The 94,036-nt window shown below is 60.4% G+C and carries 79 protein-coding genes, 1 tRNA gene, 1 pseudogene and 1 riboswitch; of the genes and pseudogenes, 47 read left to right on the top strand and 34 right to left on the bottom strand.

The window, feature by feature from the left end; all coding sequences use genetic code 11:
* A pseudogene (locus tag B0H98_RS14700) lies at positions 1-435 on the top strand (FAD-binding oxidoreductase); the annotation flags it as partial.
* 1 nt (position 436) lies between these two features.
* Positions 437-1,798: a 2-oxoadipate dioxygenase/decarboxylase HglS gene (gene hglS / locus B0H98_RS14705; protein ID WP_106375820.1), complete on the top strand. Its 1,362-nt coding sequence runs from the start codon at positions 437-439 to the stop codon at positions 1,796-1,798.
* Between the two features lie 60 nt (positions 1,799-1,858).
* On the opposite strand, the gene B0H98_RS14710 is transcribed toward hglS, so the two are convergent.
* The 5 genes from B0H98_RS14710 to B0H98_RS14730 form a co-directional block, all read right to left on the bottom strand.
* Complete coding sequence (locus tag B0H98_RS14710; RefSeq protein ID WP_106375821.1) at positions 1,859-2,764, bottom strand: LysR substrate-binding domain-containing protein; 906 nt, start codon at positions 2,762-2,764, stop codon at positions 1,859-1,861.
* Positions 2,765-2,838: 74 nt separating this feature from the next.
* Positions 2,839-4,734 carry a TRAP transporter fused permease subunit gene (locus B0H98_RS14715; RefSeq protein ID WP_106375822.1) on the bottom strand — a complete coding sequence of 632 codons (1,896 nt, stop codon included), beginning with the start codon at positions 4,732-4,734 and terminating at the stop codon, positions 2,839-2,841.
* A gap of 117 nt (positions 4,735-4,851) precedes the next feature.
* Positions 4,852-5,847: a TAXI family TRAP transporter solute-binding subunit gene (locus B0H98_RS14720; protein WP_106375823.1), complete on the bottom strand. Its 996-nt coding sequence runs from the start codon at positions 5,845-5,847 to the stop codon at positions 4,852-4,854.
* 324 nt (positions 5,848-6,171) lie between these two features.
* On the bottom strand, positions 6,172-7,725 hold the full coding sequence (locus B0H98_RS14725) for a BCCT family transporter (protein WP_106375824.1): 1,554 nt from the start codon (positions 7,723-7,725) through the stop codon (positions 6,172-6,174).
* Positions 7,726-7,965: 240 nt separating this feature from the next.
* The gene (locus tag B0H98_RS14730) at positions 7,966-8,712 is read right to left on the bottom strand and encodes a DUF481 domain-containing protein (protein ID WP_106375825.1); all 747 of its coding nucleotides are present in this window, start codon (positions 8,710-8,712) and stop codon (positions 7,966-7,968) included.
* A 91-nt stretch (positions 8,713-8,803) separates the two neighbouring features.
* Here B0H98_RS14730 and B0H98_RS14735 point away from each other — a divergent pair, with 91 nt between their 5' ends.
* The 17 genes from B0H98_RS14735 (at position 8,804) to ureG (ending at position 26,204) form a co-directional block, all read left to right on the top strand.
* A complete protein-coding gene (locus tag B0H98_RS14735; RefSeq protein ID WP_106375826.1) occupies positions 8,804-10,471 on the top strand; it encodes an ATP-binding protein in 1,668 nt (555 codons plus the stop codon).
* 33 nt (positions 10,472-10,504) lie between these two features.
* On the top strand, positions 10,505-11,236 hold the full coding sequence (locus B0H98_RS14740) for a response regulator (protein ID WP_106375827.1): 732 nt from the start codon (positions 10,505-10,507) through the stop codon (positions 11,234-11,236).
* A 175-nt stretch (positions 11,237-11,411) separates the two neighbouring features.
* Positions 11,412-12,410: a tripartite tricarboxylate transporter substrate binding protein gene (locus B0H98_RS14745; protein WP_106375828.1), complete on the top strand. Its 999-nt coding sequence runs from the start codon at positions 11,412-11,414 to the stop codon at positions 12,408-12,410.
* Between the two features lie 94 nt (positions 12,411-12,504).
* Positions 12,505-12,990 (top strand): tripartite tricarboxylate transporter TctB family protein, encoded by a 486-nt coding sequence (locus B0H98_RS14750; protein ID WP_106375829.1) that lies wholly within the window; start codon positions 12,505-12,507, stop codon positions 12,988-12,990.
* Positions 12,991-13,026: 36 nt separating this feature from the next.
* Positions 13,027-14,523: a tripartite tricarboxylate transporter permease gene (locus B0H98_RS14755; protein WP_106375830.1), complete on the top strand. Its 1,497-nt coding sequence runs from the start codon at positions 13,027-13,029 to the stop codon at positions 14,521-14,523.
* Between the two features lie 431 nt (positions 14,524-14,954).
* The gene (urtA, locus tag B0H98_RS14760; protein ID WP_244183195.1) at positions 14,955-16,232 is read left to right on the top strand and encodes an urea ABC transporter substrate-binding protein; all 1,278 of its coding nucleotides are present in this window, start codon (positions 14,955-14,957) and stop codon (positions 16,230-16,232) included.
* A 72-nt stretch (positions 16,233-16,304) separates the two neighbouring features.
* Positions 16,305-17,915 (top strand): urea ABC transporter permease subunit UrtB, encoded by a 1,611-nt coding sequence (gene urtB, locus B0H98_RS14765; RefSeq protein ID WP_106375832.1) that lies wholly within the window; start codon positions 16,305-16,307, stop codon positions 17,913-17,915.
* A gap of 3 nt (positions 17,916-17,918) precedes the next feature.
* Positions 17,919-19,064, top strand: coding sequence for an urea ABC transporter permease subunit UrtC (gene urtC, locus B0H98_RS14770; RefSeq protein ID WP_106375833.1), 1,146 nt, complete (start codon positions 17,919-17,921; stop codon positions 19,062-19,064).
* A complete protein-coding gene (gene urtD, locus B0H98_RS14775; protein ID WP_106375834.1) occupies positions 19,061-19,897 on the top strand; it encodes an urea ABC transporter ATP-binding protein UrtD in 837 nt (278 codons plus the stop codon). The genes urtC and urtD overlap by 4 nt, the downstream gene beginning before the upstream one ends.
* Entirely contained in the window at positions 19,897-20,604 is a 708-nt protein-coding gene (gene urtE, locus B0H98_RS14780) for an urea ABC transporter ATP-binding subunit UrtE (protein WP_106375835.1), read from the top strand. Before urtD ends, urtE begins: the two co-directional genes overlap by 1 nt.
* Positions 20,605-20,943: 339 nt before the next feature.
* The gene (locus B0H98_RS14785; RefSeq protein ID WP_106375836.1) at positions 20,944-21,828 is read left to right on the top strand and encodes an urease accessory protein UreD; all 885 of its coding nucleotides are present in this window, start codon (positions 20,944-20,946) and stop codon (positions 21,826-21,828) included.
* Between the two features lie 23 nt (positions 21,829-21,851).
* A complete protein-coding gene (locus B0H98_RS14790) occupies positions 21,852-22,154 on the top strand; it encodes an urease subunit gamma (RefSeq protein WP_106375837.1) in 303 nt (100 codons plus the stop codon).
* Between the two features lie 25 nt (positions 22,155-22,179).
* The gene (locus tag B0H98_RS14795) at positions 22,180-22,500 is read left to right on the top strand and encodes an urease subunit beta (RefSeq protein ID WP_106375895.1); all 321 of its coding nucleotides are present in this window, start codon (positions 22,180-22,182) and stop codon (positions 22,498-22,500) included.
* A complete protein-coding gene (gene ureC, locus B0H98_RS14800; RefSeq protein ID WP_106375838.1) occupies positions 22,497-24,212 on the top strand; it encodes an urease subunit alpha in 1,716 nt (571 codons plus the stop codon). The genes B0H98_RS14795 and ureC overlap by 4 nt, the downstream gene beginning before the upstream one ends.
* A gap of 151 nt (positions 24,213-24,363) precedes the next feature.
* Positions 24,364-24,858, top strand: a complete 495-nt coding sequence (gene ureE / locus B0H98_RS14805; RefSeq protein WP_106375839.1) for an urease accessory protein UreE — start codon at positions 24,364-24,366, stop codon at positions 24,856-24,858.
* Positions 24,812-25,531, top strand: a complete 720-nt coding sequence (locus tag B0H98_RS14810; protein ID WP_244183192.1) for an urease accessory protein UreF — start codon at positions 24,812-24,814, stop codon at positions 25,529-25,531. Before ureE ends, B0H98_RS14810 begins: the two co-directional genes overlap by 47 nt.
* Positions 25,532-25,568: 37 nt before the next feature.
* Positions 25,569-26,204, top strand: a complete 636-nt coding sequence (ureG, locus tag B0H98_RS14815; RefSeq protein WP_106375840.1) for an urease accessory protein UreG — start codon at positions 25,569-25,571, stop codon at positions 26,202-26,204.
* A 362-nt stretch (positions 26,205-26,566) separates the two neighbouring features.
* Here the strand turns inward: ureG and B0H98_RS14820 are convergent, their stop codons facing one another.
* From B0H98_RS14820 to B0H98_RS14840, 5 genes are read right to left on the bottom strand one after another with little or no spacing between them, the layout of a single operon-like run.
* Positions 26,567-26,812, bottom strand: coding sequence for a formate dehydrogenase subunit delta (locus tag B0H98_RS14820; protein ID WP_106375841.1), 246 nt, complete (start codon positions 26,810-26,812; stop codon positions 26,567-26,569).
* Between the two features lie 11 nt (positions 26,813-26,823).
* Positions 26,824-27,663, bottom strand: a complete 840-nt coding sequence (gene fdhD / locus B0H98_RS14825; protein ID WP_106375842.1) for a formate dehydrogenase accessory sulfurtransferase FdhD — start codon at positions 27,661-27,663, stop codon at positions 26,824-26,826.
* Complete coding sequence (gene fdhF / locus B0H98_RS14830; RefSeq protein ID WP_106375843.1) at positions 27,660-30,551, bottom strand: formate dehydrogenase subunit alpha; 2,892 nt, start codon at positions 30,549-30,551, stop codon at positions 27,660-27,662. Before fdhF ends, fdhD begins: the two co-directional genes overlap by 4 nt.
* Positions 30,548-32,104: a formate dehydrogenase beta subunit gene (locus B0H98_RS14835; protein WP_106375844.1), complete on the bottom strand. Its 1,557-nt coding sequence runs from the start codon at positions 32,102-32,104 to the stop codon at positions 30,548-30,550. The genes fdhF and B0H98_RS14835 overlap by 4 nt, the downstream gene beginning before the upstream one ends.
* A complete protein-coding gene (locus B0H98_RS14840; RefSeq protein ID WP_106375845.1) occupies positions 32,101-32,595 on the bottom strand; it encodes a formate dehydrogenase subunit gamma in 495 nt (164 codons plus the stop codon). Before B0H98_RS14840 ends, B0H98_RS14835 begins: the two co-directional genes overlap by 4 nt.
* Positions 32,596-32,735: 140 nt before the next feature.
* On the opposite strand from B0H98_RS14840, the gene B0H98_RS14845 reads away from it, so the two are divergent.
* Positions 32,736-33,791, top strand: a complete 1,056-nt coding sequence (locus tag B0H98_RS14845; RefSeq protein ID WP_106375846.1) for a substrate-binding domain-containing protein — start codon at positions 32,736-32,738, stop codon at positions 33,789-33,791.
* A 76-nt stretch (positions 33,792-33,867) separates the two neighbouring features.
* Here the strand turns inward: B0H98_RS14845 and B0H98_RS14850 are convergent, their stop codons facing one another.
* The 3 genes from B0H98_RS14850 to B0H98_RS14860 are packed head-to-tail and all read right to left on the bottom strand — an operon-like array spanning position 33,868 to position 36,671.
* On the bottom strand, positions 33,868-35,127 hold the full coding sequence (locus B0H98_RS14850; protein WP_106375847.1) for a TRAP transporter large permease: 1,260 nt from the start codon (positions 35,125-35,127) through the stop codon (positions 33,868-33,870).
* Positions 35,124-35,651, bottom strand: a complete 528-nt coding sequence (locus B0H98_RS14855) for a TRAP transporter small permease (protein ID WP_106375848.1) — start codon at positions 35,649-35,651, stop codon at positions 35,124-35,126. The genes B0H98_RS14850 and B0H98_RS14855 overlap by 4 nt, the downstream gene beginning before the upstream one ends.
* Positions 35,652-36,671: a TRAP transporter substrate-binding protein gene (locus tag B0H98_RS14860; protein WP_106375849.1), complete on the bottom strand. Its 1,020-nt coding sequence runs from the start codon at positions 36,669-36,671 to the stop codon at positions 35,652-35,654. It lies immediately after the preceding gene.
* 240 nt (positions 36,672-36,911) lie between these two features.
* Between B0H98_RS14860 and B0H98_RS14865 the strand changes: the two genes are divergently transcribed.
* Positions 36,912-38,297 (top strand): FAD-binding oxidoreductase, encoded by a 1,386-nt coding sequence (locus tag B0H98_RS14865; protein ID WP_106375850.1) that lies wholly within the window; start codon positions 36,912-36,914, stop codon positions 38,295-38,297.
* A gap of 81 nt (positions 38,298-38,378) precedes the next feature.
* Here the strand turns inward: B0H98_RS14865 and B0H98_RS14870 are convergent, their stop codons facing one another.
* On the bottom strand, positions 38,379-39,377 hold the full coding sequence (locus B0H98_RS14870; RefSeq protein ID WP_106375851.1) for a TRAP transporter substrate-binding protein: 999 nt from the start codon (positions 39,375-39,377) through the stop codon (positions 38,379-38,381).
* A gap of 141 nt (positions 39,378-39,518) precedes the next feature.
* Here B0H98_RS14870 and B0H98_RS14875 point away from each other — a divergent pair.
* From B0H98_RS14875 to B0H98_RS14885, 4 genes are all read left to right on the top strand, one after another.
* Positions 39,519-39,595, top strand: a tRNA-Arg gene (locus B0H98_RS14875).
* Between the two features lie 38 nt (positions 39,596-39,633).
* The gene (locus B0H98_RS17000) at positions 39,634-39,909 is read left to right on the top strand and encodes a hypothetical protein (protein ID WP_146130261.1); all 276 of its coding nucleotides are present in this window, start codon (positions 39,634-39,636) and stop codon (positions 39,907-39,909) included.
* Complete coding sequence (locus B0H98_RS14880) at positions 39,906-40,919, top strand: Abi family protein (protein WP_106375852.1); 1,014 nt, start codon at positions 39,906-39,908, stop codon at positions 40,917-40,919. Before B0H98_RS17000 ends, B0H98_RS14880 begins: the two co-directional genes overlap by 4 nt.
* A gap of 121 nt (positions 40,920-41,040) precedes the next feature.
* Positions 41,041-42,174 carry a PDDEXK family nuclease gene (locus B0H98_RS14885; protein ID WP_106375853.1) on the top strand — a complete coding sequence of 378 codons (1,134 nt, stop codon included), beginning with the start codon at positions 41,041-41,043 and terminating at the stop codon, positions 42,172-42,174.
* Between the two features lie 73 nt (positions 42,175-42,247).
* On the opposite strand, the gene B0H98_RS14890 is transcribed toward B0H98_RS14885, so the two are convergent.
* Complete coding sequence (locus B0H98_RS14890; protein ID WP_106375854.1) at positions 42,248-43,168, bottom strand: YihY/virulence factor BrkB family protein; 921 nt, start codon at positions 43,166-43,168, stop codon at positions 42,248-42,250.
* Positions 43,169-43,498: 330 nt separating this feature from the next.
* Here B0H98_RS14890 and B0H98_RS14895 point away from each other — a divergent pair, with 330 nt between their 5' ends.
* Positions 43,499-44,395 carry a LysR family transcriptional regulator gene (locus tag B0H98_RS14895; RefSeq protein ID WP_106375855.1) on the top strand — a complete coding sequence of 299 codons (897 nt, stop codon included), beginning with the start codon at positions 43,499-43,501 and terminating at the stop codon, positions 44,393-44,395.
* Here the strand turns inward: B0H98_RS14895 and B0H98_RS14900 are convergent, their stop codons facing one another.
* Positions 44,396-45,901, bottom strand: a complete 1,506-nt coding sequence (locus B0H98_RS14900; RefSeq protein ID WP_106375856.1) for an AbgT family transporter — start codon at positions 45,899-45,901, stop codon at positions 44,396-44,398.
* Between the two features lie 47 nt (positions 45,902-45,948).
* Positions 45,949-47,103 (bottom strand): M20 metallopeptidase family protein, encoded by a 1,155-nt coding sequence (locus B0H98_RS14905; protein ID WP_106375857.1) that lies wholly within the window; start codon positions 47,101-47,103, stop codon positions 45,949-45,951.
* A 419-nt stretch (positions 47,104-47,522) separates the two neighbouring features.
* Here B0H98_RS14905 and B0H98_RS14910 point away from each other — a divergent pair, with 419 nt between their 5' ends.
* Both B0H98_RS14910 and B0H98_RS14915 read left to right on the top strand, forming a co-directional pair.
* On the top strand, positions 47,523-49,253 hold the full coding sequence (locus B0H98_RS14910; protein ID WP_106375858.1) for a putative bifunctional diguanylate cyclase/phosphodiesterase: 1,731 nt from the start codon (positions 47,523-47,525) through the stop codon (positions 49,251-49,253).
* Between the two features lie 27 nt (positions 49,254-49,280).
* Positions 49,281-50,090, top strand: a complete 810-nt coding sequence (locus B0H98_RS14915) for an alpha/beta fold hydrolase (RefSeq protein WP_106375859.1) — start codon at positions 49,281-49,283, stop codon at positions 50,088-50,090.
* Positions 50,091-50,144: 54 nt separating this feature from the next.
* On the opposite strand, the gene B0H98_RS14920 is transcribed toward B0H98_RS14915, so the two are convergent.
* The 4 genes from B0H98_RS14920 to B0H98_RS14935 all read right to left on the bottom strand — a co-directional run bounded on the left by B0H98_RS14920 (position 50,145) and on the right by B0H98_RS14935 (position 54,475).
* Positions 50,145-51,161 (bottom strand): ABC transporter substrate-binding protein, encoded by a 1,017-nt coding sequence (locus tag B0H98_RS14920; protein ID WP_106375860.1) that lies wholly within the window; start codon positions 51,159-51,161, stop codon positions 50,145-50,147.
* Positions 51,162-51,234: 73 nt separating this feature from the next.
* Positions 51,235-51,426, bottom strand: a riboswitch (cobalamin riboswitch).
* Between the two features lie 111 nt (positions 51,427-51,537).
* Positions 51,538-52,602: a TRAP transporter substrate-binding protein gene (locus tag B0H98_RS14925; protein ID WP_106375861.1), complete on the bottom strand. Its 1,065-nt coding sequence runs from the start codon at positions 52,600-52,602 to the stop codon at positions 51,538-51,540.
* Between the two features lie 32 nt (positions 52,603-52,634).
* Complete coding sequence (locus B0H98_RS14930) at positions 52,635-53,924, bottom strand: TRAP transporter large permease (RefSeq protein WP_106375862.1); 1,290 nt, start codon at positions 53,922-53,924, stop codon at positions 52,635-52,637.
* Between the two features lie 2 nt (positions 53,925-53,926).
* Positions 53,927-54,475, bottom strand: a complete 549-nt coding sequence (locus B0H98_RS14935) for a TRAP transporter small permease (protein ID WP_106375863.1) — start codon at positions 54,473-54,475, stop codon at positions 53,927-53,929.
* 378 nt (positions 54,476-54,853) lie between these two features.
* On the opposite strand from B0H98_RS14935, the gene araD reads away from it, so the two are divergent.
* The 7 genes from araD to B0H98_RS14970 all read left to right on the top strand — a co-directional run bounded on the left by araD (position 54,854) and on the right by B0H98_RS14970 (position 63,465).
* Complete coding sequence (araD, locus tag B0H98_RS14940; protein WP_106375864.1) at positions 54,854-56,587, top strand: L-arabinonate dehydratase; 1,734 nt, start codon at positions 54,854-54,856, stop codon at positions 56,585-56,587.
* Between the two features lie 11 nt (positions 56,588-56,598).
* Positions 56,599-57,402, top strand: coding sequence for an HpcH/HpaI aldolase family protein (locus B0H98_RS14945; protein WP_106375865.1), 804 nt, complete (start codon positions 56,599-56,601; stop codon positions 57,400-57,402).
* A gap of 63 nt (positions 57,403-57,465) precedes the next feature.
* Entirely contained in the window at positions 57,466-58,347 is an 882-nt protein-coding gene (locus B0H98_RS14950) for an SMP-30/gluconolactonase/LRE family protein (protein ID WP_106375866.1), read from the top strand.
* A 44-nt stretch (positions 58,348-58,391) separates the two neighbouring features.
* A complete protein-coding gene (locus B0H98_RS14955) occupies positions 58,392-59,840 on the top strand; it encodes an NAD-dependent succinate-semialdehyde dehydrogenase (protein WP_106375867.1) in 1,449 nt (482 codons plus the stop codon).
* A 7-nt stretch (positions 59,841-59,847) separates the two neighbouring features.
* Complete coding sequence (locus B0H98_RS14960; RefSeq protein WP_106375868.1) at positions 59,848-60,615, top strand: SDR family NAD(P)-dependent oxidoreductase; 768 nt, start codon at positions 59,848-59,850, stop codon at positions 60,613-60,615.
* 58 nt (positions 60,616-60,673) lie between these two features.
* Positions 60,674-62,710, top strand: a complete 2,037-nt coding sequence (locus tag B0H98_RS14965; RefSeq protein WP_106375869.1) for an alpha-glucosidase — start codon at positions 60,674-60,676, stop codon at positions 62,708-62,710.
* Positions 62,710-63,465, top strand: coding sequence for a sulfite exporter TauE/SafE family protein (locus B0H98_RS14970; protein ID WP_106375870.1), 756 nt, complete (start codon positions 62,710-62,712; stop codon positions 63,463-63,465). The genes B0H98_RS14965 and B0H98_RS14970 overlap by 1 nt, the downstream gene beginning before the upstream one ends.
* 32 nt (positions 63,466-63,497) lie before the next feature.
* On the opposite strand, the gene B0H98_RS14975 is transcribed toward B0H98_RS14970, so the two are convergent.
* On the bottom strand, positions 63,498-64,535 hold the full coding sequence (locus B0H98_RS14975) for a LacI family DNA-binding transcriptional regulator (protein ID WP_106375871.1): 1,038 nt from the start codon (positions 64,533-64,535) through the stop codon (positions 63,498-63,500).
* Between the two features lie 195 nt (positions 64,536-64,730).
* On the bottom strand, positions 64,731-66,188 hold the full coding sequence (locus B0H98_RS14980; RefSeq protein WP_106375872.1) for a carbohydrate porin: 1,458 nt from the start codon (positions 66,186-66,188) through the stop codon (positions 64,731-64,733).
* A gap of 333 nt (positions 66,189-66,521) precedes the next feature.
* On the opposite strand from B0H98_RS14980, the gene B0H98_RS14985 reads away from it, so the two are divergent.
* Both B0H98_RS14985 and B0H98_RS14990 read left to right on the top strand, forming a co-directional pair.
* A complete protein-coding gene (locus tag B0H98_RS14985; RefSeq protein ID WP_106375873.1) occupies positions 66,522-66,983 on the top strand; it encodes a DUF2243 domain-containing protein in 462 nt (153 codons plus the stop codon).
* Entirely contained in the window at positions 66,984-67,790 is an 807-nt protein-coding gene (locus B0H98_RS14990) for a cytochrome c oxidase assembly protein (protein WP_106375874.1), read from the top strand.
* Here B0H98_RS14990 and B0H98_RS14995 read toward each other — a convergent pair.
* From B0H98_RS14995 to B0H98_RS15025, 7 genes are all read right to left on the bottom strand, one after another.
* Positions 67,787-69,139, bottom strand: a complete 1,353-nt coding sequence (locus B0H98_RS14995; protein ID WP_106375875.1) for a D-serine ammonia-lyase — start codon at positions 69,137-69,139, stop codon at positions 67,787-67,789. The two genes, B0H98_RS14990 and B0H98_RS14995, sit on opposite strands and share 4 nt — an antisense overlap.
* A 4-nt stretch (positions 69,140-69,143) precedes the next feature.
* On the bottom strand, positions 69,144-69,929 hold the full coding sequence (locus tag B0H98_RS15000) for a sulfite exporter TauE/SafE family protein (protein ID WP_106375876.1): 786 nt from the start codon (positions 69,927-69,929) through the stop codon (positions 69,144-69,146).
* Positions 69,930-69,991: 62 nt separating this feature from the next.
* On the bottom strand, positions 69,992-71,467 hold the full coding sequence (locus B0H98_RS15005; RefSeq protein ID WP_244183194.1) for an amidase: 1,476 nt from the start codon (positions 71,465-71,467) through the stop codon (positions 69,992-69,994).
* Between the two features lie 39 nt (positions 71,468-71,506).
* Positions 71,507-73,153: an ABC transporter ATP-binding protein gene (locus B0H98_RS15010; protein ID WP_106375878.1), complete on the bottom strand. Its 1,647-nt coding sequence runs from the start codon at positions 73,151-73,153 to the stop codon at positions 71,507-71,509.
* On the bottom strand, positions 73,153-74,043 hold the full coding sequence (locus B0H98_RS15015; RefSeq protein ID WP_106375879.1) for an ABC transporter permease: 891 nt from the start codon (positions 74,041-74,043) through the stop codon (positions 73,153-73,155). The genes B0H98_RS15010 and B0H98_RS15015 overlap by 1 nt, the downstream gene beginning before the upstream one ends.
* Positions 74,043-74,984, bottom strand: a complete 942-nt coding sequence (locus B0H98_RS15020) for an ABC transporter permease (protein ID WP_106375880.1) — start codon at positions 74,982-74,984, stop codon at positions 74,043-74,045. Before B0H98_RS15020 ends, B0H98_RS15015 begins: the two co-directional genes overlap by 1 nt.
* 70 nt (positions 74,985-75,054) lie before the next feature.
* A complete protein-coding gene (locus tag B0H98_RS15025; RefSeq protein WP_208623630.1) occupies positions 75,055-76,650 on the bottom strand; it encodes an ABC transporter substrate-binding protein in 1,596 nt (531 codons plus the stop codon).
* A gap of 203 nt (positions 76,651-76,853) precedes the next feature.
* Here B0H98_RS15025 and B0H98_RS15030 point away from each other — a divergent pair, with 203 nt between their 5' ends.
* Positions 76,854-77,768: a LysR family transcriptional regulator gene (locus B0H98_RS15030; protein ID WP_106375882.1), complete on the top strand. Its 915-nt coding sequence runs from the start codon at positions 76,854-76,856 to the stop codon at positions 77,766-77,768.
* 51 nt (positions 77,769-77,819) lie between these two features.
* Here B0H98_RS15030 and speB read toward each other — a convergent pair whose 3' ends face one another.
* Positions 77,820-78,725 (bottom strand): agmatinase, encoded by a 906-nt coding sequence (speB, locus tag B0H98_RS15035; protein ID WP_106375883.1) that lies wholly within the window; start codon positions 78,723-78,725, stop codon positions 77,820-77,822.
* Between the two features lie 157 nt (positions 78,726-78,882).
* Between speB and B0H98_RS15040 the strand changes: the two genes are divergently transcribed.
* Both B0H98_RS15040 and hpxO read left to right on the top strand, forming a co-directional pair.
* Positions 78,883-79,812, top strand: coding sequence for a LysR family transcriptional regulator (locus B0H98_RS15040; protein WP_106375884.1), 930 nt, complete (start codon positions 78,883-78,885; stop codon positions 79,810-79,812).
* A gap of 135 nt (positions 79,813-79,947) precedes the next feature.
* Positions 79,948-81,150: an FAD-dependent urate hydroxylase HpxO gene (hpxO, locus tag B0H98_RS15045; RefSeq protein WP_208623631.1), complete on the top strand. Its 1,203-nt coding sequence runs from the start codon at positions 79,948-79,950 to the stop codon at positions 81,148-81,150.
* Positions 81,151-81,218: 68 nt separating this feature from the next.
* Here the strand turns inward: hpxO and B0H98_RS15050 are convergent, their stop codons facing one another.
* Positions 81,219-82,538: an NRAMP family divalent metal transporter gene (locus B0H98_RS15050; RefSeq protein ID WP_106375886.1), complete on the bottom strand. Its 1,320-nt coding sequence runs from the start codon at positions 82,536-82,538 to the stop codon at positions 81,219-81,221.
* Positions 82,539-82,869: 331 nt separating this feature from the next.
* Here B0H98_RS15050 and B0H98_RS15055 point away from each other — a divergent pair, with 331 nt between their 5' ends.
* A complete protein-coding gene (locus tag B0H98_RS15055) occupies positions 82,870-83,493 on the top strand; it encodes a hypothetical protein (RefSeq protein ID WP_106375887.1) in 624 nt (207 codons plus the stop codon).
* An 8-nt stretch (positions 83,494-83,501) separates the two neighbouring features.
* Here B0H98_RS15055 and mapR read toward each other — a convergent pair whose 3' ends face one another.
* Positions 83,502-84,911: a GntR family transcriptional regulator MpaR gene (gene mapR / locus B0H98_RS15060; protein WP_106375888.1), complete on the bottom strand. Its 1,410-nt coding sequence runs from the start codon at positions 84,909-84,911 to the stop codon at positions 83,502-83,504.
* Positions 84,912-84,978: 67 nt separating this feature from the next.
* Positions 84,979-86,244, bottom strand: a complete 1,266-nt coding sequence (gene fabF, locus B0H98_RS15065; RefSeq protein ID WP_106375889.1) for a beta-ketoacyl-ACP synthase II — start codon at positions 86,242-86,244, stop codon at positions 84,979-84,981.
* A gap of 91 nt (positions 86,245-86,335) precedes the next feature.
* Between fabF and B0H98_RS15070 the strand changes: the two genes are divergently transcribed.
* From B0H98_RS15070 to tssI, 6 genes are all read left to right on the top strand, one after another.
* Positions 86,336-86,989 carry a TetR/AcrR family transcriptional regulator gene (locus B0H98_RS15070; protein WP_106375890.1) on the top strand — a complete coding sequence of 218 codons (654 nt, stop codon included), beginning with the start codon at positions 86,336-86,338 and terminating at the stop codon, positions 86,987-86,989.
* 130 nt (positions 86,990-87,119) lie between these two features.
* A complete protein-coding gene (locus B0H98_RS15075) occupies positions 87,120-87,392 on the top strand; it encodes a DUF2798 domain-containing protein (RefSeq protein WP_106375891.1) in 273 nt (90 codons plus the stop codon).
* 220 nt (positions 87,393-87,612) lie between these two features.
* Positions 87,613-89,184: a Re/Si-specific NAD(P)(+) transhydrogenase subunit alpha gene (locus B0H98_RS15080; RefSeq protein ID WP_106375892.1), complete on the top strand. Its 1,572-nt coding sequence runs from the start codon at positions 87,613-87,615 to the stop codon at positions 89,182-89,184.
* A 16-nt stretch (positions 89,185-89,200) separates the two neighbouring features.
* Positions 89,201-90,643: an NAD(P)(+) transhydrogenase (Re/Si-specific) subunit beta gene (locus B0H98_RS15085; protein ID WP_106375893.1), complete on the top strand. Its 1,443-nt coding sequence runs from the start codon at positions 89,201-89,203 to the stop codon at positions 90,641-90,643.
* Between the two features lie 294 nt (positions 90,644-90,937).
* Positions 90,938-93,088, top strand: a complete 2,151-nt coding sequence (katG, locus tag B0H98_RS15090) for a catalase/peroxidase HPI (RefSeq protein ID WP_106375894.1) — start codon at positions 90,938-90,940, stop codon at positions 93,086-93,088.
* A 193-nt stretch (positions 93,089-93,281) separates the two neighbouring features.
* On the top strand, positions 93,282-94,036 hold a 755-nt coding region (tssI, locus tag B0H98_RS15095; RefSeq protein WP_146130262.1), incomplete at its 3' end, for a type VI secretion system tip protein TssI/VgrG.

The following is a 94,036-nucleotide window of genomic DNA, read 5'->3' on the forward strand; positions in this document are numbered from 1 at the left end:
CTGCAGGAGTGGCTGGCCACGCGCCTCGACAGCCTGCCGCAGGGTGCACGCCACCTGGCCGACCCGGGGTTCAAGCTGCTGTCGCACTGCACGGAAAAGACCAACGCCCCAGCAAGCCCCAAGACTTGGCAGCAGGTGTTTGCCGCCTTCGGGCTTACGCTTTCACTGGTCGAGACCGGCTGCTGCGGGATGTCCGGCACCTACGGCCACGAAACCCGCAACGCGGCTACCTCGAAAACCATCTATGCCCAGTCCTGGCAGCCAAAGGTAGAGGCTCCGGAGAATGCCGGCCGGCTGCTGGCCACCGGGTATTCGTGTCGCAGTCAGGTAAAGCGGTTTTCCTGCCATACTTTACAGCACCCCCTTCAGGCGCTGTTGGCACAATTGAAGACAACCTCTCCTTCTCATCTCAACAATATGCATAGAGAGCCTTGAAATGACCCAGACAACGCTTCTTTCCGCCAATGATGTGCGTGATCGTTTCTCGAAGGCCATGTCGGCCATGTACCAGACCGAGGTGCCCCAGTACGGCACGCTCCTGGAATTGGTTGAGCAGGTGAACCGGGAGACCCTCGCCCAACAGCCTGAGCTGCGCCGCCGCCTGGAGGCTCAGGGGGAGCTGGATCGTCTGAGCGTCGAACGCCACGGCGCCATTCGGGTAGGGTCGGCAAGCGAGCTATCCATGTTGCGACGCCTGTTTGCCGTCATGGGGATGTACCCTGTGGGCTATTACGATCTTTCAGAAGCGGGCGTACCCGTGCATTCCACGGCTTTCCGGCCCATCGAGGATGAGGCGCTGGCGTGCAATCCGTTTCGCGTATTCACCTCCCTGCTACGCCTGGAGCTTATCGAAAGCGAAGCGCTGCGCCAACGCGCCGAGGAGATTCTGGCAAAACGGGATATCTTTACGCCCAAGGCGCGCGAACTGATCGAGCACTTTGAAGCGCAAGGCGGGTTGACCTCTGAGGAGGCTGACCAGTTTGTCGAAGAGGCGCTGGAAACCTTCCGCTGGCACCAGGATGCCACGGTGGATCTGGACACCTACCAGGCACTGCATGATGAACATCGCCTTATCGCAGACGTAGTGTGCTTTCGCGGCCCGCATATCAACCATCTGACGCCACGCACGCTGGATATCGACGAAGCTCAGCGACGCATGCCGAGCGTGGGCATGAACCCGAAAGCGGTCATCGAAGGCCCGCCGCGTCGCGAATGCCCGATTCTGCTGCGCCAGACCAGCTTCAAGGCGTTGGAAGAGACAATTCGCTTTGCCGGCGACGCCCAAGGCACGCATACCGCTCGCTTCGGCGAGATCGAACAGCGCGGCATGGCGCTGACGCCCAAGGGTCGGGCGCTGTACGACCAGCTGCTGGGCGAGGGTCGCAAGCAGGCTGCAGGGCTGGATAACGAGGCGCACCAGGCGGTCATGGGCAAGGTGTTCGCGGCACTCCCCGATAGCGACGAAGCGATGCGTCGTGAAGGCTTGGCCTATTTCCATTACCACCTGACCGAGGCTGGAAAAGACGCTGTGGGCAATGCCAATGCTGATATTGAAGATTTGGTAGAGAGAGGCCTGGTGGAAGCGCAGCCGATTACCTACGAAGACTTCCTTCCGGTCAGTGCGGCAGGCATCTTCCAGTCGAACCTGGGCGGCGGCGAAAACGAAGCCTATGCGGGGAGCGCTAACCGTGAAGCGTTTGAAGAGGCGTTAGGGGCGCCGGTAACCGACGAGCTTGCCTTGTATGCCGAGCGTGAACAGGCGTCTAAGCAGCGGGTACTGGCAGCACTCGCAGGCTGATCGCTTCGTTCGAATGCGTGGTTAAACGTTCAGGCTGTCCAGGTGGGCAGCCTGAGTCGTTTATGGATGGGCGTTCTCAGCAGAAGCGTACTTCACTATATGCTCGACAAACCGGCGCACCTTGCCAAGCTCCCCCAGGTGTTCGGGATAGACAAGATAGTACGCGCTTTCGCTGTGCAGGCGATGAGGCCAGGCCAATGTAAGCCGGCCAGCCGCCAGCTCTTCATCCACGGTAAAGTGTGGCACCAGCGCCACGCCCCCACCTGCCATGGCCGTGCGCACCAGCATGGGGAAGGTTTCAAAACGGGTGCCGTGATAGCTACGATCGGTGGCGATTTCCTGGCCTGCAAACCAGTGGTGCCAGGCATCCGGACGGGTGGAAAGATGCAGTAGCGACAGTTGAGCCAGGTCGCTTGCCGCCTCGATGGGGTGCTCGTCCAGCAGCGAAGGGGCGCACACGGCCACCATTTCTTCGTCCACCAGCTTGTGGCAGGCCAGGTCAGGCCAGCTGCCATGGCCGTAGAACAGCGCGATGTCGATATCCTGCTGTTCAAGATCGAAATCTTCCACACGATCATGAAACTCCAGGCTGATGCCCGGGTTCGCGGCCAGAAACGCCGGCAGCTTGTCTGCCAGCCAGCGGCTGCCGAAGCTGGGTAGGGTCGCGACCTTGAGCACTTCGCTGTTGCCGCTATAAGTCATGATAGCCTGAGTCGACATCTCGATCTGAGCGAGCACCTTGCGCACGTCGCTTAGAAAGATGGCGCCCTCGGGCGTCAGCAGCAAACTGCGCCGTACGCGACGAAACAGCTTGTGCTGGAGGATGGACTCAAGATGAGCGACTTGCTTGCTCACGGCACTCTGGGTCAGGCTCAGCTCATCCGCCGCCCGGGTAAAGCTCATATGGCGGGCGGCCGCTTCAAAACACTGCATGGCGGCGGTGGAAGGAAGATTGCGTGATGCCAAGCGATGAGCTCCTGATGACCTGTGAACCGCCCCGATGGCTGGGCACCGGGGCGATGTAAGAGGCTGATCATAACTCATGAAGCGAGTGGCTTCGCGTCCTGAAACGCATCCTTGCGGCGCGACTGCCACCATCCCACTGCGCCCATGGCGAGCAGGCCCAGTCCGCTGGTAAGCAGTTCCGGCACCACCATGGCAAGCCCCGCGGCCAAGAGTATCAGGCGCTCCCAGACACGGGAATCGCGAACAAAGTAGCCCAGCAGAGCGCTGCTCACGCCCATGATCCCCAGCAGTGAAAAGATCAGGGCGCTGATCAAGCCTAGTGGTGTAGGGTCGACCATCACCAGCATCGGGTTGTAGATGAACGCGTAGGGAATGATGAACGCCCCGATGGCCAGTTTGACTGCCGTAAAGCCGGTCTTCATCGGATTCGCCTGGGCGATGCCCGCGCCGGCAAAGGCGGCCAGACAGACGGGAGGCGTAATATCCGCGATGATGCCGAAGTAGAACACGAACAGATGCACCGCCATGGGCGGCAGGCCGAACTCGTTGATCAGCGCCGGGGCGGCAATGGTGGCGGTAACCACATAGTTGGCCGTGGTGGGAAGCCCCATGCCCAGTACGATACAGGCCACCATGGTGAAGATAAGCGCAAGTATCAGCACGCCATCGGCCAGGCTGATGATACCGGCGGCGAATTTGGCGCCCATGCCGGTCATGCCTACCACACCGGCAATAATGCCTGCACAGGCCACGGCGGCAATCACGGGCAGGGCCACGCGCGCACCTTGTTCAAATATATCCAGTATGCCCCTCAACGATGGTCGCGTTTCCTTGCGCACCAGACTCACGGCGAAGGCGCAGGCGATACCCAGCAGGGCGGCCCGTTGAGCAGTGAACCCGACGCTGATCGTGGTCACGATGACCAGCAGCGGCAGCAGCATGTAGCCCTTTTCCAGCATCAGCTTGCGCTTGCTCGGCAACTGATCCTTGGGAAGGCCCAGAATGCGGTGACGCTTGGCTTCGAAGTGAACGCCAATGAAGATACCCGTGAAATACAGAATCGCCGGAATGAGCGCGGCGAACATGATTTCCCGGTAGGAGACCCCCACGTATTCCACCATGATGAACGCCGCCGCGCCCATGAGGGGCGGCATGATCTGCCCGCCGGTAGAGGCCGAGGCTTCCACGGCGCCCGCCACTTCGGGCTTGAAGCGCGCATTCTTCATCATGGGGATGGTGAACGAGCCCGAGGCCACGGTATTGCCGATAGAGCTTCCGGAAATCATCCCCTGTAGCGAGCTTGCGATGACCGCTGCCTTGCCGGCACCACCGGTAAAGCGGCCGGTGAGGGCAAACGCCAGGTCATTGAAGAAGCGGCCCACGCCGGTGTGCATCAACACAACGCCGAAGAACAGGAACAGGAAGATAAAGCGTGCGGATATTTGCAGAGGCGTGCCAAACACGCCGCTTTCCCTGAACCACAGGTAGGGTGACACCTGCTCGAGCGCGAACCCGGGATGGGAAAGCAGAGGGCTGGGTATGAGATTGCCAAACAGCGCGTACAGGATGGCCAAGGTGGCCATCACGACGATGGGCATGCCAACGGTGCGGCGGGTGGCCTCCAGGACAAACAGCACGCCGAGCACGGCAATCGTCAGGTCTACGGTCGAGTAGCCCGTGATACGGGCACGCAGAACCTCTTCGTAGAAGATGATTTTATAGTAGGCGGCAAACGTGGCGGCGAACGCCAGCACGATGTCGTACCAGGGCACGCCTTGGCGGGGGTCAGCACCGCGGGTGGCCGGAAACAGGATGAAGATCATCCCGAGCGCCATGCCCAGATGCACCGCGCCCTGTTGCTGCGAAGGCAAGGTGCCAAAGTAGGCGGTGTAGAGATGGAAACAGGTCAACGATACGCCCATCAACGTGATGAGCCACGCCCATTTGCCTAGCTGCAGCGGCGAGCGTATCTGAGACTCACGGTCATATTTCTCTAATAGCGATGCTTCGTCAGGCGTTTTTTTTTATCCACGGTCAAACCTCATGCGGATGACGCCGCAAGCCTAGGCCTGCGGCGGTCAGGAAGATTAGTCAGCAAGGTCGCTCAAGCTTTCGATGTTGGAACGCTCGCGGGTCACCACCTGGATGACTTCGGGGTAGATGTGACCGATAAAGGCGACGTTGTCGATGGCGCCACTCTCGAACTCGCCGCGGCCTTCAACGGCATCCTGAGCCGGGGCGTGAACCGTCATGCCCAGGTCCATGCTGTCGTCGCGAATGCTCACCAGGTTCTCGATGGAAGCGCCGGTTTCTATGTTGGTAAAGTTCTGACCCTCCAGATAGCGGTTCCAGATAGTGGCCATCTCACCGCCCAGGGGGTAGTAGGTGCCGCCCTGGCTGCCGGTGCCCAGCACGTACTCACGCTTGGACTCGATATCACCCAGTTCGGCTACCGGGTTGTCGACGGTCAGGCCCTGCTCTTCGTAGTAGCGCTTGGCGCCCGGGTGAATGGGCAGGCCTTCCGAGCCGTTCAGCGCGTTTTCCAGCGTCATGAAGGCGGATTGGGCGTGGGTATTTTCCTCGGCATGTTCGTGCATCAGCCGCGCCAGCTCGTAGCCAAGCGCTTCGTCGATGGTATTCGTGTTGCCGACCAATACGGCATAGGCAGTGATGGTTTCAACGTCCTCGTTCTGAAAGTCGTAGCTGCCGGCCGGAATCGTAAAGCGCCGGTAGGCGCTGTTGGCCTCGATATAGTCGATTGCTGCGTCGCTCAGGCCGATCAGGCGAACATCACCACTGGAGGCCTGCAGGTTCTCGATACTGCCTGAAGGCAGCCCAAGAATGCCGATCGAGATATCAATATTGCCATCCTGCACCCCGTCGAGTGCCGCGCCAAAACCTTCCTGGTACGTGTTGTACTTGTCGCTGTCGATGCCGTAAGCATCAAACAGCAGTTGGGAAACGCTCTGCGTCGTACTGGCCGGGGGGCCAATCGCGATATTGGGTTTACTGTCGCTGCTGCATCCAGCGAGTAGAAGACCGGCACTCAAGCCACAGAAGACCTTGGACAGGGAAGGCTTCATATTAACTCCTGCTGATTAAATTATTTGGAATGATTCAGTGCCGCTCACTGTAGTGGTAAAGCCTCAACTGCAGGGGGAAACGGCTAGACACGAGCGGGAAATAGACGGGCTATTGTTCACATACGCAGCGTGACAGACAAAAGAAATTAAGTTGCGTACGCATTCCATTTTCTCATGATTCGAGTAAAAACGGGGCATCGCTGGCTAAAAAATAGCTGTCTTTGAAAGGGAAGGCGTGCAGGCTGGGGTGATCATATTCAACGAGGGAATGCATGGCCCCTATGAGGCCATGCAACATTTTCGAAGGTTTGAAGTGCTTGGCCGCTAGTCAATCAGCCCCTGCTCACGCGCCATGGCGTAAGCGGCCTTGGGGCCATCCCAGAGCGAGGGCAGCAGTATCAGCGATACCGGCACGGCGGTGATCACGATGAATTGTTGAAGTGCGGCGATCTGGCCTTCACGCATGGCCAGCAGTACCGCCGCCATGATCGTCATGGTCACGCCCCAGAAGGCGCGTAGAAACGGGCTGGGCTCGTCGTGGCCCGCGCCGACCATGGCAATGGAGTAGCTCATGGAGTCGCCGGTGGTGGCCACGAAGATAGTGGTCAGCAGCAGGATCGCCAGCGCCATCCAGGTGCCGCCGGGCAATGCCTGGGCCAGGGTGAGCGTGGCGATATCGAACTGAAAGTTCGTCAGCGCGTCGGTCAGGTCGATGACACCGGTCAACTGATAAAAAATGCCCGAGCCGCCCAAGAGCGTGAACCAGACCGTGGTGGCGATGGGAGCGATGACGGCCACGGCCAGAATCATCTCGCGAACGGTGCGTCCGCGGGAGATGCGCGCCACGAAGATCGCCATCAAGGGCGCAAAGGCGATGAACCAGGCGTAGAAGAACACGATCCACCACTGCATCCACTCCGCCGGCGCGGTTTCCGCGGTAATGGTGACCATCTTGAAGAAGTTGTCCAGGTACGTGCCCATGCCGGCAAAGTAGCTGTTGAACAGAAACAGCGTCGGCCCGAACAACACGATGACCGAGCCAATACCCAGCGCCAGCATGACGTTGAAGCGGCTCAAGAGCTGCATGCCCTTGTGTACACCGCTGACCGCGGAAAGCACGTACACCATGCCCAGGGTCGCCAGAACGCCAAGCCGTGTCACGAAGGTGTTGGGCAGCCCAAACAGATCCTCAAGGCCATGGGTGACCTGGGTCGCCAGAAAACCGACCGGCCCGACGGTGCCCGCCACCACCGCCAGTACGCAGCAGGTATCCACCACGCCACCCAGGGGGCCACGCATCACGCGCTCACCGAATAACGGGTAGAGCAGGGTGCGCGGTTGCAGCGGCTGGCCTTTCACGTAGTGGGCGTGGGCCAGCACGATCGCGGTGAGCGACCCCAGCACTGCCCAGCCGACGAATCCCCAGTGGGTGAATGACTGCGCCAGCGCCCCGGGCACTGCGGCGGCCACGCCCGGGTCGGTATCAAAAGCCGGCGGGACGTTCACGAAGTGATAGATCGGCTCGCCAGCGGCGAAAAAGACGCCACCACCGCCCAGCAGCGTGCACAGGATGATCGAAAGCCACTTGAAGGTACTCAGCTCCGGTGCCTCCAGGTTGCCGATCCTGGCGTTGCCCGCTGGGGTCAGCGCAAGCCCGATGGCGATGAAGAACGTCAGCAGCATCAGAAACTGGAAGTAGGTACCGAAGGTCAGCGCGCTCCAGGCAAAGCCCCGACTGATCGAGTCGGCGACCAGGTCCAGGTCGTAAAAGGAGAGCGCGAGAAACAGCACGATGAAGCCAATGCTTAGGGTGAGGACGATAGGATCGCCAAGCGAAGATCGCGTCTGGCGGTCGGCATCAGAGGCCGATTGAGTCATTAATATACCTTTTGGGTGGCAAGAAGAGGCAGTGTGCCCAAGCCTAGCAAGAAGGGCATTAAGCGACGTGATGCGGCAAGGAGCGCGGCATACAGCTAAAAAAAAGCGCCATTCATTGAATGGCGCGAGGACAGGAAACTGCGCCCAGTATATCTTGGCTATAGACCAAAGTCTAACGTGATTACTTTTGGTGCTTGAAGGTCCTTGAGTGCACCAAAAAGATGCCAGGCGCTCGAGTGTCTACCAGTGATAAAGCAGTGACGCGCTGGTAGTGTTATCCGTACGTTCGCTGGCGTCATCCGGCGGCTGTGAATTGTGCTTGATCTCATGGGAAAGACGCAGCGACATGCGTGAATTGAGTCGGGCGGTCAGAGCGGTCAGCGACCGGCCGGTGGTGTTCTCGCTGGTATACTCCACCGACATCTCCTGCTCGATATCGGCATAGTCGGAAAATCCCCAGCGATAGGCCAAGGCCGTGTAGGCAACCGCCAGACGTTCGTTGTCGCTTTCACGCAGCCGGTCGTTGCGATAGCCCGGGCCCGCTTCCAGCGACAGCGAATGCCTTGAGCCTTCAAGCAACTGACGCCCGTAGCCACCGATGATTGAAAGCTGCTGGTCGTAGCCGGCAAAGCGGTCCTTTTCCCAGCGGGCGAAGCCAAACAGATAGTGTGGGCCGTTGAAATCAAACCGCTCGCGGCCAGCGAGCAGGTACTGCTCGGCGCTGGTTTCGCCATCCTTGCTTACGTTACGCACCTCGCCGCGCAGCGAGTGAGTGAAATCGCCGGTCAGCCAGGTCAGGCGGGTCTTGCCAATCAGCGTCTGGCTGTTGGTATTCCCTGAAAGGTGGGTAAAGCCGAGCTCGGTGTCGCCGCTGAAAATCGGCGCATCGTCGGTAGGCGGAGGTGGAGCGTAAAAAGGATTGGCGAGGGCAGCGCCTGATGACAGCAAGATTCCCAGAAAAACGACAGTTCTTGATCCAGTGAGCACTCAACGCCTCCGTTAATGACACAAAAGTCGGCGATTACGCCGCTTTGCTGCGCATGTCATAATGACGCTGTCGCGCACCTAGAGTTCCGCCATGACTAATCCCCGCCCCCTCGCTGAGCTACAACGCTTTCGCCGTGCACGCGCCAAGCGCCGCTGGTACAGGCGTAGCTTTCGCTTACAGGTCATGCTGCTGGTGGGGCTTTTGCTGGCTGGCATGCTACTGGCTCAGGGCACATATCTCAATCATCGCAAGGCGGATATTATCAGCCACCAGATGGGCGAGCGCGCACTTGCCGTAGCGAAAACCGTGGCCGGCATGCCGCAAATAGTGAGTGCCTTCGATACTCCGGACCCGTCCATGATCATTCAGCCGCTGGCCGAGCGGGTGCGGCTTGAAACCGGCGCGCGCTACGTGGTGGTGGGCAATGCGCAGTCCATCCGCTACTCGCATCCGGTGCCGGAGCGCCTGGGCGAGGCAATGGTGGGGGGAGATAACGACCAGGCGCTGATTTACGGGCAATCCTACGTTTCAAAAGCGACGGGCACGCTGGGGACGGCCATGCGTGGAAAAACGCCCATCTGGGACGAAGAGGGCAACATCATCGGGGTGGTGTCCGTCGGCTTCATGATGGACCGCGTTGAGATGGACGTGGCGCGCTATACCAACCTTGGCTGGGCGCTGGTGGCGCTGATGATCGTGCTGGGGTTTGCCGGCGCGTACTGGCTTTCCCAGCACTTGAAGCGCGTGATTCTGGGATTAGAACCCTATGAAATTGCCCGCCTGGCCATGGAGAAGGAAGCCATCCTGCAGTCGATTCATGAAGGCATCCTGGCGGTCAACCGCGATGGCCATATCACCCTGGTGAATCAGCAGGCCCGGCGGTTTCTCAATCTGCCCGATGAGCACGTGCTCCTGGGCCAGCCGATTCAGGAGGTAGTACCCAATACGCGCCTTCTGGAAGTGCTCCGCCACGGCGAGCAGGAGTTCGACCAGCAAATGTGGCTGGGCGACCACCCGGCGGTGGTCAACCGGGTGCCGATTCTGCACGACGGTGAAATCGAAGGCGCCGTGGCCACGTTTCGCAGCCGGCGGGAAATCATCGATCTGTCTCAGGCGCTTACCCAGGCCAGCCGCGATGTGGATATGCTGCGCGCTCAGGCTCACGAATTCTCCAACAAGCTGTACACGATTTCCGGCCTGCTGCAGCTCAAGCGCGTGGAAGAGGCGCTGGCCCTGATCCATCACGAAACCGAACGCGCACAAAAGCAGATGAGCTTTTTGATGCGCCATGTGGCCGATACCGTGCTCAGCGGTACGTTACTGGGTAAACTGACCCGCGCCCGGGAGCTTGGAGTGGCCATGGAGATCGACGAGCAGAGCTCGCTCGCCTGCCCGCTTACCGCGACCGGCCAGGAAGTGATGATGAGCGTGGTGGGCAACCTGCTGGACAACGCCTGCCACGCCGCGTTGAACGGGCCGAACGGGGATTCTCCCAAGGTGCGGCTGTTCCTGACCGACCTGGGTGAGCAACTGTTGGTCGAGGTAGAAGATAACGGCCCTGGCGTGCCGGAAGCGCACGCTGAATCGATCTTTCAGGAAGGCTTTTCGACCAAGACCGGCAAGCACTGCGGCATTGGGCTGTCTCTGGTGGCGCGCCTGTGCCGCCAGCATGGTGGGGCCGTGACGCTCGAGGAGAGCGAGCTGGGCGGGGCGTGCTTTATCGCCGTGCTCGACCGCTCCCTGTGCGCCGCACCCTGATCGTTCAAACGACCACGACTGCGAGGAAACGTGATGTCTACAGCGCAATACGGCATTTTGGTCGTTGAAGACGATTTTCGCATTGCCGATATTCACAAGGCGTTCATCGAGCAGAGCGAAGGCTTTTATATCGCAGGCGTTGCCCGCAATGGCAGCGAAGCCAGAGCACTGATGGCCGAGCGCGCGGCCAGCATCGACCTGGTATTGCTGGACGCCTACCTGCCGGACGTGGAAGGCCTGGAGCTTTTATGGGCGATCCGGCGCGACCATACTCATGTGGATATCGTCATGGTGACCGCTGCCCGTGAGGTCGATACCATCTCCGAGGCGCTGCGCGGCGGCGTGTTCGACTACCTGATCAAGCCCATTGAAGCTGCCCGCATGGGCCAGATGCTGGCCCGCTTTCGCCGCGAGCGTGAGGCGCTTGCCGGGCGCAACGAGATGAATCAGGACGAGCTGGATCATGTATTCACCCGCCTGCAGCCCGGCGAGACGCCGCGTCCGACGGCGCGGACCCTGCCCAAGGGGATCGACCGGCTGACCCTGCGCCGGGTCATCGAGGCCCTGGCGGATGAAGCCGCGCCACTGACCGCGATGCAGGTAGCCCGCAGCATGGGCGCCAGCCGCTCGACGGCCCGCCGGTATCTGGAATTTCTGGTGGCCGAGCAGGGCGTCAGCGCCGAACTCGGCTACGGCGATGTGGGGCGCCCCGAGCGGCGCTACCGGGTACTCGATACCGCCCATGCCTGGCTTGAATCTCTTTAGCCTGAAGACAGCCTGCCACACGCGTGAACAAAATGAACAAAATGCCCATAAAGGACTTTTTGTCTTTTATGGGCAGAAGCTTGTCGTTCAGGGCAAGGGTCTTCTAACGTTCGCGGCGTAACCACGACAAAATAACAGTGGACCACACAACAACATTTAAATGTGGAGAACGCCAATGACCTCGCTTTCCTTGAAGCGCCTAGCCGTGCTTGCCCTGCCGATGGCTGCTCTGACAACAATCGCCACCGCCGCTCAGGCCCAGGAATGGACGCCGAGCAAGTCGATCGAATTCGTCGCACCGGCGAACCCGGGCGGCGGCTGGGACACCCTGGTACGCACCGTATCGCGCGTCATCCAGCAAGAAGGCCTGGCGGACAAGAACTTTGCCGCCATCAACGTACCCGGCGGCGGCGGTGCGGTGGCCTGGGCACAGATTGCCCGCGACAGCGGCAACCCGCACAAGCTGTTTGCCACCAGCCCGCCAATGATTCTGGTGCCGCTGGCCGGCGCCTCGCGCTACGACCACACCGATTTCACGCCGGTGGCCCGTATCAATACCGACTACTCGATCATTCTGGTAGCGGCGGATTCCGAGTATCAGGACGTCAATGACCTGTTTACCGCGCTGAAAGAGAATCCCCGCCTGAGTGTAGGCGGCGGCAGTGCACCGGGTTCCATGGATCACATCTCGATTGCGGGTCTTGCTTCCGCCGCCGGTCTGGATGCTTCTGCGGTGAACTACATTCCGTTCTCCGGCGGTGGCGATGCCATGACCAACCTGATGGGTGGCCATATCGAAGCCGTCATCACCGGTGCCGGTGAATCCGTCGGCCAGCTGGGCGAAGGCAGTCAGCTGCGCGCGCTCGGCGTCTCTTCCGAAGAGCGTCTGGGCGGTGCCCTGGCTGAGGTGCCTACCTACCAGGAGCAGGGAATCGATTACTCCTTCGATATCTGGCGCGGCGTGATGGGTGCACCGGATATGCCTGAAGAAGCCGTTGCCTACTACGAAGAGCTGTTCGCGGAAATGCTGGAAACCGACGCCTGGCGTCAGGCCAGCGATCAGCTTGGCTGGATCGATGCCTACCAGGATAGCGAAGAGTTCGGTGCGTTTCTGGATGAACAGCAGGAGCAGTTCAGCAGCGTGCTGAGCGACCTGGGCCTTCTGCGCCAATAACAACCCTATAAGCAATGCTGTGTTATCCCGGTGGCCATCAGGCCGCCGGGTACGCCTGTCCGCGACAGTCGGCGCGTGCTTTCGGAGAATTCCAATGACTAAATTGAATACCAACCAGTGGCTGGCGGTGGTGCTTGCGCTGTTCGCTGCTGCCTATTTGGCCATGGCATGGCAGGTACCCACCTTTCCGCTGCCGCGCCCGGTCGACTCCGACCTGTTTCCCAAGGTATTGGGGGCCGCCCTTTTGCTGCTCTCTATCTTTCTGTTCTTTGAGAAACCCGGCGCGATTGCCGGCGCCGACGAGATCGACAGCGACGCTTCTCGCCACGGGCCGCTCTGGCTGACGCCCTGGGCACGCGTGATCGTGACGGCGCTGGCCATTGCCGCCTACGCCTTCTTGCTGGTGCCGCTGGGGTTCGTACTCGCTTCCACGCTCTTGTGCGTGGGCCTGACCGCCTATTACGGCTATCGCCGCCACGGCGTGAACCTGCTGACGTCGCTGGGCGTGGTGTTGGCGCTTTACCTCACCATGACGCGCGTCATGGACGTCTATTTGCCGACGGGCGTGCTGCCCTTCTAACGCCATCTTGAACAGGTTTTAAAGAGGGTAGATCCCATGGATGCCTTGAACAATCTCATGTACGGCTTTGGCATCGCGCTTGAGCCGATGAATATCGCTTACGTCTTTGCCGGGGTGTTTGCCGGCACCATCATCGGCATGCTGCCAGGCCTTGGGCCGATCAGCGCGCTCGCCCTGATGATTCCGATCACCTTTGCCATGGAGCCCTCCTCGGGCCTGATCCTGATGGCCGGGGTTTACTATGGCGCCATCTTCGGCGGCTCCACCTCGTCGATTCTGTTGAACGCGCCGGGTGTGGCGGGCACGGTGGCCACCTCCTTTGACGGCTACCCCATGGCCAAGCAGGGCAAGGCGGGCAAGGCCCTGGCGATTGCCGCCTACTCCTCGTTCGTGGGCGGCACGGTGTCGGTCATCTTCCTGATGCTGGTGGCGCCGCTACTTTCCAAGGTGGCGGTGAGCTTTGGCCCGGCAGAGTACTTCGCGCTGATGGTGCTGGGCTTGACCGCGGTCGTGTCGCTTTCGGATAAATCCCTGGTGAAAGGGCTGATTGCCGCCGTGGTCGGGGTGATGATCTCGATTGTCGGGATCGACATGCAGACCGGTACCGAGCGCTTTACCTTCAACTCGATCAACCTGCTCGACGGTATCGACTTCCTGGTTGTGGCGCTGGGTATCTTCGCACTCGCCGAAGTGTTCTACATGCTGCTGCGTGGCGGCGGTGGCAAGGAAGCGCCGCGCAACGCCATCGGCTCGCTCAAGCTGACCCGCTCTGAAGTGGGCCAGATCGCTGGACCGGTGAGCCGTAGCTCGGTGCTGGGCTTCTTTACCGGCGTACTGCCCGGCGCGGGCGCCACCATCGGCTCGTTTCTGGGCTACAGCATGGAAAAGCGTATCGCAAAGGATGGTGACACCTTCGGCAAGGGCAACATCAAGGGCGTGGCCGCCCCGGAAGCCGCCAACAACGCGGCGTGTACCGGCTCCTTCGTGCCGCTTCTAACGCTGGGCGTGCCGGGCTCCGGCACCACGGCGGTGCTGCTGGGGGCGCTTCTGGTGATGGGCGTAACCCCGGGGCCGATGATGCTCGAGCAGCGTCCGGACGTGTTCTGGGGCGTGGTGGCGAGCATGTATATCGGCAACATCTTCCTGCTGGTACTCAATCTGCCGCTGATCCCGCTGATCGCCAAGATTCTGGATCTGCCCAAGCCGCTGTTGCTCTCGTTGATTCTGATCTTCTGCATGATCGGCGTATACGGCATGAGCTTCAGCGTGTTCGACCTGCTGCTGCTGCTCGGCTTTGGCCTGCTGGGTCTGGGCATGCGCCTGTTTGGCTTCCCGGCAGCACCGCTGATTCTGGCGCTGATTCTGGGCAATATCATGGAAGAGTCCATGCGCCGGGCGCTGCAGATCTCCGGCGGCGACTGGATGACCTTCGTCGACAAGCCCATCTCGCTGTCGCTTTTGCTGATCGCGCTGCTGTCGCTGGGCCTGCCGCTGTTGAAGAAGCGTCGCAAGAAAGCCGCTGTCGCCGAATAAGCGGGCGGTAGTACGAAGCGCTCTGGGTCGACCAGGGCGCTTTTTTTGTGCCTGTAAAACGTCGTGTTGGTGCACGGTGTCGTTCTGGTGCATGGAAAGCGTGCAATCTGGTTGTCGCGGGCGCGCCAACGTAGTGCGAAGGCTAGGGTGGCAGGGTTTTTGTATACATCTAAGTAGTTGATTGTATTTTCATTGACGGGCGTTGATTCAATGTGGCGCACCCCTTGCAGTGTTAAGAGCGGACAGCGAATAGCCGAGCGTTTTGGGCTAGAGGCGAGTGCCCTTGACGGGCCTTGCCGCGCTCCAGGCGCTGATCACAACGCTCAAACAACGAGCCCTACTCAAAAGGGTGCAAGGAGATTCAGGTGACTACACAATACAACCGCCCTCTTTCCCGCCGTTTTATCACCTCGTTACTGGCCGCCGCCGTGATGGGCGCTGGCGCCCAGGCCGTTGCGCAGGAGGATGATCCGATCAAGGTGGGTATTCTCCATTCGCTTTCCGGCACCATGGCGATCAGCGAATCCACCCTGAAAGATACCGTCGAAATGCTCATCGAGCAGCAGAACGAGGCGGGTGGTCTGCTGGGCCGTCAGCTGGAAGCCGTGGTGGTCGACCCGGCCTCCAACTGGCCGCTGTTTGCCGAGCGCGCCCGCGAACTGCTTGCTCAGGAAGAGGTGGATGTCATCTTCGGCAACTGGACCTCGGTTTCTCGTAAAGCCGTGCTGCCGGTGGTCGAGGAGCTCAACGGCCTGCTGTTCTACCCGGTGCAGTACGAGGGTGAAGAGTCGTCCGAGAACGTCTTCTACACCGGGGCCGCGCCCAACCAGCAGGCGATTCCCGCCGTCGACTACCTGATCAACGAAGTCGGCATCGAGCGCTTCGCGTTGGTCGGCACCGACTACGTCTATCCGCGTACCACCAACCGCATCCTCGAGGCCTACCTTAAGGACGAGCACGGCGTGGCGGAAGAAGACATCATGGTCAACTACACGCCCTTCGGCCATTCGGACTGGCAGAACATCGTCTCGGAAATTCGCCGCTTCGGCGAAGAGGGCAAGCCTACTGCGGTGGTCTCCACCATCAACGGTGATGCCAACGTGCCGTTCTACCGCGAGCTCGCCAACCAGGGCATCGACGCTGCCGACATTCCGGTCATCGCCTTCTCGGTGGGCGAGCAGGAGCTTTCCGGTATCGACACCGGCCCGCTGGTCGGCCACCTGGCCGCCTGGAACTACTTCATGAGCGTGGATACCGACGAGAACTATGACTTCATCGACGCCTGGATCGACTGGAGCGGCGACGAGGAGGCAGTGACCAACGACCCCATGGAAGCGCACTACATTGGCTTCAACATGTGGGCCGAAGCCGTGCGCAAGGCCGGCACCACGGATGTCGACGCGATCAAGGACGCCATCATCGGCGTGACCGTGCCGAATCTCTCCGGCGGCTATGCGGCGATGATGCCGAACCACCACATCACCAAGCCGGTGCTGATCGGCGAGGTGCAGGATAACGGGCAGTTCGACATCGTCTGGCAGACGCCTTCTACCGTGGCCGGCGACGCCTGGTCCGACTACCTGCCGGGCTCGCGTGATCTGATTGCTGACTGGCGCAAGCCACTGGCGTGCGGCAACTTCAACGTCGTCAACGGCACCTGTGGTGGCAGCACCGCAGCGGAAGAAGCCGAAGCGGCGCTGGCCGAGTAACGCTCCCTTCACCCGGGCCGCGCAAGCGGCCTGGGCACGCCAACTCTTTCTCACACTGAAAGGAAGAACCCGATGAGGCGTTTCCTTTGTCTGGGGCTTTTGTGCTGTCTACTGCTGGGCCTTGTGCCCCTGGCCGCGGCGCAACCCGAGCCCCGCTCCTCCAATACCGATACCGGCCATGCCCTGCTCGAAACCTTGGACGCGGATTCCTACCGCGACAAGGGCGAGGCGATCACTGCCCTTTTGCAAAGCGACGACGAACGTGCCCGTGAGTGGCTGCAGGCGCTGCTGGATGGCCGTCTGCAGCGCACGGACGACGGTAGGTTTGTGGTCGTGCTGGACAACAGCGGGCGCAACTGGCCTGTCGAAGACGCCCTGACCGGGGAGGCACTGGGTGAGATGTCGCGCCGTGATCTTGATCGTATCGGGATCAACAACGCGCTGCGCAATCAGCTTAGAAGCGCGATAGCTGTGGTGGATCTCTACTCGCCCAATGTCGAGCGGCGACGCAGCTCCGCTGACCGCCTGCTGGGCGAAGTGGACGAGGAGCTCTTTGACACTCTGACCCCGCTGATCGAGGAGGCCGAGGACGACTACGTGCGCCGGCGCCTGGCCCAGGCGGTGGCGATTTACCAAACCGAAAACGGTGAGATGGCAGGGGTCGAGGCGCTGTCCGGAAGCCTGCATCCGCGCGCCCGGGTCGCGCTTAATCGCGCTGCCAACGGCGACGACCCGGTCGTGGCGGACGCCGCCCGCGCAGCCCTTGCAAGCGTTGAGCAGAAACTCAAGATCAACCGCGGCGTCGAGACGCTCTATTTCGGCCTGAGCCTTGGCTCGGTGCTGGTGCTGGCAGCCATTGGCCTAGCCATCACGTTCGGGGTGATGGGCGTGATCAACATGGCCCACGGCGAGCTGATGATGCTGGGCGCCTACACCACCTGGATGATGCAGCAGCTGTTGCCCGGCCAGCCGGGCCTCGCCCTGGTGCTCTCGATACCGGCGGGTTTTCTGGTGGCGGCGCTGGCGGGTATCGCCATCGAGCGCAGCGTCATTCAGTTTTTGAAAGGCCGCCCGCTGGAAACCCTGCTGGCGACTTTCGGCATCAGCCTGATCCTGCAGCAGTTGGTACGTACGGTAATTTCGCCGCTCAACCGCACGGTGATCACCCCGGAGTGGATGAGCGGGTCGCTGGTGATCAATGACGCCCTGTCGCTGACGCTCAATCGCATGTTCGTGCTCGGCTTTGCGCTGCTGGTTTTTGTCGGACTGATGCTGATCATGCGCCGCACGCGCCTGGGGCTCGAGGTGCGCGCCGTGACCCAGAACCGCGCCATGGCACGTTCCATGGGCATTCGCGCCACCCGGGTGGATATCCTGACCTTCGCACTCGGCTCCGGCGTGGCCGGGCTTGCGGGCGTTGCGCTTTCCCAGCTCACCAACGTGGGGCCAAACCTTGGCCAGAACTACATCATCGATTCGTTCATGGTGGTGGTGTTTGGCGGCGTGGGCAATCTCTGGGGCACGCTGGTGGCGGGGCTGTCGCTTGGCGTAATCAACCAGATCCTCGAGCCCTGGGCGGGCGCGGTGCTGGCCAAGATCATCGTGCTGGTATTCATCATTCTGTTCATTCAAAAGCGCCCGCGGGGACTCTTCCCGCAGAAGGGCCGCGCGGCGGAGGGCTAAGCGATGTCGCAAGCAACTTCAAGCCGGTTCTGGCTGATCCGCCCATTTGGCGAACGCGCCACGCAAGTGTTTCTGGGCGTTTTGCTGGCCGCACTCGTGATCGTGACGGTGCTGCACGTGGCGGTGCCGCAGGGCAGCCCGCTGCACGTCAATGCCTACACGGTGAACCTGTTCGGCAAGTACTTGAGCTACGCGCTGCTGGCCGTGGCGGTGGACCTCGTCTGGGGGTATCTGGGCATTCTAAGCTTGGGTCACGGCGCGTTTTTCGCCATCGGCGGCTACGCCATGGGCATGTACCTGATGCGCCAGATCGGCGACCGTGGCACCTATGGACACCCGGTGCTGCCGGACTTCATGGTGTTTCTCAACTGGGAGAGCCTGCCCTGGTACTGGCAAGGGTTCGACATGGCCTGGTTCGCCTTTGCCATGGTGCTGCTGGCGCCGGGGCTTTTAGCACTCGTGTTCGGCTTTCTGGCGTTCCGCTCACGGGTGACCGGGGTGTATCTTTCGATCATCACTCAGGCGCTCACCTTTGCGCTGATGCTGGCGTTTTTCCGCAACGAGATGGGGTTTGGCGGCAACAACGGCCTGACGGATTTTCGCGAGATTCTGGGTTTCAACCTGCGAAGCAGTGACACGCGCCTCGGCCTCTTTCTGGCGTCCGGGGTAGCGCTGGCGCTGGGCTATCTTCTCTGCCGGGCCGTCGTGACCAGCAAGCTTGGCCGGGTGTGCGTGGCCACCCGCGATGCCGAGGCGCGCACGCGCTTCATTGGCTACCGGGTCGAGCGCTTTCAGCTCTTCGTGTTCGTGGTGTCTGCCATGCTCGCGGGTGTGGCCGGGGCGCTCTACGTGCCCCAGGTCGGCATCATCAACCCCAGCGAGTTCTCGCCGCTGTTTTCCATCGAGATCGTGCTGTGGGTGGCGCTTGGCGGGCGGGCCACGCTGTATGGCGCGGTGATCGGCGCGATTCTGGTCAACTACGCCAAGACCGTGTTCACCGGCGTGATGCCCGATGCCTGGCTTTTCGCTCTTGGCGGGCTCTTCGTGCTGGTCACTGTGCTGCTGCCCAAGGGCGTGGCGGGACTTTTGCATACGCGCCGCCGCGCGTCGATGTCTGACAAGACACCTCACAAGGAGGCTACCGCATGAGCTTGCTGCAATCGCTCCAGGCGCGCGACCGGGTGTTTGATTTCATGGCCCCCGCCGCCTCCCGGGTGGACGTACGCCACGGCCCGATTCTGTATATGGAAGATGTCACGGTCAGCTTTGACGGCTTCAAGGCGATCAACAAGTTGAACCTGACCATCGATGACGGCGAGCTGCGCTGTATTATCGGCCCCAACGGGGCCGGTAAAACCACCATGATGGATATCATCACCGGCAAGACCCGGCCCACCGAAGGCAGCGTGTGGTTCGGCAGCCGCCATAACCTGCTGCAGATGAACGAACCAGAGATCGCAAGCTTGGGCATTGGCCGCAAGTTCCAGAAACCCACGGTGTTCGAGGCGCTCAGCGTGTTCGAGAACCTGGAGCTTGCCATGGCCGCCGACAAGCGCATCTTCCCCACGCTGACCGCGCGCATGACCGGCGAGATCAAGGACCGCATCGAGGAAGTGCTGGAAACCATCGGCCTGACCGGGCTTCGCTTTCAGCTCGCGGGGATACTCTCCCACGGCCAAAAACAGTGGCTGGAGATCGGCATGCTGTTGATGCAGCGCCCGCGCCTGCTGTTGGTCGATGAGCCCGTCGCCGGGATGACCGAGCAGGAGATGGAGCGCACCGGGGAGCTTCTGACGAGCCTTGCCGGTAAGCAATCGGTGGTCGTGGTCGAACACGACATGGGCTTCGTGCGCTCCATCGCCCGCAAGGTCACCGTGCTCCACCAAGGCAGCGTGCTGGCCGAGGGCAGCATGAACGAAGTGTCCAACGACCCGAACGTCGTCGAGGTCTATCTGGGCGCCGATGACGAGGAGATCGCTTGATGCTGACCATCGAAAAGCTCAACCAGTTCTACGGGGAAAGTCACACGCTGTGGGATCTGGACCTGGACGTACCCAAAGGCCAGTGCACCTGCGTGATGGGCCGCAATGGGGTGGGTAAAACCACGCTGATGAAAGCCATCATGGGCGAAGTCGCGGTCAAGAGCGGCCAGCTGCGCTACCAGGGCGATGGCAGCGAGATCGAGCTCACCAAAAAAGCTGTGGAAGCGCGCTCGCGCATGGGCATCGGGTTTGTGCCCCAGGGGCGACAGATTTTTCCGCTGCTAACGGTGGAGGAGAACCTGCGCACCGGGCTTGCCGCCCGGGGCGATGGGCTGAAAAAAATCCCCGAGCGCATCTACGAGCTGTTTCCAGTGCTTAAAGAAATGAAGCACCGCCGTGGCGGCGACCTCTCCGGCGGCCAGCAACAACAGCTCGCCATCGGCCGCGCGTTGGTGATCGAGCCGAAGCTATTGATTCTGGACGAGCCGGGCGAGGGCATTCAGCCCAATATCGTCACCCAGATCGGCCAGGTGATCCGCCAGCTGATCGAGGAGGACGGCCTGACAGTGCTGCTCGTCGAGCAGAAACTGCCGTTTGCGCGCAAATACGCCGACCGCTTCGTGATCATGGACCGCGGCCGCCCGGTGGCCAAGGGTGATATCAGCGAACTCTCCAACGAGCTGATCAAACAGCATTTGACGGTTTGAGTTATCCACACCCGGTTGTATCAGCTCAAAAGCAGTAGCCACTTATCAAACGATGGTGAGGCATACTTAGGCGCTGGCGTGATTATCTATACACGCGCTATATGCCGAAGTTGTCCAGCCAGCGGCGGATAAATGCCCTGCCATTCATCGCCATTGCTGCTTTTAAATGGTGCAGAAGAGTCTTTGGATGATCTTTTTTGGTGCGTTTTGAAAGCGCGTATTTTGCTTATAGCCTGGCTATAACGACTTTCGGGTGCATTGTTGATGCCTTTCACCATTTTGGCGCATTAATTGCATTTATCGGTGAATGACTCCGTTAACTGAACAAGCGAAAGCTCTATGACCCATTGCGATAGCGCGCTACCGTTCACGGATTCTGGCCACCGCTTTGACGACCAGCGCCGCTGGGCGGCGTCATTAGGCCTGCGGTTTGCCCGGCGCGACGGCGTGACGCGGCTGACTCAGGCGCGCCACCAGGGGCCGCTTCGCGTGCAGCGCCCGTTTTACCCGGAAGGGCGTGCGGGCGCCTGCCATGTCTACGTGCTGCACCCGCCTGGCGGCCTGGTGAGTGGTGATGCCCTGACCGTGAGCGCGCACATCGAGCGCGGCGCCCACGCGCTGCTCACTACGCCCGCCGCCAACAAGCTCTATAAGGCGGATAGCCAAGGCGTGGCCTGGGCCCAGCACACCGAGCTCAGCGTGGAAGATGGCGGCGTGCTCGAGTGGCTGCCCCAGGAAACCATCGCCTTTGATGGCTCCCGGGGCGAGCAGCGTACCCATATTGCACTTTTTGGTGCGGCCAGGTGTCTGGGCTGGGAAATCATGGCCCTGGGCCGCCCGGCAAGCGCCTTGCCGTTTGCCTCCGGGCGCATCGAGCAGCACTTTCGCCTGACGCTGGATGGCAGGCCCTTGTGGCTCGAGCGCCAGCCGCTGGACCCCTTGCACCCGCGCTTCATCGGCCGCTGGGGCCAGGGCGGCGCCACGGTGCAGGCCACGCTCTGGGCCGTAGGCTTTAAGGATGCGGCAGATGCCGTCGGGGCACTGCGCGCGGCACTGCCGGACACCCCGCGCTGGGCGGTCACGGTGCGCCAGGGCGTGTTGCTGCTTCGCTACCTGGGCCACTGCCGAAATGAAGCCTGGGCCCTTTGCGAGCAGGCCTGGGGCCTTCTTCGCCCGCGGCTTATCGAGTGCGAGGCCCACACGCCGCGCATCTGGTTAACCTAAAGAACGCTTGATGGAGATGCCCCATGGAATTGACCCCACGCGATAAAGACAAGCTTTTGCTGTTCTCCGCCGCGCAGCTGGCCGAGCGTAGAAAGGCGCGCGGCTTGAAGCTCAACTACCCGGAAGCCGTGGCGCTGATCAGTTTCGAGATCATCGAAGGCGCTCGGGATGGCAAGAGCGTGGCGGAGCTGATGAGCTTCGGCCGCGAGATTCTAGGCCGCGATGACGTGATGGAAGGCGTGGCGGAAATGGTCGACGAGGTACAGGTCGAGGCCACGTTCCCGGATGGCACCAAGCTGGTCACCGTGCATACGCCGATCAACTAGCCGTTAACAGGAGGGCGCCATGCCCATGATCCCAGGACAGTATCAGTTGAAAGAGGGCGAGATCGAGCTGTGCGCGGGCCGCGAGCGCATCACCGTGGCAGTCGCCAACACCGGCGACCGGCCGATCCAGCTGGGCTCTCACTACCATTTTGCCGAGGCCAACCCGGCGCTTGAGTTCGATCGCGCCAAAACCCGCGGTTATCGGCTCGATGTGGCCGCCGGCACGGCGATCCGCTTCGAGCCGGGCCAGACCCGTGAAGTCACGCTGATTCCCTTTGTCGGCAAGCGGGAAATCTACGGCTTTCGCGGTGACGTGATGGGCAAACTGGACGGAGATGAGCAATGAAATCGGCTAACCGAATCAGTCGGCAGGCCTACGCCGATATGTACGGCCCCACGGTAGGCGACCGCGTGCGCCTGGGCGACACCGAGCTCTGGATCGAGGTCGAAAGCGACGCCACCCACTATGGCGAGGAAGTGAAATTCGGCGGCGGCAAGGTGATCCGCGATGGCCAGGGCCAGAGCCAGCGCGTCGATTCCGCGGTGATGGATACCGTCATCACCAACGCGCTGATTCTCGACTGGTGGGGCATCGTCAAGGCGGATGTCGGCCTGCAAGCCGGGCGCATCGCCGCCATCGGCAAGGCGGGCAACTCGGATACCCAGCCGAAGGTGGATATCGTCATCGGCCCGGGTACCGAGATCATCGCCGGTGAAGGCAAGATTCTTACCGCCGGCGGCATCGACGCCCACATTCACTTCATCTGCCCCCAGCAGGTGGAAGAGGCGCTGATGAGCGGTGTGACCACCATGCTCGGCGGCGGCACTGGCCCCGCCACCGGCTCGAACGCTACCACCTGTACGCCCGGCGCCTGGCATATCGGCAAGATGCTCCAGGCGGTGGACGATCTGCCCATGAACATCGGCCTGCTCGGCAAGGGCAACGCCAGCCTGCCGGAAGGGCTGGAAGCCCAGCTCGACGCCGGGGCGATGGGGCTCAAGCTTCACGAAGACTGGGGCACCACGCCGGCGTCCATCGACAACTGCCTGAGCGTGGCGGAGAAGTACGATGTGCAGATCGCGATCCATACCGACACACTGAATGAATCCGGCTTCGTCGAGGACACGCTCGCGGCGTTCAAGGAGCGCGGCATTCACACCTACCACACTGAAGGTGCCGGCGGCGGTCACGCCCCGGATATCCTCACCGCCTGCTCGAAAGCGTACGTGCTGCCGTCCTCCACCAATCCGACGCGCCCCTACACGGTGAACACCATCGACGAGCATCTGGATATGCTGATGGTCTGCCACCACCTGGACCCGAATATTCCCGAGGACGTCGCCTTTGCCGACTCACGCATTCGCCGGGAAACCATCGCCGCGGAAGACATCCTGCATGATCTGGGCGTGATCTCGATGATCGCCTCGGACTCCCAGGCCATGGGCCGGGTGGGCGAGGTGGTCTGCCGCACCTGGCAGACCGCGCACAAGATGAAGGTGCAGCGCGGCCTGCTGCCGGAAGACGAAGCGCTGGGTGCCGACAACCTGCGCGCCAAGCGCTACATCGCCAAGTACACCATCAATCCGGCGATTACCCACGGGATCAGTCACGAAGTGGGGTCTATCGAGGTGGGCAAGCTGGCCGATCTGGTGCTCTGGAAGCCGGCGTTTTTCGGCGTGAAGCCCTCGCTGATCTTGAAGGGCGGGATGATCGCCGCGGCCCCCATGGGCGACCCCAACGCCTCGATCCCCACGCCTCAGCCGGTGCACTACCGGCACATGTTCGGCGCCTTTGGCCGCGCGGCGAGCCAGACCCGGCTCAACTTTGTCAGCCAAGCCGCCATCGATGCGGGAATCAAGGAGCGCCTGGGGCTGCAGAGTGAGTTATCGGCGTGCAAGAACGTGCGCGGGGTGCGCAAGAAGGACATGAAGCTCAACGACGGCTGCCCGGAACTGACCGTGGACCCGCAGACCTATGAAGTGCGCTGCGATGGCGAGCTTCTGACCTGCGAACCCGCCACGGAGCTTCCGCTGGCTCAGCGATATCACTTGTTTTGACGAAGGTTCTTCAGCTTGGAAGCGCCGGGGGTAGACCTACGAGAGGGCGCTGTGAATACCTCCCTGTACGCTACTTTTGCCATCCATGGCAAAAGACCCTCTCTACGGTCTACCCCCGGCTCAGCCAGACAATTTTCGAAGGAAGCGAATCATGCTGAAACTGATAGAACGGCTAGGCCCGATAGACGAGAGTACGGCCAGCGACACGCTCACGCTGCCCTTCGAGCTGCGCATCCGTGGGCGCCTGAAGGCCGAAAGCGATAGCGGCCAAGCGCTGGGGTTGTTTCTCGACCGCGGCCCGGTGCTGAGAAGCGGCGAAGGCCTGAAAGCTGAAAGCGGCGAGGTGATTCGCGTGTGTGCCGCCATCGAGCCGGTGGTGACCGCGCGCATTGCGCCGGGTCTTTCGCTTGCGCGGCTGGCCTACCACCTGGGCAACCGCCATGTACAGCTGGCGCTGGGTGAAGACGCGCGCGGCGGCTGGGTGCGCTTCCCGCCAGACCACGTGCTGGAGGAGCTTGCCGTGCTGCTGGGCGCCGAACTCGAGCACCACAACGCCACCTTCGACCCGGAGCCGGGTGCCTATAATCAGGTGGGCGGCCATGGCCACCACCACGCCCATGACCACGTTCATGACCATGAGCACTGACGCGCAGAATGACCTGGCACTTCTGGGGTTGATGCAGCTGGTCAGCCCCGCGCTGCCCATCGGCGCCTTTGCGTTTTCCCAAGGGCTCGAGAGTGCCTTCGAGCTTGGCTGGGTGCGCGATGAGGAGAGCCTGACCGAGTGGCTTTCCGGCGTGCTGGAAGATGGCCTGACCCGCTGCGAGCTGCCGGTAATCGCAAGGCTTTACCGCGCGTTCGAGCACGGTGACCGCACCGCCGTTGCCGAGTGGGACACGTGGCTGGCGGCCAACCGGGAAACGGCCGAGCTTGCTGCTGAGGACAGCCGCCTCGGGGCATCCCTCAAGCGGCTATTGGGGAGCCTTGAGCTTCTGCCAGAAGGCGAGCTGCTTCCCGCGTCGGCAGGTTACGTAACACTTTTCTCTTACACCGCCTTTACACGTAGCGTAAGCCCGCGCCAGGCGCTGCTCGGCTTTGGCTGGGCGTGGCTCGAGAACCAGCTGGCGGTGGCCTGCAAGGCGCTGCCGCTGGGCCACACCAGCGCGCAGCGCATCATCGAGCGACTGCGTCCTGCGCTTTCATGCGCTGTGGATGAAGCGCTGGCGCTGGAAGACGCTGCACTTGGCCCCGTGCTGCCGGGCCTGGCGCTGGCCAGTGCGCTGCACGAAACCCAGTATTCACGACTGTTCAGAAGTTGATCACAGCCGCTATTTCGACGTTGATGAGGAACGACACATGACGCACTGTTTACGTATTGGCGTGGGTGGCCCGGTGGGCTCCGGCAAGACCGCGCTCTTGAAGCAGCTCTGCCTGGCGCTGCGCGAGCATTACGATATCGCCGTGGTGACCAACGATATCTACACCCGCGAGGACGCCGACTTCCTGCTCAAGCACGATGCCCTGCCGGCTGACCGCATTCTGGGCGTGGAAACCGGCGGCTGCCCGCACACCGCGATCCGCGAAGACGCCTCGATGAACCTGGCGGCGATCGATGAGCTGCATGGGCGCCATCCGGGGCTTGAGCTGGTGCTGGTGGAGTCCGGCGGCGATAACCTCTCGGCCACGTTCAGTCCCGAGCTTTCGGATCTGACGCTCTACGTGATCGATGTCTCCGCCGGCGACAAGATTCCGCGCAAGGGCGGGCCGGGTATCACCAAGTCGGATCTGCTGATCATCAACAAGATCGACATTGCCGAGCAGGTGCATGCATCCCTGGACGTGATGGCGCGAGACTCGAAAAAGATGCGCGGCGAACGACCGTTCGTGTTTACCAATCTGTATGATGGGGTAGGGCTTGAGGAGATCATCCGCTTCATTCTCGATAAAGGGATGCTGGAGGAGCGGCGTCCGCAAGTGACTGAACCGTCGTAAATAAAAAGGCTGCCATGACCAGGCGGAAAAAGGTCAGGGCAGCCAAAAAAGGGTGGTTGGCGTCTTGCCAAAACGGGCCGTCCCTGGCCACCACACCCCCACAGTGAACCTAACCAACCTTTATGACCTTAACCCAGGTTATTAAAAGGTGCGTATTCCTGGAAAAAAGTCGTTTATTGCACCGAAAAGGTCGTTAGTTAAGATAAAAATTGATAAAAGTCATGTTTAATTAGCTGAATTTACACGAAGTCACTAATACTGAGTAGGTGAATCCCAGGTATTTCTGCCCGGGTAAATGCTCGAAAAGTGGCAGCGTATCCATAAAAAAGCGCGGCCCAAGGCCGCGCTTTTTTTATCGTAGATCAACTGGCTTGACGCTCGGCGAGCCGAGTAGCCAGCAAGGTGGCGGCACGGTGGGCCAATGGAGAGAGCTCGTTATCTGCCTGGTCAAGGCTTGCTACCAGGCGCTGTTTCATGGCGCGCGCCCAGAAGGTCTCCAGGTGGCGGCAGATGGCTGACGCGGCGGCGTCCTCATCACGGCCGCTACCCAGGTTGATGGCGATCTGGTTGGTCATGCGAATCAGATTGGCATCATTGTTGGTCGACATGGCATTTCTCCTCAGCCGAGTGCAAAAGCGGGGCGGTGGTAGATCAGATGGCGGCCAGGGCGCGCAAACCCGACAAGCAGCAGCCCCGCTGTCTGGGCCTGCTCCACCGCCAGAGAGGTTGCAGCAGACACGGCGACCAGGGCGCCGATACCTGCGCTTGCACACTTGTGCACCATTTCGTAACTGGCCCGGCTGGAAACCAGCACGAAGCCTTCCCCAAGCGTTGTGCTTTCGCCTGCAAGCGAGCCGATCAGCTTGTCCAGAGCGTTGTGGCGGCCCACATCCTCGCGCAGGCGCTGAATGCGGCCCTGTAAATCGCACCAGGCAGCACCGTGCACGGCGCCCGTTGCCGCCTTCAAGGGCTGGTAAGCGTCGAGCTCGCCCAGGGCATACTGAATGGCGGCGTCATCGACAGGCGGTGCGCTTACCCTGGCGATTGGCCTGATTGCCTGATCGAGCGCTTCGGTGCCGCATAGCCCGCAGCCGGTGCGTCCGGTCATGCTGCGCCGGCGCTCCTTGAGTGCCATCAGGCGCTGGGTGGCAATGCTCAGGTGAACGGCCAGGCCGTTGGCCTCCTCCTTTACCTCCCGGTCATAGCACTCGTGGGGGTGGGCAATGATCCCCTCGGTGAGGCTGAAGCCCAGCGCCAGGTCTTCAAGGTCCGCCGGGCTTGCCATCATCACTGCATGGGAAATGCCGTTATAGACCAGCGCCACCGGCACTTCGAGCGCCAGGGTATCCTCCTGGCTCTCGGCCACCCAGCCGGTTGCGCTTCTGCGCACTTCGACCGGCTGGCGCGCCAGATCAGCCGCCGGTTGGGTGGGCCTATCGAGTTCACGCGCGACACTCATGGCGCCTCCTGCTGCGCCTTCGCCAGATACCCCTTCTGGGCCTGATCAAACGAGGTGAAACGCTGCTGCCAGGCGGAGGGCTGGCTGACTTTTTCTACCTGCACGGCGGTAACCTTGTATTCGGGGCAGTTGGTGGCCCAATCGGAGTTATCGGTGGTGATAACGTTGGCGCCACTGCCGGGGTGATGGAACGTAGTGTAGACCACGCCCGGCTGCATGCGCTCGCTAACCCGTGCACGCAGCACTGTCTGCCCCGAGCGGCTGGTGATGCCCAGCCAGTCGCCATCGCGCACGCCGCGCACTTCGGCATCACTGGGGTGCAGCTCCAGCACGTCCTCGTCGTGCCAGCGCTGGTTATCGGTGCGCCGGGTCTGCGCACCCACGTTGTACTGGCTGAGAATCCGCCCGGTGGTGAGCAGCAGCGGGAAGCGGCGGTTGGTGCGCTCCTCGGTGGCCACGTACTCGGTGATCGCAAAGCGGCCAAGGCCAATGGGGAAGTTGACCGCGTGCATGGTCGGCATGCCCTCCGGGTGCTCGTCGTTGCACGGCCACTGCAGGCTGCCGTGCTCTTCGAGCTTCTGGTAACTCACCCCGGTAAAGCTTGGCGTCAGCTGGGCGATCTCGTCCATGATCTCGGAGGGGTGGGCGTAGTTCATCGGGTAGCCCAAGGCGTTCGCCAGATCCTGGGTGATTTCCCAGTCCTGCTTGCCGGCCACCGGCGGCATCACCTTACGCACGCGGTTGATGCGCCGCTCGGCGTTGGTAAAGGTGCCGTTCTTTTCCAGAAAGCTCGAACCCGGCAGCAGCACATGAGCGAACTTGGCCGTCTCGTTCAGGAAGATATCCTGCACGATCAGGCAGTCCAGCGAGCGCAGCGCGGCTTCAACGTGCTGGGTGTTGGGGTCGGACTGAGCGATATCCTCGCCCTGCACGTAGAGCGCCTTGAAGGTGCCTTCAATGGCAGCGTCGAACATGTTGGGAATGCGCAGCCCCGGCTCGTCGTCGAGCTTCACGCCCCATACCGCCTCAAACCGTCCGCGAGCGATGGGGTCAGCCACGTGCTGGTAGCCCGGCAGCTCATGAGGGAAGGAGCCCATGTCGCAAGAGCCCTGCACGTTATTCTGGCCGCGCAACGGGTTCACGCCCACGCCTTCGCGGCCGATGTTGCCGGTGGCGAGCGCCAGGTTGGCGATGCCCATCACCATGGTCGAGCCCTGGCTATGTTCGGTCACACCCAGCCCGTAGTAGATCGCGCCGTTGGGAACGGTGGCGTAGGTGCGTGCCGCTTGACGTACGGCGTCAGCGGGCACGCCGGTGATGGGCTCAGAGGCCTCGGGCGAGTGGCGCTCTTCACTGATGAACGCGCGCCAGCTCTGGTAGGCATCGGTATCGCAGCGCTTGGCGACGAAGTCCTTGTCTTCGAGGCCTTCGGTGATCACCACGTGGGCCAGGGCGTTGACCAGCGCCACGTTGGTGCCCGGGCGCAGCGGCAGATGCTGGGCCTCCCCCAGGTGCGGGGTTTTCAACAGATCGATGCGGCGCGGGTCAGCGACGATCAGCTTCGCGCCCTGGCGCAGACGCTTGCGCATCATCGAGCCGAACACCGGGTGGGCGTCGGTGGGGTTGGCGCCGATCACGATGATCGCGTCGGACTTCATCACCGAATCAAACGTCTGGGTGCCGGCGGATTCGCCCAGCGTGGTCTTCAAGCCGTAGCCGGTGGGCGAGTGGCAGACCCGCGCGCAGGTGTCGGTATTGTTGTTGCCGAACGCCGCGCGGATCAGCTTCTGCACCAGGTAGGTCTCTTCATTGGTGCAGCGCGAGGAGGTAATGCCACCGATGCTTTCGCGGCCGTGTTCCGCCTGAATCGCTTTCAGGCGCTTGGCGGCGAAGCTGATCGCCTCTTCCCAGCTCGCTTCCCGCCAGGGCTGGTCGATGGAATCGCGAATCATCGGCGTGGTCAGGCGGTCCGGGTGGGAGGCGTAGCCGAAGGCAAAGCGCCCCTTCACGCAGGAGTGGCCGTGGTTGGCGTCGCCGCCCTTGTAAGGCACCATGCGCACGAGCTTGTCGCCCTTCATCTGGGCCTCGAACGAGCAGCCCACGCCGCAGTAGGCGCAGGTAGTGACCACACTGCGATCCGGCACGCCGTGATCGATCACGCTATTTTCCATCAGCGTGGCCGTGGGGCAGGCCTGCACGCAAGCGCCACAGGAGACGCAGTCCGAGTTCATGAACGCCTCGTCCTGCCCCGCCGACACCTTGGACTCAAACCCGCGCCCATCGATGGTCAGCGCGAAGGTGCCCTGTACCTCTTCGCAGGCGCGCACGCAGCGCGAGCAGACGATGCACTTGCTCGGATCAAAGGTGAAATAGGGGTTGGATTCGTCCTTGGCGGCGTCCAGATGATTTTCGCCGGTAAAGCCGTAGCGCACCTCGCGAAGCCCGACGCTGCCCGCCATGTCCTGCAGCTCGCAGTCGCCGTTGGCCGGGCAGGTCAGGCAATCCAGCGGGTGGTCGGAAATGTAGAGCTCCATGACGCCCCGGCGAAGCCTGGCCAAGCGCTCGTTTTGGGTGGTCACCTTCATGCCTTCCACCACCGGCGTGGTGCAGGAAGCGGGAAGGCCTCGGCGGCCTTCGATCTCGACCGCGCAGAGCCGGCAGGAGCCGAAGGCCTCGAGACTGTCGGTGGCGCAGAGCTTGGGAATGCTGATATCCGCCAGGGCCGCGGCGCGCAGCACGGAGGTGCCTTCCGGCACGCGAAGGGTGATGCCGTCGATCTCGAGCGTCACCTGGGCGGCGTTGGCATTCGGAATGGGTGAGGGCGTGCCATAGTCCTTGCTGAAGTCGACGCTGTTGGCCTGACGCCGTGGATCGAAATGTTCAATCATGATCTGTCTCCGTTCGCCGAGCGCTGAAAATCGCTGGGGAAGTGTTTCAGGGCGCTCTGTACCGGGAAGGGGGTCATGCCGCCCATGGCGCAGAGCGAGCCGTCCACCATCGTTTCGCAAAGATCGCCCAGAAGCGCCAGGTTGGCCTCGCGGTTGTCGTCGGCGCGAATGCGGTCGATCACCTCCACACCACGGGTCGAGCCGATCCGGCACGGGGTGCACTTGCCGCAGGACTCCACCTTGCAGAACTCCATCGAGAAGCGCGCCTGCTCCGCCATGTCGACGCTTTCATCGAACATCACCACGCCGCCGTGGCCCAGCACCGCGCTTTCTGCCGCAAAGGCCTCGTAGTCCAGCGGCAGGTCCCACTGAGATTCCGGTAAATAGGCGCCCAGGGGGCCACCCACCTGCACCGCGCGCAGCGGCTTGCCGCTTAGCGTGCCGCCGCCGAACGCTTCCATCAGCGTGCGCAGCGTGGTGCCGAAGGCAAGCTCGACCAAGCCCCCGCGCTTGACGTTGCCCGCCAGTTGCAGCGCCAGCGTGCCGCGAGAGCGGCCCATGCCGTGGTGGGCGTAGGCGTCGGCGCCCTCGGCTAGAATGAACGGCACGGCGGCCAGCGAGAGCACGTTGTTGACCACCGTCGGGCGGCCAAACAGCCCTTCGATGGCGGGCAGCGGCGGCTTGAAGCGCACCAGGCCCCGCTTGCCTTCCAGGCTTTCAAGCAAAGAAGTCTCTTCGCCGCAGATGTAGGCGCCGGCGCCCAGACGCACTTCCAGGTGGAAGGTGCGGCCGCTTGCGCGAATATCGTCACCCAGATAACCCGCCTGCTCGGCGCGAGCGATGGCTTCGTCGAGCATCTCCTTGGCCAGCGGATACTCCGAGCGCAGGTAGATATAGCCTTGCGTGGCGCCCACCGCGAAGCCGGCGATGGTCATGCCCTCGATCAGCATGTAGGGGTCGCACTCCATTGCCAGCCGGTCGGCGAAGGTGCCGGAGTCGCCCTCATCGGCGTTACACACGATGTATTTCTGATCAGCGGGCGCATCCAGCACCGTCTGCCACTTGATGCCGGTGGGGAACGCCGCCCCGCCGCGCCCGCGAAGCCCGGAGGCCTTCACCTGCTCGACGATCGCCTGCGGGTCAAGCGCCAGCGCGGCCTCAAGGCCCACAAAGCCGCGATGAGCGCAGTAATCCTCGATGGAAAGCGGGTCGGTGACGCCGATACGCGCAAAGGTGAGACGCTGCTGGCGGGCCAGGTAGTCGATCTCCTCCACCAGGCCCAGCGCCAGCGGGTGGCTGATACTGCCTTCCAGCAGGCCGCTGTCGAGCAGCGCGGGTACGTCGCCGGGCGTGACCGGCCCATAGGCGACGCGGCCTTGCGCGGTCTCCACCTCGACCATGGGTTCCAGCCAGAAAAGCCCGCGCGAGCCGTTGCGCACCAGGGTAATGCCCTCGTGGCGGGCGGCGGCTTCGCGCTCGAGACGCCGGGCGACGCTATCGGCGCCCAGAGCACGCGCGGTGGTATCGCAGGGAACAAAGACGCGAATGCTCATGCCATTACCTCCAGCGGCCGGGTCTGCAGCTCGTCCAGCAATTCGTCGAAAGCCTCCTGGGTCACGCGCCCGCGTACCTGATCGTCCACGCGGATCGACGGGCCACAGGCGCAGTTGCCCAGGCAGTAAACGGCTTCCAGGGTGATTTCGCGGTCCGGCGTGGTCTGGTGGTAATCCACGCCCAGGCGCGCCTTGGCGTGGGCTTCGAGCGCGCGGGCGCCGACCGACTGGCACGCCTCGGCGCGGCATATCTGCACCACGTGGCGCCCCGGCGGTGCGGTCCGAAAGTGGTGATAGAAACTGATCACGCCGTGCACCTCTGCGCGGGTCTGCTGGAGTGAGGCGGCGATCAGGGGAACGGCATCGGAGGGGATAAAGCCAAAGCGGTCCTGGAGGGCATGAAGAATCGGCAAGAGCGCGCCTTTAGTGTGTTTAAGCGCGTCGATCTCGGCTTGGATCGACTGCGACGACCATTCTCGAGACTCGTTCATCAGGTCTCTCCCGGTGCTGATTGTTTATTATAAATATGCACGCTTATGCTTATTTGAAACGGTCAGTAAAAGGGCGTGCACCACGGTCAATGTCACGCTAGCATCAAGCCAACAACGACAAAATATGAAAGATCATGCCAATGAAGAAAATCACCGTCATTCCCACCTGGTGCTTTCGCGACGAGGCGGGAAATCAACTGGATCTACAGCTGCTTCGATTGCTGAGCGCGGTCTATCGTCGGGGTAAGTTAACCCATGCCGCAGCGGATACAGGTATCTCATACCGGCACGCCTGGAACTTATTGCGCCAGGGCGGCGAGTTTTTCGGCGTGCCACTGGTGGAGTTGCAGCGTGGCCGGGGGGCGCAGCTATCGGCGCTTGGCGAAAAGCTCTTGTGGGCAGAGCAGCGCGCCATGGCGCGGCTGGGGCCGCAGCTGGAAAGCCTGGGTTCCGAGCTGAACCTGGCCATTGCCCGCGAACAGCAGGGCGCGCTTTCTATACTACGCCTGCACGCAAGCCACGGCTTTGCCGTGGAGCTGCTGCCCAGGCACCTGGAAGCGCTGCCGCTGGATCTTCAGTACTGCAGCCCTCAGGAGTCGCTGGCCGCGCTCAACCGCGGCGCGTGCGACGTGGCGGGCTTTCATCTGCCGCGCGGCCAGGTCGGCGCGCATGTGCGCAGCGCCTATCAGGGTCTGTTAAAGCCTCGTCAGCACCGCGTGATTGGTTTTATCGCCCGTACTCAGGGGCTGATCGTGGCGGCAGGCAATCCGCTCGGCATTGAAAACATCACATCGCTGAGCGCAGGCGGCGTGCGCTTTGTGAACCGACAGGTTTCGTCGGGCACGCGCTCGTTGCTGGACTGCCTGCTGAAAGAAGCGGGCGTATCCAGCAGGAAGGTTCGCGGCTTTGAAATCGAGGAGTACACCCACTCCGCCGTGGCCGCTTACGTGGCGGCGGGCATGGCGGATGCAGGCTTTGGCGTGGAAGCCGCCGCGCAGAAGTTCGGGCTCGGCTTCATTCCCTTGGCCACCGAGGATTACCTTCTGGCCTGTCACCACCGCTCGCTGAAAGAGCCGCGCTTTCAAGGCTTTCTGGAGGTCCTGCGCGGCGAGCCCTTTCAGAACGCAGTCAGTGGCCTGCCGGGGTACAGCCCCAGCCGGTGCGGCGAAATTATCGAAGTGGCCGATCTTCTGTAGATACGGCCCGCCTTGAAACGCCAGGGGCGTGCCGCTTGGCACGCCCCTGGCGTCAGCATGCGTAAAGTGCGCGCGGCTAGTTCCCCGACCATCCCATGAAAATGGGCACGTAGACGACCAGCAGCACGCCGATCAGCCCCAGAAGATACGGGATGATGGCGCGGGTGATGCGCTCCAGCGGCAGCTGGGTAACCGAGGAGGCCACGTACAGATTGATCGCCACTGGCGGGGTGATCATGCCGATCGAAAGCCCCACGACGATGATCAAGCCGAAGTGGATGGGATCGATGCCCAGCTGCAGCACCAGCGGCAACAGCACCGGGGTGAGGATGATCAAGGCGCTCGCCGTTTCGATGAACACGCCGGTGAGCAGAATCACCGCCACCACCAGCAGCATGATGATCAGCGGGTTGGTGGAGAGCGACAGCACCGATTGGGCAATGGCCCCCGGCACCTGCCAGCTCGAGAGCGTCCAGCTCAGCACCGCCGACATGGCAATCACCAGCATGATCACCGCGGTGGTCATCGCCGACCGAATCAAGAGCTTGTACACCTGGGGCAGGGTCAGGTCGCGGTAGACGAACAGCGACACCAGAAGCGCGTAGTTTACCGCCACCACGGCGGCCTCGGAGGGAGTGAAGATGCCGGTAAAGATACCGCCCAGAATGATCACCGGCGTCATCAGGCCCCAGCTGGCGGCCTTGAACGTGCGCCAGATGGTGGCCACGGAAAGCGGCGTGCCCTTGGGATACTGGCGCTTGTAGGCCTGGACGATGGCAATCGCCATCAGCCCCAGCCCCATGGCAAGGCCGGGCAGAAAGCCGTTCAGAAACAGCTTGGAGACCGACTGCTGGGCGATGACCGCATAGATGATCATGGGCACCGAGGGCGGAATGACCACCCCGATGGTGCCGCTGGCGGCGATGAGGCTGGCCGCCGAGGCCGGATCGTATCCCTTGCGCTTGAGTTCCGGCACAAGACTCGAGCCCACCGCCGCCGTGGTGGCAGCACCAGAGCCGGAAATGGCCGCAAAGAACATGCCCGCCATGACCGAGACAATCGAAAGCCCGCCGCGCAGAAAGCCCACCAGCGAATCCGCAAAGCCCACCAGGCGCTCGCTCACCTTGCCCTGGGCCATCAGGTCGCCGGCCAGGATGAACATGGGAATGGCGACCAGCGCAAAGGAGTTGATGCCCTGGAACATCTGCTGGGTGACCACCATCAGCGGCACGCCGGATTGGTACAGCGCGTAGAGCGAGCTTGCCCCGATGGCAAAGGCGATAGGCACGCCCAGCAGCATCAGTAGAAAGAACAGCCCGAAAAGCAGTAGTGTCATGGTGTCTGCTCCCCCATGGGCTTTCTGGGCTCGCCTTCACACACGATCTCGACAAGATCCACCAGCGCATACCAGGCCATGATCGCCGCGCTGATCGGCATGATGGCGTAGACGTAGGACATCGGCAGGCGCAGCGAGGCGGATTTCTGAAAGCTCTGCACCTGCATGTAGCGATAACCGATCACGATCAGCGTGATCATGAAGGCGATGACCGCAAGTACCGCAAGAAAGCGCGCCACCTGGCGAAGCCGCACCGGCAGCGCCTCCACGGCGAAGGTGACGGCAATATGATGACCGCGCTGAAACGCCAGCGTGCCGGCCAGGAAGGTGATCCAGATCAGCAGAAAGCGGGCGACTTCTTCGGTCCAGCCCACCGCGGTGAACAGTACGCGAGAGACGATCTGCAGCGTGATGACCGCGATCAGCGCAGCCATGCCGATAAAGACAACCGGTTGGATGAGCGCGTCCAGGGCGCGCTCGACGAAGCGTAGCGGGGTCAACAGCGTTTGAGACAAGGTGGCCACTTACTGCACTGCCTCCTGGATACGCGGAAGGAAGTCGCCAAACTGCTGGCCGTACTTCTCGTACACGGGTGCCACGGCGGCCTGGAAGGCCTCGATATCCGGAGATTCGTTGATCTCCATGCCCGCTTCACGCAGCTCTGTCAGCTGTTCGGCTTCCATCACTGCATTCTGCTCGCGGGCGTAGGCCGAGGCTTCCTGGGCGGCTTCCAGCACGGCTGCCTGAGCCTCTTCCTGCAGGCCGCTCCACTTGGGCAGGCTCATGATGAAGATGGCCGGGGCGTAGATATGCCGCGTCATGGTCAGGTAGTCCTGGGTTTCGGCCAGGTTGAACGCATGGATCGCGTTCACCGGGTTCTCCTGCCCATCGATAGTGCCCTGCTGCAGGGCCGTCAGCGCTTCTGTCCAGGCCATGGGCACGGCGTTGGCGCCGAGCGTGCGGAAGGTGTCCACATACACTTCGTTTTCGATCACGCGCAGGCGCAGGCCATCAAGATCAGCCGGTTCGTTGATCGCGTTACGGCTGTTGGTGATGTTGCGAAACCCGCGCTCGGCGTAAGCCAGGCCTTTCAGGTTCACGTCTTCAAGCTGGCCCAGAATCTCCTGGCCAATCTCGCCATCGAGCACGTCATAGGCGGCTTCGCTGGATGGGAACAGGAAGGGCAGTTCGAACACGGAGAACGTATCGACAAAGTTGGCCACCGGGCCGTTGGTGATCACCCCCATGTCCACGGTGCCGATCTGCATGCCCTCCAGCAGCGTGCGCTCGTCGCCCAGGCTTGCGTTAGGGTAGATATCCACCGTTACCGCGCCGTCGGTCTTCTCGCTTACCAGTTCTTGAAAGCGCGTCGCGGCGATATGATAGGTGTCTTCGGTATTGACCACGTGGGCCAGGCGCAGAGTGGTCGGTGTGATCTCGGCGGCCTGGCTGATCAGCGAGGCGCTCAGGAGCCCCAGGCAAGCGGCAGCGCCGATGGCACCTTTCAGGCGCGCAGGGGTAGAGGGGCGGGCGGTATGATTCACGATATCTCCTGGGGTGGTGGGTTGTTATTATGCGGTGAGGGCAGGCGTTTCGATTTCATCTATACCACATCGGCCCTGCCGGAAAAATGGCTTATTTTAGCCCGACGTTTGAGTAATAAAATAAAAAGACTTTATAAAACGAAAGCTTGAGAAAGGCAGGAGTTAACCCAGGCGTGGTCATGACCTGCTAAAGGATGATGCGTATGCCCCTCAAGCCGTCTTCATGGATACAGGAACCTTATGAACGCTTTGATTAATGATCTGATCGCGGTAGTGGGCGAAAACGGCGTCCTGCTGGGCGATGACGTGGCCCAGCGCAGCGTGGACTGGTTTACCGGCGCGCCGTGCCAGGCCAAGGCGATTGTTCGTCCGCAGAACACCGAGCAGCTCAGCCAGGTAATGGCGAAGTGCTACGCCGCCGACCAGCCGGTGGTCACCCATGGCGGCATGACCGGCGTGGTACACGGGGGCGTTGCCAGCCCCGATGAGCTGGTGGTATCGCTTGAGCTGATGAATCAGATCGAAGAGATCGACGCGGTAGGCTCCACCATGCAGGTGCAGGCCGGTGTCACGCTTCAGCGCGTGCAGGAAGCCGCTCAGGAAATCGACATGCAGTTCCCGCTCGATCTGGGCGCCCGGGGCTCGTGCACCATTGGCGGCAACATCGCCACCAACGCCGGCGGCATCCGCGTGATCCGATACGGCATGATGCGCCAGCAGGTGCTGGGTCTTGAAGCCGTGCTGAGCGACGGCACCGTGATTACCTCGCTCAACAAGATGCTGAAGAACAACGCCGGTTACGATGTGAAGCAGCTGTTCATCGGCAGCGAAGGCACGCTGGGTGTGGTGACCCGGGCGGTGCTGCGTCTACAACCTTATATGCCCAGCGAGCAGACGGCGCTGGTCGCGGTGCCCTCCTTTGAAGCGCTCACGGCGCTTTTGAATCTCGTTTCCAAGGAGCTGGCCAACAGCCTGAGCGCGTTTGAGGCGCTGTGGAACAACCACTACAAGCTGATGACCCTGGAAGGCAGCAAGCACTCGCCGCTGCTGTCTACCGACTCGCCCTTCTATGCCATCATCGAAACCCTGGGGCTGGATGAAGAGCAGGACGCCGAGGCCTTTGCCCAGGTGCTGGAAAGCGCCATGGAGAAAGAGCTGATTACCGATGCGGTACTCGCCAACTCCAGCACCCAGCGCGAAGGCATCTGGGCGGTACGCGAGGATATCGAGTGGCTGGTAAGGTCGCTCAAACCGATGTTCTCCTACGACATCAGCCTGCCGATTCCGCACATGGACGAGTACGTCAATAACCTGGAGGCAGCGCTGGATGCGCAGTTTGGGCAAAGCGCCGAGATCGTGGTGTTCGGCCATCTGGGCGACGGCAACCTGCACATCATGATCACGGTACGCGACGACAGCCTGCAAAGCCGCCGCCTGGTGGAAGAGCTGGTGTACGGCTCGCTGGTACAGTACGGCGGCTCGATTTCTGCCGAGCACGGCGTGGGCCTCGAGAAGCGCGACTACCTGAAGCTCTCTCGCTCGCCGGAAGAGATCGACCTGATGAAACGCATGAAACAGGCGCTGGACCCCAAAGGTCTGCTCAACCCGGGCAAGGTGCTGGGCTAGACGCTTATGCTGTCAGGTTCACGTTAGGCAAAAAGGCCACCGTCGGGTGGCCTTTTATATATCCAGTGGTTAACTGAACGCTTATTCCGCCAGCGCTTCGCGAATGCGCGGCAGGTAGTCGCCAAACTGCTGGCCGTATTGATCGTAGATAGGCGCTACTGCTTCCTGGAAGGCTTCAATATCCGGCGTTTCATTGACCTCCATGCCCGCTTCTTTCAGTGAAGCCAGCTGCTCGGCCTCCATCTCGGCGTTCAGCTGGCGCTCGTACTCGGCGGCTTCCTGGGCGGCGTCTTCGATCACCGCCTGGGCGTTTTCAGGCAGCTTGTTCCAGGCGGGCATGCCCATCACGAAAATGGCCGGCGCGTAGGTGTGGCGCGAGAGCGTCATGTAATTCTGGGTTTCATTCAGTTTGAACGAGTGCACCACGTTCACCGGGTTCTCCTGACCATCAATGGTGCCCTGCTGCATGGCGGTCAGCGCTTCGTTCCAGGCCATGGGAATGGCGTTGGCGCCGAGTGCGCGGAAGGTATCGGTGTACACCGGGTTTTCCATTACGCGGATGCGCAGGCCGTCCATATCGTCCGGCGTGTTGACGGCGCGCTCGCTGTTGGTCAGGTTGCGAAAGCCGCGCTCGGCGTAAGCCAGGCCTTTCAGGTTCACCTCGGAAAGCTTGTCCAGAAGCTCCTGGCCGATCTCACCGTCCAGCACGCCGTAGGCCGCCTCGGGTGAGGGAAACAGGAAGGGCAGCTCGAACACCGCCATCTCTTCGACAAAGTTGGCCACCGGGCCGTTGGTGATCACACCCATATCCACGGTGCCGATCTGCATACCTTCCAAAAGTGTGCGCTCATCCCCCAGGCTGGCGTTGGGGTAGATCTCGATGCTGACCTTGCCATCGGTGCGCGCCTCCACCAGTTCCTCGAACTTGGTGGCCGCCATGTGAAAGCCATCCTGCTCGTTGACCACGTGGGCCAGACGCAGGGTGATAGGGTCCATATCGTCAAAATCAGCCGCGTGGGCCGTACCCGCGAGTGCTACAGAAATACCCAGAGCCAGCGTGTTCAGCGTCAATGTTTTCATTTTTATGTGTTCCCGATTCTACAAGGTGCGAAAGTGCCCATGCAGCATGCCTTACCCGCGGGAAAATGGTCAATCAAGCAAGGTGCCGGGCTGCGTGCGGCTGGACACAGCGCCCCCACACAGGTACGATACGCACCCAATGCGCCCGTAGCTCAGTTGGATAGAGTGTCGGCCTCCGAAGCCGAAGGTCGTAGGTTCAATTCCTACCGGGCGCGCCAGAACATGATGAAAGCCCACGACTAAGTCGTGGGCTTTTTTGTTTGCCTGTTATCAAGTCGCTCAAGCGAAAACGTGGCTGCAATTAGAACAAAAGCCAAATTTTTATTCGGTTTTGGTGTTTCCAAGCAAGCAATCCCGTAAGCTTGGACAAATCAATGCTCACTCCGCCAGAAAAGCAGGCTCTGCAATGGATAAGGTGGGGCTCAGCGAACTCGATATTTATGTAAAATTCATCACACCGCCTGATACCAGTACACTGGATATGCCCTTTGTATTAGCCTGTACGGTGATGGAAAAGGCAGTGGGACAATGACCGATTACACCAAGCCTTGGCTTAGCCATCTTGAGCAATTGCAGCAGCTTAAAGATCGTGGCCTGACTGTCACGGACGACCAGCGTGCGTTGGCGCATCTTCAACGCATTGGTTACTATCGGTTAAGCGGGTACTGGTTTGCTTTTCGTCAGCGCTCAGGTGTCTGTACGCCTTTAAATAAATATGGTAAGCCACTGCTTAAAAGGGGAAAAACGGACTACCTTGCATTAGACGCGTTTAAATACGGCACGACTTTTCAGCAGGCTGTCGATCTTTATGTGTTTGATAAACGGTTGCGCCTTCTCGCGCTGGATGGTCTTGAGCGTATTGAGGTTGCATTGAGGGTAGATATTGCACATACGCTGGGCCGAATGGATCCTTATGCTTATTTGACTCCGGAACTGCTGCACGATGAGTTTGCCTATAAGATCGATCAGAAAACGGGCGTGACGCCCCTGCATAAATGGCAGGAAAGCCACGCGCGTTTAATTAATCGTTCTCGGGAAACGTTTATTGAACACCATAAAAAGAAGTACGGTTTGCCGTTGCCGATCTGGATTGCAAGTGAAATATGGGACTTTGGCACGCTTTCTCACCTGTTCGGTGGAATGCGAGAAGAAGAGCAGGATACCATTGCCGCCCGCTATGGCATTAGCAACGGGCGCGTGTTCGCTTCCTGGCTGCGCAGCTTGAATTATTTACGCAATGTATGTGCCCATCACAGTCGGTTGTGGAATCGCAATATGACGGACCAGCCGCGTAAGCCCGCCCATGGCGAAGCCACTCTGTTTTCCCAAGGCTGGCAAGATTCCCATGTTCAGGCGCGCCCTTTCCTACTGTTCTGTATTGTTCAGTATTTATTAATGACGGTTAATCCGACGAGCACTTGGTGGGTCCGCTTATCTGAGCTGTTAAGCAGTTTCCCAGATTTAAGCGAAGCAGGGCTAAATCTAAAAGGCATGGGGATTATAGAAGGCTGGCAGCAATGGGAGTGGTCTGAAAGGCAATAAAAAACCCCTAAGCAATGCTACTGCGTGGCAGTCTCACCGATAGGGGCCGTGTTGAGGTAAATACTAGGCCCTCATGTTTCTAAATACAATACTTTTACACCTGATAGGGTGGCAAATTACTATGGCCATTGAGCAAGGAATCTGGAAGCTCGCGAGCACTCCTGGCGCGCTACCGCAAAAGCTGCGACCAGCGGGGCTAGCGGATGAAAGCCTGCTGGAAGAGCAGATCATGCAGGATGTTTCAATTTTGAATCGAGACTGGTTGTTGATTGGCCGTCAGGTGCGTACCGGCTTCGATAAGCTGATCGATCTTCTTGCCGTGGACGCTAACGGCACGGTGATTGTGATCGAACTAAAACGCGATAAAACTCCGCGTGATGTTGTTGCTCAAGCTATCGACTACGCCTCTTGGGTGGTGACGCTCGCCGATTACCAGTTGATTGATATTTACCAGCAGTTTGCCGAGCGCTTTAGGCGTTCGCACGTCACTTTGGGCGAAGCTTTTGAAGCCAAGTTTGGTATTGCGCTGGATGGCGTGACACTCAACGAGAGCCATCAACTGGTCGTGGTTGCCACACAGTTGGATGCCAGCAGCGAGCGCATTATCAACTACCTGAACGAACATGCGCAGCTATCTATCAATGCCATGTTCTTCTCCGCGTTTGAAGATAACGGCAATCGTTATCTTAGCCGCGCCTGGATGATTGACCCGGATGAGCCGCCTAAGCCGGTAGCACGTAAAGCCAATAAAGAACCTTGGAACGGCGAGTTCTACGCCTCGTTTGGCGATGACCGGCCCTGGGAGCTTGCTCGGCGCTTGGGTTTTATCGCCGGTGGCGGTGCTACGTGGTATTCCAAAACGCTGGCGATGCTTTCAGAGGGCGACCGGGTGTGGGTCAATATTCCTAAAACAGGTTACGTGGGCGTTGGAGAAGTTGTCGGAGAGCGCAGCCGGGCCACGGAATACCAGTTTGAAACGGAAAGCGGCCCTAAAACATTATCTGATATCGCGCTTCCAGATGATTACCCCCACTTGTATCGAGAGCCTAATGGCGAGGAAGATAACGCCGAATATCTAGTGCCGGTGCGCTGGCTCTATACCGTCGAGCGCGCGCAGGCGTTCAGCGAAGTGGGCCTGTTTGGTAATCAAAATACGGTGTGCAAGCCTACCGCGCCTAAGTGGTCGCATACGGTTGATCGGCTTAAGCAGGTGTGGCAGCTTGGTCCTGCTGATAGGGCGCATAGCACCCTGTGAGTGCAGCCTAAAAGAGACACTATTTAGTGTGTCGTAGCCTGCTTAGTTGGCAGGTGAGCTTCGATGATTCCCCTCAATCAACCCGACTAATAGCCTCTCGATCCGGATCCACGTACCAGACCAGCCCCATCCGCGAATTGCGCTCAAGCTCGGCGATGACCTGGGCGCCCAGTAGCAAGATGATGGCGCCAATTTCCAGGCTGAGCAGCACGATCACCAGGGCCGCCAGGGAGCCGTAAACGGCGTTGACGAACGAAAGGTGGGTGAAGTAGTAGACCAGAAACAGCCTGACGCCTTCCCACAAGAGTGCCGCCACGAAACCGCCGACGATGGCCCGGCGCAGGGCGATCTTGACCACCGGCAGCACCTTGTAAATCGCGCTGAAAAGCAGGAAGACGCCGACAAAGCTGGTCAGGTTGAGCACCGGCCCCGAAATACCGGCTAACGGCAGTTCCCGTGCGAACAGGGCCAGCACCAGCGCATTGAGCGAGCTTGCAAGCGTTACCAGCAGCGTCAATGTCATGAGGCCTGCCCCAAGCACCAGCATGAAGGCGTAAGGCAGCAGCGCCGACACCCAGGCGCTTCGCCTTGGGCACTCGGGCGAGTGGAAGATGAGCGCCAGGGCGTCTTCGAGCATGCGAAAGGCGAAGGAGCTGAACAGCAGGAGGATGGGAAAGCTGAGAATCCCGATGACATCGCGTGATTCCAGCAGCCCGCGCACGGCGTCCATCACTACCTCGGCGTGCGCCGGGGCCAGGTGGCGCGCCTGCACTGCGAGCACGTTGAGCAGGTGCTGTTCATCCACCACGCGTGCAAGCATTACCACCACCAGGCCAAACAGCGGCACCACAGAGAGCAGAATGTTGTAACCCACCCCGCCTGCCAGCAGGATGCCGCGGTTCTTCAAAAAGTGGCGAAGCACCCGCCAGGCAAAGGCTGCCAGCCTGGGCAGCAGGAGAAGTACGCCCTTGACGAATGTACGGTTGCGAACCATAGCGTGCCGCGCTCCTTGTGCACTCGGGCGGTTTTATCAATACCCGCCCTAGGATGTGGGCAGCCTGTACACTCCCCCTTGATTAGCCTGCTGGCCAGTCAACCTGCTGATATCGTGCTGACATGATATATCCTACGCTTGTTGACCGGAGAAAGCCCTGGAAGTGGAAAGGCTCCAGGCTACTGCCGTCCAGCTCGAGACGCCACCATGCCGTCTGCTTTCAGCGCATCAAGCAGTTTTCCGATGACGGATCGCTCTGCTGAGTTCATCACACTACAATGACACTCCTGCATTGTTAGCACGCTCTAGCATCTCCTCGGCGAGCCTTTAATGAACATACTCGATAAACGCGCGTTGTATCTGCTGGAAGTGAACAGCTGCGGCGGCATTCGCGCAGCGGCGGAGCATCTGCATATCAATCCTTCGGTAGTCAGTCGGCAGGTGCGCAGTCTTGAGCGGGAGCTGGGCATGGCGCTGCTGGAGCGCCAGGGCCGCCATGTCATGTTGACCGAGGCAGGCCAGCTGGTGGTGGACAGCTTTCTTGCCCAAAGGCGGCTCAATTCGGAGCTGGGCGATACGCTCTCCAGGCTGCGTAACCTGCAGGCGGGGAAGGTGGTGGTGTCGGTGGGCGACGGATTCGTGGACAGCTTTATCAACCACGTGATGAAGCGTGTCTCTGAGTACTACCCGGATGTGCTGATCGATATCAAGACGGGCATCTACTACCCCCGAGAACCCCATGAAATGGTCGCCAACGACGAGGTGGACATCGCGATTACCTACGGCCCGATTTCGGACCCGCGGCTGGTGGTCCACTCCTTTGAACGCGGCCCGCTATGCGCGCTGGTGGCGCCGTTTCACCCGCTGGCCCGGCAGGCAAGCGTGACGGTGGCGGAGCTTTTGCAGCACAAGCTGATTTTCCTGCCCGATGTCTCGGGGTCGCAACAGTTCGTGAATGCGCTGTTCAGCGCCGCCGGGCAGCCCGCCACGCCGGCCTACCGCTGCAACCTGCACTCCGTTTCACGACGCATGGCGAGTGCCGGTATTGGCGTGTCGTTCATGACTGCGGCGGCGGCGCGCAACGAGGTAGAGGCGGGGCAGCTCAAGGCGATCCCCGTGGCCCACCCGCTGGCGGCCAGCAGCCAGGGCAACCTGGTTAGAAGAGCCGGCAGAAGGCTTTCGCCCGCTGCCGACTATCTATGGAAACTGATGCTGACGATGCAGTAATCAGTTCGCCATCATGTAAACACCGGGGCCGATGGGCCAGCCCATGGCGAGCCAGAACATCAAGAAGGCCGACCAGGCGAGCAGAAAGCTGGCCGCCAGCGGGAGCATGGTAGCAATCAAGGTACCCAGGCCCATATCCGGCTTGTAGCGCTGCATGTAGACCAGCGCGACCGAAAAGTACGGGCTCATGGGCGAAATGATGTTGGTGCTGGAATCACCGATGCGGAACATGGCCAGTACAAAAGCGGGGTCGAAATCGATCATCATCAGCATCGGCACGAATACCGGGGCCATCAGCGCCCACTGGGCCGAGCCGCTGGTCATGAACACGTTGAGCACCGCGCTCATGGCAATGAATGCCCCCACCAGCGGCAGGCCGGTAAAGCCGGTGCTCTGCAGAATGTTCGAACCCTCGATGGCAATGTACTGACCAAGCTCTGACCAGCGGAAGTAGGCAATGAACTGTGCAATGGCGAAGAACAGTACCAGCGTGGGCGCCAGGTCGCTTGCCGATTCGGCCATGCGCTGGGGGACGTCGCGGCTGGTCTTTATCTTGCCGGTGGTAATGCCGTACACCAGGCCGATGGTAACGAAGTAGCCAAACATCAGCGGTACCAGCGAACGCAAGAAGGGCGAGGGAATCAGTCCGCCCTCTTCATTACGTAAAGGCGAGGCTTCCGGCAGCACAGCGATGAACACCAGCGCCAGGTAGATCAGCGTGGCAACGCCCACCCGCTTGAGGCCGCGCTTTTCAGCGTCGGTGAGTTCGGGTTTGACGATATCGGTCTTGAAGTCCTTGCCCATGGGCAGGGTACGTTGAAGACGTGGTTCGACCACTTTATCCACAATCAGTGTGCCCACGATGGCAAGTACGAATACCGAGCAGGCCACAAAGTAGTAGTTATCCACCGGGGAAACGTAGGCGTCCGGGTCCACTAGCCGGGCTGCGTCGGTGGTAATGCCTGCAAACAGTGCATCTCCCACGGTGATGAACAGACTGGCGTCAAACCCCGCGCCGGCGGCGGCATAGGCCGCAGCGGCTCCGGCAATCGGATGGCGGCCCACTGAGTAGTACACCATGGCGGCCAGCGGAATCAGGATCAGGTAGTTGGCGTCAGACGCGATACTGCCGCAGATGCCGGCCATGAAGACGCAGAAAGTCAGCAGTGACGGCGGCGCCTTGGCCACGCTCACCTGCATCAGGGTGGACATCAGGCCCACCTTGTCGGCCAGGCCAATGCCGAACATCACCACCAGAATAAGCCCGAGCGGCGGGAAATTGACGAAGTTGCTGACCACGCTGGTCAGCATGAACTCCACGCCATCGCCGGAAAGCAGGCTCTGAACGTAGACGGTATCGCCGGTTTGGGGGTTGACCGCCGATACGCCGAAGGCGGCGAGCAGGGCGGAGATCACCACGACCACCACGGCCAGAATGGTAAACAGGATAAACGGGTGGGGTAGCTTGTTGCCCACGCGCTCGATCGACGAGAGTACGGATTGCATTGTTATACCGCCTTTGTTTTTAGAGCTTGGGGAGGGTTAACCGGTCATTAACGGCGCGCAAGCAGGCCGCGGGCGAGCGCTACGAACATGCCCCCAGCCACCGGCAGTATGCGGTCGTTGAAATCGTAATGTTCGTTGTGCAGGTAGGCGCTTTCGCCATTGCCTACAAAGAAGAAGCAGCCCGGTACTTTCTGCAGGTAGAAGGCAAAATCCTCGGCACCCATGGTGGGCATGTAATCCAGCTGCTGGATGTCGTCGCTTACCGCGTACTCGGAGGCGATTGCCAGCACCCGCTCGGACCAGTCAGGGTCGTTGGCCAGCGGTGGAATCTGGTGAAGGTGCTCAAGCTGGAAGCGGGCGCCGTGGGCATCGCACACGCCTTTCGTCACCTGTTCCAGCTTGCCGGCCAGCGCCTCACGGGAGGAAGGGCGGTCGCTTCTGATATTGACCAGCAGCTCGGCGCTGCCTGGAATCACATTGGCGGCATCGCCTGCATGAAAAGCGGCCACGGTAATCACCCCGGATTCCAGCGGGGATTTATGGCGCGCCACCAGCCCCTGCAGCTGTTGCACCAGTGAGGCGCCCACGTAAATCGGGTCAACGGCTAGATGGGGCATGGCCGCATGGCCGGAGACACCTTCAATGGTCACCTTGAAGGTGTCGTTGCCGCCCATGGCCGGGCCGGGCTTCACGAACAGCTGGCCTTCAGGGAAGCCCGGGCGGTTGTGGTAGCCAAATATCGCTTCTACCCGGGGGGTATCCAGCACACCGGCTTTTATCATGGCGTCCGCGCCGTTGCCGCCTTCCTCCGCCGGCTGAAAGATGAGCTTGAGGTGCCCGCACAGCTCGTCGCGGCCTTCCATGATGGCTTCGGCGGCCAGCAGCAGTGTGGCCGTATGGCCGTCATGCCCGCAGGCATGCATCAGGCCCTCGTGCTGTGAGCGGTGGCCGAAGGTATTGGCCTCATGAATGGGCAGGGCGTCCATGTCGGCACGAAACGCGATCACCGGGCCTTCACGGCCGGTATCCAGTTCCGCCAGAACGCCCGTTGTCGCGATTCCTTCGGTTACCCGGTAGCCTAGGGCGCGCAGCCGTTCGGCTACCCGTTTGGCAGTCTGGGTTTCCTGGTACTTAAGCTCGGGGTGCTGATGAAGCGTATGCCGCAGGGCGGTGGCCTCTTGTAGTTGCTTGTCGGTGAACATTGCCTGTCCTTTTATTGGAGTCGTTATGGTTCGGGTTAACCCTAAGCGACTTGGCAGGCAGGAAGGAGAGGTGCTGAGGGCGGGTTTGTTGCTTTCCAGGCAACAGTCGGCCTGAACGGCCTTGACGAGACGTGAAGCTACTTGGTATGCACGAAAGCATATCTATCGGGAGTTATATGCACATGATTAAAGAAGTATTCAATATGCGGTTTTTGTTGCGTGCTGTTTTTCAGTATTTAAGCGTGATTTAAGCGTAAGGAAGTTATACGCGCAATCTGCTACCTTAAATTCTCGTGTTTTATGCTTATTCGTATCAATTGGTTACGTTATTAAAATAGAAAAGTCAGCGATTATCAGTGACCATGTAACAAGTGATAGGTGTTCACAAATAGCCAGTTTGACACTTCTTAAGGTAAACCATGACCGCATCTAACCTGTTTTCGCCGGATGATTTTCCTGTAGGGTGCATGGTTACCGATAACAAGCGGCGCATTCTGTATAGCAACCACTTTATTGAAGCGTATTCGGGTTATTCCACGGATAATCTTCTGGGGGCTGACCTGTTCGTGCTGTTAAGCAAGGCGTCTCAGATCATGTTTGAGACCTACTTGATGCCCACCCTGGTGCGAGAGGGGCGCTGCGACGAAATCCGCTTATCGCTGGTGAATGCACTCGACGGCACGCTGCCTATCGTTGCCAGCGCACAGAGCGATGATGCAAGCGAGTGTATCTTATGGAGTATCAGCAGTGCCAACAGGTCGGATCAGCTGTTTGAGGAGCTGACAGAAACCAAGAAACTGCTGGAGCAGAAGGTGTCGCTGCTGCGCACCCTGTCGGATACCGACCCATTGACCGGCTTACCCAATCGCGCCGCCCTTACCCACTATCTCGATCAAAAGATGCTCGAGCGCAAGCGTAATGGCATGGCGTTTGCGCTGGCATTTGTGGATCTGGACGGCTTTAAAGAGATCAATGATCATCACGGACACCATGTGGGTGACCGGGTGTTGCAGACAGTGGCTAAACGTCTGGCCAGCAACCTGAGAAGCGATGATCTGATTGCCCGTTTTGGCGGCGATGAGTTTGTCATTTTTCTCAACGGGCAGTTTAGTCACAGTTTGGTAGAAGAGTCGCTTACCCGATTAGTGGGTAAACTTTCTGAGCCTCTTACAGTTGACGGGGTCCCGCTTCATCTTTCCGCCAGTATGGGCGTAACGCTTTATCCTCAAGCAAAAGAGGTGGAGCCTGGGCAGCTTATCCGCCAGGCTGATCAAGCCATGTATCAGGCAAAGCTTGCCGGCAAGAACCAGGTCTGCCTGTTCAATATCGATAACGAGGCAAGCCTGAAAGAGCGCTATTCGGAGCTGTCGGCGCTTCAGGCCGCCCTGGCGTCAAATCAGTTCGAACTTTACTACCAGCCTAAAGTGAACATGCGTACCGGTGAGATACTGGGCGCTGAAGCGTTGATACGCTGGCACCATCCTGAAGAGGGCCTGAAGGCCCCTGCAAGCTTTCTGCCAGCCCTTCGCAATACCACCACGGGCATTGCGCTGGGGCGGTGGGTCATCGCCTGCGCGCTGAACCAGCTGCAAACCTGGCGTGAGCAGGGGCTTGATCTACACGTCAGCGTCAATATCGACGGCTATCATTTGCAGCACCCCAACTTTCTGCACGATTTAAGTGTTACGCTTGCCGGCTTTCCTGCGCTGCCCAAGCAGCGCTTTGAACTGGAAGTACTTGAAACCAGTACCATTGAGGATATTGGTCATGTCTACTCGGTGCTCAACGCCTGCCGGAGAATGGGCATCCGGATTTCGCTTGATGACTTCGGCACGGGATATTCGTCGCTGAGCCATTTAAGAGATCTTTCGGTGGATACGCTCAAGATCGACCGCAGTTTCGTCAAGAACATGCTGACCAGCAGCGGTGATCTGGCCATCTTGAAAGGCGTGATCGGATTTGCCAGCGCGTTTGGCTGCGATGTAGTGGCAGAAGGCGTTGAAACATTTCAGCACAGCCAGCAGCTGATCGAGCTTGGCTGTGAGTTTGGCCAGGGGTACTACATTGCACGGCCAATGCCGGCCCATGCCTTTCAAGCCTGGGCGGCGGCGTGGGCGCGTGAGGAGTTTCCAAGAAGTACACAGACCTAAAACGTTAACATCAGGGAGTAAGATGGCGTGCTGTTGAAAGAAGAAATCGTAGCTCGGAATAACGTTACTGTGGTCGGTTCGGGTGATAAAACGCTGATGCTGGCCCATGGATTTGGCTGCGACCAGCAGGTGTGGCAGCACCTGATTCCCTATCTTGAGAAAGATTACACGCTGGTTCTGTTCGATTACGTGGGCTCTGGAAAATCACAGATATCGTCGTTCAGCGAATCGCGCTACCGCACGCTGGAAGGCTATGCCAAGGATGTCAGCGAGATCTGCCAGGCGCTGAATCTAGACCAGGTGCATTTCATGGGGCACTCGGTGAGCGGCATGATTGGCCTGCTGGCCTCCATCGATCACCCGGAGCTGTTTGCCAGCCATTTGATGCTGTGTCCCTCGCCCTGCTTTCTGGACGCCCCGCCGGATTACTACGGCGGGTTTGAGCGCGCGGACCTGGAAGAGCTTCTGGATCTGATGGACCGCAACTACATTGGCTGGGCCGACTATCTGGCGCCGCTGGTGATGGGGCCGGAAAGCGCTGAACTGCTCATCGGCGAGCTTGCGGACAGCTTCTGCTCCACTGATCCGGTAGTGGCCAAGATATTCGCCAAGGCGACCTTCTTCTCGGATTACCGGCATAAGCTGGCCGAGGCGAAGCATCCTGCCGTCATCCTGCAAAGCGAGCGGGATACTCTGGCCAACCCCAAGGTTGGCCGCTACATGCACGCGCATATGCCCGGCAGCACGCTGCGGTTACTGGCCAGTGAAGGGCACTGCCTGCACATGACACAGCCTGAGCTGGTGGCGCAGGAAGTCAACGCCTGGCTGCGGTACTAGGCAATGAGCCCTGGTCATGATTACCAGGGCTCATTGCCAGTAAGGTGTTGCGGATCAAGGAGAGGCCAGGGAGAACTCGGCAAGCTGGTCGGCGAGTGTTTCCAGGGCCACAATGGCGCGCACTGATGGGTCGAGCGCGTGAGCGTCGATCTCGATAATGCGGCCCTGCTGCACGGCGTCGATTTCGCGGGTGACCGGGTCGGATGTCAGAAATTCGCGCTTGGCGGCAATATCATCAGCCGCGAAGCGCCGCCGGTCCATGCGCGCGGCGGCAATGAAGGCAGGGTTGCTTCTGGCGATGGTCTCCCAGCCCACGGTGGGCCACTCCTCTTGTGACGTCACGACGTTGTTGATACCCAGGCGGTTCATCATCCAGTCCGGCACGCTGTTCACGCCTGCCACGTAGGGGTCGGTACCCCGGTCGGCGGAGGAGTACCAGAACACGCCGGTAATATCATCCGGTAGCGCCAGCGACTCGGCTTTCGCCACCGCCGCGGCTTCCCGTGCCTGTAATTCACCTACCATCTGGTCGCCACGCTCGGTCACGTCAAACAGCTCGGCCAGCGTTGCGATGCTCTCATGGATCAACCCGGTATCGAAAAGCGTGGTGCGGGCGCCATCCATGCTTTGCTGGTTGCGCTTGCCGACGCAGTCCGTGGGCATGGTCCAACTGGCGATACCCATATCCTCGAACATCTCGGGAGTGCCGACCACGCCGGCGGGGCCAATCATCCACTCATAGGCCGAGATCACCAGGTCAGGCTTTTTGGCTACCACGCTTTCGAAGCTGGGAGCATCGTTGGCGAGGCGCTCGATGTCCGCATCCATCGCCTCAAACTCCTCCAGCACCGGGTTGATCCACAGCGCCGTGCCGACGACCTTGTCGGCAAGCCCAAGGCTATACAGAATTTCGGTGGATGCCTGGCCGATGCTCACCACCCGTTCCGGAGGCTTTTCCAGCGTGATTTCGTGGCCGCAGCTTTCAAGGGTCAGGGGGTAGTCGGTGGCGGCGTAGGCCGGGCTTCCCAGCACCAGGCTGGCGGCAGCTGCCGTGGTCAGTTTCAGCATCATGTACACTCCCGTGCATGATGAGCAGGTCGCTGGCGCGTAGCTAGTCAAATAGCCAACCGAGCCGACCCGCTCGATGAAGGTTGGGGCGTCGGCAGGTCTCCTGACTGACGGGTCGTAGCTAGCTCACCTTCCCAGACAAGACGTCCAGTGGCATCGTCGAGCATCGCTCGCCGCCTACAGTTGCGGGGGCAGTTCCGTTTCGCGGCCAGGCGCGGCGGATTCTCTGTTAGGTTCTCGAAAGAACACCGACGCGGGGTATTCTAGGGCGAGAAGGGAGGTGGGGCTATCGGCATCGATATGGCTTGCCAGGGGAAGTGCCCGCCTGCTTGATTAAACAGACGGGCAGGGTCAGGGAAGGATGACGGCTACTGATTGACTATCCAAGCACCGAGTCGCGGTCTGCATCGGCACGCTCTTGAGCACGCTCACGGGCACCTTCAAAAGCGTCCAGGAAGTTTTCGCCTGCTTCACCATAGTTATCCAGATACCACTCGCGGATAGGGTCGGCCAAGGCGCGGAACGCTTCCATCTCTTCTTCCGTGGGGGTATAGATCTCGCCACCGGCTTCCTCCCACTTGCGGTAAGCTTCCAGCTCCTTGCGCGGTTGGATACCGAATTGAATCGTCGACATCATGGCGGCACCGTCAGCGACGATACGCTGCTGCTCTGGCGTCAAAGACTGAAACTTCTGATTCCCCATCAGCCACATGGACGCCATATACGCATGGTTATCCAGCGTCATGTACTTAATGACCTCCTGGAAATTCATGTTGGTGATGTCTGAAATGGAGTTGAGCGTTCCGTCTACGACGCCTGTCTGCAGGCCGGTATACACTTCCAGCCACGGCAGGGGCGTTGGGGAGGCGCCCATTTCGCGAACCATGAGCTGCTGGATTTCTGACTCGATCGTACGAAAGCGCAGGCCCTCGGCATCGCTGGGCGTGCGAATCTCACGCTCACCGTTGACAATATTGCGCCAGCCGCCGGTTTGCGTCATGGACATCAAGCGGATGCCGCCATTTGTAGCATCGAGAATTTCATCCCGTAAAAAGCCGGTAAATTGCGGATCCGTCAGCATGTTCATCGCTGCGCGGTCATCGGGGAAGGCGTAAGGGATATCCAGGCCCTGGATGGGTGGATAGATCGAGGCAACGCCACCGGCCGTGGCGGTGTAGAGGTCGACGATTCCCGCCTGCATGGCTTCAAAGCACTCATTGGCAGAACCGCAGAGCTGCGCGCCGGCAAAGATATTGACGTTGACGTCTCCACCGGTGCGACTCTCTACATAGTTCTTGAATACGAGTGCGGCGTCATACTCCTGATCTTCTTCGTTGGCGAGGAAGACCAGATTAAGGTCAGCCGCCTGCGCCATGCTGGAGGCGCACAGGGCGCTACCTAACAGCAGTGAAGCCAGGGTTTGCTTGGCGTGCTTCATGGACATTGTCATTGTTCTCCTTGGATTATCGTTACGGGTCAAGCGACATAGCCAAACATTCTAGGCAATGCCAAAATCAGATCGGGGATGTAAACCAGCATGAAGAGAATGGCGATCTCGACAAAGAAGAGTGGCAGCATTTCCCAGGCGATTTTCTCGATACGCTCCTTGCTGATGCTGCTAACAACGAACAGCACCAGGCCCATAGGCGGCGTGATCAGTCCCATGATCAGGGTAATGCTCATGACGACCGCAAAATGAATCGGGTCGACCCCTACGCCCACCATTACCGGCGCCAGGATAGGGCCCAAAATCAGGATGGCAGGACCGGCATCCATGATCGTACCTACCGCCAGCAGGAACGCCACGACCAGGAAGAACAGAATCCTTGGGTCATCCGTAATGGAAAGAATGAACGCGCTGACCAGCTGTGGCGTACCCTTGAGGCTGACAAGAGAGGCAAAGGCGACAGCGGCACCGACCAGAAGAAGAATGACCGCCGAGTTAAGCGCCGCTTTCCCGAACAGGCGGGGAAGGTCTTTTAAGCTGATTTCGCGAGTAACGAACAGGCCTAGAATCAGCGCGTAAAAAGCGGCAACGGCGGCCCCCTCAGTCGGTGTAAAGATACCGCCGACAATGCCGCCAATAAGAATGACCGGTGTAAGAAGCGGCATGAACGCGGTAACGAAGGCTTGCCACTTCTCTTTCCAGCTCGCCTTGGCCAGCGGTTCGGGAAACTCCTTGAACCGGGCCATGATGGCAATGGTAATCATGAGCCCTATACCGATCAGTATGCCCGGCACGATACCGCCGGCGAACATGCCCGCCACGGACACGTTCATGATGAAGGCATAGAGAATGAAGATGCCGCTTGGCGGGATAATGCTGGCAATGACCGCAGAAGCCGCTGTAACGGCCGCTGAGAAACGGTTGGTGTAACCCGATTGGCGCATCGCCGGAATCATCACCGACCCCATGGCCGAGGCGTCCGCGACAGCTGAGCCCGAGCCGCCCGCAAGCATGAGAGAAGAAGCAACCGATACCTGCCCAAGCCCCGCCTTGCGGTGGCCAATCAGCGTTTCAGCAAAACGCACAATGCGCGTTGTCACGCCCCCGGCGGTCATCAACTCACCGGCCAGAATGAAAAACGGCAGAGCCATCAGTGGAAAACTATCAATACCTGCGAAAAGCCGTTGAAATAACAGATTAAGAAATACCGGTTTGCCTTCCAGTAACAAACTAACGCCTGGGGCAAACAGCATTAGAAAGACGATAGGCATTCCGGCAACCAACAGAAAGAGGAATATCCATAAATAAGCGAAAGCCATGGTTATACCTCTACGTTGTTATCAGCATCAGGCGTTTGCCTGACGGGTAAAGTGGTATTGAAAAAGAGGCTGTACCCTAAACGAAGCACGCGTTCGAATGAGCTTAACGCCGTCAGAAAGAAACTTAAGGGAAGCACGTAGTAAACGGTGGCCATGCTGATGCCCAGTGACAGGCTGGCAATCGTGGCACCCCGCTCAATACGCTCGAAACCGAGTTTGATGCACCATATCAGTACCGCCAGAATGCATAGTTCGAGCAGCAGCTGTAAGAGACGCCATAGCACGGAGTCTCGAAACCAGTCCGTCACGATTTCAAGGCTGGCATTCAACCCTTGGCGGTGGGCGGCGGGAAAGAACAGAAAAGCCATCCAAACCATCATGAAACGGGCCAGTTCTTCCGTCCACCCGAAGCTATCGCTGAGCACATAGCGAAAAAAAACATGGGTGATCATGATGCCAAGCATGGCGGCCAGCAGCAGCGTCGCCACGTAACCTGCCCAGCGTGTTGTCATCCCGTTGATACGATCAAGTAGGGCGATGAACGTTGGCATTGTCGCCTCCGTAAGGCAGTTCAACCTTTCGGTGAAGGTTGCCTTTGTCATTATATTAGTGAAGGTTTGGAACCTTATAAAACGTCTGTCGTAGCGCTGCGAAAATGTTAGGGACACCTATATAGGCTGTCAAGTAACTCGGTGTTGCTCTTGCTGATATTGGCTTAGACATAAGTCTTAAATTTTAGGTTTCCTTAACAAATAACCTTTTAAGTGATTGTTAGTCAGAGTTTTGGCATCTTTTAAAGATGGTTCAGCTAGCCATCAAGTTGACAGCGTTAAATCGCAAAGGCTATATTTTCGTAGCGCTACGAAATACAAGCGGAATATAAAAATCGCCGCCATATAATCGCCCGTTACGACCTAAAGGCATACAACGTGACAACAAAACATCGACGCAAGATCGAAGAGCTGCGGAGTCAGCGTTGGTACGATTCGCAAGACATGCGAGGATTTGCGCATCGACAGCGAACCCAGCAAATGGGCTTGCGGCGTGATGAATTCATGAACAAGCCGGTCATCGGCATCATCAATACCTGGAGCGACTTAAGCCCATGTCATGCGCATTTGCGTGATCGTGCTGAAGCCGTCAAACGGGCGGTATGGGCAAGCGGAGGTTATCCTGTAGAGCTTCCTGCGCTGTCGTTAGGTGAGGTGCTGGTCAAGCCCACCACCATGCTCTATCGCAATTTTCTAGCGATGGAAGCCGAAGAATTGCTGCGCTGCCACCCCATCGACGGGGTCGTGCTGCTAGGCGGGTGCGACAAGACAACCCCGGCTCTGCTGATGGGTGCCATCAGCATGGATATCCCGGCGATATTCTGCCCGGCCGGCCCCATGCTGAACGGAAAGTGGAAGGGCAAGACGCTAGGTGCCGGTACCCATACGCGCAAGTACTGGGATGAGCTGCGTAGCGGCAATATTACCCAGGAAGAGTGGGTCGACCTGGAGTCCAGAATGACGCGCTCCAACGGCACGTGCAACACCATGGGCACGGCATCCACCATGACCTCGATTGTCGATGCCATGGGCCTGACCTTACCCGGCGCTTCGAGCATTCCAGCAGCGGACGCCGCCCATATTCGTATGGCGTCCGAGTGCGGCAGCCGAATTGTCGAGATGATCTGGGAAGATCTTAAACCTTCCGACATTCTTACCCGCGACAACTTTCTCAACGGCGTCAAATGCTATATGGCGCTGGGCGGCTCGACCAACGCCGCTATCCACCTGATTGCCCTGGCGCGGCGCGCCAATGTCGAGCTGACCCTTGACGATATGGACGTTATTGCTCGTCAGATTCCCGTACTGACCAATATCTTTCCTTCAGGCCAGTACCTGATGGAAGACTTCTACTACGCCGGTGGATTACCCGCGCTGCTATCGCATCTGAGCAGCCAACTGAAGCTCGATACGGCCAGCGTCAGCGGTCGGACCTTAGGCGAAAATCTGGCCGGGGCCGAATGCTACAACGAGGATGTGATCCGCCAGCTGGATAACCCTGTATGTGAAGGGGCGGCACTGGCGGTACTGCGCGGCAATCTGGCGCCCAGGGGCGCCGTCATCAAACCCAGCTCTGCCGATGCGCGCTTGATCAAGCATCGCGGCAAGGCCATCGTGTTTGATAACCACGCCGATCTGATGGCGCGAATTGATGACCCGGCGCTGGACGTCACCGCGGACAGCGTGCTGGTGCTGCGTAACGCCGGACCCAAGGGGGCGCCGGGTATGCCCGAGTGGGGCGCCTTGCCTATTCCCAAGAAGCTGCTGGCCCAGGGCGTGCGTGACATGCTGCGCCTTTCCGATGCGCGCATGAGCGGCACCCACTACGGCACCTGTGTGCTGCATATCGCCCCCGAATCGGCAGTCGGCGGGCCGCTGGCGCTGGTACGCGATGGTGACGAGATCGAGCTGGATGTGGACGAGCGGCGCCTGGCACTGTGCATCAGTGACAAAGAGCTTGAGGAGCGCCGCCAGACGTGGCGCGCGCCCAGCCCGCGCATCGACCGGGGCTATACCGCCATTTACCAGGAACATGTAACCCAGGCCGATCAAGGCTGCGATTTCGACATTCTACAAAACGGCCAACGCCAGCCAGAGCCGGAAATTTTTTAAGGACGAATCCGATGACGACACTCCCCAAGAACAAGTTCAAACAGTGGCTGAATGATTCCGGCAAAGTACCCGTAGGTACCTGGCTGATGACGGCCAGCCCCAATGTGGCTGAAGCCATTGGCTGGGCCGGTTTCGATTACGTAGTGCTCGATATGGAACACGTCCCCATTGGTATCCCCGAGGCCATTGCCATCATGCAGGCGGTCGCGGGTACGCCGACAGAGCTGGTCGTACGCTTGCCGTGGAATGATCCGGTCATCGTCAAGCGCGTGCTCGACAGCGGCGCCCAGACCTTGATGTTCCCCTACATTCAAAACGCCGAAGAAGCTTCTCAGGCGGTGCTGTCGACGCGCTATCCCGGCAAGGGCAGCCGCGGCGTTGCCGCGGTTCATCGGGCCAGCCGCTACGGTACGGTGGCCAACTACTTGCAGCAGGCAGGCGAAGAGATCGCGGTCATTCTGCAGCTGGAAACCCCGGAAGCGTTGGCAGCCATGGAGGATATCGCCGCGGTTCCCGATATCGACGGGTTCTTCGTGGGGCCTGGGGATCTCTCGGCAGCGATGGGTCGAATTGGCGATATACGCCACGCCGACGTGCAGGATGCGATTAAAAAGGCAGTGACCAGGAGTCAAGCGCTGGGGCTTCCCTGCGGCATCGTAGGGGCCGAGCCTGAATTGGTAGGTCAGTACCGGGAGATGGGGTTCAGCTTTGTCGCGGTGGGCTCTGACATGAGCTTGATGATGTCGCGTGCAAAGGAGTATGTAGGAGCGCTCAAGGGCAGTGCGGTGGAGACGGCGGACAGCGGCGTTTACTGACAGCGGAGACTGGCGCCAGAATCAACCATGCTGCCATCGGCAAACGGATAAGTGAGAGTGACCATGACGGATACTGCCTTTACGACGGTTCTACCCGCCCAGGCCCTGCTCGGCGAGTGCCCGGTGTGGGCCGAAGACGAACAGGCGCTTTACTGGGTGGATATCGAAGCGCCCAGCCTGAATCGCTTTGACCCGGCCAGTCAGCAAAACCAGCCGTGGCCGATGCCTGAAAATATCGGCTGCTTTGGCCGCCGCCAGGGCGGTGGTTTCATTGCGGGGCTGCGCTCTGGAATATGGTTGCTTGACAGCGAAGCGCAACTGGATCAATGCGTGGCGCGCCCGGTCGAAGATACGTCGATCAGCCGCTTCAACGATGGGCGTGTCGACCCTTGGGGGCGTTTTTGGGCAGGCACCATTCATGAGCCCCGGGATGTTCCGGCAGCGTCGCTTTTTCAGGTGGACACCCACCTCGAATGTCGCCGGTTAGCCGGAGATGTAAAGGTTTCCAACGGGGTAGCCTTCAGCCCGGATCGCACTTGGGCGTATCACTCCGACACGCCCAATCACGTGATCTATCGCTACCCTCTGAACCCTGACACCGGGGAGATAACCGGACCGCGAGAGGTGTTTCATCAGTTTCCGTTTGGCAATGGGCGCCCAGATGGGGCCGCCGTCGATACGCAGGGCTACTACTGGTCGGCGCTTTACGAAGGCGGCCGAGTGGTTCGCCTGTCGCCGGCCGGGGAAATCGTGGCCGAATACCCGGTGCCTGCGCGCTGCCCCACCATGTGCGCTTTCGGTGGGACCGACATGAAAACACTTTACGTGACTTCGGCGCGCCACGGGCGACCAGAAGAGGAGCTTGAGCGCTACCCGGAATCTGGAAACCTGTTTGCCATGCGCGTCGAGGTGGCGGGCCAGAAAGAACCCCAGTTTATGGGCTAGCACGTCGCTTGCCTGAAAATAAGAGTAACGTTGAGGAGCGGGTAATGTTGAACCTGAAGGATGCTGCTTTGCAGCGCGAAGCCTGCCTGGTAGGCGGCGAGTGGGTCGGTGCTGATGACAACGGTTTCGACGACGTCACCAACCCGGCCGATGGAAGCGTCATCGGACGCATACCGCGCCTGGGCGAGGCTGAGACATTACGCGCCATCGACGCTGCTGAAGAGGCGCTGCCTGCCTGGCAGGCGCTGACCGCCAAGGCGCGCGGTGCGCTGCTGCGGCGCTGGCATGATCTACTCCTCGAACATCAGGAAGACCTCGCGGCATTGATGACCGCCGAGCAGGGCAAGCCATTGGCCGAATCCCGTGGCGAAATTGGTTTCGCGGCCAGTTTCTTCGAATGGTTTGCCGAAGAAGGGCGGCGTACCTACGGCGATGTCATTCCTACCCCGCAAAGCGACCGCCGTCTGCTGGTCGTCAAGCAGCCCGTGGGCGTTTGCGCGGCCATTACGCCGTGGAACTTTCCAGCGGCGATGATCGCCCGCAAGGCCGGTCCCGCCCTGGCGGCAGGATGCACCATCGTGATCAAACCCGCCGGGCAAACGCCCTATTCTGCTCTGGCGATGGCCGAGCTTGCCATGCGGGCAGGCATCCCTGCCGGTGTCGTCAACGTGGTGACCGGTGAGGCGCGCGCCATCGGTAAAGCCATGACCGAAAGCCCCAAGGTGCGCAAGCTGTCGTTCACGGGTTCGACCGCCATTGGCAAGATGCTGCTCAAGCAGAGCGCTGATACCGTCAAGAAAGTCTCGATGGAGCTGGGGGGCAACGCGCCGTTTATCGTGTTCAATGATGCCGATCTGGAAAAGGCCGTTGAAGGCGTGATGCAGGCCAAATTTCGCAACGCGGGGCAAACCTGTGTGTGTGCCAACCGCATTTTCGTTCAAGCGGGTATCCACGATGCCTTTACCGAGCGCCTTGCCGAAGAGGTCGCCAAGCTCAAGGTAGGCCCCGGCAACGAGGAGGGGGTTCACGTCGGGCCGATGATCGACGCCCCGGCCGCCGACAAGGTGCTGGAGCAGCTTGAAGACGCGCTCGCCAAAGGCGGCAAGCTGTTGCTTGGCGGGCAGCGCCAGAATGGCAACTTCCTGACGCCTGCGGTGATTACCGGGGCGACGCCGCAGATGGCGTGTTTTGGTGAAGAGACTTTCGGGCCTTTGGCCCCCGTGTTCCGCTTCGAGAGCGAAGGCGAGGTGATAGCCCTGGCCAACGCCACGGAGTATGGGCTGGCGGCGTACTGCTACACCCGCGATCTGGGCCGCGCGTGGCGCATGTCGGAAGCGCTGGAGTACGGCATGGTGGGCATCAATAACGGCCACGTGTCTACCTGTGAGGCGCCCTTTGGCGGCATCAAGCAGTCAGGGCTCGGGCGCGAAGGCTCTTACCTCGGTATCGAGGATTACCTTGAAACCAAATATATCAACATGGCCATCGAGTGAAGCGCTCATGAACGATTATCGTGACGTGACCTATCGGTCACTCAATAACAAGCGTGTGATCATTTCCGGTGGAGGCTCGGGCATTGGTGCCGAGCTGGTCAAGGCCTTTGCAGCGCAAGGCGCCCGTGTCGCGTTTGTGGATATCGACGAAGGCGCTGGGCAGGAACTGGCGACAACGCTGGGTGAGCCGGTGCGCTTTTACCCCTGCGACATTCGAGATATTGCGCGCCTGCAGGCCGTGATCACTGACATCGAGGTCGATCAAGGTCCCACGCATATCCTGATCAACAACGCAGGCCTTGATGACCGGCATGCCATTGAAGACATCACCCCCGAGTACTGGGACAACTGCCAGGCCATCAACCTGCGCCACCATGTGTTTGCCACGCAGGCCGTGCTGCCCGCCATGAAAGCGGCGGGCGGGGGTGTGGTGATCAATCTGGGGTCCATTTCCTGGATGCGCGGGCGCCCCGGCATGGTGGGCTATACCGCGGCCAAAGCCGCGATCAATGGCTTGACTCGCACCCTGGCCCAGGAGCTTGGCGAGCACGGTATCCGGGTCAACTCACTGGTGCCGGGCGCTATTTCAACGCCTCGCCAGGAGCGTCTCTGGCTGACGCCGGAGGTCAACCAGCGTTTTCTGGACCAGCAGGCGCTCAAGTTTCGTCTGCATGCGGATGACGTTGCCCGCCTGGCGCTCTTTTTAGGCTCTGAAGAGAGCCGCGGCTGTACCGGCCAGAACTTCATCGTCGATGCAGGCCTTACCCTTAACTGATTTAGCGGCGTCCGGCGTCGCCCGTTCAACGAGATTCTCTCCTATGCAAACAGGTACTATGTCATCAAGTACTATGTCAACAAGTACGAAACACGATCAGCTGAGCGTGATGCTGGGGGGCGATGCGCTGCTTGTTCACCGCCCTGATGCACCGGCTTTCTTTGTTGGTCGCGGCCAGGAGCGTATGGAGATGTACCGGGGTAATTTTGATATTGAAGATTACCTGGAAAGCCGCGAAGCGCTGCGGCACTTGACGGTCGTTGAAGACGGCGCCGGGCTTAAGCTGACATTGCGCCGCTACGCTGAGGACGATGTTCAGCTAGCGTTGCGGCTGGTGGAGCTGGAAGACGGCATTCGCCTGGAGTCGTTAAGCGCGGCAGAAGGCATCAATCGTTTCTGGCTGCGCGTGGCGGCTCAGGACGAAGAGCGGGTGTGGGGCTGCGGCGAGCAGATGTCCTATTTCGATTTGCGCGGGCGCCATTTTCCTCTGTGGACCTCTGAGCCCGGGGTAGGGCGCGACAAGTCCACTTATGTGACGTGGCAGTCTGATGTGGTCAACCGGGCGGGCGGTGATTATTACCACACCAACTACCCACAACCGACGTTCGTTTCCTCGCGGCGCTATTTCTGCGATGTGGAAACTACCCACTATGCGGACTTCGATTTCAGAAGCGCGGACTTTCATGAGCTGCAGGTGTGGGGCATTCCATCCACCGTTGTGCTGCGCAGTGCGCCGACGTTTATTCAGCTAGTGGAGAACATTGGCGCCCATTTTGGCCGACAGCCGAAGCTGCCTGAATGGGTATACAACGGCGTTATTCTGGGGCTCAAGCGGGGCCAGGCGCATGCCGAAGCCAAGCTGGCGGAGGCGCTTGCCAACAATATGGCGGTATCCGCGCTTTGGTGCGAGGACTGGGCCGGTGTTCGCGAAACCAGTTTCGGCACACGCCTTTTCTGGGATTGGCGCTGGCAGGCAGAGCGCTACCCAAGCCTGGACAAGATGATCGATGAATTGCGCCACCAAGGCGTACAGTTTCTTGGCTATGTGAATCCGTACCTATGCGTGGACGGGCACTTCTTCCCCGAAGCACAAGCCCAGGGCTACCTGGCGACGGATGGACAGGGCCAGACGGCGGTAGTCGACTTTGGCGAGTTCGATTGTGGTGTCGTGGATTTTACCAACCCGGCGGCGTGCACATGGTTCAAAGACGTCATCATCAAGCGCCAGATGCTGGATCTGGGCTTGAGCGGCTGGATGGCGGACTTTGGTGAGTACCTGCCCATTGATGTCACCTTGAGCAACGGCGTCTGTGCCAAACAGGAGCATAACCGCTGGCCGGTACGCTGGGCGCAGGTGAATGCGGAAGCCATTGCCGAGGCTGGGCTGACAGATAAAGCCACCTTCTTCATGCGGGCAGGCTACAGCGGCGTTCAGGCACATTGCCCGCTGCTCTGGGCGGGCGATCAATCGGTCGATTTCACCCGTCATGATGGTCTGGCGACCGTTATCTGTGCGGCACTTTCCTCGGGCCTGATGGGTAACGCTTTCCATCATAGCGACATCGGTGGCTATACCAGCATCTTCGGCAACACGCGGGATGCTGAGCTGTTCATGCGCTGGACCGACATGGCCGCCTTCACGCCAGTCATGCGTACCCACGAATCCAACCGCCCCACCGAGAACGTGCAGTGGTTCGATGATGCCGAGGTCGCCGCACACCTGGCGCGCATGAGCCGGGTTTACGTGCGCCTGGCGCCCTATCTCAAGTCTCTGGTAGCCGAGGGTAGCGAAAGGAGCCTGCCGGTACAGCGCCCGCTGTTTCTGCATTTTGAAGATGATGCGGCGTGCTACGCCATTCAGGATCAATACCTGTATGGGCCTGACCTGCTGGTAGCGCCGGTTCATGAGGCCGGTAGAAGCGACTGGTCGGCCTATCTGCCGGAAGGCGTTGAATGGGTGCACCTGTGGAGCGGTGAGCGCTACCCAGGCGGGCAGCGTGTGACGGTGGCTGCGCCCTATGGCGAACCGCCGGTGTTCTATCGCGCCGAGAGTACCTGGGAGCCGCTATTTATCGAAGTAGCGGACCAGGATTAATGGAAGTATCCGCAATCTTATTGCTGTTGGGCTGGGTAGCCTTGGCTACCTATGCCCAAACGGTGACGGGTTTTGCCTTTGGGCTCATCTTGATGGCAGGCGTGGTGCTTTCCGGATTGGCGCCGGTATCGCTGGTGGCCATCCTGATCAGCATTCTGAGCCTGTTCAACTGCTCGCTGGCGCTCTACCGAAACCTGGGCAACCTGGATTGGGAAATTATTGTTTTCTGCTCGCTCAGCGGTTTCGCCACGCTCATCTTTGGTGTCTGGACGCTGGAGCTTTTAAGCGGCAGTCATGTGCACTGGCTGCAGTTGATTCTGGGACTGGCGATCATCCTGAGTAGTTTGATGCTGATTGTTCATCCGGTACCGACCAGGGTGCGTTCCGGGCGCCTGTCATTTCTGTTCTTTGGCGGGCTATCCGGTTTTATGGGCGGGATGTTTTCCACCTCAGGCCCCCCGCTGGTGTTCCACTTCTACCGCCAGCCGCTTACTCTGGCCGTCATCCGCGACTGCCTGCTGCTAATCTTCGCGATCAACTCCCTGCAACGCTTGATCATCGTGGGGGTAAAAGGCCAGCTTGACCTGAACATTCTGAGCTTGGCGGCCACGGCCATCCCGGTGGTAATGCTGTTTACCTGGCTGGGCCGACGCTACCCGCCGCCGCTTTCCGAGCGCAACCTGCGCCGCATTGCCTTCTTGCTGCTCTTTGCCTCGGGGTTGAGCCTGTGTGTTTCCGCTCTTCTCAACGCTTGAAGCTTGGCGGTTAACGATTTGAAATTACTGGGCTAGCGGCGCAGTGTGCTCGCCCTTGCCAGCAGTTCAAAACCCAGATCCAGGCAGGCTTCCTGGGGGCGGCCCTGAACTCTTTGAAGAACACACTCTGCCACCACGTTGCCGATCTCTTCGCGGGGAGGACGAATGGTGGATAAAGGCGGCAGCGTGCAGTTGCTGAAATCCATATCGCCGAAGCCGATCATCGCAATGTCATCGGGAATGCGGATTCCACGTCGTTGCGCTTCGCCTAGCGCGCCTAGAGCGAGCATATCGTTGCCGAAAATGATGCCATCGGTATCCGGATGACTATGGAGCAGATCGGCAAAGGCCTGGTTGGCAGCTTCCGCCATGCGGCCCGGGCCACAATCAATCACCCGCGTATGCCGGCTGCCCAGCAGGTCCATCAAGGCCGCCTCGCTACCGGCGCAACGCTGCTTGGCACGTTCGTCCACGCTCAGGCGCGTACCGATAAACGCCACCTTGCGACAGCCGGCCTCAACCAGGTGACGTGCCTGGGCGCGTCCTACATCGCGGTGGGAAAACCCCACCAGCGTATCCAGCGGGTTGGAGCCCAGCTCCCACATCTCGATAACGGGGACGTCGGAGTTGCTCAGCATGCGCCGGGTCTCCCGGCTGTGGCTTAAACCTGTCAGCACCATGGCGCTCGGCGACCAGGATAGAAACGTTCTGACCACGGCCTCTTCTTCCGCTTCCGCGTAGTCGCTATGGCCCAGCAGCAGCTGGTACCCTTGCGCCCCTAACGCTTTTTGCATCGTATTGACCGTCGACGCAAAAATGGCGTTTACCATGGAGGGTACGACGACACCGATAACGCGTGTTCTTGCCGCAGCTAATGCACCTGCCATCAAATTGGGTACATAACCCAGCGTATTGATCGCACCTTGTATGCGCTGGCCAAGCGCTTTGGAGACTTCATCGGGTTTACGCAAATAAAGAGAGACTGTGCTCGCAGACACATCAGCAAGCTTGGCCACATCGTTCATGGTAACGCGCTGGGTGGAACGGCGTTGGCGAGATTTATTGTTCATGACAGAAACTCTTTGGCAAACGCATTATCGAGGGCATATCCCTCTGATCTTGAAAGTTGATCGCACTATAGCATAAGCGGATTTTTCGTAGCGCTGCGACATGCTCTTTGGCTATAAAAATTCCCCATGAAGAAGCTTCATGGGGAATGCGAACATTAAACACCGCCAATAGCGATAGCGTAGTTAAGGGAGGTATTAAAAGAAGGTTTCTGCCTGTACGCCAAAGCTCCACTGACCGCCGGTAAAGTTATCGTTACCAAAGGCGTCTTGCGTATCATAGCCGTTCAGTTCACGGCTCCAGTCTGTGTATGAGGCGAACGCACGCACTTCTGGGCGCTTCCAGAAGCCGCCCACATCCAGTTTGAACGTCGGCGCAATCGTGAATTTGGCAAACTCCCCGCTTACCGCATTACGGTTTTGATAGCCTTCAGGGTCGAGATCCATGTATTGATAGCTCAGCTCGTACTGCATCTCGAAATTACGAGTGAGTTCGTTGGCAATACGCGCATTTGCGGTAATCCAGCGGTAGCTGTCTCCTTGGGAAAAACGATCTTCGCTCGTTTCGGCAAGCAAGGCGGGGGCAATACGCCAGGTGGGGGATAGGTAGGTGGTGCCGTAGACTGCCAGGCGCGCTGTTTGTGCATCGTCCAGTAAGTCCCCGTTGGAACCCAGGCGTTTGACCTCGGCACCCAGGCCCTGGCCGTAAAGCAGTGCCGCCTTGAAATTGCCGTCTGCCAAGCCAAAGAAGGAGTCGCCATGGTAAGCAACCATGCCATGGGCCCCGTTATCCGCGGCGGTATCGCTACTTTGCGTCAAGCGCTCGTCATTATCCGCCGCGGAAATGGCGTTGACCATGAATTGCCAATTGCCGACGTAGTTGTTGCTGGTCGCGATGAGACTGTCCGTATCACCGCTGCCCGGATTGCGCGGGTCGCCTACCGGAAAGTCGCTGAAGCTTCGGCCATAGACCGAGAAGTTGGTGCGCCAGTTAGCCGTAGGCTTTACGTCGTAGATACCGGCACCGGTACCGGCCAGGAAAACAACATCGCTGTCCAGCCAGTGAATATCGAACGTCTCGCGATCGATACGTTTACCCGCCCAGATGGCGGCATCTGCAAAAGCGCCGGTGAAGCTTGGGAGTTGGTCAAGCTCCACATATACCTGGCGCACGTTCAGTTCTGACTCGTTGGCTGTCCAGTCATTGCTTGTGGTGACGGAATCCGCGATGGCGACACGAAACAGGGACCGGGCACCGCTATCCAGCTGCTTGCGTAAATTGAACATCAGATTGACATAGGTATCGGGCTCGTTGCCCAAACGGCCAACCGCACCACCCAACGGGCCTGCGGGGGTTACATAAGGCCCGCCTGAAATACTTTTAGCGTCTTCGCCGATCAAAAGGCCCGAGCGGGCGTAACCATTGAGCGATAATCCTTCACCGCTGGACGCCTTTCTTTCCAGGGTGTCGAGACGCTCGTTTACCGTTGTGGTGTTGGGCTCCACGGGCTGGCTGTCACGCATCTCTGCGGCCGCTAAACGTGCCTCCAGATCCGCAATACGTGCTTCAAGGTCACTATTGTCTGCATGGGCAAATGTGCTGATGTTGGCCAGCGCTACCGCAGCCGCTAGAGGGAATAGTGCAACAGGCTTCATTGAATTTTATCCTTTGCTTAGCAAGCTATTGTTGTTGTCTGTCATTATTTCGTAGCGCTAAGATTTAATAGTTAAAAAAATAGCGCTATAACGTGGTACGTAATCGTAGCGCTACGAAATTAATTTTGTACTAGACGATAGTAGCGAGTCTGTTTAATGCCATTTATTAAACAAAAACGAGGAATTCACACTTGCCTGGAACGCTTTTGACGGAGCGAATCATGATTTTACGGCACTTTAGAAAGTAGAGATCGTATCCTGACGATCGCGCATTGCGCCCGCCGTCTTGTGTGCCTAACCTGAAGTACACGCTTCGAGAGCACGGACGCCATGATGAATGCCCCAACTTCTTTACCCACAGATTCCAAACGCTCGCTATGGGCGGCCGTGCTGGTGGGTATCGGTGTCATGGCCGCGGTTGACGAAATCGTCTTTCACCAACTTTTACAGTGGCACCACTTTTTTGATTTCGGCACGCCTGCGTTCGGGATTCTGTCGGATGGTCTGCTCCACGCGGTTGAGCTACTTGCTGTTGTTGTGGGGGTATTCATGCTGCTGGATCTCTCTCAGCGCAAGCGCTTGGCGACCCCTTGGGCCTGGGCCGGGTTCTTTCTGGGGATGGGCGGCTTTCAGTTATTCGATGGTTTGATCAACCACAAGATCTTGCGCCTTCACCAGATCCGTTACGGTGTGGATCCGCTGCTTTACGACCTGGTGTGGAACGGCGCGGCGGCAGTACTACTGCTGATAGGCGTGTGGCTCTATCGGCGTGCCAAGCAGAGCACGCGAGGCTAGATGCACGCGCATGGCCATGCCACCCAGGGAGCGCTGCTTGAAGGGTGGCCGCTGGCGCTGATTGCCCTGGTAACGGTGGGCTACCTTGCCGCAGCGAACCGGCAGTGCGGCACGTCTTCCGGGTGGAGCGCGTGGCGCGGTATCGCTTTTTTGATGGGCAGTTTGCTGCTGGCGCTGGCGTTTGCGCCGCCCTTGATGGCGTGGGCGCATCACGATTTACGCGGCCATATGGCGCTGCACCTGCTGATAGGCATGTTTGCCCCCCTGGCCTGGGTGCTGGCCGCGCCCGTGACGCTCCTGCTGCGCACCCTGCCCCAGGCGGGAGGGAGGCGGGTGGCAGCATTTCTGCAAAGCCGCTTCATTCGTTGCGTATCCCACCCGATCACGGCGCTGATACTCAATATCGGCGGCATGTACGTTCTGTATTTAACGCCGCTTTATACCGCCTCGCTCGATAGCTCCGTGCTTCACAACGCTATCCACCTGCACTTTCTGCTGGCAGGCTACTTGTTCTGCTGGGCGATTCTCGCCGAACCGGACGTGTCTCCCCACCGGCTGAGCCTGCGCTTTCGGCTCGGCGTGCTGTTCGCCTCCATCGCCACCCACAGCGTGCTGGGCAAGCTGATGTACTCTCAAGGCTGGCCCCGCGGCACAGGGCATTCGCTTGAAGAGGTGCGCGCCGCCGCCCAGTTGATGTACTACGGCGGCGACCTGGCGGAAGTGCTCTTGGCCGTGGTGCTGCTGACGCTTTGGCTGCGCCGGCCAGTTGAGCGGCGTGAGGCGCTTTTAACCAGCAAGGCCTCTTAAAGCAGCGCCTTGCCCTGACGATAATACGCTGCATGCTCTTCATCGGGCACCATTGCTCCCCCTGTGGCCCAGACCAGGTGCGTGGCGTTTGAAAGCACCTCCTTGAGTCCAAGGCTTGCTCGCTCCTGCGTCGATGCATGACTAAGCCGGGCAAAGCCCGGCAGCCCGGCCACGGCAGAAGGCTCAAGGTCCAGTCCTTCACTCTCCTTGATAAGCGCCACCAGCGCGTAGAGATGTTCATCGCTGACGGTGTAGATCCCGTCCAACAGTGGCTCCATCACCTTGCCTACGAAAGCGGATGCGCGCCCGACCGCCAGGCCGTCGGCGCAGGTAAGGTTGTCCAGGCCGATGTCCTGAACGCTGATGGCGTTGTGCAACTGCGTATGCATGCCCAGCAGCATGCAGGGCGAGTGGGTGGGTTCGGCAAACAGGCAGTGCACGCTGTCACCGAAGACGTGCTTGAGGCCAAAGGCGATGCCGCCGGGGCCGCCGCCTACGCCGCAGGGTAGATGGACGATCAGCGGGTGCTCGTTATCAACGCGTATACTCTGCGAATGTAACTGCTTTTTTAGCCGCAGGGCGGCCACGGCATAGCCCAGAAACAGTGAGGTCGAGTCTTCGTCATCGACAAAGTGGCAGCGCGGCGTGCGCAGGGCTTCTTCACGCCCCTGGGCCACGGCAACGCTGTAGTCGGATTGATGCTCGACCACCTGGACACCTTTCTCGCGCAGCAGCGCCTTCTTCCAGGTACGGGCATCCGCTGACATATGTACGGTCACGTTGAACCCCAGCCTGGCACTGATAATTCCGATGCTAAGCCCCAGGTTGCCGGTCGAGCCGACCACGATCGAGTGCTGGGAAAACAGCGTCCGAAACGCTTCTGAGGCAAAGCAGGTGTAGTCATCGCCAGGTGTTAACAGGCCATGGGTCACGGCCAGCTTTTCGGCGTGAAGCAGCACTTCGTAGATGCCGCCACGCGCCTTGATCGAGCCGGAAATGGGCAAGTGGCTGTCGCACTTGATCAGAAGGTGTTCAGGCGGTGCGGTATCGAGCCACTGAGCGACCCTGCGTGCGGCGCTGTCTGCCCGGATTAACGGTGACTCAAGAATGCCCTCAAGCGTTGCCGTTTCGGGAAACGCCGCGACGAAATAGGGGGCAAAGCGCTGTAGGCGCGCAGCAGCCTCCTCGATATCATCGAACCCAAGTGCAAGTTCCTGTTTTATTTCGTCAAAGGGGCGCCGGCTGGGGTTGAGCCACAGCGTTTCCTTGCCTTGGCGTAGAGCATTGAGCGTGGTGTCTGTGCCGGCGAAAGCAATGTCCACCCAGCCCTTTCGTGTGGAAGTATCCATAGCGTTACCTAAGAAAGTTGATGCCCACCAGCAGTAATAAAAGTGAAAAGAGGCGTTTGAGTAGTAGCGGGTCGAGCCGGTGTGACAGGCGCGCGCCAAAGCGCGCGAATAGCATGCTGGTTACGCCAATGCCCATTAACGCGGGCAGGTAAACGTAGCCCAGGCTCCATGGCGGTAACCCGTCGGCATGCAGCCCGATCCAGATAAACGAAACCGAGCCGGACAGCGCAATGGGCAGGCCGCACGCCGCCGAGGTGGCCACGGCGTGCTTCATGGAAAAGCCGCGCCAACTCAAGAGCGGAACGGTCATGGCGCCACCGCCGATGCCGAAAAGGGCGGAGCCCCAACCAACCAGCACGCCAGAGGCGCCAAGAAAGGCGCGCCCTGGCGAAGCGTCAGGATGGGTGCTGGGCTGAAGTTGAAAGAACATCTGGATAGCCACCAGAATCGCGAAGCCGCCGATCATCTTTTGAAGCAGTACGCCACTCAAGAACGAAGCCGTATAGCCGCCCGCCACGCTACCACCCACAATCCCCACGCCAAGCCAGAGCACCGCATGCCAGCGTACCGCGCCGTAGCGGTGATGGGCGATGACGGAGTTGATAGAGGTGAACACGATGGTGGCAAGTGATGTACCCACGGCCAGGTGAGTCAGAACATCTTGAGAAACGCCCTGCAGCGTAAACACGTAGATCAGCAGCGGCACGATAATCAGCCCGCCGCCCACGCCAAACATACCCGAGAGAACACCCGCCGCGGCGCCCAGCAGCAAGTAGATAAGCAGTTCCAATGATCGAGTCCTCTAAAATGACGACGCCGCCTCCACGGCAGGCGCCGGCGAGGCAGTAAAGGTTAGGCAAAGCCCATGAATCCTTCAGCGTTGCAAAGTGCCTCGGCTTGAGCCAGGTAGGCAATATCCACGCTGGGGCGCTCAAGCAGGGCATCGCCTTTGAACAGTATTTCCAGTTCCCGGGCGAACGCCAGCGTTTGCAGGTCGCTCCCACGGCGGCCGATGATCTGCAGGCCAAAGGGCAGGCCGTTGCGATCACGCCCTGTGGGCAGCGTCACCGAAGGATGGCCGGCAAGGGTCGAGGCGTAGGCCATGGAGAGCCAGTGATAGTAGCTCTGAGTAGGTTCGCCATCGATCTCGGTAGGATAAAGCTCATGCCAGTTGCGTGGACTGATGGTGGTTGTGGGCGCCAGAATGAAGTCGTGATGCTCAAAGAACTGCTGCCAGTGCCGGTAAAGATGCGTCTGATTGGTCAGCGCCCGCACAACATCCAGCGCCGAGTAGCTTTCTCCCTCGTGCACGTTGTCGCGCACATTAGGGCCTACTTTATCCGGGTACTGCTTCAGCAGATCGCGGTGGTGGCCGGAAAAGCACAGCGCCCGAATGATCGCGAAGGTGTCGTCGGCTTCCAGGCAGTCCGGGTGGGTGTCGTTCAACTGGCCGAACACATGACCAAAGCGCTTGAGCTTTTCACTGAAGCTATCCGCGATGAGCTTTTCGGTCATGGTGAAGCCGAAGTCTGTGGTAAACGCCACGCGGGCGCTGCACAGATCGTATGCCGGCAGATGGCGAAACGCATCCGCCTGATAGACGGGTTTATCTTCCACGACGGGGGTCCAGGGGTCGCGGCGGTCGGGGCGAATCATCGCCGAGAGCATCAGCGCGGTATCCTCTACCGTGCGTGCCATGGGGCCGTTGAGCGACATTGGCAGCCAGCCCAGCGCCCGGCTGTGCCCAGGAACCAGGCCCGGCGTAGGACGAAAGCCCACCACGCCACAAAAAGCGGCCGGGTTGCGCAGGCTGCCGCCGGTATCCGAGCCGGTGGCCAGCGGCGCCATACCGCAGGCCAGGGCCACCGCCGATCCGCCGGATGACCCTGCCGCCGAACGGCTCAGGTCAAACGGATTGGCCGTTACCCCGTACACCGCATTGCGGGTATTGCCACCGGCGCTCCACTCCGGGTTATTGGTCTTGCCCATGATGACGGCCCCTTCGCCGCGCAGTTGGGCCACCATAGGGTCGTCACCCTTGGCGATATTGTCAGCGTAGATCTGGCTGCCGAAGGTGGTCGGCAGGTCGGTCACGTCCACCATATCCTTTACGCATAGTGGCAAGCCGTGAAGAATTCCCAGGGCATCGCCGCGGTCGATACTGGCCTGGGCGTTTTCGGCGGCACGACGCATGGCGCCAATATTCTGCGCCACCAGGGCGTTGACGGCAGGGTTGACGGCTTGCGTACGCGCAATGCAGCTGTCGGTCAGTTCAACGGCAGAGAGTTTCTTGCAGGCCATCAGGCGGCGTGCTTCAGTCGCACTCAAGTCACAAGCATTCATTGGTGAATATCCCTAAGTCATTGGTTAGCTGGCGGGTGCAAAAGCGGCGAAATTCCAGGAGCGCCCAGGGGCAACGGCGATCAACTGGCGCGTGTAGCTGGCCTGGGGGTGGCCCAGCACCTGCTGTGCCGGCCCGTACTCGACCACCTGACCGCGCTGCATGACCAGCACATCGTCGCAGATCTGGGCGGCTACGCGCAGATCGTGAGTGATGAACAGGATCGAAACGCCCAGGCGCTTTTGAATATCATCAAACAGCGCCAGCACTTGGGCCTGCACCGAAACATCCAGCGCCGAGACGGCCTCGTCGGCCACGATCACGTCGGGCTCCATCGCCAGGGCCCGAGCAATCGCAATACGCTGGCGCTGGCCGCCGGAAAACTGGTGCGGGAAGCGGTCGATGGCATCCGGCGGCAGGCCCACCAGCTGTAGGAGCTCTTCGGCCTGGGCAAGCGCTTCGCGGCGCGGCTTGCCGTAGTTCATCGGCCCTTCGATCAGGCTCTGGCCAATGGTGATACGCGGGTTCAGTGAGCGATAGGGGTCTTGAAACACCATCTGGATACGGCCACGGTGCGGCTTGAGCCCGCGTGGATGCAGATCGGCAATATCCTGGCCATTGATGCGAATCGTGCCGCCCGTTGGGTCGATAAGGCGCATCACGCAGCGGGCAAGGGTCGACTTGCCCGACCCAGACTCCCCGACAATGCCCAGGGTGCGTCCTTCAAGCAGGTGAAAGCTGACATCGTTGACCGCGCGGGTACCTGTTCGGGGCTTGCGCCAACCGTTGAACAGGCGCTTGGAGACCCCGTACTCCTTGGCAAGCTCCGCCACATCCAGCACCCGGCGCGGCCCTCGTTCAGGGCGCGGCGGCCTGGGTGTCAAGCTGGGCACGGCGGTCAGCAAACGTCGGGTATACGCTTCCCGTGGGGAGCTGAGCACCTGGTTGACCGGGCCCTGCTCGACAATCACACCGGTATTCATGACGCAGACCCGGTCGGCAATGTCGACCACCACGCCCATGTCGTGGGTGATGAACAGCACCGCCGTGCCGTGCTTCTCCTGAAGCTCGCGGATCAGCTTGAGAATCTGGTGCTGAGTGGTGACGTCCAGCGCGGTGGTAGGCTCATCGGCAATCAGCAGACGCGGTTTGAGCAGTAGCGCCATGGCAATCATGATGCGCTGGCGCTGGCCGCCGGAAAGCTGATGCGGATAGCTCGTATACATGCGCTGGATATCCGGCAGGTGTACCTGCTCCAGCGCGTCCAGCACCTGGGCGCGGCGCTCGGCGCCTGATGCCTGGGTATGGCAGGCAAGCACCTCATCCAACTGCTTGCCCACGGTCAGCACTGGGTTCAGCGCAGTCATCGGCTCTTGAAAAATCATTGCCATGCGGCTGCCGCGAAGCTCGATCAGGCGTTTGGGGGTGGCCTGAAGCAGGTCCTCGCCATCCAGCAGCACCCGGCCGCTGGTCGCGCGCAGGCTACCCGGCGGCAGAAGCCCCAGGGTGGTCAGCGAGGATACCGACTTGCCCGAACCGCTTTCACCCACCAGGCAGAGCGTTTCACCGGCATGGATCTCGAACGACACCGCCTTGAGGATCTGCTTGGGCGTCTTGTCGGTGGTCTCGACGACGAGTGCGTCGACGTGCAGTACAGGATCTTGAGTGCTCATCAGCCTTCCTTGCGCTTCATGACCGGATCGAGGGAGTCGCGGGCGGCGTCGCCCAGCAGGTTGATCGAGAGAATGCACAGTGACAGCAAAAGGCCTGCGCAGAAGATCAGCGACGGCTGTAGCTGAAAGTAGGTGCGCCCATCGGACATGATGTTGCCCCAGGTGGGAATTTCAGAGCTGAGCCCGACCCCCAGAAACGACAGGGTCGCTTCGGTCAGAATGGCGGCGGCGCACACGTAGGTACACTGTACGATCAGGGGCGCAAAGGTATTGGGCATCAGGTGGCGCCATAAAATGGTGCGGGTGGGGGTACTCATCAGTACGGCGGCCTCCACAAACGCTTCTTCTCGCGTGGCCAGTACCTGAGAGCGCACCAGGCGCACTATCTGGGGGATTTCCGGCACGGTAATGGCGATCATCAGTGTCCACAGGTTGGCCGAGGTCAGTGAGACGATCGCGATGGCAGCAAGAATGCCGGGAATAGCCATCAGCCCATCCATAAAACGCATGAGCACGGCATCAATGGCGCGAAAATATCCCGCCAGCAGCCCCAAGGGCAGGCCGATCAGCACGGTAAGAAAGGCCACGCCCACGCCGACCGCCAGCGATACCTGCGCGCCGTACACCACGCGGGAAAAGAGATCCCGGCCGTAAGCATCGGTGCCCAGCCAGTGCGCCGCACTCATCGATTCCAGGCGGCTGGTGGGTGAAAGTGCAGTGGGGTCTTGGGTGGCAATCAGCGGCGCGAAAAGCGCCATCAGCACAATCAGCAGAAGCGTTGTGGCGGCTATCAGCGTGGTGGTGCGCGGGCGCAGGCGGAGAAGCCGCGTCACCAGCCCGTGAAGACTGTAGCGGGCGGGCAGCTCTTGAGTGTGAAGGTGGGTAGGCATCAGTAGCGGATCCTGGGGTCAGTGATGGCGTAGGAGAGATCAATCAGCAGATTGATTACCACGTACAGGCCTGCCGTCAGCAGAATGAGCGCTTGAATGACCGGGTAGTCACGCGCCAGCACGGCATCGACAATCAGCCGTCCAAGCCCAGGAATGTTGAATACGCTTTCAGTGACCACCACCCCGGACACCATCAGCGCAAAGCCGGTGCCAATCACGGTAAGAATGGGTACACCCGCATTGCGCAGGGCGTGACGAAACAGGATGAGTCGTTCGCCCAGACCCTTGGCGCGGGCGGTACGGATATAATCCTCTTTCAATACTTCCAGCATGCTGGCACGCGTCATGCGCGCGATCAGCGCAATATAGACCGATGAAAGCGTCAGGGCGGGCAGCACCAGGCGCCTTGCAAACTCGCCAACGCCGTTTTCCAGGCTGCGGTAGCCCTGTACCGGCAGCCAGCCAAGCTCAATGGCAAACACCTGGATAAGCACATAGCCAATCACGAACACAGGCACCGAAAAACCCACCACTGATATCGACATCACCAGGTTGTCGATCCAGCTACCCTGGCGCCAGGCGGCGATGACGCCCAGCGGAACGGAAATAAGCACGGTAAACACGATGGCTGCGATGGCCAGGCTGATGGTGGGTTCAAGCCGCTGGGTGATCATGGAAAGCACCGATGTCTGAGAGATCAGCGACGTGCCGAAATCGCCTTGCAGCATGTTGCCTATCCAGATGAAGAACTGGGTGTAGATCGGCTGGTCCAGCCCCAGGGCGGCCCGGATGCTGGCCACCTGTTCAGCACTGGCCATGTCACCGGCAATGATCACGGCCGGGTCGCCGGGGGAGAGGCGCAGCAGCAGAAAGACGGAAAGCGCGACCACCAACATCACTGGAATGGCGGCCAGCAGCCGGCGAATAAAATAGCCAAGCATGGGAATTCCCTCGGTCAGCGGGTAGACGGGTAAGCTCCTGCCCGTCAGCAACAGGCAGGAGAAAAAGCGCTTAATCAGCCTTGCGCATACCCCAGAAGACGGGAACCGGCCCTTCGACGATATCGCTCAGCTCCTGACGCCAGGAAGTGACATTCTGGAACTGACCTAAAGGAATGAGCGTCGTCTGTTCCATGGCATGGCGCTGGACGGCATCGGCCATGGCTTTGCGCTGCTCTTCGCTCTGCGCCAGGGCAAACTCGGTACGCAGCTCCTCCATTTCCGGGTCGGTCGGCCAGCCAAACCAGCTGCCTTCCAGGCCGGTGGCGATCAGGAGAGGGTTGATGGAGGGCGACCAGGTACTGTCGACCCCGAAGTTGGTAAAGATCATGTCCCAGCCACCGTCGGCGGAGGCGTCACGACTGGCCCGCTGGCTCACCAAGGTCTGCCAGTCCATCTGGCGAAGCTCAACGTTGAAACCAGCGTTGCGCAGCGCCTGAGCTACCACCATGGGCTGGGGTGTCAGCGTGGCCACATCCGAAGGTTGCAAGAGCACGATAGGACGCTGGTCGTAGCCGGCTTCTTCCAGCAGTGCACGGGCTTCGTCAAGGCTCCCGCCGTTGGTGAGCGATTCACCGCCGGACTCGGAGGAGAGCTGTGTACCGCAGCCAAACACCGAGGCGCAGGTCTGATAGAAGCGCGGGTCGCCGACCAGGGCAGCCATGACATCTTCCTGGCTGATAGCCAGTAGCGCGGCGCGGCGGATACGCGCGTCATCGAAGGGAGGGTGAAGAAAGTTGGTACGCGCCAGCGTCAGCATGCCCAGCGGGTCGAGTACGTCGGCGGTAATCTCGGGGTTGTGCTCAAGCAGAGGCAGCAGATCAAAGGGCGTACGCTCGATATAGTCGATGTCGCCGCTGTTGATGGCGTTTACCGTGGTTTGCATGTCCGGCATGTGCACCCACTCGACCCGATCGACGAAGACCTCCTTGCTGCCTGCCGTGCCGGACGGGGCCTCGTCACGCGGTTCGTACTCGTCAAAGCGCTCGTACACCACTTTGACGCCAGGCTGGTACTCGTCAGCGACAAACCGGAAGGGCCCCGAGCCGATCTGGTTGGGCAACGGCTGGCCCGGCGCAATCGATGCAACGTCTTCAGGCATCATGAAGGCTGCCATCGCTGAAGGTTTGGACATCAGTCCGATTACATCTCCAAGCGGGGTGGAAAGGGTGAGTTCGAAACGGTGGTCATCCAGCGCTTCAAGGCTTTCCAGGTGATCCAGGATCAATGTGCCGCCGGGGTCAAAACTGGCCCAGCGCTCTAGTGAGGCAATACAGTCGGCAGCGGTAACCGGCGTACCGTCGTGCCAGGTCAGCCCTTCGCGCAGGGTAAAGGTATAGGTCAGGCCATCATCGGAGATATCCCAGTCGGCCATCTGCGGCTGCGGATTGAGGTCGGCATCCAGCCCGATCAGAGTGTCGTAGATCATGTAGCCGTGGTTGCGCGCGATGGTGGCACTGCTTGAGACGGGATCCAGCGCTCGAAGTGCCGAGTGCATGACCGCGTTCACGGTGGTTTCAGCCTGGGCGGTGAAGGAAAGGGCGCTGACCGTGCCAATAGCGGTCAGAAGCGCTTTCTTGGTAAAACCTGCAAGGGGCGTCGTATGCATCGCAATCTCCATTGATATTATTAGCGGCTGGCGATAACCACGTTGACGGTCGGCAAATCGGCGCTTGTCATGGATAGGCGTCTTGTTGATCTGCTTCTGGTTCGATACTAGCGCTGGCAAAAGCCATGACGTTAGATGTATTTTTCGAATGCGGTATTGCCTTTTAGGCAATGCAATTAACGAACCAGAGGTGGGGGAATGGCATGAATGAACGCATTCTGCTGGACTCGGCGTTGCGCTATTTTCTGGAGATTGTACGGCAGGGGTCGATCAACAAGGCTTCTGCCCAGTTGCACGTTGCGCCCTCTGCGGTCAGCCGCCAGATCGCCCGCCTTGAGGCCGAACTTGGTAGCCAACTTTTCGAGCGTCACCCTACCGGCATGCGGCTGAGCCCCTCCGGGGAGCTTCTGGCTGCCCACGCACGCAAGGCGCGCCTGGATGCGGCCCGGGTGGTCGAGGAGATCACCGGGCTTGAAGGAATACAGCGAGGAACGGTGCGGCTTGCCAGTATCGAGGGTCTGGCAAGCTACCTGTTGCCACATGTGATCAGCGAATACCGCCAAAAGCATCACGGTATCCATTTCGATCTGGCGGTCATGTCATCAACGGAGGTGACGCAACGCGTCTGTGAAGGACTGGCGGATATTGGGCTTACGATTTCGCCAGCCCCGGAGAAGAACATTCAGGTCGAAAAGCGGATCATGGCGCCGATCCATGCGGTCATGCACAGTAGCCACGCGCTGGCCGCTAAAAAGCATGTTTCCCTGGCACAGCTCAGCCACTATCCGTTGGCGTTACCCACGGATAACACCACCATTCGTCAGTTGTTCAACGTGAGTTGCAGCCGTCAGGGGTTGCTTATCGAGCCAGTCATGGTGAGTAACTTCGTGACCACGCTAGTGCATTTTGCCGCCTGCCAAGGAGGAATCACGCTGATTGGTGATGTATCGGTGCGCCACTTGAGCGATGCCGCCCAACTCGTTTCGCTCCCCATCCGGGATCGGGAAATGAGCGGGCGCACCATCGAAGTGCAGACACTGGCAGGGCGTACGCTGCCCAAGGGCGTTGCGGATTTTCTGGGGGATTTATGCATGGCCCTGGAGTCGGACAAGGCATGAGGCCACGCTGAGTTCGTCAGCGTGGCCTCTGCTCGAAAGCGGAACTTACGTTTACAGGGCTCGCTTACCCGCCGCCAGCACATACAAGAACTCAAGCCCCAGCGTTGCCGCAGCAAGCGAGGTAATATCCGCGTGATCGTAAGCCGGGTTGACCTCCACCACGTCCATACCCACCAGATCCATACCCACCAAGCCCCTGACGACCTTGAGCAGCAGGTCGGTGGACATGCCGCCGCACACCGGCGTGCCGGTGCCCGGTGCAAACGCCGGGTCCAGTCCGTCAATATCCAGGCTGACGTAGGCCGGGTGATGGCCGACGCGGGCGCGTATTTTCTCAAGCACCGCCTTGGGGCCGTTGTCGTTTACCCAGTCGGCGTCCAGCACTTCATAGGGATGATTGTGACGATCGTAACTGGTGCGAATACCAATCTGCAGCGAGTGCTCGGGTACGACCAGGCCCTCTTTCAAGGCGTGGTGGAAGATGGTGCCGTGGTCAAAGCGCGTGCCCTGCTCGTAGGTATCGGTGTGGGCGTCAAAGTGAATCAGCGCCAGCGGGCCGTGCTCGCGGGCATGCGCGCGCAGAAGCGGCAGGCTGATGTAGTGATCGCCGCCGAGTGTCAGCATCTTCTTGCCCGCTTTCAGCCAGCGGCCGGCGTGGCTTTCCAGGTTGTCCACCAGGCTCTCCGGCTCGCCGTAGGCGTAATCCAGGTTGCCCGCGTCAACCACGGCAAGGCGCTCTTCGAGCGCGAAATCCCAGGGCCAGCGCTTGCCTTCCCAGATCAAGTTGGCCGTGGCCTGACGAATGGCATTCGGCCCCATGCGCGTGCCCGCCCGGCCGGAACACGCCAGGTCAAAGGGCACGCCGCTGATCACGACGTCCGCATCGGTCGCTTTAGGGTCGGTAGCCTTGGCTACGTTCATGAAGGTCGAGATAACATCACCAAACAGGCTGGGCATGATGGGTGTCTGGGTCACCGGCGGACGTCTCCTTGAGCACAAGATCGCGTAAGCCACGCGACGAGGAGGCGACCATAAATAATTTCGAGCGATAAATTAAATGAATGTTTAGAATTAAACCATTCATTGAATGAATAGTAGGGAATGACGGGCATTTATGAGCATACCGCGTCACTTCGATTTAAACCTGCTGCGGGTGTTCGAGACGCTGATGCGCGAACGCCACGTAACGCGTGCCGCCGAAAAGCTGCACGTAAGCCAGCCGGCCTTGAGTCACGCGCTGAAGCGGCTGCGCGAGTCGCTGGATGACCCGCTGCTGGTGCGCACCGAAAGCGGCATGCAGCCCACCCCCCGAGCGCTGGCGCTGTTGCCGGTGGTGCAACAGGCGCTGGCCATGCTGCAGGAAGGGCTGGCCCCGCCGGCGTCGTTCTCGCCTGCCAGCAGTACACGCCGCTTTACGCTGGCCACCACGGATTACTTTGAAGAAGTCATGTACCCCGGCTTTTTAAGCCAGCTTTTGACCTATGCGCCGGGTATCAGCTTTTCCATCGAATTGATTACTCCAGAGGTGTTGAGCGAGGGCCTTGAAAGCCGCCAGATCGATATGGTGGTAGGGCTGGATAGCCAGGAAGAGTTACCCGGCGGCGTGCTGCAGGCACCCTGGATGCACGAAGAGCTGGTGTGCCTGGCGGCCACCCATAACCAAGGCGTAGGGGAGGCGCTGGGGATCCAGCAGTTTTCCCGGATGATGCACGTGGAGCTTGCCGATATCAGCGGGCTACGGCCCAGCAATATCGACAGCTGTCTGACCCAGCACGGGCTGACGCGCCGGGTGATCTCGAAGAACCTCAACTACATTGCCGCTGCACGCGTGGTCGCGCTGACGGACGCCATCATGACCCTGCCAAGGCAAATGGCCGAGCGGTTCATCGCCATGCTGCCGGTGCGGCTGGTAGAGCCGCCCGAAGAGCTTCCCGCGCTCAACATGACGCTGATTCAGCACGCCCTGCATGCCAATGAGCCCTCCATCGCCTGGCTCAATCAGCAGCTGATCGATTTTGCCCGGGCTTTCAACGGGCGGGCCTGATCGAAAAATGGCCTCCGTCTTGCTTGATAAACCGGGTGTGCGCGCATCGTCCTGAACGGCCAACCGGCTTACACTGAACACATGCTACGCCGCTTTATCAGCATAACAACGCCAAACAACACCAAGGAGTTGCCGATGTCGCTGAATGTTCTGGTCATTGGGGCAGGAATGGGCGGTTTGAGCGCTGCGCTGGCGTTCCAGCAGCAGGGCCACCACGTCACTGTAATGGAGCGGGTAGAGGAGATGCGCCCGGTGGGGGCGGCTATTTCGCTGTGGTCCAACGGCGTCAAGGTGATGCATAAATTGGGCCTTGGCACTGCCATCGAGCGCTTGAGCGGCGACATGCAGCGCATGCGCTACCTGAGCCATGATGGCCACCTGCTGAGTGATTTCTCGCTGGCCCCGCTTTATGAAGACGTCAAGCAGCGCGCCTGCCCCATTGCCCGTGCCGCCTTGCAGCAAACCCTGTTTGAAGCGGTCGGCGCCGAGCATATAAAGCTTGGTCAGCACTGCGTGGATTACACGAGCGACGCCCGTGGTGTGACCGCCATCTTCGCCGATGGCCGCGAGGTCGAAGCAGACCTGCTGGTCGTGGCCGATGGCACCCACTCCCGGCTGCGCAACAAGATCGTGGGGCGCGCCGTGGAGCGCCAGTACGTGGGCTATGTGAACTGGAACGTGCGCGTACCCGCTTCAAATGCGCTCGCCCCGCTGGATAGCTGGGACCAGTACGTGGGCGAAGGCAAGCGGGTGTCACTGATGCCCATGGGCACCGGCGGCAACAGCGAAGGGCAAGAGGAGTTCTACTGCTTCTTCGATGTGCCGCTACCTGCCGATACCCCCAACGACCCCGCCCGCTATACAGAAGAGCTGCGCGAGCACTTCGCCGGTTGGGCGCGGCCCGTACAGGCGCTGATCGAGCACGTCGACCCGGCGCGCATGGCGCGGGTCGAGATTCACGATATCGCACCGCTCGAAACTTTGACCAGTAACCGCGTGGCGCTGCTGGGCGATGCCGCCCACGGCATGGCACCGGATCTGGGCCAGGGTGGCTGCCAGGCGATGGAGGATGCCTGGGTGCTGGCCCAGGCCGTGCAGCAGGCGCTCGAGAAGACGCCCGTGGTAGAGGAGGCCCTGCGCCAGGCGCTTGAAACCTACGATGTCGCCCGGGTCGAGCGGGTAGGCGAGATCGTGGCCAGAGCGCGCACGCGGGCGGAGATGATTCACGGCCACACCCCGGCGCTGACTCAGGCGTGGTACGCCGAACTGGGCCAGGAAGATGGCCAGGGCGTGCGTGAAGGCATTCGCAAAACCATTCTGGGCGGCCCGTTGGGCTGAGAAAAAGCCCAAAAAAAGCGTGCGGCCAAAAGGCCGCACGCGTGTCGTCACGATTGCACGCCTTTTGCTCAGAAGATAAAGCGCACGTAAATATAGCCCAGCGATAAAAGCGTCAGCGTGGCAATCGCCAGCCAGCTCCAGGCGTTGATCAGCTTCGAGGGGCGAAGCGATACCGGCACGGTGGCGCCGTTGGCGGTGAAGTGGTTCAGCGCGGCGAGGATCGGGCTGAGCAAGAACGCCACGACCATCACGAAGTCCATGAAGAGGCGGAAATTGCCCATCAGCGTATACAGAATCACCGCCGCCAGGAGCGAAAGCCCGATCAGCGACACCAGAAACGCCGGGCTGCCCTCGATCGTGCGGGACGTTTCCGTCGCGCCCGCCGGACGGGTGAAGGTGTACCAGGAGGCGCTGATCATGCGCGGAAAACCGTCGAGCACGGTCAAGAGCGTGGTCAGCATGACGGTAAACGCCGAAATGCCCACGACCACGCCGCTCCACTCGCCCAGGGTGCTGGTGTAAAGGCTGATGACCTGGCTTGCAAAGCCGACCGCGCCGTCCGCCGGGGTGATGCCCTGGCTGTGCATGACGCCCGCGCCCATGATCACGAAACACGCCGCCAGCACGCCGGCGCCGATATAGCCGATGTTGAAATCGATCTTTTCGGCGGCGGTGTCGCTGCGCCTACCTTGCGCCTTGTTGCGCGCCTCGGACCACAGCGAGTTCATGACGGCAAGCGTAATGTCCGAGGGCATCAACCCAAGCACCGCCACCAGGGTCACGAAGGTCGCCACGCTCCAGAGCGGCGACACTGCCGTTTCCGGATAGAAGGTCCAGTCCACCAGCGGCAGGGCAACGATCGCGGCCAGCACGGTAGTCACGCTCAAGATCACCACGAAGACCTTGTTGACCCAGTCCAGCAGCTTGTAGCCGCCAGCGAAGGTCAGCACGCCACACAGCGCGATCAGAATGACCGCTACCGTGGGCGGGCTGAGCGTCAGCGGTACGATGCTGCCGGCAAGGCCCGCGGTGGTGATCGCGATGGCGGCGATGATGATCGCGGTCACGGGGATCTGCACCAGCGCGAACAGCCCCACCACCGAGCGCCCGAAGGTCTGGCGATACCCCTCGACCAGAGATTTGCCGGTCACGCTGACATAAAAAGGCCCGAAGAAGAACGACGGATACTTGAGCAGCACGGCAAGCAGGATGAAGCCCAGCAGGCCAATGCCGTATTCAGCCCCGGCACGCGTTGACTGGACGACGTGCGAGGTGCCGATGGCCGCCCCTGCAAATAGAAAACCGGGCCCGAGAGCCGCGAGGTACTTGGCATACACTGATTTGGCCGGTACCGGGGCCGTCAGCGTACTGGATTCTTGAGGGGGCATGGCAGGCTCCTTGTGAGCGGGATTCGGATAATCTTCGTTATTGTTTTCGCGTGAACAGCGTTATGGGGGCGTTACAGGGGCGCTATGGTAGCTCAGTCGAGGACCGCTTTCCTATTGCTCGGAGTTATCCTTGGTGACTCACACCCTGACGCCGCCGCTTGGCTTGCATGCGTATATGGCTTGCCGCAGGTCAGGTACGCAGCTGATATGTATTTATTGCACCTTTCTGAGTCTGTACTGGGAAGGCTTGGCAAGGCATAGTCGTACCGGCCCGACGCAAGATTGCCAGCTGGGCCAAGCGCAGGACGATAAACCGTTTAAGGGGCCGACCATGTTGACTGTTTTTATCTATTTGATGATTTTTGTGGGCGTGACCGTCGCGCTCTACCAAGTCTACGAAGTCAACTACAACATCAACTTCGCCAACGACCTGAAGCTTTCCGATGCCGACAAGGCGCATCTGAGCGAGCTGGCACAAAAGGCCGAAGTGGCGAAGCGCGGTGATGCCAGCGCGTTCAACCAGGCGGTTGCGCGCATCTTTGGCTCAGAGCTTGACCCCCACATCGTGCTACGGGCGTTTTCCGAGGAGAAGTTGAGCACCTACGCCATTCCGCTGGTGCGCCGCCGCAAGCGGCTCGAAAACGGCCGCGAAGCAAGCCTTTGCCACCTGCCCAGGCGCAATATTCGCGTGCTGATGATTTCGCTGGTGATCGTGAACAGCATGTTGGCCCAGTTTCTGGGCGGCATGAGTATCTTTACGCTGCTCTACCCGGCCACCTCGCCCGCGTTTACCTGGCTGAATTCGCCGGCCATCCTGATGCTGCTGACCTTCTTGCTGATCGCGGTCTCCCACGGTATTTCGCGGTTTGATATGTACCGGCACGATCTGTATCAAATTGGAGAGCTGATGCGCCAGGCGCCGGAAGGCCGCCCCCTGCAAGGCCAAAGCGCTTAGCTTGGGCATTAGAATGAGGCCAGTAACCGTCCGAGCAGCGCCATGGCCTCTTCACTGCGCGGTGTCCAGGGGTGGCCGTAGCTCAAGCGCGCGCAGTGGCGATACCCCTGCGTCGCGGAGAAGATCGGCCCCGGGGCGATGCTGATGCCCTGCTCGCGGGCCATATGGAACAGACGCAGCGAATCGACCTGGCGGGGAAATTCAAACCATAGAAAATAGCCGCCTGACGGGCGCGTGGCCCGGGTGCCCGCAGGGAAGTAGCGGGCCGCCGCATCCAGCATGTGCCCCTGCTGGGTTTCCAGAGCGTAGCGCAGCCTGCGCAGATGGCGGTCGTAGCCACCGTGCTGCAGGTAGTCGGCAATCGCCACCTGAGCGGGTACCGAGGGCGAGATGGTGGTCATCAGTTTCAGCCGCGAAATACTCTCCGCGTAGCGCCCGCCCGCGACCCAGCCCACCCGGTAGCCCGGCGCCAGGCACTTGGAAAACGACCCGCAGTGAATCACCAGCCCCTCGTCATCGTAGTGCTTGACCGGCGTGGGCGGCGTAGTGCCAAAGTAGAGCTCGGCATAGACATCGTCTTCGATCAACGGTACCTGATGCTGCTTTAAAAGCGCGTAGAGCGCCTGCTTCTTGGCATCGCTCAGGCTCGCGCCCAGTGGGTTCTGCAAGTGGCTCATGAACCAGCAGGCCTTGATAGGGTGGCGGGCCAGGCTCTCCGCCAGGGCCTCCAGGTCGATCCCCTCCCGCGGATGCACGGGAATCTCCACCGCTCTGAGCTTCAGGCGTTCAAGCACCTGAAGGCTTGCGTAAAAGGCGGGCGACTCGATGGCGACAAGATCCCCCGGAGACGTCACGCACTGAAAGCCTAGGTTCAGCGCCTCCATGGCGCCGTTGGTAATTACCAGCTCCTGGGGTGTCAGGTGCACCCCGGTCAAGCGATAGCGCAGGGCGATCTGGCGGCGCAGGTCCGGGTCACCGGCGGTCATGTCGGCAATGATGGCGTCGGCCGGCAGCGCCCGCAGCCCCTTGGTCATGCTGCGTGCCAGGCGCGGTAGCGGAAAAAGCTCGGGGCCGGGAAACGCCGAGCCGAAGGGCACCGTATCGCTATCCTGAAGGGAGCCCAGTACCGAAAAGACCAGCTCGCTGACGGCAATGTCGGCGGTCTCCTGAACGCACGGGTTCATCTCGGGCTCGTTGAGCAGACGCTGGGCCTGTTCGCGCACGAAATAGCCCGAGCGCGGCCGCGCCACGATCAGCCCCTGATTCTCCAGCAGGTAGTACGCCTGAAACACGGTGGAGGGGCTGATGCCGTAGTGGCGGCTGGCCTGGCGTACCGAAGGCACGCGCTCCCCCGGCGCCAGCACGCCGCTGCGAATCAGCTCGGAAATCTCGTCGGCAAAGCGTTCGTAGCGTTTCATGTTCCCCACCGCCCAACATCAGGCCCTGAGGATACGCTAACGGCAGACAAAAACCGATGCGCAGGCGCTATAGGCGGCTGAGGATCAGCGCCGCATTGACGCCGCCAAACCCAAATCCGTTGCACAGCACGTGCTGTGCAGGATGTGTGCGCTGAGTATGGGGGATGAAATCCAGATCCCGCGTCTCTTCATCGCTTTGGCTCAGGTTCAGCGTAGGCGGCAGATGGCCAGTGGTGGCGGCCAGCGCTGAAAAGATGCCTTCGACACCGCCCGCCGCGCCCAGCAGATGCCCGGTGGAGGATTTGGTGGAGGAGATCGGAATGCCAGGCAGGAGGCTGCCAAACACGCGGCGCAGCGCGGCAATTTCGGCGCGGTCGCCCACCGGGGTCGAGGTGGCGTGAGCGTTGATGTAGCCAATCGCGTCAGGCGCAAGCCCCGCCATGTTGAGCGCTGAGTGAATGGCCGCCGCCGCGCCGTTGCCGTCATCCGGCCCGGCGGTCATATGGTAGGCATCGGCGCTGGTGCCGTAGCCGCTGATCACCGCCAAAGGTGTGGCGCCTCGAGCCTCTGCATGGGCCAGGGTTTCAATCACCATGAGGCCGGCGCCTTCGCCCATCACAAAGCCGTTGCGGCGACTATCGAAAGGGCGCGACGCGCTTTCTGGCTGCTCGTGATCGGTGGAGAGCGCCTTGAGCGCATTGAAACTGGCAAGCGATAGTGGATCGATACACGCCTCGGCCCCGCCCACCAGCGCCACATCTGCTTCGCCACTGCGAATCAGGCGCATGCCGTCGCCAATCGCCTGAAGCCCCGCCGCGCAGGCGGTGACCGGGCACCCAAGCGGACCCTGAAAGCCGTAGCGGATCGACAGGTTACCCGCCGCCATATTGGCCAGAAAGGCCGGCACGGTAAACGGTGATACCCGGCGGGAACCCTTGGTCTGCAGCGTTTGCTGGGCCTCGGTGATGGTGGGGAAACCGCCAATGCCGGAGCCTACTATGGTGGCCGTGGCGCGCCGCTGGGCTTCGTTTTCAGGCTGCCAGCCTGCCTGTTCCAGCGCCTCTTTAGCCGCCGCCAGGGCATAGAGGCTGAACAGATCCAGCTTGCGGCGCTCCTTGGCGTTAGCTATATCATCCAGGCAGAGGCCGTTTTTCGGGTCGTCTGCTGCGTGGGTCACGGTTCCGGCGATCTTGATCGGGGTGGCGTCGGTATCAAAGCGGGTAATCCGCCGAATGCCGGACTGCCCGTCCAGCAGGCGCGCCCAGCTAGTCTTGACGTTATTACCCAAGGGGCTGACCATACCCATGCCGGTAATCACAATAGGGGAATGCATAGCGGCTCCTCATGGCGTTAAATAACCGTCACGCTAGCAGTACACATTATATGATCAAGATAATATTCAGCGGTTTAACGGCGAGGTAACCATGCCTTACCCCAAACACCATAAAGCGAAAACCCGCGAGCGCATCCTGGCTTCAGCCACCGAGCTGTTCAGCCGGTACGGCTTCAACAAGGTCTCCATCGGCCAGGTGATGAAGCTTTCCAAGATGACACACGGCGCATTCTATGCACACTTTGCCTCCAAGGAGGCGCTCTACGATGCGTCGGTACGCAAGACGCTGGATGGCAGCCGGGCCGCCAGGCTGGTCAAGGGGCCGCTCTCCTTGCAGCACCTGACCGAGCTGGTTTCCAACTACTGGAACCTTCAGGAACTGGAGCGCAAGCAGCAGCCTGGGCCTGAAGCGGTGCTTTTCAATGAAATAGGCAGCGAAAAAGCCGAAATTCGCACCATGTTCGAAGCCTCGTATCTGAGCATGAAGAGGATGCTGGAGACCCGCCTGCTGGCGCTGAGTCGGCTCAAGAAGCTGCCCTTTGCCAACGACCGCCGCGTGATTGCCGATAAGTCGCGGGTGATCCTGGCGTCCTTGGTAGGGGCTGTCGCCATTGCCAAGAGCCTGCCCGGTGAAGAGGAGCGCCAGCATGTGCTGATGGCAACGCAGCGACAGATCCTGCTGATGCTCGGCGTCAGCGAGAAAGAGGCCGAGGGGATGCTGCAAGGGGTGATGGGGAAGGCATGAAGACAACGGCCGTTGCGGCACTCCTGCTCCTTTTCTGCCAACGCCCGTCTCATCTGTTCACCGCTTCCCCCTTCCTTCTCAGCGCTGTAAAGTAGCCCGCTAACAAAACGCACGTACTCAGGTAACTACCATGCCCTTCCGCCGCTACCCAGAACAGCGCCTGCTTGCCGCGCGCAAGCTGCACCCCCGGTTTACGCCGGTGGTCTTTGCCTTCTACATGTCGACGATCATGGCGTTCTTGATGACACTGATCATCACCGCCGTCAACGCAGGCATGAGCGATGACTATTTTAGCCAGGTGTGGAATGCCTATCGTGTCGCGATGCCCAGCGCCTTTCTGTGCATCCTGGTGGTGCGCCCGCTGGTCGCCCGCCTGGTTCAGTTTACGATCAGGTCGCACTGAGACAATTACCCCCTTCGGTTTTCGCCCATACTCGGCCTCCCTTTGTGCACGACCTGCCTGTCAGCGGCGGTCTATCAAAGGTTGAATAGCGTTTCTGAAAGCCATCATGCGAATCTGAGACGTTTGAACAAGGCGGGCAAATAACAAAACCGCCTTTCCAGAGGGCCGCGCTTGCTATTCAGGCCGATAGCCCGCTTTCCAAACCGAAGGGAGTACCCGTGTGAGAATAGGCGCACCTAAGGAAACGAGCCGGGGCGAAGCGCGGGTCGCGCTGACGCCTGAGAGCGCACAGCAGATCCAGAAGCTGGGCCATGAGTGCCTGATCGAAACCGGCGCTGGCCTGGCGGCGGGCTTCAACGACGATACCTACCGCGACGCGGGGGTCACCGTGGTGGATAGCGCCGAGGCGCTGTTCGAGGCGGCCGAGGTCGTCATCAAGGTTCGCGAGCCTTCCGAGGCCGAGGCTGCACGCCTGCGTGAAGGCCAGACGCTGATCGCGTTCTTCTGGCCCGCGCAGAACGAAGCGCTGCTGGAGGCGTGCCGCGCCCAGGGCGCCACGGTGATCGCCATGGACATGGTGCCACGCATTTCGCGGGCCCAGAAGATGGACGCGCTCTCCTCCATGGCCAACATCGCCGGTTACCGCGCGGTGATCGAGGCGGGCAACAACTTCGGGCGTTTCTTTACCGGCCAGGTAACTGCCGCGGGCAAGGTGCCGCCGGCCAAGGTGCTGGTGATCGGCGCGGGCGTGGCCGGGCTTGCCGCCATCGGCACCGCGACCAGCCTGGGGGCCGTGGTGCGCGCCTTTGACGTGCGCCCGGAAGTCTCCGAGCAGATCGAATCCATGGGCGCCGAGTTTCTGTTTCTGGACTTCGAGAACAGCCAGGACGGTTCGGAAAGCGGCGGTTATGCCTCGCCCTCGAGCCCCGAGTTTCGCGAAAAGCAGCTCGAGTGCTTTCGCGAGCAGGCGCCAGATGTGGACATCGTCATCACCACCGCGCTGATCCCCGGCCGCCCGGCGCCCAAGCTGTGGCTCGAGGATATGGTCGCGGCCATGAAGCCCGGCTCGGTGATTGTCGATCTCGCGGCTGAAAAGGGTGGTAACTGCGATTTAACCCAGCCCGATGAGCGCATCGTTAGTGACAACGGCGTGATTGTGGTCGGCTATACCGACTTTCCCTCGCGCATGGCCACGCAGTCGTCGCTTCTGTATGCCACCAATATCCGCCATATGCTGACCGATTTAACGCCCGAGAAGGATGGCGTGATCAATCACAACATGGACGATGACGTCATCCGGGGCGCGACGGTTACCCATCAAGGTGACGTGACCTTTCCACCGCCGCCGCCCAAAGTAAAAGCGATTGCCGCGGCCAAGCCGAAGAAGAAAGAGAAAGAGCCGACGCCAGAGGAGAAGAAAGCCACGGAAGCGGCGGCGTTCAAGGCCCAGACCAAACGCCAGGTCGGCATATTAGCAATCGGCGGTGCGCTGATGCTGCTGCTTGGTCAGGTGGCGCCAGCCTCGTTCATGCAGCACTTCATCGTGTTCGTGCTGGCCTGCTTCATCGGTTTTCAGGTGATCTGGAAGGTGAGCCACTCGCTGCATACGCCGCTGATGGCGGTGACCAACGCGATTTCCGGCATCATCATCCTGGGGGCGATTCTGCAGATCGGCTCGGGCAGTGCGGTGGTCAGTGTACTGGCGGCGATTTCGGTACTGATCGCGACCATCAATATCGTGGGTGGCTTCCTGGTGACACGCCGGATGCTGGCCATGTTCCAGAAATCCTGAGCGGCGGAGAGACGATATGTTAGGTCAAGGATTCGTATCGGCCGCGGCGATTGCGGCCAGTGTGCTGTTCATTCTCTCGCTGGGCGGCCTGAGCAATCAGGAAAAAGCCAAGCGCGCCGTGTGGTACGGCATTGTGGGCATGGCGGTCGCGGTGTTCTTCACCGCCTTCGGGCCGGGGATTGGCGGCTACTGGTGGCTGATCCCGATGATGATCATTGGTGCCGGTATCGGTACCTACATGGCGGGCAAGGTCGAGATGACTGAAATGCCCCAGCTGGTGGCGGCACTGCACAGCTTCGTGGGGCTGGCGGCGGTGTTCGTGGCCTGGAGCGCGGACCTCGAGCGTCGCCGGGTGCTGGCGGCGCGCGCTGCTGACGGCGTGATGCAGGAGTTTTCGGCGTTCGCCGCCCTGGTCGCCACCAAGGCGCCGGATGAGCTGACGTTTCTGCAGATCGAGGTGGTGCTGGGCATCTTTATCGGCGCGGTAACGTTTACCGGCTCCGTGATCGCCTTCGGCAAGCTGGCGGGCAAGGTGGATGGCAAACCGCGTCAATTGCCCGGCGGGCATCTGCTCAACGCCGGTGCGGCGGTGCTTTCACTGGTGCTGGCGGTGCTTTATCTCAACGGCGCGGGCTTCTGGACGCTGATCTTGCTGGCCGCGCTTGCCTTCTTCATCGGCTACCACCTGATCATGGGCATCGGCGGCGCCGACATGCCGGTGGTGGTGTCGATGCTCAACAGCTACTCCGGCTGGGCGGCGGCGGCCATCGGCTTCACGCTCGGCAACGACCTGTTGATCGTGACCGGGGCGCTTGTCGGCTCGTCGGGCGCGATTCTCTCCTACATCATGTGCAAGGCGATGAACCGCAACTTCGTCAACGTGATTCTGGGCGGCTTCGGCGGCGCGACCGGGCCGGCTGCGGAGATTGAAGGCGAGCAGGTGGCGATCGACGCCGGTGGCGTGGCCAGCGCCTTGAACGATGCCGATAGCGTGGTCATCGTGCCCGGTTACGGCATGGCGGTGGCCCAGGCCCAGACCGCGGTGAGTGACTTGGTGCGCAAGCTGCGCGCGGCCGGCAAGACCGTGCGTTTCGGCATTCACCCGGTGGCGGGGCGCCTGCCTGGGCACATGAACGTGCTGCTGGCGGAAGCCAAGGTGCCCTACGATATCGTGCTGGAGATGGACGAGATCAACGACGACTTCGCCAGTACCGACGTGGTGATCGTGATCGGCTCCAACGATATCGTCAACCCGGCCGCCGAAGAAGATCCGAACAGCCCGATTGCCGGTATGCCGGTATTGAAGGTCTGGGAGGCCAAGCAGGTGTTCATCTGCAAGCGCGGCCAGGGCACCGGCTACTCCGGTATCGAGAACCCGCTGTTCTTCAAGGAGAACAGCCGCATGTTCTACGGCGACGCCCGCGATAGCCTGAACACCTTGCTGCCGCTGGTGGATTGAGCCTGCCGAGGTTCGTGGTCACTCCCCACAGGGCGCCTCGGCGCCCTGTGGGCTTTTCAGGCTCCTTTATTCCTTTCGTTTTTCCCGTCATGGGTGTTTTTTGAATGCCGATGCTCTTTGATTGTAAATTTCTATCAATTTAGTCGGTAAATGCAAATTGTTGCTATCGCTAAAGTGCTTTAAAAATACGCCATGTCAGTGAGGCGCCAGCCCGCGTGCAGATCTTGAGTCTGGCGGCGCTCACCGTGGTTTCCTGGCGATGCCGGGATAAAGAACGATAAGGGGAAAGGCAGCATGAGTGGTAAATGTCCGGTAATGCACGGTGGCAACACAGCGGCCAGCAAGTCCAACATCGACTGGTGGCCTAACGCCCTGAACCTAGACATCCTGCACCAGCACGATACCAAGACCAATCCTCTAGGCGAGGAGTTCAGCTATCGTGAAGCGCTTGAAACGCTGGATGTCGAGGCCCTGAAAGCGGACCTTCGCCAACTGATCACCCAGAGCCAGGCGTGGTGGCCGGCGGACTGGGGAAGCTACGTGGGCATGTTTGCCCGCGTGGCCTGGCACGCGGCGGGCTCCTATCGCCTGGCCGACGGGCGCGGCGGCGGCGGTACCGGCAACCAGCGTTTTGCGCCGCTCAACTCCTGGCCTGACAACGCCAATACCGACAAAGGCCGCCGCCTGCTGTGGCCGATCAAGAAGAAGTACGGCAACCAGGTTTCCTGGGCCGATTTGATGATGCTCTCCGGTACCGTGGCCTACGAAGTCGCGGGCCTGAAGACCTTCGGCTTCGCCTTTGGCCGCGAGGATATCTGGCACCCGGAAAAGGACGTCTATTGGGGCGCCGAGAAAGAGTGGCTGGCGCCTTCCGACGGCCGCTACGGCGACGTGGCCAAACCCGAGACCATGCAGAATCCGCTGGCCGCCGTTCAGATGGGCCTGATCTACGTGAACCCGGAAGGCGTGAACGGCCAGCCCGACCCGCTCAAGACCGCCGCCCAGGTGCGTGAAACCTTCAAGCGCATGGCGATGAACGATGAAGAGACGGTGGCCCTGACCGCCGGCGGCCATACCATCGGCAAGTGCCATGGTAACGGCAACCCCGCCGACCTGAGCCCGGAGCCCGAAGCGGCAGGCCCGGAGCTTCAAGGTCTTGGCTGGATGAAAACCAAGGGCCGCGGCATTGGCCGCGATACCCTGGTCAGCGGTATCGAAGGCGCCTGGACCAAGAACCCCACCCAGTGGGACATGGGCTACTTCGAGATGCTGTTTGGCCATGAGTGGGAGCTGAAGAAATCCCCCGCTGGTGCCTGGCAGTGGGAGCCCGTCGAGATTGCCGAAGAGGACATGCCGGTCGACGTGGAAGACCCCTCCATCCGCTGCATGCCGATCATGACCGATGCCGACATGGCCATGAAGGTGGACCCGGCGTACAACGCCATCTGCCAGCGGTTCATGGCCGATCCGGCCTATTTTGATGATGTCTTCGCCCGCGCCTGGTTCAAGCTGACCCACCGCGATATGGGTCCGAAGGTGCGTTACGTCGGCCCGGACGTACCCCAGGAAGACCTGATCTGGCAGGACCCGGTGCCCGCTGGCCCTACCGGCTACGACGTTGACGCCCTGAAAGCCCGCATCGCCGTCAGCGGCCTTTCCATCAGCGACATGGTCAGCACCGCCTGGGACAGCGCACGCACCTACCGCGGCTCCGACATGCGCGGCGGCGCCAACGGTGCCCGCATTCGTCTGGCGCCCCAGAATCAGTGGGCAGGCAATGAGCCCGAGCGCCTCGCCCGCGTACTGGCCGTGCTTGAACCTCTCGCCCAGGAAAGCGGTGCCAGCCTTGCCGATACCCTCGTGCTGGCGGGCAACGTGGGGGTCGAGCAGGCAATCAAGGCCGCTGGCCTCAGCACCACGGTGCCCTTCGCTCCCGGACGCGGGGATGCCACGGATGAAATGACCGATGCCGAATCGTTCGAGGCGCTCGAGCCCCTGGCCGACGGCTACCGCAACTGGCAGAAAGATACCTACGTGGTCAGCCCCGAAGAGATGCTGCTGGACCGCACCCAGCTGCTCGGCCTGACGGCGGCGGAAATGACCGTACTGATCGGCGGCATGCGCGTACTCGGCACCAACCACGCAGGCACCCGGCACGGCATGTTCACCGAGCGCGAAGGCGCACTGACCAACGACTTCTTCGTCAATCTGGTGGACATGGCCAATACCTGGCACCCGTCGGGCGATCACTATGAGCTGCGTGACCGCACAACCGGCAAGGTAAAGTGGACCGCTACCCGCGTGGATCTGGTGTTTGGCTCCAACTCGATCCTGCGCGCCTACGCTGAAATCTACGCCCAGGACGACCACATCGAGAAGTTCGCCAGTGACTTCATCGCCGCCTGGACAAAAGTGATGAACGCCGATCGGTTTGATCTGGTGTAACGCTCAAGCCAGCCCAACCACCCCTTGATATCCCCCCTGTCTTGCCCGCATCGAAAGATGCGGGCTTTTTTGTAAGACATTGCCGACAAAGTTTGTAAGACATTGCCGCCAAATGGCCTCTCTGGGTTGCAGTATTAAACGTGACGCTTAACCTAAGCGATTGGCACATTTATCCAGTTTTTCAGGAGGGGGCATGGCGCTCAGCACCGGACTGCACTTCACGCTCACGCTACCCGGCGTTGACGATATCGCGGTAGTCGACTTTACCCACCGCGAAGCGCTCTCCCAGCCCTTTGAGCTGGTGCTCAACCTGGCCAGCCGCGACGGCAGCCTGGAGGCCGCCGAGCTGCTGGACCGTGAAGCTACGCTGACCGTGTGGCAGGATGGTGAAGTGCTGCGTCAGGTGCACGGTATCGTCAGCGAGTTTGGCCGCGGCGACCGGGGCCACCGGCGCACCTTCTACTCCCTGGTGCTACGCCCCGCGCTCTGGCGGCTGTCACTGCGCCACAACTCGCGTATCTTCCAGAAAGTCGATCCGCTGACCATCATCAATACCCTGTGCGACGAGCGTGGGATCACCGATGTGGCCTTCGCCGTCACCCGCGAACTGCCGGAGCGCGAGTACTGCGTGCAGTACCGCGAGACCGACCTGGCGTTTATCGAACGCCTGGCCGCCGAAGAGGGCCTGTTCTACTTTCATGAATTTGAAGCGAGCGCCCATCGGCTGGTATTCGCCGACGACCCCCAGGTGCTCGCCAATCTAGGCGAGCGCACCTACCACAGCCGCGCCGGCGGCACCGCGCCTACGCGCCATGTGCGCAAGCTCAGCCATACCGCCCGCGTGGCCGCGGCCACCGCGACCCTGAAAGACTACAGCTTCAAGAACCCGGCCTACGCCCAGCTGCACGAACACCTGGGCCGTGACGTGGACGCCCACGGCCAGCAGAC

This window comes from Vreelandella songnenensis (assembly GCF_003002925.1).
Lineage (GTDB): Bacteria > Pseudomonadota > Gammaproteobacteria > Pseudomonadales > Halomonadaceae > Vreelandella > Vreelandella songnenensis.

What these genes read in the sequence shown, in the direction of transcription:
- hglS (WP_106375820.1), top strand. Translation starts at nt 437, where the DNA reads ATGACCCAGACAACGCTTCTTTCCGCCAATGATGTGCGTGATCGTTTC.
- B0H98_RS14720 (WP_106375823.1), bottom strand. Translation starts at nt 5,847, where the DNA reads ATGAAGCCTTCCCTGTCCAAGGTCTTCTGTGGCTTGAGTGCCGGTCTT.
- B0H98_RS14725 (WP_106375824.1), bottom strand. Translation starts at nt 7,725, where the DNA reads ATGACTCAATCGGCCTCTGATGCCGACCGCCAGACGCGATCTTCGCTT.
- B0H98_RS14735 (WP_106375826.1), top strand. Translation starts at nt 8,804, where the DNA reads ATGACTAATCCCCGCCCCCTCGCTGAGCTACAACGCTTTCGCCGTGCA.
- B0H98_RS14740 (WP_106375827.1), top strand. Translation starts at nt 10,505, where the DNA reads ATGTCTACAGCGCAATACGGCATTTTGGTCGTTGAAGACGATTTTCGC.
- B0H98_RS14745 (WP_106375828.1), top strand. Translation starts at nt 11,412, where the DNA reads ATGACCTCGCTTTCCTTGAAGCGCCTAGCCGTGCTTGCCCTGCCGATG.
- B0H98_RS14750 (WP_106375829.1), top strand. Translation starts at nt 12,505, where the DNA reads ATGACTAAATTGAATACCAACCAGTGGCTGGCGGTGGTGCTTGCGCTG.
- B0H98_RS14755 (WP_106375830.1), top strand. Translation starts at nt 13,027, where the DNA reads ATGGATGCCTTGAACAATCTCATGTACGGCTTTGGCATCGCGCTTGAG.
- urtA (WP_244183195.1), top strand. Translation starts at nt 14,955, where the DNA reads ATGGGCGCTGGCGCCCAGGCCGTTGCGCAGGAGGATGATCCGATCAAG.
- urtB (WP_106375832.1), top strand. Translation starts at nt 16,305, where the DNA reads ATGAGGCGTTTCCTTTGTCTGGGGCTTTTGTGCTGTCTACTGCTGGGC.
- urtC (WP_106375833.1), top strand. Translation starts at nt 17,919, where the DNA reads ATGTCGCAAGCAACTTCAAGCCGGTTCTGGCTGATCCGCCCATTTGGC.
- urtD (WP_106375834.1), top strand. Translation starts at nt 19,061, where the DNA reads ATGAGCTTGCTGCAATCGCTCCAGGCGCGCGACCGGGTGTTTGATTTC.
- urtE (WP_106375835.1), top strand. Translation starts at nt 19,897, where the DNA reads ATGCTGACCATCGAAAAGCTCAACCAGTTCTACGGGGAAAGTCACACG.
- B0H98_RS14785 (WP_106375836.1), top strand. Translation starts at nt 20,944, where the DNA reads ATGACCCATTGCGATAGCGCGCTACCGTTCACGGATTCTGGCCACCGC.
- B0H98_RS14790 (WP_106375837.1), top strand. Translation starts at nt 21,852, where the DNA reads ATGGAATTGACCCCACGCGATAAAGACAAGCTTTTGCTGTTCTCCGCC.
- B0H98_RS14795 (WP_106375895.1), top strand. Translation starts at nt 22,180, where the DNA reads ATGATCCCAGGACAGTATCAGTTGAAAGAGGGCGAGATCGAGCTGTGC.
- ureC (WP_106375838.1), top strand. Translation starts at nt 22,497, where the DNA reads ATGAAATCGGCTAACCGAATCAGTCGGCAGGCCTACGCCGATATGTAC.
- ureE (WP_106375839.1), top strand. Translation starts at nt 24,364, where the DNA reads ATGCTGAAACTGATAGAACGGCTAGGCCCGATAGACGAGAGTACGGCC.
- B0H98_RS14810 (WP_244183192.1), top strand. Translation starts at nt 24,812, where the DNA reads ATGGCCACCACCACGCCCATGACCACGTTCATGACCATGAGCACTGAC.
- ureG (WP_106375840.1), top strand. Translation starts at nt 25,569, where the DNA reads ATGACGCACTGTTTACGTATTGGCGTGGGTGGCCCGGTGGGCTCCGGC.
- B0H98_RS14820 (WP_106375841.1), bottom strand. Translation starts at nt 26,812, where the DNA reads ATGTCGACCAACAATGATGCCAATCTGATTCGCATGACCAACCAGATC.
- fdhD (WP_106375842.1), bottom strand. Translation starts at nt 27,663, where the DNA reads ATGAGTGTCGCGCGTGAACTCGATAGGCCCACCCAACCGGCGGCTGAT.
- fdhF (WP_106375843.1), bottom strand. Translation starts at nt 30,551, where the DNA reads ATGATTGAACATTTCGATCCACGGCGTCAGGCCAACAGCGTCGACTTC.
- B0H98_RS14835 (WP_106375844.1), bottom strand. Translation starts at nt 32,104, where the DNA reads ATGAGCATTCGCGTCTTTGTTCCCTGCGATACCACCGCGCGTGCTCTG.
- B0H98_RS14840 (WP_106375845.1), bottom strand. Translation starts at nt 32,595, where the DNA reads ATGAACGAGTCTCGAGAATGGTCGTCGCAGTCGATCCAAGCCGAGATC.
- B0H98_RS14845 (WP_106375846.1), top strand. Translation starts at nt 32,736, where the DNA reads ATGAAGAAAATCACCGTCATTCCCACCTGGTGCTTTCGCGACGAGGCG.
- B0H98_RS14850 (WP_106375847.1), bottom strand. Translation starts at nt 35,127, where the DNA reads ATGACACTACTGCTTTTCGGGCTGTTCTTTCTACTGATGCTGCTGGGC.
- B0H98_RS14865 (WP_106375850.1), top strand. Translation starts at nt 36,912, where the DNA reads ATGAACGCTTTGATTAATGATCTGATCGCGGTAGTGGGCGAAAACGGC.
- B0H98_RS14870 (WP_106375851.1), bottom strand. Translation starts at nt 39,377, where the DNA reads ATGAAAACATTGACGCTGAACACGCTGGCTCTGGGTATTTCTGTAGCA.
- B0H98_RS14880 (WP_106375852.1), top strand. Translation starts at nt 39,906, where the DNA reads ATGACCGATTACACCAAGCCTTGGCTTAGCCATCTTGAGCAATTGCAG.
- B0H98_RS14885 (WP_106375853.1), top strand. Translation starts at nt 41,041, where the DNA reads ATGGCCATTGAGCAAGGAATCTGGAAGCTCGCGAGCACTCCTGGCGCG.
- B0H98_RS14890 (WP_106375854.1), bottom strand. Translation starts at nt 43,168, where the DNA reads ATGGTTCGCAACCGTACATTCGTCAAGGGCGTACTTCTCCTGCTGCCC.
- B0H98_RS14895 (WP_106375855.1), top strand. Translation starts at nt 43,499, where the DNA reads ATGAACATACTCGATAAACGCGCGTTGTATCTGCTGGAAGTGAACAGC.
- B0H98_RS14900 (WP_106375856.1), bottom strand. Translation starts at nt 45,901, where the DNA reads ATGCAATCCGTACTCTCGTCGATCGAGCGCGTGGGCAACAAGCTACCC.
- B0H98_RS14905 (WP_106375857.1), bottom strand. Translation starts at nt 47,103, where the DNA reads ATGTTCACCGACAAGCAACTACAAGAGGCCACCGCCCTGCGGCATACG.
- B0H98_RS14910 (WP_106375858.1), top strand. Translation starts at nt 47,523, where the DNA reads ATGACCGCATCTAACCTGTTTTCGCCGGATGATTTTCCTGTAGGGTGC.
- B0H98_RS14920 (WP_106375860.1), bottom strand. Translation starts at nt 51,161, where the DNA reads ATGATGCTGAAACTGACCACGGCAGCTGCCGCCAGCCTGGTGCTGGGA.
- B0H98_RS14925 (WP_106375861.1), bottom strand. Translation starts at nt 52,602, where the DNA reads ATGTCCATGAAGCACGCCAAGCAAACCCTGGCTTCACTGCTGTTAGGT.
- B0H98_RS14930 (WP_106375862.1), bottom strand. Translation starts at nt 53,924, where the DNA reads ATGGCTTTCGCTTATTTATGGATATTCCTCTTTCTGTTGGTTGCCGGA.
- B0H98_RS14935 (WP_106375863.1), bottom strand. Translation starts at nt 54,475, where the DNA reads ATGCCAACGTTCATCGCCCTACTTGATCGTATCAACGGGATGACAACA.
- B0H98_RS14945 (WP_106375865.1), top strand. Translation starts at nt 56,599, where the DNA reads ATGACGACACTCCCCAAGAACAAGTTCAAACAGTGGCTGAATGATTCC.
- B0H98_RS14950 (WP_106375866.1), top strand. Translation starts at nt 57,466, where the DNA reads ATGACGGATACTGCCTTTACGACGGTTCTACCCGCCCAGGCCCTGCTC.
- B0H98_RS14955 (WP_106375867.1), top strand. Translation starts at nt 58,392, where the DNA reads ATGTTGAACCTGAAGGATGCTGCTTTGCAGCGCGAAGCCTGCCTGGTA.
- B0H98_RS14960 (WP_106375868.1), top strand. Translation starts at nt 59,848, where the DNA reads ATGAACGATTATCGTGACGTGACCTATCGGTCACTCAATAACAAGCGT.
- B0H98_RS14965 (WP_106375869.1), top strand. Translation starts at nt 60,674, where the DNA reads ATGTCATCAAGTACTATGTCAACAAGTACGAAACACGATCAGCTGAGC.
- B0H98_RS14970 (WP_106375870.1), top strand. Translation starts at nt 62,710, where the DNA reads ATGGAAGTATCCGCAATCTTATTGCTGTTGGGCTGGGTAGCCTTGGCT.
- B0H98_RS14975 (WP_106375871.1), bottom strand. Translation starts at nt 64,535, where the DNA reads ATGAACAATAAATCTCGCCAACGCCGTTCCACCCAGCGCGTTACCATG.
- B0H98_RS14980 (WP_106375872.1), bottom strand. Translation starts at nt 66,188, where the DNA reads ATGAAGCCTGTTGCACTATTCCCTCTAGCGGCTGCGGTAGCGCTGGCC.
- B0H98_RS14985 (WP_106375873.1), top strand. Translation starts at nt 66,522, where the DNA reads ATGAATGCCCCAACTTCTTTACCCACAGATTCCAAACGCTCGCTATGG.
- B0H98_RS14990 (WP_106375874.1), top strand. Translation starts at nt 66,984, where the DNA reads ATGCACGCGCATGGCCATGCCACCCAGGGAGCGCTGCTTGAAGGGTGG.
- B0H98_RS14995 (WP_106375875.1), bottom strand. Translation starts at nt 69,139, where the DNA reads ATGGATACTTCCACACGAAAGGGCTGGGTGGACATTGCTTTCGCCGGC.
- B0H98_RS15010 (WP_106375878.1), bottom strand. Translation starts at nt 73,153, where the DNA reads ATGAGCACTCAAGATCCTGTACTGCACGTCGACGCACTCGTCGTCGAG.
- B0H98_RS15015 (WP_106375879.1), bottom strand. Translation starts at nt 74,043, where the DNA reads ATGCCTACCCACCTTCACACTCAAGAGCTGCCCGCCCGCTACAGTCTT.
- B0H98_RS15020 (WP_106375880.1), bottom strand. Translation starts at nt 74,984, where the DNA reads ATGCTTGGCTATTTTATTCGCCGGCTGCTGGCCGCCATTCCAGTGATG.
- B0H98_RS15025 (WP_208623630.1), bottom strand. Translation starts at nt 76,650, where the DNA reads ATGCATACGACGCCCCTTGCAGGTTTTACCAAGAAAGCGCTTCTGACC.
- B0H98_RS15030 (WP_106375882.1), top strand. Translation starts at nt 76,854, where the DNA reads ATGAATGAACGCATTCTGCTGGACTCGGCGTTGCGCTATTTTCTGGAG.
- speB (WP_106375883.1), bottom strand. Translation starts at nt 78,725, where the DNA reads ATGCCCAGCCTGTTTGGTGATGTTATCTCGACCTTCATGAACGTAGCC.
- B0H98_RS15040 (WP_106375884.1), top strand. Translation starts at nt 78,883, where the DNA reads ATGAGCATACCGCGTCACTTCGATTTAAACCTGCTGCGGGTGTTCGAG.
- hpxO (WP_208623631.1), top strand. Translation starts at nt 79,948, where the DNA reads ATGTCGCTGAATGTTCTGGTCATTGGGGCAGGAATGGGCGGTTTGAGC.
- B0H98_RS15050 (WP_106375886.1), bottom strand. Translation starts at nt 82,538, where the DNA reads ATGCCCCCTCAAGAATCCAGTACGCTGACGGCCCCGGTACCGGCCAAA.
- B0H98_RS15055 (WP_106375887.1), top strand. Translation starts at nt 82,870, where the DNA reads ATGTTGACTGTTTTTATCTATTTGATGATTTTTGTGGGCGTGACCGTC.
- mapR (WP_106375888.1), bottom strand. Translation starts at nt 84,911, where the DNA reads ATGAAACGCTACGAACGCTTTGCCGACGAGATTTCCGAGCTGATTCGC.
- fabF (WP_106375889.1), bottom strand. Translation starts at nt 86,244, where the DNA reads ATGCATTCCCCTATTGTGATTACCGGCATGGGTATGGTCAGCCCCTTG.
- B0H98_RS15070 (WP_106375890.1), top strand. Translation starts at nt 86,336, where the DNA reads ATGCCTTACCCCAAACACCATAAAGCGAAAACCCGCGAGCGCATCCTG.
- B0H98_RS15075 (WP_106375891.1), top strand. Translation starts at nt 87,120, where the DNA reads ATGCCCTTCCGCCGCTACCCAGAACAGCGCCTGCTTGCCGCGCGCAAG.
- B0H98_RS15085 (WP_106375893.1), top strand. Translation starts at nt 89,201, where the DNA reads ATGTTAGGTCAAGGATTCGTATCGGCCGCGGCGATTGCGGCCAGTGTG.
- katG (WP_106375894.1), top strand. Translation starts at nt 90,938, where the DNA reads ATGAGTGGTAAATGTCCGGTAATGCACGGTGGCAACACAGCGGCCAGC.